General features: G+C 62.8%; 93 protein-coding genes, 4 tRNA genes and 6 pseudogenes (2 of these 103 cut by a window edge). 63 read left to right on the top strand and 40 right to left on the bottom strand.

Annotated features, from left to right (window positions below):
- From IEC33019_RS03980 to IEC33019_RS04020, 9 genes are all read left to right on the top strand, one after another.
- On the top strand, positions 1–633 hold the 3' portion of the coding sequence (locus IEC33019_RS03980; RefSeq protein ID WP_070094522.1) for an ABC transporter substrate-binding protein. 336 nt of this gene lie to the left of the window's left edge; 633 of the gene's 969 nt are visible here — the last part of the coding sequence; its start codon lies beyond the left edge, outside the window; its stop codon occupies positions 631–633.
- 75 nt (positions 634–708) lie between these two features.
- The gene (locus IEC33019_RS03985; RefSeq protein ID WP_070094521.1) at positions 709–1560 is read left to right on the top strand and encodes an ABC transporter permease; all 852 of its coding nucleotides are present in this window, start codon (positions 709–711) and stop codon (positions 1558–1560) included.
- Positions 1557–2390 carry a quaternary amine ABC transporter ATP-binding protein gene (locus IEC33019_RS03990; RefSeq protein WP_070094520.1) on the top strand — a complete coding sequence of 278 codons (834 nt, stop codon included), beginning with the start codon at positions 1557–1559 and terminating at the stop codon, positions 2388–2390. The genes IEC33019_RS03985 and IEC33019_RS03990 overlap by 4 nt, the downstream gene beginning before the upstream one ends.
- Positions 2391–2402: 12 nt before the next feature.
- Positions 2403–3926 carry a histidine ammonia-lyase gene (gene hutH / locus IEC33019_RS03995; protein ID WP_099593087.1) on the top strand — a complete coding sequence of 508 codons (1524 nt, stop codon included), beginning with the start codon at positions 2403–2405 and terminating at the stop codon, positions 3924–3926.
- A gap of 312 nt (positions 3927–4238) precedes the next feature.
- Positions 4239–4721 (top strand): formate dehydrogenase subunit gamma, encoded by a 483-nt coding sequence (locus tag IEC33019_RS04000; RefSeq protein ID WP_070094530.1) that lies wholly within the window; start codon positions 4239–4241, stop codon positions 4719–4721.
- Positions 4715–6274, top strand: coding sequence for a formate dehydrogenase beta subunit (locus IEC33019_RS04005; RefSeq protein WP_070094518.1), 1560 nt, complete (start codon positions 4715–4717; stop codon positions 6272–6274). Before IEC33019_RS04000 ends, IEC33019_RS04005 begins: the two co-directional genes overlap by 7 nt.
- A complete protein-coding gene (gene fdhF / locus IEC33019_RS04010; RefSeq protein WP_070094517.1) occupies positions 6271–9156 on the top strand; it encodes a formate dehydrogenase subunit alpha in 2886 nt (961 codons plus the stop codon). Before IEC33019_RS04005 ends, fdhF begins: the two co-directional genes overlap by 4 nt.
- Positions 9153–9365 carry a formate dehydrogenase subunit delta gene (locus IEC33019_RS04015; RefSeq protein ID WP_070094516.1) on the top strand — a complete coding sequence of 71 codons (213 nt, stop codon included), beginning with the start codon at positions 9153–9155 and terminating at the stop codon, positions 9363–9365. The genes fdhF and IEC33019_RS04015 overlap by 4 nt, the downstream gene beginning before the upstream one ends.
- A gap of 177 nt (positions 9366–9542) precedes the next feature.
- Positions 9543–11360 carry an ABC transporter ATP-binding protein/permease gene (locus IEC33019_RS04020; RefSeq protein ID WP_070094515.1) on the top strand — a complete coding sequence of 606 codons (1818 nt, stop codon included), beginning with the start codon at positions 9543–9545 and terminating at the stop codon, positions 11358–11360.
- A 6-nt stretch (positions 11361–11366) separates the two neighbouring features.
- On the opposite strand, the gene IEC33019_RS04025 is transcribed toward IEC33019_RS04020, so the two are convergent.
- Positions 11367–12578: an MFS transporter gene (locus tag IEC33019_RS04025; RefSeq protein WP_070094514.1), complete on the bottom strand. Its 1212-nt coding sequence runs from the start codon at positions 12576–12578 to the stop codon at positions 11367–11369.
- 159 nt (positions 12579–12737) lie between these two features.
- Positions 12738–14021, bottom strand: coding sequence for an arsenic transporter (locus IEC33019_RS04030; protein WP_099593089.1), 1284 nt, complete (start codon positions 14019–14021; stop codon positions 12738–12740).
- 399 nt (positions 14022–14420) lie between these two features.
- Between IEC33019_RS04030 and IEC33019_RS04035 the strand changes: the two genes are divergently transcribed.
- From IEC33019_RS04035 to IEC33019_RS04055, 5 genes are all read left to right on the top strand, one after another.
- Positions 14421–16661, top strand: a complete 2241-nt coding sequence (locus IEC33019_RS04035) for a TonB-dependent siderophore receptor (protein ID WP_070094512.1) — start codon at positions 14421–14423, stop codon at positions 16659–16661.
- 104 nt (positions 16662–16765) lie between these two features.
- On the top strand, positions 16766–17053 hold the full coding sequence (locus IEC33019_RS04040; protein ID WP_070094511.1) for an iron transporter: 288 nt from the start codon (positions 16766–16768) through the stop codon (positions 17051–17053).
- Positions 17050–18579, top strand: a complete 1530-nt coding sequence (locus tag IEC33019_RS04045) for a PepSY-associated TM helix domain-containing protein (RefSeq protein WP_070094510.1) — start codon at positions 17050–17052, stop codon at positions 18577–18579. The genes IEC33019_RS04040 and IEC33019_RS04045 overlap by 4 nt, the downstream gene beginning before the upstream one ends.
- On the top strand, positions 18576–18908 hold the full coding sequence (locus IEC33019_RS04050; protein WP_070094509.1) for a DUF3325 domain-containing protein: 333 nt from the start codon (positions 18576–18578) through the stop codon (positions 18906–18908). The genes IEC33019_RS04045 and IEC33019_RS04050 overlap by 4 nt, the downstream gene beginning before the upstream one ends.
- 36 nt (positions 18909–18944) lie before the next feature.
- Positions 18945–19481 carry a histidine phosphatase family protein gene (locus IEC33019_RS04055; RefSeq protein ID WP_070094508.1) on the top strand — a complete coding sequence of 179 codons (537 nt, stop codon included), beginning with the start codon at positions 18945–18947 and terminating at the stop codon, positions 19479–19481.
- 58 nt (positions 19482–19539) lie between these two features.
- Here IEC33019_RS04055 and IEC33019_RS04060 read toward each other — a convergent pair whose 3' ends face one another.
- From IEC33019_RS04060 to IEC33019_RS04075, 4 genes and pseudogenes are all read right to left on the bottom strand, one after another.
- A complete protein-coding gene (locus IEC33019_RS04060) occupies positions 19540–20325 on the bottom strand; it encodes a sulfite exporter TauE/SafE family protein (RefSeq protein ID WP_070094507.1) in 786 nt (261 codons plus the stop codon).
- A 141-nt stretch (positions 20326–20466) separates the two neighbouring features.
- A pseudogene (locus IEC33019_RS04065) lies at positions 20467–20715 on the bottom strand (cupin domain-containing protein); the annotation flags it as partial.
- A gap of 79 nt (positions 20716–20794) precedes the next feature.
- Positions 20795–22681, bottom strand: a complete 1887-nt coding sequence (mcpA, locus tag IEC33019_RS04070; RefSeq protein ID WP_099593092.1) for a methyl-accepting chemotaxis protein McpA — start codon at positions 22679–22681, stop codon at positions 20795–20797.
- 146 nt (positions 22682–22827) lie between these two features.
- Positions 22828–23706 (bottom strand): LysR family transcriptional regulator, encoded by an 879-nt coding sequence (locus IEC33019_RS04075; protein ID WP_070094002.1) that lies wholly within the window; start codon positions 23704–23706, stop codon positions 22828–22830.
- Positions 23707–23807: 101 nt separating this feature from the next.
- On the opposite strand from IEC33019_RS04075, the gene IEC33019_RS04080 reads away from it, so the two are divergent.
- Positions 23808–24236: a PACE efflux transporter gene (locus IEC33019_RS04080; RefSeq protein WP_070094001.1), complete on the top strand. Its 429-nt coding sequence runs from the start codon at positions 23808–23810 to the stop codon at positions 24234–24236.
- Positions 24237–24249: 13 nt separating this feature from the next.
- Here IEC33019_RS04080 and IEC33019_RS04085 read toward each other — a convergent pair whose 3' ends face one another.
- From IEC33019_RS04085 to folD, 6 genes are all read right to left on the bottom strand, one after another.
- On the bottom strand, positions 24250–25320 hold the full coding sequence (locus IEC33019_RS04085; protein ID WP_070094000.1) for a hypothetical protein: 1071 nt from the start codon (positions 25318–25320) through the stop codon (positions 24250–24252).
- 214 nt (positions 25321–25534) lie between these two features.
- Positions 25535–26227: a GntR family transcriptional regulator gene (locus tag IEC33019_RS04090; RefSeq protein WP_070093999.1), complete on the bottom strand. Its 693-nt coding sequence runs from the start codon at positions 26225–26227 to the stop codon at positions 25535–25537.
- A gap of 14 nt (positions 26228–26241) precedes the next feature.
- Positions 26242–26946 (bottom strand): FadR/GntR family transcriptional regulator, encoded by a 705-nt coding sequence (locus tag IEC33019_RS04095; protein WP_070093998.1) that lies wholly within the window; start codon positions 26944–26946, stop codon positions 26242–26244.
- A 61-nt stretch (positions 26947–27007) separates the two neighbouring features.
- Positions 27008–28321, bottom strand: coding sequence for a C4-dicarboxylate transporter DctA (locus IEC33019_RS04100; RefSeq protein WP_070093997.1), 1314 nt, complete (start codon positions 28319–28321; stop codon positions 27008–27010).
- 237 nt (positions 28322–28558) lie between these two features.
- Complete coding sequence (locus IEC33019_RS04105) at positions 28559–33361, bottom strand: NEL-type E3 ubiquitin ligase domain-containing protein (protein ID WP_070093996.1); 4803 nt, start codon at positions 33359–33361, stop codon at positions 28559–28561.
- A 135-nt stretch (positions 33362–33496) separates the two neighbouring features.
- Positions 33497–34351, bottom strand: a complete 855-nt coding sequence (folD, locus tag IEC33019_RS04110) for a bifunctional methylenetetrahydrofolate dehydrogenase/methenyltetrahydrofolate cyclohydrolase FolD (protein WP_070093995.1) — start codon at positions 34349–34351, stop codon at positions 33497–33499.
- A 288-nt stretch (positions 34352–34639) separates the two neighbouring features.
- On the opposite strand from folD, the gene IEC33019_RS04115 reads away from it, so the two are divergent.
- The 10 genes from IEC33019_RS04115 to IEC33019_RS04165 all read left to right on the top strand — a co-directional run bounded on the left by IEC33019_RS04115 (position 34640) and on the right by IEC33019_RS04165 (position 44413).
- Positions 34640–34716 (top strand) — tRNA-Arg (locus IEC33019_RS04115).
- A gap of 52 nt (positions 34717–34768) precedes the next feature.
- Positions 34769–34844, top strand: a tRNA-His gene (locus IEC33019_RS04120).
- 56 nt (positions 34845–34900) lie between these two features.
- Positions 34901–34985: transfer RNA gene (locus IEC33019_RS04125), tRNA-Leu, on the top strand.
- Between the two features lie 191 nt (positions 34986–35176).
- Positions 35177–35476: a DUF6388 family protein gene (locus IEC33019_RS04130; protein ID WP_070093994.1), complete on the top strand. Its 300-nt coding sequence runs from the start codon at positions 35177–35179 to the stop codon at positions 35474–35476.
- 250 nt (positions 35477–35726) lie between these two features.
- Entirely contained in the window at positions 35727–37040 is a 1314-nt protein-coding gene (gene tig / locus IEC33019_RS04135; protein ID WP_070093993.1) for a trigger factor, read from the top strand.
- 92 nt (positions 37041–37132) lie between these two features.
- Positions 37133–37774: an ATP-dependent Clp endopeptidase proteolytic subunit ClpP gene (gene clpP, locus IEC33019_RS04140; protein ID WP_043213484.1), complete on the top strand. Its 642-nt coding sequence runs from the start codon at positions 37133–37135 to the stop codon at positions 37772–37774.
- A 108-nt stretch (positions 37775–37882) separates the two neighbouring features.
- On the top strand, positions 37883–39166 hold the full coding sequence (clpX, locus tag IEC33019_RS04145) for an ATP-dependent Clp protease ATP-binding subunit ClpX (RefSeq protein WP_070093992.1): 1284 nt from the start codon (positions 37883–37885) through the stop codon (positions 39164–39166).
- Positions 39167–39534: 368 nt separating this feature from the next.
- A complete protein-coding gene (gene lon / locus IEC33019_RS04155) occupies positions 39535–41931 on the top strand; it encodes an endopeptidase La (protein ID WP_070093991.1) in 2397 nt (798 codons plus the stop codon).
- Positions 41932–42084: 153 nt separating this feature from the next.
- Positions 42085–42357 (top strand): nucleoid-associated protein HU-beta, encoded by a 273-nt coding sequence (hupB, locus tag IEC33019_RS04160; RefSeq protein ID WP_011533117.1) that lies wholly within the window; start codon positions 42085–42087, stop codon positions 42355–42357.
- A gap of 184 nt (positions 42358–42541) precedes the next feature.
- A complete protein-coding gene (locus IEC33019_RS04165) occupies positions 42542–44413 on the top strand; it encodes a SurA N-terminal domain-containing protein (protein ID WP_070093990.1) in 1872 nt (623 codons plus the stop codon).
- A 60-nt stretch (positions 44414–44473) separates the two neighbouring features.
- On the opposite strand, the gene IEC33019_RS04170 is transcribed toward IEC33019_RS04165, so the two are convergent.
- Complete coding sequence (locus IEC33019_RS04170; RefSeq protein ID WP_070093989.1) at positions 44474–45514, bottom strand: patatin-like phospholipase family protein; 1041 nt, start codon at positions 45512–45514, stop codon at positions 44474–44476.
- Between the two features lie 157 nt (positions 45515–45671).
- Between IEC33019_RS04170 and IEC33019_RS04175 the strand changes: the two genes are divergently transcribed.
- The 3 genes from IEC33019_RS04175 to IEC33019_RS04185 all read left to right on the top strand — a co-directional run bounded on the left by IEC33019_RS04175 (position 45672) and on the right by IEC33019_RS04185 (position 47650).
- Positions 45672–45950 (top strand): hypothetical protein, encoded by a 279-nt coding sequence (locus IEC33019_RS04175; protein ID WP_070093988.1) that lies wholly within the window; start codon positions 45672–45674, stop codon positions 45948–45950.
- A 14-nt stretch (positions 45951–45964) separates the two neighbouring features.
- Complete coding sequence (locus IEC33019_RS04180; RefSeq protein ID WP_070093987.1) at positions 45965–46732, top strand: CHAD domain-containing protein; 768 nt, start codon at positions 45965–45967, stop codon at positions 46730–46732.
- 120 nt (positions 46733–46852) lie between these two features.
- Complete coding sequence (locus IEC33019_RS04185; RefSeq protein ID WP_070093986.1) at positions 46853–47650, top strand: acyl-CoA thioesterase; 798 nt, start codon at positions 46853–46855, stop codon at positions 47648–47650.
- Positions 47651–47660: 10 nt separating this feature from the next.
- On the opposite strand, the gene IEC33019_RS04190 is transcribed toward IEC33019_RS04185, so the two are convergent.
- From IEC33019_RS04190 to IEC33019_RS04200, 3 genes are all read right to left on the bottom strand, one after another.
- Positions 47661–48029: an Mpo1-like protein gene (locus tag IEC33019_RS04190; RefSeq protein ID WP_070093985.1), complete on the bottom strand. Its 369-nt coding sequence runs from the start codon at positions 48027–48029 to the stop codon at positions 47661–47663.
- Between the two features lie 75 nt (positions 48030–48104).
- Positions 48105–49583, bottom strand: coding sequence for a methyl-accepting chemotaxis protein (locus tag IEC33019_RS04195; RefSeq protein WP_070093984.1), 1479 nt, complete (start codon positions 49581–49583; stop codon positions 48105–48107).
- 88 nt (positions 49584–49671) lie between these two features.
- Positions 49672–50490: a TatD family hydrolase gene (locus IEC33019_RS04200; RefSeq protein ID WP_099593094.1), complete on the bottom strand. Its 819-nt coding sequence runs from the start codon at positions 50488–50490 to the stop codon at positions 49672–49674.
- Between the two features lie 159 nt (positions 50491–50649).
- Here IEC33019_RS04200 and IEC33019_RS04205 point away from each other — a divergent pair, with 159 nt between their 5' ends.
- From IEC33019_RS04205 to greB, 4 genes and pseudogenes are all read left to right on the top strand, one after another.
- A complete protein-coding gene (locus tag IEC33019_RS04205) occupies positions 50650–52056 on the top strand; it encodes a transglycosylase SLT domain-containing protein (RefSeq protein ID WP_070093982.1) in 1407 nt (468 codons plus the stop codon).
- A 20-nt stretch (positions 52057–52076) separates the two neighbouring features.
- A pseudogene (locus IEC33019_RS28115) lies at positions 52077–52160 on the top strand (DoxX family protein); the annotation flags it as partial.
- Positions 52161–52438: 278 nt separating this feature from the next.
- Entirely contained in the window at positions 52439–52747 is a 309-nt protein-coding gene (locus IEC33019_RS04210; RefSeq protein WP_043213510.1) for a hypothetical protein, read from the top strand.
- An 87-nt stretch (positions 52748–52834) separates the two neighbouring features.
- Positions 52835–53314 (top strand): transcription elongation factor GreB, encoded by a 480-nt coding sequence (gene greB, locus IEC33019_RS04215; RefSeq protein ID WP_070093981.1) that lies wholly within the window; start codon positions 52835–52837, stop codon positions 53312–53314.
- A gap of 74 nt (positions 53315–53388) precedes the next feature.
- On the opposite strand, the pseudogene IEC33019_RS04220 reads toward greB, so the two are convergent.
- The 3 genes and pseudogenes from IEC33019_RS04220 to IEC33019_RS04230 all read right to left on the bottom strand — a co-directional run.
- Positions 53389–53970: pseudogene (locus tag IEC33019_RS04220) on the bottom strand (IS256 family transposase); the annotation flags it as partial.
- A gap of 85 nt (positions 53971–54055) precedes the next feature.
- Complete coding sequence (locus tag IEC33019_RS04225; protein ID WP_070093980.1) at positions 54056–56563, bottom strand: ABC transporter permease; 2508 nt, start codon at positions 56561–56563, stop codon at positions 54056–54058.
- On the bottom strand, positions 56563–57246 hold the full coding sequence (locus tag IEC33019_RS04230; RefSeq protein WP_070093979.1) for an ABC transporter ATP-binding protein: 684 nt from the start codon (positions 57244–57246) through the stop codon (positions 56563–56565). Before IEC33019_RS04230 ends, IEC33019_RS04225 begins: the two co-directional genes overlap by 1 nt.
- A gap of 10 nt (positions 57247–57256) precedes the next feature.
- Here IEC33019_RS04230 and IEC33019_RS04235 point away from each other — a divergent pair, with 10 nt between their 5' ends.
- The 3 genes from IEC33019_RS04235 (at position 57257) to IEC33019_RS04245 (ending at position 59283) form a co-directional block, all read left to right on the top strand.
- The gene (locus IEC33019_RS04235) at positions 57257–57862 is read left to right on the top strand and encodes an arylesterase (RefSeq protein ID WP_070093978.1); all 606 of its coding nucleotides are present in this window, start codon (positions 57257–57259) and stop codon (positions 57860–57862) included.
- A gap of 58 nt (positions 57863–57920) precedes the next feature.
- Positions 57921–58202, top strand: coding sequence for a hypothetical protein (locus tag IEC33019_RS04240; RefSeq protein ID WP_043215816.1), 282 nt, complete (start codon positions 57921–57923; stop codon positions 58200–58202).
- A 106-nt stretch (positions 58203–58308) separates the two neighbouring features.
- Positions 58309–59283, top strand: coding sequence for a L,D-transpeptidase family protein (locus tag IEC33019_RS04245; protein WP_070093977.1), 975 nt, complete (start codon positions 58309–58311; stop codon positions 59281–59283).
- Between the two features lie 152 nt (positions 59284–59435).
- On the opposite strand, the gene oprI is transcribed toward IEC33019_RS04245, so the two are convergent.
- Positions 59436–59687: an outer membrane lipoprotei OprI gene (gene oprI, locus IEC33019_RS04250; protein ID WP_003259780.1), complete on the bottom strand. Its 252-nt coding sequence runs from the start codon at positions 59685–59687 to the stop codon at positions 59436–59438.
- A gap of 491 nt (positions 59688–60178) precedes the next feature.
- On the opposite strand from oprI, the gene IEC33019_RS04255 reads away from it, so the two are divergent.
- A complete protein-coding gene (locus IEC33019_RS04255) occupies positions 60179–60460 on the top strand; it encodes a GNAT family N-acetyltransferase (RefSeq protein ID WP_043215814.1) in 282 nt (93 codons plus the stop codon).
- A gap of 69 nt (positions 60461–60529) precedes the next feature.
- Here the strand turns inward: IEC33019_RS04255 and IEC33019_RS04260 are convergent, their stop codons facing one another.
- On the bottom strand, positions 60530–61606 hold the full coding sequence (locus IEC33019_RS04260) for a 3-deoxy-7-phosphoheptulonate synthase (protein WP_070093976.1): 1077 nt from the start codon (positions 61604–61606) through the stop codon (positions 60530–60532).
- A gap of 284 nt (positions 61607–61890) precedes the next feature.
- Here IEC33019_RS04260 and IEC33019_RS04265 point away from each other — a divergent pair, with 284 nt between their 5' ends.
- The 3 genes from IEC33019_RS04265 (at position 61891) to cysB (ending at position 64541) form a co-directional block, all read left to right on the top strand.
- Entirely contained in the window at positions 61891–62838 is a 948-nt protein-coding gene (locus IEC33019_RS04265) for a putative 2-dehydropantoate 2-reductase (RefSeq protein ID WP_070093975.1), read from the top strand.
- A 103-nt stretch (positions 62839–62941) separates the two neighbouring features.
- Entirely contained in the window at positions 62942–63439 is a 498-nt protein-coding gene (locus IEC33019_RS04270) for a universal stress protein (RefSeq protein WP_070093974.1), read from the top strand.
- Positions 63440–63566: 127 nt separating this feature from the next.
- Positions 63567–64541 (top strand): HTH-type transcriptional regulator CysB, encoded by a 975-nt coding sequence (gene cysB, locus IEC33019_RS04275; RefSeq protein WP_033699078.1) that lies wholly within the window; start codon positions 63567–63569, stop codon positions 64539–64541.
- A gap of 56 nt (positions 64542–64597) precedes the next feature.
- On the opposite strand, the gene IEC33019_RS04280 is transcribed toward cysB, so the two are convergent.
- The 5 genes from IEC33019_RS04280 to IEC33019_RS04300 form a co-directional block, all read right to left on the bottom strand.
- Positions 64598–65332 (bottom strand): phosphoadenylyl-sulfate reductase, encoded by a 735-nt coding sequence (locus tag IEC33019_RS04280; RefSeq protein WP_099593096.1) that lies wholly within the window; start codon positions 65330–65332, stop codon positions 64598–64600.
- 172 nt (positions 65333–65504) lie between these two features.
- Positions 65505–66848, bottom strand: coding sequence for an aminodeoxychorismate synthase component I (gene pabB, locus IEC33019_RS04285; protein WP_070093972.1), 1344 nt, complete (start codon positions 66846–66848; stop codon positions 65505–65507).
- 196 nt (positions 66849–67044) lie between these two features.
- Complete coding sequence (locus tag IEC33019_RS04290) at positions 67045–68025, bottom strand: alpha-L-glutamate ligase-like protein (RefSeq protein WP_070093971.1); 981 nt, start codon at positions 68023–68025, stop codon at positions 67045–67047.
- Complete coding sequence (locus IEC33019_RS04295) at positions 68025–69557, bottom strand: inactive transglutaminase family protein (protein WP_070093970.1); 1533 nt, start codon at positions 69555–69557, stop codon at positions 68025–68027. The genes IEC33019_RS04290 and IEC33019_RS04295 overlap by 1 nt, the downstream gene beginning before the upstream one ends.
- Before the next feature lie 5 nt (positions 69558–69562).
- A complete protein-coding gene (locus IEC33019_RS04300) occupies positions 69563–70099 on the bottom strand; it encodes an ATP-dependent zinc protease family protein (RefSeq protein ID WP_043214007.1) in 537 nt (178 codons plus the stop codon).
- Positions 70100–70394: 295 nt separating this feature from the next.
- On the opposite strand from IEC33019_RS04300, the gene IEC33019_RS04305 reads away from it, so the two are divergent.
- From IEC33019_RS04305 to prpD, 6 genes are all read left to right on the top strand, one after another.
- Complete coding sequence (locus IEC33019_RS04305; RefSeq protein ID WP_070093969.1) at positions 70395–71111, top strand: GntR family transcriptional regulator; 717 nt, start codon at positions 70395–70397, stop codon at positions 71109–71111.
- Positions 71108–71998 carry a methylisocitrate lyase gene (gene prpB, locus IEC33019_RS04310; RefSeq protein ID WP_043214002.1) on the top strand — a complete coding sequence of 297 codons (891 nt, stop codon included), beginning with the start codon at positions 71108–71110 and terminating at the stop codon, positions 71996–71998. The genes IEC33019_RS04305 and prpB overlap by 4 nt, the downstream gene beginning before the upstream one ends.
- Before the next feature lie 180 nt (positions 71999–72178).
- On the top strand, positions 72179–73306 hold the full coding sequence (prpC, locus tag IEC33019_RS04315) for a bifunctional 2-methylcitrate synthase/citrate synthase (protein ID WP_070093968.1): 1128 nt from the start codon (positions 72179–72181) through the stop codon (positions 73304–73306).
- 96 nt (positions 73307–73402) lie between these two features.
- A complete protein-coding gene (gene acnD, locus IEC33019_RS04320; RefSeq protein ID WP_070093967.1) occupies positions 73403–75991 on the top strand; it encodes a Fe/S-dependent 2-methylisocitrate dehydratase AcnD in 2589 nt (862 codons plus the stop codon).
- 131 nt (positions 75992–76122) lie between these two features.
- On the top strand, positions 76123–77313 hold the full coding sequence (gene prpF / locus IEC33019_RS04325) for a 2-methylaconitate cis-trans isomerase PrpF (protein WP_070093966.1): 1191 nt from the start codon (positions 76123–76125) through the stop codon (positions 77311–77313).
- Between the two features lie 68 nt (positions 77314–77381).
- Positions 77382–78866 carry a 2-methylcitrate dehydratase gene (gene prpD, locus IEC33019_RS04330; protein ID WP_070093965.1) on the top strand — a complete coding sequence of 495 codons (1485 nt, stop codon included), beginning with the start codon at positions 77382–77384 and terminating at the stop codon, positions 78864–78866.
- 132 nt (positions 78867–78998) lie between these two features.
- Here the strand turns inward: prpD and acnB are convergent, their stop codons facing one another.
- The gene (acnB, locus tag IEC33019_RS04335; protein WP_070093964.1) at positions 78999–81608 is read right to left on the bottom strand and encodes a bifunctional aconitate hydratase 2/2-methylisocitrate dehydratase; all 2610 of its coding nucleotides are present in this window, start codon (positions 81606–81608) and stop codon (positions 78999–79001) included.
- 406 nt (positions 81609–82014) lie between these two features.
- On the opposite strand from acnB, the gene IEC33019_RS04340 reads away from it, so the two are divergent.
- Positions 82015–82482, top strand: a complete 468-nt coding sequence (locus IEC33019_RS04340) for a DUF1289 domain-containing protein (RefSeq protein WP_070093963.1) — start codon at positions 82015–82017, stop codon at positions 82480–82482.
- 48 nt (positions 82483–82530) lie between these two features.
- On the opposite strand, the gene queD is transcribed toward IEC33019_RS04340, so the two are convergent.
- Together queD and IEC33019_RS04350 are read right to left on the bottom strand one after the other, a co-directional pair.
- Entirely contained in the window at positions 82531–82887 is a 357-nt protein-coding gene (gene queD, locus IEC33019_RS04345; RefSeq protein WP_070093962.1) for a 6-carboxytetrahydropterin synthase QueD, read from the bottom strand.
- Positions 82888–82939: 52 nt separating this feature from the next.
- Positions 82940–84019 (bottom strand): hypothetical protein, encoded by a 1080-nt coding sequence (locus IEC33019_RS04350; protein ID WP_070093961.1) that lies wholly within the window; start codon positions 84017–84019, stop codon positions 82940–82942.
- 191 nt (positions 84020–84210) lie between these two features.
- On the opposite strand from IEC33019_RS04350, the gene IEC33019_RS04355 reads away from it, so the two are divergent.
- The 5 genes from IEC33019_RS04355 (at position 84211) to IEC33019_RS04375 (ending at position 88313) form a co-directional block, all read left to right on the top strand.
- Positions 84211–84519: a PepSY domain-containing protein gene (locus IEC33019_RS04355; RefSeq protein WP_070093960.1), complete on the top strand. Its 309-nt coding sequence runs from the start codon at positions 84211–84213 to the stop codon at positions 84517–84519.
- The gene (locus IEC33019_RS04360) at positions 84519–84833 is read left to right on the top strand and encodes a PepSY domain-containing protein (protein ID WP_070093959.1); all 315 of its coding nucleotides are present in this window, start codon (positions 84519–84521) and stop codon (positions 84831–84833) included. The genes IEC33019_RS04355 and IEC33019_RS04360 overlap by 1 nt, the downstream gene beginning before the upstream one ends.
- Positions 84834–85502, top strand: a complete 669-nt coding sequence (locus tag IEC33019_RS04365) for a response regulator transcription factor (RefSeq protein WP_070093958.1) — start codon at positions 84834–84836, stop codon at positions 85500–85502.
- The gene (locus IEC33019_RS04370; RefSeq protein WP_070093957.1) at positions 85499–86818 is read left to right on the top strand and encodes a sensor histidine kinase; all 1320 of its coding nucleotides are present in this window, start codon (positions 85499–85501) and stop codon (positions 86816–86818) included. The genes IEC33019_RS04365 and IEC33019_RS04370 overlap by 4 nt, the downstream gene beginning before the upstream one ends.
- Positions 86819–87155: 337 nt before the next feature.
- Positions 87156–88313: an HPP family protein gene (locus IEC33019_RS04375; RefSeq protein ID WP_070093956.1), complete on the top strand. Its 1158-nt coding sequence runs from the start codon at positions 87156–87158 to the stop codon at positions 88311–88313.
- Here IEC33019_RS04375 and IEC33019_RS04380 read toward each other — a convergent pair.
- Positions 88287–89153, bottom strand: coding sequence for a LysR family transcriptional regulator (locus IEC33019_RS04380; RefSeq protein WP_070093955.1), 867 nt, complete (start codon positions 89151–89153; stop codon positions 88287–88289). The genes IEC33019_RS04375 and IEC33019_RS04380 overlap by 27 nt on opposite strands.
- A 177-nt stretch (positions 89154–89330) precedes the next feature.
- On the opposite strand from IEC33019_RS04380, the gene IEC33019_RS04385 reads away from it, so the two are divergent.
- Positions 89331–91220: a propionyl-CoA synthetase gene (locus IEC33019_RS04385; protein ID WP_099594133.1), complete on the top strand. Its 1890-nt coding sequence runs from the start codon at positions 89331–89333 to the stop codon at positions 91218–91220.
- Between the two features lie 103 nt (positions 91221–91323).
- Here IEC33019_RS04385 and zapE read toward each other — a convergent pair whose 3' ends face one another.
- Complete coding sequence (zapE, locus tag IEC33019_RS04390; RefSeq protein WP_070093954.1) at positions 91324–92397, bottom strand: cell division protein ZapE; 1074 nt, start codon at positions 92395–92397, stop codon at positions 91324–91326.
- 251 nt (positions 92398–92648) lie between these two features.
- Here zapE and IEC33019_RS04395 point away from each other — a divergent pair, with 251 nt between their 5' ends.
- From IEC33019_RS04395 to acs, 6 genes and pseudogenes are all read left to right on the top strand, one after another.
- Complete coding sequence (locus tag IEC33019_RS04395) at positions 92649–93806, top strand: 2-aminoethylphosphonate--pyruvate transaminase (protein ID WP_070093953.1); 1158 nt, start codon at positions 92649–92651, stop codon at positions 93804–93806.
- 112 nt (positions 93807–93918) lie between these two features.
- Complete coding sequence (gene phnX, locus IEC33019_RS04400) at positions 93919–94746, top strand: phosphonoacetaldehyde hydrolase (RefSeq protein WP_070093952.1); 828 nt, start codon at positions 93919–93921, stop codon at positions 94744–94746.
- A gap of 58 nt (positions 94747–94804) precedes the next feature.
- On the top strand, positions 94805–96325 hold the full coding sequence (gene exaC, locus IEC33019_RS04405; protein ID WP_070094726.1) for an acetaldehyde dehydrogenase ExaC: 1521 nt from the start codon (positions 94805–94807) through the stop codon (positions 96323–96325).
- A gap of 91 nt (positions 96326–96416) precedes the next feature.
- Positions 96417–97442, top strand: a pseudogene (locus IEC33019_RS28120) (HAMP domain-containing protein); the annotation flags it as partial.
- A gap of 339 nt (positions 97443–97781) precedes the next feature.
- A pseudogene (locus IEC33019_RS28125) lies at positions 97782–98300 on the top strand (methyl-accepting chemotaxis protein); the annotation flags it as partial.
- 54 nt (positions 98301–98354) lie between these two features.
- Positions 98355–100316: an acetate--CoA ligase gene (gene acs, locus IEC33019_RS04415; protein ID WP_099593099.1), complete on the top strand. Its 1962-nt coding sequence runs from the start codon at positions 98355–98357 to the stop codon at positions 100314–100316.
- A 106-nt stretch (positions 100317–100422) separates the two neighbouring features.
- Here acs and IEC33019_RS04420 read toward each other — a convergent pair whose 3' ends face one another.
- Entirely contained in the window at positions 100423–100665 is a 243-nt protein-coding gene (locus IEC33019_RS04420) for a DUF465 domain-containing protein (RefSeq protein ID WP_070092715.1), read from the bottom strand.
- Positions 100666–100949: 284 nt separating this feature from the next.
- Here IEC33019_RS04420 and IEC33019_RS04425 point away from each other — a divergent pair.
- Positions 100950–101024, top strand: a tRNA-Gln gene (locus IEC33019_RS04425).
- Positions 101025–101196: 172 nt separating this feature from the next.
- Here the strand turns inward: IEC33019_RS04425 and IEC33019_RS04430 are convergent.
- The 3 genes and pseudogenes from IEC33019_RS04430 to IEC33019_RS04440 all read right to left on the bottom strand — a co-directional run bounded on the left by IEC33019_RS04430 (position 101197) and on the right by IEC33019_RS04440 (position 103352).
- Complete coding sequence (locus tag IEC33019_RS04430) at positions 101197–102345, bottom strand: M14 family metallopeptidase (RefSeq protein WP_070092714.1); 1149 nt, start codon at positions 102343–102345, stop codon at positions 101197–101199.
- A 122-nt stretch (positions 102346–102467) separates the two neighbouring features.
- Positions 102468–102602: pseudogene (locus tag IEC33019_RS04435) on the bottom strand (RNA polymerase subunit sigma-70); the annotation flags it as partial.
- A gap of 432 nt (positions 102603–103034) precedes the next feature.
- Positions 103035–103352, bottom strand: a complete 318-nt coding sequence (locus IEC33019_RS04440) for a hypothetical protein (protein ID WP_070092713.1) — start codon at positions 103350–103352, stop codon at positions 103035–103037.
- A 130-nt stretch (positions 103353–103482) separates the two neighbouring features.
- On the opposite strand from IEC33019_RS04440, the gene IEC33019_RS04445 reads away from it, so the two are divergent.
- Positions 103483–104136, top strand: coding sequence for a LexA family protein (locus IEC33019_RS04445; RefSeq protein WP_070092718.1), 654 nt, complete (start codon positions 103483–103485; stop codon positions 104134–104136).
- Between the two features lie 67 nt (positions 104137–104203).
- Here the strand turns inward: IEC33019_RS04445 and IEC33019_RS04450 are convergent, their stop codons facing one another.
- From IEC33019_RS04450 to IEC33019_RS04465, 4 genes are read right to left on the bottom strand one after another with little or no spacing between them, the layout of a single operon-like run.
- Complete coding sequence (locus tag IEC33019_RS04450) at positions 104204–106156, bottom strand: acetyl/propionyl/methylcrotonyl-CoA carboxylase subunit alpha (protein ID WP_099593102.1); 1953 nt, start codon at positions 106154–106156, stop codon at positions 104204–104206.
- Positions 106153–106965, bottom strand: coding sequence for a gamma-carboxygeranoyl-CoA hydratase (locus IEC33019_RS04455; protein WP_070092711.1), 813 nt, complete (start codon positions 106963–106965; stop codon positions 106153–106155). Before IEC33019_RS04455 ends, IEC33019_RS04450 begins: the two co-directional genes overlap by 4 nt.
- 3 nt (positions 106966–106968) lie before the next feature.
- On the bottom strand, positions 106969–108576 hold the full coding sequence (locus IEC33019_RS04460; protein WP_070092710.1) for a carboxyl transferase domain-containing protein: 1608 nt from the start codon (positions 108574–108576) through the stop codon (positions 106969–106971).
- 19 nt (positions 108577–108595) lie between these two features.
- Entirely contained in the window at positions 108596–109759 is a 1164-nt protein-coding gene (locus IEC33019_RS04465; protein ID WP_070092709.1) for an isovaleryl-CoA dehydrogenase, read from the bottom strand.
- A 262-nt stretch (positions 109760–110021) separates the two neighbouring features.
- Between IEC33019_RS04465 and IEC33019_RS04470 the strand changes: the two genes are divergently transcribed.
- On the top strand, positions 110022–111692 hold the full coding sequence (locus IEC33019_RS04470; RefSeq protein ID WP_099593104.1) for an AMP-binding protein: 1671 nt from the start codon (positions 110022–110024) through the stop codon (positions 111690–111692).
- Between the two features lie 205 nt (positions 111693–111897).
- On the opposite strand, the gene IEC33019_RS27475 is transcribed toward IEC33019_RS04470, so the two are convergent.
- Complete coding sequence (locus IEC33019_RS27475; RefSeq protein ID WP_170831781.1) at positions 111898–112065, bottom strand: hypothetical protein; 168 nt, start codon at positions 112063–112065, stop codon at positions 111898–111900.
- Between the two features lie 137 nt (positions 112066–112202).
- Between IEC33019_RS27475 and IEC33019_RS04480 the strand changes: the two genes are divergently transcribed.
- Both IEC33019_RS04480 and treS read left to right on the top strand, forming a co-directional pair.
- A complete protein-coding gene (locus IEC33019_RS04480; RefSeq protein ID WP_070092706.1) occupies positions 112203–114221 on the top strand; it encodes an alpha-1,4-glucan--maltose-1-phosphate maltosyltransferase in 2019 nt (672 codons plus the stop codon).
- Between the two features lie 139 nt (positions 114222–114360).
- Positions 114361–115343, top strand: the 5' end (the start) of a protein-coding gene (treS, locus tag IEC33019_RS04485; RefSeq protein ID WP_070092705.1) for a maltose alpha-D-glucosyltransferase. Its footprint extends 2329 nt past the window's final position; only the first 983 of its 3312 coding nucleotides appear in the window; its start codon is at positions 114361–114363; the stop codon falls past the right edge of the window.

Consider the following 115343-nt stretch of genomic DNA (forward strand, 5'->3'; position numbering starts at 1 on the left):
GTGGTTGGCGCGGTCGAAGGCTGGTATGTGCCGCGTTACGTGATCGAAGGCGATGCCGGGCGCAATCTCGAAGCCAAGGCGCCGAACCTCAAGAGCATCGCCGATCTGAAGCAATACGCCCAGGTCTTCAAGGACCCGGAGGAACCGGACAAGGGGCGCTTCTACAATTGCCCGGCCGGTTGGACCTGTGAGCTGGACAACAGCGAAATGCTCAAGCGTTACGGCCTGGAAAACGCCTATACCAACTTCCGCCCGGGCACCGGCCCGGCACTGGATGCCGCCGTCCTGTCGAGCTACAAGCGTGGCGAGCCGATCCTGTTCTATTACTGGTCGCCGACGCCGATGATGGGCCAGGCCGACCTGGTCAAGCTGGACGAGCAACCAGGTGTGGATAAATCCGTGACCATCAAGGTGGGGGTGTCGAAGGCCTTCCACGAGCAGGCACCGGAACTGGTGGCGGTGCTGGAAAAGATCAATCTGCCGATCGACCTGCTGAACCAGAACCTGGCGCGCATGAGCAAGGACCGTATCGAGTCGCCCGAGCTGGCCAGGTTGTTCCTCAAGGAACACCCCGAAGTCTGGCACAGCTGGGTCAGCGAAGACGCCGCCAAAAAGGTAGGCGCAGCACTCTGAGCCTGTGGGGTCGTCCGGCTTCTGCCGGACAGGCCACGCGAGGGTCCGCTCCATGCACTTGCTCGAGACAATTCCATGTTTCCGAAAAACTTCACGTTTTCCATTGCCGACTGGGTCAATGGCTGGGTCGATGCGCTGGTAAGCAACTACGGTGACGTGTTCCGGCACATCTCCGACACCCTGTTGTGGGCCATCGTCAACCTCGAAGGCCTGCTACGCGCAACACCTTGGTGGCTGGTCCTGGCCATCGTCGCGGGGATTGCCTGGCACTCCACCCGTAAAGTCGTGACCACGGCAGTGATCGTCGGCTTGCTGTTCCTGGTCGGTGCGGTAGGCCTGTGGGACAAGCTGATGCAGACCCTGGCGTTGATGCTGGTGGCCACGCTGATCTCGGTCCTGGTCGGCATTCCGCTGGGTGTCCTTTCGGCGCGTAACGATCGGCTGCGGGCGGTGCTGATGCCATTGCTCGACATCATGCAGACCATGCCCAGCTTCGTGTACCTGATTCCGGTACTGATGCTGTTCGGCCTGGGCAAGGTGCCGGCGATCTTTGCCACTGTCATCTATGCCGCTCCGCCGCTCATTCGCCTGACCGATCTGGGCATTCGCCAGGTGGACGGCGAGGTCATGGAGGCGATCAATGCCTTTGGTGCCAATCGCCTGCAACAACTGTTCGGCGTGCAGTTGCCACTGGCATTGCCGAGCATCATGGCTGGCATCAACCAGACCACCATGATGGCCCTGTCGATGGTGGTCATCGCCTCGATGATCGGTGCGCGTGGCCTGGGTGAAGATGTGCTGGTCGGCATCCAGACCCTGAACGTGGGCCGCGGCCTCGAAGCGGGCCTGGCCATCGTGATTCTGGCGGTCGTGATCGACCGTATTACCCAGGCCTATGGCCGGCCACGGCATGGGGTGGGCAAATGAGCGACAAGCAGATGATGAACAAGATCGAAGTCAAGCATGTCTTCAAGGTTTTCGGTGCTCGCGCCGAAGATGCCCTGCAAATGATCCGCCAGAAAAAACCCAAGGATCAGGTGCTGGCCGAAACCGGCTGCGTGGTCGGGGTTAACGATCTCTCGCTGTCCATCGGCAGCGGCGAGATCTTCGTGATCATGGGGCTGTCGGGTTCGGGCAAGTCGACCCTGGTGCGTCACTTCAACCGCCTGATCGAGCCGACCAGCGGCGAGATCCTGGTCGATGGCGAGAACATCCTGCAATACGACATGCAAGCCCTGCGCGAATTCCGCCGGCACAAGATCAGCATGGTGTTCCAGAGCTTCGGCCTGTTGCCGCACCGCACCGTGCTGGACAACGTCGCGTATGGCCTGAAAGTCCGTGGTGAGAGCAAGGCCATGTGCGCCGAGCGAGCCCTGCACTGGATCAACACCGTGGGCCTCAAGGGCTACGAAAAATCGTACCCGCATCAGTTGTCGGGCGGCATGCGTCAACGCGTCGGTCTGGCTCGTGCCTTGGCCGCCGATACCGACATCATCCTCATGGACGAAGCCTTCAGCGCGCTCGATCCGCTGATTCGCGCCGAAATGCAGGACCAGTTGCTTGAGCTGCAGAAAACCCTGCACAAGACCATCGTCTTCATCACGCACGATCTGGACGAAGCGGTGCGTATCGGCAACCGGATTGCCATTCTCAAGGACGGTCGCCTGATCCAGGTCGGTACACCGAAGGAAATCCTCTATCAGCCTGCGGACGAATACGTCGATCGTTTCGTGCAACGCCGCGTAGCTTCGCTTTAAGGAACCGCGTGTATGTCGATTGCCGAAAGAATCATCATCGCCGAAGCGCCTATGCGCTGGCAGGATGTGGTAGCCGTGGCGCGGCATGGGGCGAAGCTTGAGCTGGCCCCATCGGCCTGGGCGCGGATCGAGAACGCCCAGGCGATCGTCCAGCGCATCGTTGCCAGCGGTGAGCGTGCCTATGGCGTCAACACCGGGCTTGGCGCCCTGTGCAATGTCTCGTTGCAGGACGAGCAACTCAGCCAGCTGTCGCGCAACACCTTGCTCAGCCATGCCTGTGGCGTGGGTACGGCGCTGTCGGACGAACAGACCCGGGCGATCATGTGCGCGGCGATCATCAATTTCTGCCAGGGCCGTTCCGGCCTGCAGCGCAAGGTGGTCGAGGCGCTGCTGACCCTGCTCAACCAGCGCATCACCCCGCAGGTGCCGAAACAGGGGTCGGTGGGCTACCTGACCCACATGGCCCATATCAGCATCAGCTTGCTGGGCGTCGGCCAGGTCAGCTACCGCGGCCAGATCGTCCCGGCGCAGCAAGCCTTGGCCGAGGTCGGCCTGTCACCGCTGAAACTGGGAGCCAAGGATGGTCTGTGCCTGGTCAACGGCACCCCTTGCATGACCGGCCTGAGCTGCCTGTCCCTGGACGACGCTACGCGCTTGAGCCAATGGGCCGATGTTATCGGCGCCATGAGCTTCGAGGCCCTGCGTGGCCAGTTCGATGCTTTCGACCCTGAAATCATCGCGATGAAGCCGCACCCCGGCATGCAGCGTGTGGGCAGCAACTTGCGCCGCCTGCTGGAGGGCAGCGAGATCATTGCCAGCAGCCGTGGCATTCGCACCCAGGATGCCTTGAGCATTCGCTCGATTCCGCAGGTGCATGGCGCCGCGCGCGATCAGTTGGCCCATGCGGCGCGGCAGATCGAGACCGAACTCAACTCCACCACCGACAACCCGATGTTGCTGGGTACACCCGAGTCGTACCGGGTGGTTTCCCAGGCCAACCCGCATGGCCAGTCCGTGGCCATGGCGGCCGACTTGCTGGCCATCGCGGTGGCCGAGATCGGGGCGATTGCCGAGCGTCGTCTCGATCGCCTGATCAACCCGTTGGTCAGCGGTTTGCCGGCCTTCCTGGTCAGCCAACCGGGTGTGAATTCGGGCATGATGATTGTCCAGTACGTGGCCGCTTCACTTTGCGCAGAAAACCGCCAGCTGGCACAACCGGCAGTGATCGACAACTACGTCACCTCCGGGCTGCAGGAGGACCACTTGAGCATGGGCACCAATGCCGGGTTGAAGCTGCACCGGGCCCTGGAGAACTGTACGCAGATCCTCGCCATCGAATACCTGTTGGCGGCCCAGGCATTCGAGTTCCTCAAGCAGCAGCGCTTTGGCGCCGGTACCCACGTTGCCTGGCGGTTGTTGCGCGAACGGGTCCCGGCCTATGCCCAGGACCGTTGGCTGGCCCCGGATATCGCCAGCAGTGCATCGATCCTGAAGGATCCCGGCCTGCTTGGCGCTGCATTCCCCGAGCTGTTGTGACAGATGTAAGCGCCTGGCGATGGCATAGCTTCATATCGTGCGGGTCACATCCGATGTAATGTTGGCAAATTGATTCGATCGCAGGCGTGCCATCACCGCGTCGGTTTCAGAATGCGCCCTGTCGCTTGGGCGCAACCCTCCGGCGCCAGGGGTGCCATGCTTGCAGGATGCCTACGGACCCACTGCGCGCAGACGCAGGGCCTAGGTACGGAGGGCGCCCGATGACCATGTGACCGTGACATGGACGGTGCGCCGCAGCAGAAGACGCCGGACGCTTGCCCTGCAGCGGTCCGTGATGCCGAGGTCCGCTGTATGCCTGACGAGACGCTTCACCTGCCATTGATCCAGCGCGTGCTGGAGCGCTACAAGGACACCGACGGTGCCTTGCTGCCGATCCTCCACGCCATCCAGGAAGACGTAGGCTACGTGCCTGACGACGCCGTCCCTGAAATCGCCCATGCCCTCAACCTCAGCCAGGCCGAGGTGCGCGGGGTGATCAGCTTCTATCACGATTTTCGTACCTCGCCCCCGGCGCGCCATACCTTGCGCCTGTGCCGGGCCGAGTCCTGCCAGAGCCGGGGCGCCGAGGCCCTGGCCGCGCAATTGCGCGAGCAACTGGCCTTGGATGACCACGGCACCACCGCCGATGGCGCCATCAGCCTGCGACCTGTGTACTGCCTGGGCGCGTGCGCCTGTTCGCCAGCGCTGGAACTGGACGGGCAACTGCACGCGCGTCTGACCCCTGAGCGCCTGCGGGCATTGGTCAACGGCTGCCGGGAGGAAGAAGCATGCTGAAGCTATTCGTTCCGTGCGATTCGGTCGCCCGCGCGGTCGGCGCCGACCAGGTCGCCGACGCACTGGCCCGCGAGGCCGAACGCCGGCAGTTGCCGGTGGAGATTCAACGTACCAGCTCCCGTGGCCTCTATTGGCTGGAGCCGCTGGTCGAAGTGGAACTTGCCGGTGAGCGCCTGGGCTTTGGGCCGGTCGCGGCTGACGATGTAGCGAGCCTGCTGGATGCCTTGGCGGGCGAGCCTGGTGGTCATGCGTTGGCCCTGGGGCCCGTGGCCGAGATTGCTTACCTCAAGACCCAGCAGCGCCTGCTGTTCGCCCGAGCGGGTATCACCCGGCCACTGTCGCTGGAGGACTACCGTGCCCATGGCGGCTTCGAGGGCTTGGCCCGCGCAGTGACGCTCGATGGCGCGGACGTGGTCGCGGACGTGCTCGACTCCGGCCTGCGTGGTCGTGGTGGCGCGGCATTCCCCGCTGGCATCAAGTGGCGCACCGTGCGCGGCGCGCAGGCTGCGCAGAAGTACGTGGTCTGCAACGCCGACGAAGGCGATTCCGGCACCTTCGCCGACCGGATGCTGATGGAGGGGGACCCCTTCCTGCTGATCGAAGGCATGGCCATCGCCGGCTTGGCCGTGGGTGCCACCAAGGGCTACATCTACGTGCGCTCGGAATACCCGGATGCGATCCGCGCGCTGAACGCGGCCTTCGACATCGCCCGCGCGGCAGGCTACCTGGGCGATGACGTCGCCGGCAGCGGCCTGGCCTTCGACCTGGAAGTTCGGGTCGGCGCTGGCGCTTATATCTGCGGCGAGGAAACCGCACTGCTCGAATCCATCGAGGGCAAGCGTGGCATCGTGCGCGCCAAGCCGCCGCTGCCGGCCCTTGAAGGCCTGTTCGGCCTGCCAACCTTGGTACACAACGTACTCACCTTGGCCTCGGTGCCGGTGATCCTGGCCAAAGGCTCCGCGTTCTATCGGGACTTCGGCATGGGCCGCTCGCTGGGCACCATGCCGTTCCAGTTGGCCGGCAACATTCGCCACGGTGGCCTGGTGGAGCGCGCCTTTGGCCTCACCCTGCGCGAGCTGGTGGAAGACTACGGCGGTGGCACTGCCAGTGGTCGGCCGCTCAAGGCCGCGCAGGTCGGTGGTCCTTTGGGCGCTTGGGTACCGCCGAGCGGCTTCGACACCCCCCTGGACTACGAGGCTTTCGCCGCCATGGGCGCGATGCTGGGCCACGGCGGCGTGGTGGTGGCAGACGACACGCTGAACATGGCCAGCATGGCCCGCTTCGCCCTGCAGTTCTGCGCCGAGGAATCCTGCGGCAAATGCACCCCTTGCCGGATCGGCTCGACCCGCGGCATGGAGGTGGTGGATCGGCTGATCGCCAGCACCGACATGGCTGAGCGCGAGGATCAGGCGCTGTTGTTGCGCGATCTGTGCGACACCCTGCAGTACGGCTCGCTCTGCGCCATGGGCGGGATGACCTCGTACCCGGTGGCCAGTGCCCTCAAGTATTTCCCTGCCGACTTCGGTCTGACCACCACGGAGGCCGCCCAGTGATCAATTTCTTCGACCCCGCCAACGACCTCGACCTGGGTACGCCTGCGCGCGAAAGCGAAGTGCAGGTCAGCCTGGTCATCGATGGGCGTGATATCAGCGTGCCCGCAGGCACCTCGGTGATGCGCGCCGCGGCCTTGCTGGGCACCACCATTCCCAAACTGTGTGCCACCGATAGCCTGGAAGCCTTCGGTTCCTGCCGCATGTGCATGGTCGAGATCGAGGGCATGCGTGGCTACCCGGCTTCGTGCACCACGCCTGTGAGCGAGGGCATGGTGGTGCGGACCCAGACCTCGCGCCTGGCCGATCTGCGGCGCAATGTCATGGAACTGTACATCTCCGACCACCCGCTGGACTGCCTGACCTGTTCGGCCAACGGCAACTGCGAATTGCAGACGGTCGCGGGCCAGGTCGGCCTGCGCGAGGTGCGTTATGGCTATGACGGCGCCAACCACCTGAAGGAGAAAAAGGACGTCTCCAACCCGTACTTCGACTACGAGCCGAGCAAGTGCATTGTCTGCAGCCGCTGCGTGCGCGCCTGCGAAGACATCCAGGGCACCTTTGCTCTGACCATCACCGGGCGCGGTTTCGAGTCCCGCGTGGCGGCGGCCGGTGGTGACGACTTCCTCAGCTCCGAATGCGTGTCCTGCGGCGCCTGCGTGCAGGCCTGCCCGACCGCGACGCTGAGCGAGAAGAGCTTGATCCAGCTGGGCCAGCCAGAACGTGCGGTGATCACCACCTGCGCCTACTGCGGTGTGGGCTGTTCGTTCCGCGCCGAGATGAAAGGCGACCAGCTGGTGCGCATGGTCCCGGACAAGAACGGCGGTGCCAACCACGGCCACGCCTGCGTCAAGGGCCGCTTCGCCTGGGGCTACGCGACCCACCCGGACCGCGTCACCAAGCCGATGATCCGCAAGCACATCAATGACCCGTGGCAGGAAGTCAGCTGGGACGAGGCGGTCAACTATGCCGCCAGCGAGTTCCGTCGCATCCAGCTCAAGTATGGACGCGACTCCATCGGTGGCATCACCTCCAGCCGTTGCACCAACGAGGAAGCCTACCTGGTGCAGAAGCTGGTGCGTGCCGCCTTCGGCAACAACAACGTCGACACCTGCGCGCGGGTGTGCCATTCGCCGACCGGCTACGGCCTCAAGCAAACCTTGGGCGAGTCCGCCGGTACCCAGAGCTTCGACTCGGTGATGCAGGCCGACGTGCTCCTGGTGATCGGTGCCAACCCCACCGACGCTCACCCGGTGTTCGGCTCACAGCTCAAGCGCCGCCTGCGCCAGGGCGCGCGGTTGATCGTCATCGACCCACGGCGCATCGACCTGGTGGATTCGCCTCACGCCCGCGCCGAGCTGCATTTGCAACTGCGTCCGGGCACCAACGTGGCCATGCTCAACGCCCTGGCCCATGTGATCGTCACCGAAGGCCTGGTTGACCAGCCGTTCGTCGATGCCCGCTGCGAGGCGCAAGACTTCGCCCGCTGGCGTGATTTCGTCAGCCTGCCGGAAAACGCCCCGGAGGTGCTTGGCCCGGTATGCGGCGTGCCTGCCGAGCAAATCCGCAAGGCTGCGCGGTTGTACGCCACCGGCGGCAATGCGGCGATCTATTACGGCCTGGGCGTCACCGAGCACAGCCAGGGCAGTACCGCAGTGATGGGCATCGCCAACCTGGCCATGGCCACCGGCAACGTCGGCCGCGAAGGCGTGGGCGTGAACCCGCTGCGGGGGCAGAACAACGTGCAGGGTTCCTGCGACATGGGCTCGTTCCCCCACGAGCTGCCCGGTTACCGGCATATCTCCAACCAGACCGTGCGCGCCGAGTTCGAACAGGCCTGGGGCGTGACCCTGCAGCCTGATCCGGGCCTGCGTATCCCCAACATGTTCGAGGCGGCCCTCGATGGCAGCTTCAAGGCCCTCTACTGCCAGGGTGAGGACATCGCCCAGAGCGACCCCAACACCCAACACGTCACCGCGGCCCTGATGGCCATGGAATGCGTGGTGGTGCAGGACATCTTCCTCAACGAAACCGCCAAGTTCGCCCATGTATTCCTGCCGGGCAGTTCGTTCCTGGAGAAGGATGGCACCTTCACCAACGCCGAGCGGCGCATCTCGCGGGTGCGCAAGGTCATGGACCCGCTGGCCGGCAAGGCCGACTGGGAAGCCACCGTCGCCCTGGCCAACGCCCTGGGTTATCGGATGGACTATCGCCATCCGTCCGAGATCATGGACGAGATCGCGCGCCTGACGCCGACCTTCCACCGGGTCAGCTATGCCGAGATCGACCGCCACGGCAGCCTGCAATGGCCGTGCAACGATGCCGCGCCCGACGGCACCCCGACCATGCACATCGACCAGTTCGTGCGTGGCAAGGGGCGCTTCATGCTCACCGGTTATGTGCCCACCGACGAGAAGGTCAACAGCCGCTTCCCGTTGTTGCTGACCACTGGCCGCATCCTCAGCCAGTACAACGTCGGCGCCCAGACCCGACGCACCGGCAACGTCGCCTGGCACGCCCAGGACCAGCTGGAGATCCACCCAACCGATGCCGAGACCCGTGGCATCAGCGATGGCGACTGGGTAGGCGTGGGCAGCCGGGCAGGGCAGACCGTCTTGCGCGCCAAGGTCAGCACCCGCGTGGCACCCGGGGTGGTGTACACCACCTTCCACTTCCCTGAGTCTGGCGCCAACGTGATCACCACCGACAACTCCGACTGGGCCACCAACTGCCCTGAGTACAAAGTGACGGCGGTGGAGGTGGTGAAGGTGTTCCATCCCTCGGAGTGGCAGAAACGCTACCAAGCGTTCAGCGATGAGCAACAGCGCTTGCTCAAGGAGCGTCGCCAGGCCAAGAAGTCCGAGACAGCCGAGGTGCGCCGATGAGCGGTCACGACAGCCTGGTCAAGATGGCCAATCAGATCGCCCAGTACTTTGCCAGCGAGCCTGACCGGGCGCTGGCGGTGCAGGGAGTGAGGCAGCACCTGCAGAGCTTCTGGACGCCAGCGATGCGTCGGCAGTTGGAGGAGCGCTTGCAAGCCGATGCCGAGGGTGTGGATCCGTTGGTGAAGGAGGCGCTGCAGCAGGCGGCGTGAGGCCGTAGGCGGGCAGGGCTGCGTTGCAGTCCAATCGCGGGACACGTCGGGGCGTCGGTTCGGTGCCCTGACGTGTCCGGCGATTGAGGCCCGGCAACATGAAAAGTCCGTCATGGATGCCAGATAAATCGCCGGGGAATGCTACGCTCGCAAAAACCTCGCAATGGATACCCCGCTATGGACATGAACTGGCACCAGGCCCTGCAAGAGAGCCTGAGCTGGCTCGCAATCGCTTCCATCATCACCCTCATCGGTTTCACCGCCGCTGGCGCCCTGGCAGTGCGCTTTACCCGGTGGGGGCGTCAATTCTGGTCCCTCGCCGGGCCTTATTTCAGTTTCAGGCGCAGCTGGCGGCCGCTGTTGGTGTTCGCACTGCTGTTGGTGCTGACACTGTTCTCGGTACGCCTGAACGTGCTGTTCTCGTTCTGGTACAACGGCTTCTACAGTGCCTTGCAGGCCCTGGACCAGACAGCCTTCTGGTACTTGCTGGGTGTGTTCGCGGTGCTGGCGACCATCCATGTGCTGCGCTCGCTGTTCACCTATTACGTCACCCAGGCGTTCAACATTCATTGGCGTGTCTGGCTCACCGAACGCCTGACCGCGGACTGGATGCAGGGCGATGCCTACTACCGCGGGCGGTTTCTCGCTGAGCCGGTGGACAACCCTGACCAGCGTATCGAGCTGGACGTCAACGCCTTCGTCACAGGTTCCGTGTCCCTGGCCCTGGGCGCGGTCAGTGCGCTGGTCTCGCTGGTGGCGTTCACTGCCATTCTCTGGGGGCTTTCGGCGCCGCTGACGGTCGGTGGGGTGGAGATCCCCCGGGCGATGGTGTTTGCGGTGTATCTGTATGTGATCGTCGCCACCTGGATCGCGTTTCGCCTGGGGCGGCCGTTGATCCGCCTGAATTTCCTCAACGAAAAACTCACCGCGAACTTCCGTTATGCCCTGATGCGCCTGCGTGAAAACGCCGAGAACATTGCGTTCTACCAAGGTGCGCAGGTCGAGCGGGGAACGTTGCTCGGACGCTTCGGCGCGCTGATCGTCAACGTTTGGGCGCTGGTGTATCGGAGCCTGAAGTTCAATGGTTTCAACCTGGGCATCAGCCAGGTCGCCGTGGTGTTTCCGTTCATCCTCCAGGCGCCGCGATTCTTCAGCGGGGCAATCAAGCTCGGGGATGTGATGCAGACCTCCCAGGCGTTCGGCCAGGTTCAGGATTCGCTGTCGTTCTTCCGTGAGTCCTACGACACTTTTGCCCAGTACCGCGCCACGCTTGATCGTCTCACCGGGTTTCTCGACGCCAACCAACAGGCCAGCACGTTACCGCGCGTCACCACGCAGGAGCAGCCGCAGACGTTGGATATCGCTGGCTTGCAGGTGCTGCGCCCGGACGGCCACGCGCTGATCGCCGACCTGAATCTGCGCCTGCGTGCCGGCCAGGCGCTGTTGATCAAAGGGCCTTCGGGCAGCGGCAAGACCACCTTGCTGCGCGCCTTGGCTGGCCTGTGGCCGTACGCCGAAGGCGAGGTCAGGCGGCCGCTGGGCAATCAGGCGTTGTTCCTGTCGCAGCGCCCGTACCTGCCGTTGGGTGATTTGCGTACCGCGATCGCCTATCCCACGCCAGGAACACCCACAGACGATGGGCGCATGCAACAGGCCCTGCGCCAGGTCAACCTGGCTCACCTGGTTGAACGCCTGGACGTCAGCAACGACTGGTCGAACATTCTTTCGGTGGGCGAACAACAGCGCCTTGCCTTCGCGCGGTTGTTGTTCAACCGGCCACAAGTGGTGTTCCTCGACGAGTCCACCTCGGCCATGGACGAAGGGCTGGAGCATGCGCTGTATTCATTGCTGCGCACCGAAATGCCTGACACCTTGCTGGTCAGTGTCGGACATCGCAGTACGCTGGCGACATTCCATACCCACCGCTTGGAAATGGACGGGCAGGGCGCTTGGTCGCTGCTCGAACAGCGTCCGACCCAGGACGTGCTGGTCTAGCGAGGCTCAACCCGCGCCGCGCAGCAGCGCCACCCCTGCGAGGGTGACGCTGGCGAACGCGGCGCCTACCAAGAACGTGGCCTGGTAGCCGGCCCCATCCCACAGCAGCCCGGCCATCACGCTGGCAATCAGCAGGGCCACGCCCGACAGTAGGTTGAACAGGCCAAACGCCGTGCCGCGCAGGTTCGCTGGCGCGCTGTCGGCGATCAGGGCACTGAAGATGCCCTGGGTGAAGCCCAGGTGCAGCCCCCACACCACCACCCCCACTGCCAGCCCGGCCCAGCCCGGCAACAAGGCCAGCGCCAGGTCGGCGGCAATCAGCAAGCCCAGTCCCATCATCAGCACGCCCCGGCGACCGACGCGGTCCGACAGCGCGCCAGCGGGGTAGGCCGACAGCGAGTAAGCCAAGGCCATCAGCACCAGCACCGCCGGTGCCCAGAGTGGCGCCAGGCCCATGTCCTGGGCGCGCAGCAGCAAGAACGCCTCGCTGAAGCGCGCCAGGGTGAATACCATGACCAGGCTGATCAGCCGCCAGTAGGCCGGGCCCAGCCGCGCCAGCTCGGCCAATGCCAATGGCGAGCGCGCCGCTCGCCCACGGCCAGGCGCCTCGGGTTCGCGGACAAAGACAATAAGCATGAAGACTGCGAGAAACGCCGGGATCACCGCCACCCAGAACACCGTCTGGAAGTGGCTCGCGGTCAGCCACATCAGCACGATCGCCAGCAACGGCCCGAGAAAAGCGCCCACGGTGTCCAGCGTCTGGCGCAGGCCAAAGGCCGCGCCACGCAGCTCCGGCGGCGTGACATCGGCGATCAACGCATCGCGCGGTGCACCGCGAATGCCCTTGCCGATGCGGTCGACGAAACGCGCCGCGGTCAGCCACTCCAGGCCAGAGGCCAAGGGGAACACCGGTTTGGTCAAGGCGGCCAGCCCATAACCCAGCACCGTGAGCAGCTTGCGTTTGCCTAGCCAATCGCTGAGGGCTCCGGAAAACACCTTGGTGATCGACGCCGTCGCCTCGGCCACGCCCTCGATGAACCCCACCGCCACCACCGACGTGCCTAGCACTGACACCATGTACAGCGGCAGCAAGGCATGGATCATCTCCGACGAGATGTCCATGAACATCGAGACGAAGCCCAACGCCCAGACGCTGCGGGGGATGCTCGGTAGTGTCCTGTGGGGAGGGGATGACTCGAAGTTGTCAGAGCCATTCATCGCGAACCTCGGAATCCGTGCCGCACCAGAATGGAAGCGACCGTATTCACTGTAGGACATGAGATTGGCGGTTGAGCTAGTGAAAGAAGATGAGCCGCAAGTGCGGCTCAACGTGAGCCTGCGTCAGCTTACGGTAGTGTCGTCGCAGGACTTTCGGGCTCAGAAGCTCAGTCGCCATGCCAATGCCGAGAGGGTGACAAGCAGCACAGGCAGGGTCAGCAGGATGCCGACCTTGAAGTAGTAGCCCCAGGTGATGCGCATGCCCTTGCGCGCTAGCACATGCAGCCATAGCAGGGTCGCCAGGCTGCCGATGGGGGTGATCTTCGGGCCCAGGTCGCAGCCGATGACGTTGGCGTAGATCATCGCCTCGCGTACCACGCCTTGCGCTTCGCTGGCATGGATCGACAGGGCGCTGATCAGCACGCTGGGCAGGTTGTTCATCACCGAGGAGAGCAGCGCCGAGACCAATCCCGTGCCCAGGGTGGCGGTCCACAGGCCTTGGGCGGCCAGGCGGTCGAGCAGGCTGGTAAGCGAGTCGGTCAGCCCGGCGTTGCGCAGGCCATAGACCACCAGGTACATCCCCAGCGAAAACACCACGATCTGCCAGGGCGCTTCGCGCAGCACGCGGCGGGTGGCAATCACATGACCGCGGGCGGCCACGGCGAACAGCACCGCGGCGCAGGCCGCCGCCACGGCGCTGACGGGAATGCCCAACGGCTCAAGGACGAACAGGCCGGCCAGCAGACCGATCAGCACCAGCACGCCGACGCGAAAGGTGGCGCGGTCACGGATGGCCATTGCGGGCGGCTTGAGATCGTCGAGCGCGTAGTGCGCCGGGATATCCCGCCGAAAGTACAGGAACAACACCAGCAAGGTGGCGAGCACCGCTGCGATATTGACCGGCAGCATTACCGACGCGTAGGCCGAGAAGCCCAGGCCGAAGTAGTCGGCCGAGACGATGTTCACCAGGTTCGACACCACCAGCGGTAGGCTCGCCGTATCGGCAATGAAGCCTGCTGCCATCACGAAAGCCAGCGTGGCGGCGGGAGAGAAACGCAAGGCCATCAGCATGGACATGACGATCGGGGTGAGAATCAAAGCGGCACCATCGTTGGCGAACAGCGCCGAAACCGCCGCTCCCAGTAGCACGATGAAAACGAACAGGCGTCGCCCGTCGCCGCGTGCCCAGCGGGCCACGTGCAGGGCAGCCCATTCGAAGAAGCCCGCTTCGTCCAGCAACAGGCTGACGATGATGATGGCAATGAAGGTGGCGGTGGCGTTCCAGATGATCGCCCAGACCGTGGGAATGTCCTGCAGTGACACCGCGCCCACCAGCAAGGCGAGCACGGCGCCGAGACTGGCGCTCCAGCCAACGCCCAGGCCTTTGGGTTGCCAGATGACCAGGATCAGGGTGAACAAGAAGACTACGGTGGCAGCTAGCATCGTGCGCGCTCCTCAGCAGCGGGTGGCGCGCTGGCGGTTTCGTCTGCCTGGCGCTGGGAAAAAGATGTGGGCGTGAGCATGCAACAACGATCGATATAGATATGCGGAAAAACAAATATATGGAATTTCATATATTCAGGCAACGACCTTGCCGCGCGAACAGGCCGATCGTGACACCCTACAGCAGAGCGGGTGATCCTGTGATAGAGCCATCGGCTGCGGCATTTGAAAGTTCCTCGGCAATCTGTAAATTTCGTAAATAAGATTTAAACCCATTTGAGAATCATTATATTCAGCCTCCCTGTGGACCCGGCAATTTGCCTGTAGGTCGGTGGGCGAGGGCTCGTCGGCTGGCTGGCCGGGTCGTGCCTTTGCCCATGAATCGCAGGAGATGTGCCCATGCAACCCAGAACCTCACCCCACAGCCTGGCCCTGGCCTTCGTCGCGCTGGCCTCGCCAGCCATGGTGACGACCTCGGCCCAAGCCGAGGAGAAGCCGGCCGGTGAGGTACTGGAGGTGCCGGTCGACAGCAACGCGCTGGTGATCCAGGACACCTTGGTCACCGCCGAGCGTGAGGCGCGCCAGGCACTGGGTTCGTCGATCATCACCGAAGAGGACATCAAGCGCCATCCACCGGCCAATGACCTCTCCGAGCTCATCCGCCGCGAACCTGGGGTCAACCTGACCGGCAACAGTGCCAGCGGCGCGCGCGGCAACAATCGCCAGATCGACCTGCGCGGCATGGGCCCGGAAAACACCCTCATCCTCATTGACGGCAAGCCTTCCAGCGCTCGCAACTCGGTGCGTTACGGCTGGAACGGCGACCGTGACACCCGTGGCGAGACCAACTGGGTGCCGGCCGAGGCGGTCGAACGCATCGAGATTCTGCGCGGCCCGGCTGCGGCGCGTTATGGCTCCGGTGCCATGGGCGGCGTGGTGAACATCATCACCAAGCGCCCCACCGATGAGTTCAAGGGCAACGTCAGCCTGTTCACCCAACTGCCCGAGGACAGTGCCGAAGGTGCCAGTCGCCGAGCCAACTTCAACCTCAGTGGGGGCCTGACCGAGAACCTGGGCTTTCGTCTCTATGGCGGCCTGGCCAAGACCGATGCCGACGACCTGGACATCAACGCCGACCACGCTAACAGTGCCCTGGTGGCTGGCCGGGAGGGCGTGCGCAACAAGGACATCAACGGCCTGCTGAGCTGGAAGCTCAACGACGAGCACCGCCTTGAGCTCAGCGCTGGCTACAGCCGCCAGGGCAACATCTTTGCCGGCGATACCATGAACAGCAACGGTGGCGGCAACCTTGAGCTTATGTCCGACTTGTACGGCCATGAGACCAACGTCATGCAGCGCGGCACCTATGACCTGACCCACCTGGGCGATTTCACCTGGGGCACCAGCAAGACCGTGCTGGCCTACGAGTACGTGCGCAACTGGCGCCTGAACGAAGGCCTGGCCGGCAGCGTCGAGGGCGCGCCCAATGACGCCGGCTCGGCCATGTCGCGCCTGCGCAACACGCGCTTGAGTAGCGAAGTGAACCTGCCGTTCGCCATGGGCAGCACCGAGCATGTGCTGACGCTCGGTGGCGAGTACCTCTATGAGTCGCTCAACGACCAGGGCTCGTTCCGTGCGCAGAGCTTCGACCCCAGCGGCTCAGGCGACAACACGATCATCGGCTTCGACCGCAATGACACCAAGATGACTGCTCGCAGCTATGCGTTGTTCGTCGAGGACAACATCATCGTGGGTGACACCACCATCACCCCGGGCTTGCGCTTCGACCATCATGAGACCTTCGGTGACAACTTCAGCCCGAGCCTGAATCTGTCGCACAAGCTGACCGACGCGCTCAGTGTCAAAGGTGGCATCGCCCGTGCGTACAAGACGCCGAACCTGTACCAGTCCAACCCCAACTACCTGCTCTACAGCCGCGGCAATGGCTGCAGCACGCAGCAGGCCAACTCCGGTGGCTGCTACCTGCAGGGCAACGACGACCTCAAGCCTGAGATCAGCGTCAACAAGGAAATCGGTCTGCTGTACGACCGTGGCACCTGGCGTACCAGCGCGACGTACTTTCGCAACGATTACCAGAACAAGATCATCGGTGGCACCGACGTGGTCTACGCCATCAATGGCGGGCGCCGCGTGACCCAGTGGGAGAACGCCGGCAAGGCGCGGGTGGAGGGGATCGAGGGCAACTTCTTCATGGAGCTGACGCCGAGCCTGGACTGGAACACCAACCTGACCTGGATACTCGACAACGACAATCGCGAAACCGGCGAGCCGCTGTCGGTGATTCCCGAGTACACGGTCAACAGCACCCTCGACTGGCGCGCGACCGACAAACTGTCGTTCCAGGTGGCGGGCACGTACTTCGGCAAGCAGAAGTCGCCGACCTACAACTACCGCACCCAACAGGACTACGACAAGACTGCCCAGCAGGACGTGGACGCCTACGGCCTGGTGGATGTGAGCGCAGGCTACAAGTTCAACGCCAACTATGACGTGCGCGTGGGCGTGAACAACGTCTTCGACAAGCAGATCCTGCGCGGCGGCAATGCCAGTAGCTCGGGGGCCAACACTTACAACCAGCCGGGGCGTGCGGTGTTCGCAGCGCTGAATATCTCGTTCTGACGCGCAAGGGGCCGCTGTGCGGCCCGATCGCGCAGCGCCTGTAGGAGCGGCCTTGCGCCGCGATGGGCTGCGCAGCAGCCCCTCATGTTTACCAGGAACCACTGATGAACCCGCTCCCCCCTTGGCTGGCCATCCTTTCGCGCAGCGCCGCTGCGCTGTTGGGCGGTTATGCCTTCACCTACGCTGCCACTGCCTGCGTGGCTCGGCTGTTGCCGCTGACGCCGGGCGATGCGGTGATCGTCGCCACGCTCGCGTCGTTCATCTTTTACACCGCTGCGATCCTCTGGGCCTTCGCCAGCCGCGACGCCCTGCGTGCCTGGGCACCTATGGTCCTCGCCATGCCGTTGGCGCTGGTAGGCTTTTGGCCCCAGGCGATGGGGTGGCTGGCATGAAGAACAGCTTCACCCAATCCATGTCCTGGCTGCACACTTGGGCCGGGCTGATCTTCGGCTGGTTGCTATTCGCCATTTTTGTCACTGGCACCCTGGCCGTGTTCGACAAGGAGCTCAATCACTGGATGCAGCCGGAGATTGCAGCCAGTCACGTTTCCCAGGCCGAGGCCGCCCAGCGCGCCATCGCCTATCTGCAGGCTCATGAGCCGAATGCCGACAATTGGGGGATCAGCCTCCCGACCGAGCGCTCGCCTGGCCTGCGTGTGTCCATCGGCGACCGGCGTCATGGCGTCGGCGTGCAACTGGACCCGCAGTCCGGCGAACCCATCAGCGTGCGCGACAGCGTGGGCGGCAACTTCTTCTTCCGTTTTCACTTCACGCTGGATTTGCCGCGCAACTGGGGCATCTTCGTGGTCGGTGCGCTGGCCCTGGTGATGCTGGCGGCGCTGGTCACCGGCATCGTCATTCACAAGAAGTTCTTCAAGGAGTTCTTCACCTTCCGTCCGAACAAGGGGCAGCGCTCCTGGCTGGATTTCCACAACGCCAGTGCGGTGCTGCTGCTCCCGTTCCACCTGATGATCACCTACACCGGGCTGGTGATCTTCATGCTCATCTACATTCCGGCCGGGGTCGATGCGTTGTTCGATGGCGACACCCGGGCGTACTTCCAGGCCCAGGGCAATACCCGCCAGGAAGCGCCGCGACGCGTGGCCAGCCAGCCAGCAGCGCTGGTCGACATCGCCCCGTTGCTGGCTCAGGCCCAGGTGCATTTGGGGCCGATCGGCGGACTGAACATTCGCCACCCGAACACGACCGGCGCGCGGGTCGAGATCCGCCCTGAGCTTGGCAACCGCATCGCCTTGACCAAAGGCCAGGCGATGGTCTTCGACGGGGTGAGCGGTCAACTGCTCAGCGATGTCCCTGAGCTGCGCCCGGCATCCCTGACCCAGCGCGTAATGATTGGCCTGCATTTTGCCCAGTTCGGTGGCTACCCCATGCGCTGGTTGTATTTCATCTGTGGCGTGGTCAGTTGCGCGATGATCGCCAGCGGCCTGGTGCTGTTCTGCGTCAAGCGTGGGCGCAAGTACGCCACGACAACGGCTGAATCCTCGGCGCACCGTTGGTATCGGCTGGCCGAGGTGTGCAACGTCGGGTTCATCAGCGGCCTGCTGTTGGCCTGCGCTGCATTGCTGTGGGCCAGCCACCTGTTGCCGGTCGAGCTGGCTCAGCGCGAAGCCTGGGAGGTGCGGGTGTTCTTTGCCAGTTGGTTGCTGGCCCTGCTGCATGCTGGCCTGCGCCCGGCCAGGCGCGCCTGGGTCGAGCAGTTGGGCATGGCAGCAGTGTTGTGCGCGGGCCTGGGCGTGCTGGGTGCGTTCGTTGGCAAGGCGGACAACCTGCGGCTGGGTGTGGAGGTGACGGGCGTGGTGCTGGGCTTGGGGCTGGCCCTGGCGGCCTTGCGCATTGCGCGCGCCACGCCGGCACCGGCCAGGGTGAAGGCAGCACGGACCGTGGAGGCCGAGGGATGACGAGCATGATCATCGGCGCGCTGTTGTGCGCCTACGCCGGGATGGCCGGGTTGTGCCAGGGCTTGGAGCGCCATTACAAGCAGGTGTGGGCGCGCGCCTGCCCGCCTATGTTGTGTCTGGCCTTGCGGTGGGGTGGTTGGGCAGGGCTGTTGGCCAGTCTGCTGCTATGTGCCCAGGCCTGGGGCTGGGCCATGGGACCTGTGGCCTGGTTTGGCGTCATCTCGCTGGCGGCGGTGCTGCTGGTGATGCTGCTGCCTTACTGGCCACGCTTGGCGGTCAGCCTGGTAGGGCTGCTGCCGCTGTGGGGGCTGGGGCAGGTAGTTGTCTGATAGGCTAGTTAGCCCACCTCATGACGAGAGCCTTTGGTGAAAGCCACGCGCCTGACCCTCATCTGCCATGCCCTGACCCCGGCCCAGAAGGTCGGGCGCTTCCCCAGTACTGACGAGCGCATTTTGCCGGTGGCTGAATGGCCCCCGCTTCCAGCCTTCATCGGCGTTCTGAGTGCGCCGGAGTACCGGGCGCAAGAGACCTGCGCAGGTCTGGGGGCCAGCCCGGTTGTCGAGCCCGCCCTGGCGGACTGCGACATGGGGGCCTGGCAAGGCATGGTGCTCAAAGCGTTGCAGGCCGAGCAGCCAGAAGCCTTGGCTCAATGGCTGCAAGACCCTCACTGTGCGCCGCATGGCGGTGAGTCCATCGCGCAGCTGTGCCAGCGCGTCGCGGTCTGGCTGGAGACGTTCGATACGCCGGGAGAATGGCTGGCAGTGACCCATCCGCTGGTGATGCGGGCGGCGATGGTGCACGTGCTTGGCTGTCCGCTGGCCGCCTTTGCGCTTATCGACGTGCCAGCGCTTTCACGCGTGCACTTGAGCCGTGCGGGGAAGTGGCGGCTGCGTTTGGTGTGAGCGCTTGGGGCTGCTTTGCAGCCCATTGAACGCTAGGCCAGCGCCTACAAAAAACATTTCAGAACGCGAGCTTGTAGCCGATCAGCAGCAGCATCCCCGCCAGGCACGGGCGCAGCAGGCGGTCAGAAATACGCCCGGTGAGGTGGCTGCCCAGGTAGATGCCCGGCAGCGAGCCGAGCAGCAGGTAGCCCAGCAACGACCAGTCCATATTGCCCATGCCCGCATGGCCAAGGCCTGCCACCAGGGTGAGCGGTACGGCGTGGGCGATCTCGGTGCCCACCAGGCGGCGGGTGACAAGAAACGGATAAAGCAGGAACAGCGCCACGGTACCCAGGGCGCCTGCGCCGATGGAGGTCAGCGTGACCATCACGCCCAGCACCACACCCGTGAGCACGGTGAGGGTATTGAGGCTGCGGTCGCTGAGGTGGTAGTGATCGCCCGCGTGGCGGCTGGCGAAGGCTTGCAGGCGCGATTTGAACAGGATGGCCAGGGCGGTGAGGATCAACACCACGGCCAGGCCCTGCTTGATCACCGAATTAAGCGCAGAGGTGTCGGCGTGCAAGGTGTGGAGGAACCAGAGGGTCAGCGCTGCCGCAGGCACACTGCCCAGGCTCAGCAGGCCGGTGATCTTCCAGTCGACGTTCTTGTTGCGCGCGTGCACCCAGACACCGCTGGCCTTGGTGATGGCCGCGTACAAAAGGTCAGTGCCCACGGCAGTGGCAGGGCTGATGCCGAACCAGAGCAGGATAGGGGTCATCAGCGAGCCGCCGCCCACGCCGGTCATGCCGACGATGAAACCTACAACCAGCCCCGCGATGGTGAAACCGAAAGAACCTACATCCATACGCTACTCGACGCCCAAGCTTGCCCGTGATCGGATGGTTGCCAGCATAAAGGTTTTTTTATAACCGAATAGACTTGTTCGTTATTAGGTTATAACTGGGCTGTTTTGTCCTCGTCCGGATGAATAAACCGGCGCCGCCGTTTATCGGTCGGTCATCACCACCCTCACATGTGCATCCCCGCCATCTTCGCTTTCAGACAGGTAGATATGCCCTACCTGGCTGTCGAAATAGGCCGTCTCTTGTGGGCCGATACTCACCGCTTCACCCGTCTCGAACAGGATGCGTACCCGGCCACTGAGCACCAGGGCGAACTGCTGGCCAGGATGGCGGATGAAGTCGTCGAACTGGCCCCGTTCGCAGGCAATGATGCGGGCATGGGCGGGCGTCAAGAATTTCCCACCGGTACAACGCCGAGCCTGAGCTCGGCGCGGTACCGGTGGGAGCGGGTTCACCCGCGAAGGGCGCGCCTCAGATCCGGAAGCTGCCCACCAGTTGCTTCAACCGCCCCGCCTGCTGGCTCAGGGCATCGCAATGGCGCAGGGTCTCGTTGAGGTTCTCCACCCCTTGCTGGTTGAGGCTGTTGATCTGGGTGATGTCCAGGTTCAGGCTCTCGACCACGGCGCTCTGCTCCTCGGTGGCGGTGGCCACCGACTGGTTCATGCCGTCAATTTCGCCGATGCGTTGGGTCACGCTGGCCAGGCGGGCGCCGGCCTGGTTGGCCACCTGCACGGTCTGCTCGCTGGACACCTGGCTTTCGTTCATGGTGTGCACCGCCTCGCGTGAACCTACCTGCAGGCTGGTGATCATGCGGTGGATCTCCTCGGCCGACTCCTGGGTGCGATGAGCCAGGTTGCGCACCTCGTCGGCCACCACGGCAAAGCCACGCCCGGCCTCGCCGGCGCGGGCGGCCTCGATGGCAGCGTTGAGCGCCAGCAGGTTGGTCTGCTGGGAAATGCCCTTGATCACGTCGAGAATCTTGCCGATCTCGTCGGTGCTGGCGTTGAGCGTTTCGATCTGCTCGCACGACTCGCTGATCTTCTGCGAAAGCGCGGTCATGGCGTTGATCGCATCGTCCACCACCTGACGGCCATCGTTGGCCTGGTCGCTGGCGCCGCTGGCGTGCTGCGAGGCGTCGGCGGCATTGCGGGCGATTTCCTGGGTGGCCGCGCCCAGCTGGTTGATCGCCGCGGCGACGCTGTTGGTGCGCATGCTCTGCTCCTCGGAGCCGATGATCGAGGCGTTGGAGGCGTTGACCACCTTCTCCGACAGGTCATGCACCAGGCGGGTGGCCGAGGACACCTCGCTGATCGAGGCGTGGATGCGCTCGACGAAACGGTTGAACGAGGTGGCCAGCTCACCGAACTCGTCCTTGTGCTGCACTGCCAGGCGGCGGGTCAGGTCGCCTTCGCCTTCGGCGATGTCCCGCATGGCGCGGCCCATGGTGGTCAGCGGACGCATCAGCACCGGAATGAGCAGGCCCAGCAGGCCGGCGATGGCAGCCACGGCGATGAGCATGGCGATGATCGCCGAGGTGCGGAACTGGCCGAGCGGGGCGTAGGCCTTGTCCTTGTCGATGGACAGACCGATGTACCACTGCGCCGACGGCAGGCCTTCGACCGGGGCGAAGGAGATGATCCGATCCTGGCCATTGAGGGTGACGTCCTGCATGCCCGGTTCGACCTTCAGGCCGGCATCGGGGTAGATGTCCTTGAGGTTCTTCATCAGCTGGTCCTTGTCGGGGCTGACGATGACCTGGCCGCTGCGATCGGCGAGGAAGGCGTGGCCGATGCCGCCGAAGTCCACGGCGTTGATGATGTCCACCAAGGTGTCCAAGCTCAGGTCGCCGCCGACCACACCCAGCAGTTCGCCGGTGCTCTTGGCCTTGACGGGCATGGCGATGGTCACCACCAGACCGCCCACCGACGCCTGGTAGGGTGGGGTCAGCAGGGTCTGGTTGGCGGTCACCGCGGCGCTGTACCAAGGGCGTTGGCGTGGGTCGTAGCCGTCGGGCATCTTGGCGTCTGGGCGTTGGGTGAACACGCCGTTGTTCTGGCCGAAGTAGGTGAATTGGAAGGTGTTGGTGTAGGACGGTTGATCGACTAGCCCGGGCAGGGTTTCGCCAGCGCCCTGTTGGGCGATGTCCTGGGCCAGGTTTTCCAGCACCAGGATGCGCCCGGTCATCCAGTTCTGCACGCTACCGGCGGTTTGTGCGCCGGCCTGGCGCACGGACGATTCGATGTTCTGGCGGATGATGTTGCGCTGCAGGTAATCGTTGTAGAGGGTAAACAAGGCAAACGCCAATACCACGATGCCACAGGCACTGAGCAGGATCTTGTGGCGGAATTTCAGGTTCATGTTTCGAGACCTTGGACCAATGAAGGGGGGACGCCGCACGCTTGTGGCGTGATGGGCGGTACCTGTCACCTCGGTATCGGCTGGATCTCATGAAAATTGATGAACCGTCCGTCGTAGAGCTGGCGGCTTGGGTTTGCAGGAAGCGCTCACCGTGATGCGAGCAGCTCCACCAGGATGCGCGCGGCCTGGCCCAACGGTTGTTGCTTGAGCCAGAACACCCGTACCGGCAGTTCCAGGGCATTCTGGGTGTTGCGAAAATCCAGGCGCACCAGCCTGCCGGCAGCGAACAGCGGCGCGGCCCGCGTCAAGGGGAAGTCACCCCAGCCAAGGCCGGCTTCGACGATCTGCATGGCCAGGTCAAGGCTGTTGCAGCGCCAGTGGGTCGCGCTGATCAGTGAGCGTGGGTCGGACAACGGCAGGTCACGGCTGCACACGAGGATTTGGCGCACGTCGAACAGGTCTTCCAGATTGTGGATGCGCCCGCTGCGCAGCGCCGGATGATGCGGCGCCAGGGTGGCGACCAGCGATTCCACCGCGATGTGCTGGAAACTGCGGCGAGGGTCGACCTGCAAACCGGCAAAGGCCATGCACAGACTGACCCGGCCGCTGTCGAGCAGGTGCAGCGCTTCTTCCTGGGGCGCGGCAAGCAGCTCGATGTCCAGCAATGGGTAGCGCTCGCTCAAGGTGGCGATGGCGCTGAGCAACCGGCGCTGGTCGATGTTCGGGACCACCGCGATGGCCAGGCGGCTCTCCAAGCCCTGGGACAACTCCAGTGCATGGGCTTGCAGCAGCCCCAGTTGCTCGGCAATCAATCGTGCGTGAGGCTCCAGGGCACGGGCCTGGGCGGTGGGACGCGCTTCGCGGGCTCCCCGCTCGAACAACGGGTAGCCCAGCTCCGCCTCGAGATTGCCGATGGCCATGCTCACCGCCGAGGGAACCCGCTGCAAGACCCGGGCGGCGGCCGAAAAGGAGCCGCGGTCGAGCACGGTGAGAAACAGCTGGATGTTGTCGCTGGAAAAGTTCATGGGCAGCCTCCTTTCAGTAAATCTGAAAGCTGCCGACTTTTTCTGTCAAGACAATTGATTCATCCTTGCCCGACTTTGTGATACACCAGGGGTAGAAAAGCGTGCAAGGATTCAAACGAAAACTGGTCTACGTGACCTTCTATGAACTGATCGGCTTGTGCATGTCGACCCTGGGGCTGGCCTACCTCTCCGACACCCAGGCCAGTCACACCGGGCCATTGGCGGTGATGATCACCACCATCGCGATGATCTGGAACCTGATTTTCAATACCCTGTTCGAGCGGTGGGAAAGCCGTCAGGCCAAACGCGGCCGCAGCGTGGCGCGGCGCATTGCCCATGCGGTCGGTTTCCAGTTGACCCTGATCGTGTACCTGATCCCGCTGATCGCCTGGTGGCTGGACATGACCCTGCTCGAAGCCTTCCTGGTGGACCTGGCCTTCATTGTCCTCATTCCGTGCTACACCTTCGCCTACAACTGGGCCTTCGATCGGGTGTTCGGGTTGCCGACCTCGGCGCTGGCGACTGCCTGAAGGAGCGATCGCGTCAGGGCGGCAGGCGAATCAGCAGAGGTTCCTGCTGCTGCATCGGCGCCTGCTCCTGCCGCTCCTGCCGCTCCTGCGGCTTCGGGGTGCTGGCCAGCAGACTGTCCTCGACTTGGCCGGAGAGATAGTACACGCCAGACATCGCGCCACTCTGGCGATTCTCCATCAGATCGCGCCACTCCTCGTTCAGTGCCACATTCAAGATCACCCGCAGTTGCTCGACCATCTGCGGGTGGTCCTGATCGTGGGTGACCATGCCATAGCCGGCTGCCGCCAGGGAAATCAAGGTCCCGGCCGCCTTGCCCACTGCTGCGGCGACGGCGCTGGCGATGCCCCGTGGCGCCAGGGTGGCGCCCAGTTTTTCGCTGGCCCGGTTGGCCACCGAGGACAACCCGGCTTCGGTTTGTCCGGGCGCCTTGGCGGCTTGCTGGTGCAAGTGCTGACGCAGCGCCTGCCAGGCGGGTTGCTGATCCAGGGATTGGGCCCTGAGCAACTGATAGAGGGTGGCATCGCGCGCAGGCGGTGGCCCCAGGGCAATGATCTTGATGCGATTCAGTCGCTGGCTGACCTGGTCGGGCGGGGCGTTGTAGCGCTGGATGATGGTCGGCAGTTGCTGGCCGAACAACTGCACGTACAGCTCGCTGGCCCGGTCGCGGATTCCTTCGGGGTTGATTTGCTCGGCGACAGGTTCAATCACCCGCTTGTGGTACTGCTCCTGCAGGTACATCGCCAGGCGTCGCTCGGGCGGTTCGGCATTGTCGCCGCTGTTCATCTTGTACCAGGCGACTTTAAGCGTCAGCCATTGCTGGGTCCAATAGCCGGTGAACCAAGGGATGAAATCGCTTTCGGTGCGCTGCTGCACCTGATCTTTCCAGACCCGCATCGAACGCCTTGCATAGTCATTGGCCGAGCCGGTGGCGGCGACCGAGGCTTCGATCAGTTCCTGGTCGATACGTTGCCAGAGGGCTGGCGTCATGGTGACGGGCGGTGGCGGGGCAGGGGGGCGCTTGCCCGCGCATCCGGCGAAGGTCAGCAGCAGGCACGACAGCAGGAGCAGGGTACGCGTGTTCACGCGGCTGGCCTTCCTGGGAAAAGGCGGGGTGGTTACAGCAGTATAGGCAGGGGCAACCAGGGGCTGGCGTGCAGTCCATCGCGCACGTCTGTAATGATGGGAGCGGGTTGTCTTGCGGGGCTGCGCCTAAAACGGTGGAGCCCCGCAAGACTAAAAGGGCCACTTTGCGGCCCATCGCAGGCTCCGCCAGCTCCCTCGACGCAAGCTGCGAACGTCAGGCCGGGACGCCCAGGTCAAGCTTGGCTTCCAAGTGGTCCAGGTGTTCGTTCATCAACGCCAGGGCGGCTCCTACATCGCCGTTTTCCACGGCATCGATGATCGTGGCGTGTTCCTGCCAGGCGCAATGCTCGCAGCAGGGCGATTCGTAGCGGGCGATGATCAGCGAGGTCATGGGCACCAGGCCATTGAGAAAGCGCGCCAGCGGTGCGTTGGCGGCCATCTGCGCAAGCTTGAGGTGGAATTCGCCACCCAGGCGGATCGCCGTGCAGCGTTCGCCGCGCTCATGGTGCAGGCGCTCGCGTTCGACCAGTTGACGCAATTGGCGGATCTGCGCGGGGCGGGCGCGCTGCGTGGCCAGGCTGATCAGGGTGGTTTCGGCCAGACGCCGGGCACTGAGCACCTGGCGCGCCTGCTGGGGGTCGGGGGTGGCCAGGTGGGCGGTATGGCTGGGGCGTTGGACCACCACCTGCTGGTCCGACAGACGCCCGAGCACCCGACGGATCACCGTGCGGCTGACGCCGAAGGCGTTGCCCAGTGCCTGTTCGGGCAGGGCGCTGCCGGGCGGCAGGCGCTGTTCGAGGATGGCATCGAACAAGCGTGGGTAGATCTGCTCGGCGGAAAGACGGGTTTCTCCGCTGGCGAGCAGGGCTGGCAGGCGAGGGACAGCGGCGTGGGCGCAGGCAGTCATGGTCGCTCCTTGGGTCATTGGCCCGGGTGTTCTTCGGGGATGTTCAGCTCGATGCCCATGCGCTGGCCTTCCTCGAGGATATGCCGACGCATCTGGGCACTGGCCTGGGCGCTGTTCTTGTCACGGATGGCACGCACCACCGCTTCATTTTCAGTCAGCCGGGCGGCCAGGTGCTCCGGTGAGTTGCGCAGCATCTCGGTGCTCTGCTTGAGCGCATTGCCGGTCTGTTGCACCACGCTCTGGAAGATCGGGTTGGTGGTCAGGCCGAACAACGCCTCGTGGAAGGCGATGTAGGCGTTAACCCCTGCTTCGCTGTCGCCGGCCTCCAGGGCCTCGCGCATGTCCATCAAGGTCAGGCGCAACTGGCCGATGTCCTGGCTGTTGGCCGACTGGGCGACCAGGCCGACGATGAACGGCTCGAGGGTGTAGCGCAGCTCCAGTACATCAGCCAGGCTTGCGGCTGCCACGGTATCGCTGGCCGGCTCCTGGGCGGCGGCCTCGGCATCGAGCACCAGCACGCCCTTGCCTGGCATCGAGCGCACCAGGCCCAGGGTTTCCAGCACGGTCACGGCCTCACGCAGGCTGGGACGGCTGATGCCCAGTTGTTCGGCCAGCTCGCGCTGGCCGGGTAACATTTCGCCAGTTCGCCACTGACCGCTGGCCAGGGCCTGGCGGAGCTTCTCCACCACTGAGTTGACGACGGTTGATGAGCTGATCACGGTTCGCTCCCTAGTTGCATCATGTCTCCTGGCGGCCGGCTCATCGCCGGCCGCGGCGGTTTTAGAATTCCTGCTGGTGTGCATGAGGTGGTTGCTTGCGCGGAGTCGGGGCGAAGCCCGGCTTGCCGGCCAGCACGTTGTTGGCGCGTTCCAAGTCAATGTCCCGCTCCCAGCGGGCGATGGCCACGGTGGCGACGCAGTTGCCGATCAGGTTGGTCAATGCCCGGCCGATGCCCATGAACCAGTCCACCGCCAGCACCAGCACCAGGCCCACCACCGGAATGGCCGGTACCGCGGTGAGGGTGGCGGCGAGAATCACCAAGGCCGAGCCTGGGATGCCATGGGCGCCTTTTGAAGTCACCAGCGATACCAGCAGGATGGTCAGCAGGTCGGTCATGGCCAGCGGCGTGCCTGTGGCGTTGGCGATGAACACGATCGCCAGGGTCAGGTAGATGGAGAAACCGTCGAGGTTGAAGGAATAGCCAGTCGGGATCACCAGGCCCACGGTGGAGCTGCCGATGCCCAGGTGTTCGAGCTTGCGCATGATCTGTGGCAGCACGGCGTCGGAGGAGGCGGTGCCCAAGACAATGGTCAGCTCTTCACGCAGGTACTTGATGAACGGCAGCAGCTTCAGGCCCGACAGGCGCATCACCGTGCCGAGGATGATCAGTACGAAGCCTGCGCAGGTGAGGTAGAACAGTGCCACCAGGCCGCCCAGGTGCTGCAGCGACTCCAGGCCGTACTTGCTGGTGGTAAAGGCGATGGCGCCGAACACGCCCAGCGGTGCGAGGCGTACGATCATGCCCATGATGCGGAACACCACATGGCTGAGTTCGTTGATCAACCGCGAAATCCCGGACGCGGATTCGCCCACCAGGTTAAGGGCACTGCCGAACAGCACCGAGAACAGCAAGACCTGGAGGATGTTGTTGTCGGCAAAGGCCCCGATCACCGAGGTCGGGATCAAGTCCATGAAAAAGGCCGTGGCACCGTGGATGTGCTGGCCGCGTTCGGCCAGGCTGGCGGCATCGGCACTGGACAACTGTTCCAGGTGGATGTTGGCGCCGCTGCCGATACCGCTGGTGAAGGCGAACACCAGGCCGATCACCAAGGCGATGGTCGTGAGCACTTCGAAATAGATCACTGACTTCAAGCCAATGCGTCCGACCTTCTTCAGGTCGCCAGCACCGGAAATGCCGCTGACCACCACGCAGAAGACGATCAGGCCGATGAGCATCTTGATCAGTTTGATGAAGCCGTCACCCAAGGGTTTGAGCTGTAAGGACACTTCGGGAAAGCTGAGGCCGCAAGCGATGCCAAGGGCGAGGCCTAGCACGACTTGGAGGAAGATCGAACGCGAGCACCATTTGAGCATGGGAGGGATCTCTGATCGGTGTCCTTGCTTCGGTGCCAGCGACGGCGAAAGAGCGCAGGACTTAATTATTGTGGTCTTACCGGTTTGGTCAGTGCGAGATCATAAAACCGCGAAAAAAACACTTTTGCAAGAGATTTCGGCCTTACCGGTCTGACCAGTTGGCGGATATTTTTCGCATGGCGCTAGCGCGAAGGAGGGAAAGAGCCGGTGAGACGCGCAGCGCCCCACCGGCAGTCATCACGGCAGGTAGGCCTTGGCCAGGGTTTCGGTGAGTTGTCGAAGCAGGGTTGCATCCGCTTCTCGGCGTGTTTTCAGCAACAGTTCCCCCGCACGGCGGTAGAGCGCCTCTTCATCGCGATAGCGACTGGACACCAGATCGATGCGCTGCAACACACCGTCTTGCCGCCAAGGAATGTCCGGGCGCTCGCCTGCCAGTGCGTCGATGAAGGTCGGGGGCACCTGCGGGCCGGTATAGGCAACGAATTCGCCCGGTTCGTTGAGCGTGTCGAAATAGGCGCTGGCGCCATCCCATTCGTTGGCCAGATGCTCGAAATCCTGAGGACGCAAGCGCTTGATCCAGTCTCGCCAGAACGGTTGCTCAACCGCCCATTGGGTCAGTCGAGGGATATCCGCTTGGGCCGTGATCACCTCGGAAAGCTGTTCCAGAGTGGCCGGGCTCACTTGTGCAAGGTAGTCGAAGCTGATTTGGCCGGGTTGTGGCGGGAGTTCAAGACGCTCTCTCAAGCGCATCCTGGCATTCAGGGCCATTTCCAGTTCGTCGAGCAGAAAGGTGGGCTCGCGCAGTTGCGTGTCACTGATATCGTCTGCGTCATGCAGCGGAGGCGCCTCGTCGGCGGAGCGTCCTTCGATGAGCGCCTTGCGCCTGGCAACCCGTGCGTCATACAAGGCCCCGATGCGCTCATCCAGCAATTGTTGGCGCAACAGAGAGCGGCCGATGGTGATCGCCACCTTCTCGCTGGCGTCGCCGGGACTCGCGTTGAGCGTCTGTTGCCACACTTGGATCTCGGTCTCGATTTGCTGGAACAGGAGACTGGCCTGGTCGACGCAGCCGTGAGCGGCTTCATTGATCAGGTCGAAAATACGTTCTTGCACTTGGGCCCGGCCCCAACGATCGCTCTGTTCACCTTCGTCGCGGGCGGACAGCCGTTCGATGATGATCTGCATGCGTCGACGCATGGCGTTTGGGCTGGCTTCATAATCCCGAGTGTCTTCCATGCGTCGGAACACTTCGTACAACGGTTGCCATTCAGGCGTCTGAGCGGTGACAGCGACATGGTCGCGAAGGGGCTCGGGCAGATCGACCAGCCAGTCCAGGTGGTTGAACTGAGCTGCGGTCGGTAGGCCGGCATCGTTCAATCGCTGCAGGGCCTCTTCACTGAAGGGGTTGTTCTGGAAGGCGTGGTACATGTTCGCTTCATTCGCTCTGACCGCCACGGCGAATGCGGTATCAGCAAGCTCAGGGGCATCGTGCAACTGGTTGTTGCTCAGATCCACGGCGCGAAGGGCTAAAGGTTGCTGCCCCAGCAGCGCTTCGATGCCGGCTGGCCATTCGGCAATACCGGTCTGCTCCAGGTCCAGCCGCTCCAGATGCGTCCAGCCGGTGATGTCTGGTGCAAGGTCCAAGGGGTTTTCGTGCAGGAACAAGATGCGCAACCGGTTCAACTGTGCGAGCGCTGCTCGGCTTGCGCTGTCCAGGGTGATGTCGTTGTGGCCAAGGCTCAGTTCGACCAGTGCGGGGCAGCCTTGCAAGGCCTGGAAGTGCTCGACGCCCAGGAACAGTTCGTTCGTTTCGGCCTGCAGCCCCATCAGGTTGGGCAATTGCGCAAGCCGCTCCAGGGCTGCGACTGGCAGGTCTTCGATGGCGCTGCTCAGGTTCAGGCTGCGTAGGTTGGTCAGGCGACCCAGCATGGACAGATTGGCTTCAAGGGCCAGGTCCAGGTTGTTCTCCGAAAGGTCCAGTGAGTGCAGATCCGTCAGCTCGGCCAACTGTTCGGGCAGGGTGGTCAGGCCATCCTCGGTGAGCTCCAGTTCGCGTACCTTGGGGAAGGCGGCAAGAAACGCTCCCAGGCTGTCGGGGTTGCCCCGCCACAAGCTGGTGACGCTCAACTGGCGAACATGCGGCAGTTGCACCGGCAGGGCCGGCAACGTTCCCACGTACTCCCCATTTATGTGCAGGATGACGTTGTCGAGGCTCCCATTGGCGTCGCTGTTTTCACGCCGCCAAGCCCGGCGGATGCGTTCGGCAATGGCCTGGCGTGCGGCGCGACGCTCCTGGGCTGCATCGGCGGCGATGCCGTCGGCGTCATCAACCCAGCCTTGCAAGGCGCTGTCCAGTTGCCGGTACTGGTCGCGCAAATTTTGCATCAGATGGCTGAAGGCGATGGGGTCATGGCCAGTCTGCTCACGTAGCCGGGCGCGTAGCGTTTCCCGATCGTTGTCCAGGTTGGCAGGGAATAACTGGTCGAACTGCTCGTCAGCGGCCAACCAGCCTCGTCCGCGACCGCTCAAGGCATAGCCAAGGCGAGGGCTGCCCGGCAGTCGCGTGGGCAGGCGGTACCAGGGGCGTACAGGCTGCATGCCAAGGTCACGGGCGGTGGTTTCCCGGTCGGCAGTCGCCAGGTCGAAAAGTCGGTCACGCAAGGTGTCCGCTTCATGGATCTGCAGGCCCAGATTGTCCCGTTCGCTGTCGGGCAGGGCCTGAAGGATCGCCCGGAACAGCGTGTCTCGGTTGGCCAGGCTTTGGCCGGTCTCGTCGAGCGGTTCATAGCCATCGGGGCGGCGCACGAGGGTCTTGATCGGTCCATCGGCTGCACCTGCCGTTTCCAGCAGTGAACCGCCCAGACGATCTGCGCGTAGCTCAAGACGCACTTGGCCAGACCATCCGGACAGCCGCTGCAGCGCAGCGAACACCAACGCGTCGCGATCATTGAGGTTGTCGCTGGCCTGATGAAACGCCACCAGAGCGCGGTTTATACGTGATGCTCGTAGGTAAAGGCGAGCCGTTTCCGCCACGTTGAGCGGGACTTGGCCGGTGCGCTGCATCTGGCTCAAGTCACGGGGCCGGGCTTGGGCCAGGATTTCCCGGCGAAGTGTTGGACCGAGCGATGGGAAGTCCTTGGCCAGTAGCGCTTCTTCATGGGTGAAGAGAGGCCGTGTCGGTTCAAGGGGGGCACCAAAGGCTTCGAGGCTTTCCAGCAGTAACGCCGGCAACGGGCGATGCTCGACGAGCGCCTGACGCAAGGTGGCCTCATCGTAGCCACTGCAGCGCAGGGCTTTTTGGAGTGTGGTGGTGTCCAGTGCGTCAGTGATCGGGCTGAGCCGGTGAAACAGGATTTCGCCTTCCCAGGCCAGCGGTCGTTCGTGGTCCAGCAGCCAGGCTCCTTCGCCATTGCCGAGCAAAGACGGCTGATGGCGGTGCCTCTCGGCTGCGCAGAGTCGCCAACTGCCCTCGGGGGTTGCTTCGACTGGGTAGTGCTGGCCGTCTAGCTTGATCCAATGGCGTCCTTGGAGTGGGTAGGGGGCAAGGCTGGTCGGCAATGGCGTGGGGGCTGTGCGTGCGAACGGCTCCAGATCGCCATGCCAGAGGCGCTGCTGGTCGCCATGGCCGATGCGATACCAGTCATGCAGGGCGCCTTGGGGTTCGATGAACTGCCCGGCTGTGCCAAGCGCGGCCAATTGCACCAGGTTCTCGATGACCGAGAACAGATGGCCGATGGCCGCATCGGCGTCGGCCTCGTTTGCCGCATGCACGCCTTCGATAAACTCATCGACCAGTTGCGCACCGCCAATCACCAACATGACTTCGGCGAGCCCAGGAACGAAAAAACCGGCCACGTTCAGTACCGACAAACCGACACCCAGCCAGCCTTCGATGCGTGCCAATTGGGCGGCGGCGTCTCGTTGCGCGACGGGCACGGCGATGTCGGTGGCGTTGCGCAGCATCAGTTCGACGCGGGTGCGCGCGCGCGCTTTGAAACAATCACCAGGCCATTGCTTGAACGCCAGCGGCAAGCGGGCGTTCTTGTCGAGCGTCGGCTGCCACAGGTCGCGAGGGCTGGGGAACAGGCGCGTGAGCCACCCGAAGGACTCGCCCTCTTCAAGGATCGGCGTGGTCGTTTGCAGACTCTTGTAGGGATAACGCGGAAACAAGGTTTGGCGTAACTGGGTGGCCAATCCAGGCTGCTCGGCGTGGGCGACATAACGCATGAAGAAACGTCGTTCGCTGTCCTTGCGCAGCAGTCGGGTCATCGCCTTGCCTGCGGCCTGTAACGAGGCATATTGACGCAACGGCTGGCGCGGATGGCCGGGCAAGTAGAGCAGGCACGGTTCGACACCGTCGAGGGGCTGCTGGCGGATCAGCAAGGGGCCATATAAAGGTGTACCGCACAGCTCCAGGTACCCGCACTCCAGAGGCCAGGGTTTGCCATCGCTGTGAAGCACGAACGATTCGCCTGCCTGTGCAGCGTCTGCCAGCATCCGGCCTCGGCTATCGAGATGCTTTTGCAACTCGGCCAGTGTGGCGTCGGCGGTGAAGGCCGCGTGGTCCTGCTCGCGCACCAGTCCCTGAAACGACGGGGTGTCGACGTGTTCGGCGAGATGGTTTCGGTAACGTTGTCCCAGGTCCAGGTTCCGTGCGCCTTTCACGAACAACGTACTGTCCACGATCATTGGGCCGGGGGCGTCCTTGGACAGGTACAGCGTCACGGGTGTATCGCTGTCGAAGTTCTGCAGGGCTGCTTCGAGCCAGGACATGTCGCGTTTTTCGGTGTTGTTCCGAAGCCACCCTTGCTCGGGTGTGGGCAGCTCTCGGTCGGGGTACCAATGAGGCAAGGCATCGTCGAGCAATGGACGGCAGAAGTCGTCGATGGACTGCACCTGCTTCAGTGCACGGTCCAGCGCGCGAGTAGCTCGGTGGCTCTGACGTATGTGCTGTTCAAGTCGCTGGCGTTGGGCTGGGGTGGCTGATTTCATCCACCCTGGCAGGCGGACGTCGACGAAGCTGAAGTGTGATGGGCTCATGGTTGTACCTCTGGATCAGAAGCGGCGAGCCTAGGGCGATGCAGGTAGTCGGATGGGTTAGATAAGTACCGCAGACCGGTCGTGACCGGAAAGAAAAACGGCACCTCGAGAGGTGCCGTTAGCGCAGAGGGCGAACTACTTGTGCAGTTCTTCTGCCGCGTAAAGCGTGTTTTCCAGCAGGCAGGCACGGGTCATCGGACCTACGCCGCCTGGCACAGGCGTGATCCAGCCGGCGCGGGGCAGGGCGGTCTCGAAGACCACGTCGCCCACCAGCTTGCCATCTTCCTGGCGGTTGATGCCGACGTCGATGACGATGGCACCTTCCTTGATCCATTCGCCCTTGACCAGGCCAGGCTTGCCGGCGGCGACCACCACCAGGTCGGCGCGGCCCACGTGGCCAGCCAGGTCCTGGGTGAAGCGGTGGCAGACGGTGACGGTGCAGCCGGCCAGCAGCAGTTCCATGGCCATCGGGCGACCCACGATGTTGGAGGCGCCGACGATCACTGCGTTCATGCCATACAGGTCCTGACCGGTGCTTTCCAGCAGGGTCATGATGCCCTTCGGGGTGCAGGGACGCAGCAGTGGGATGCGTTGGGCCAAGCGACCGATGTTGTAAGGGTGGAAGCCGTCGACGTCTTTATCCGGGCGGATGCGTTCGAGCAGCAGCGAGGCATCCAGGTGCTCCGGCAGCGGAAGCTGCAGCAGAATGCCGTCGACGGCCGGATCGTCGTTGAGGCGGTCGATCAGGTCGGTCAGGGCTTGCTGCGTGGTCTCGCTGGGCAGGTCGAAGGCCTGGGAAATGAATCCGACTTCTTCGCAGTCCTTGCGCTTGTGCGAGACATAGACTTGGGAAGCAGGGTCGGTACCGACCAGGATCACCGCCAGGCCTGGGGTGCGCAGGCCCTGCTGGCGACGCTCCACGACACGTTGAGCGATCTGCTGGCGCAGGTTGGCGGCGATCGCCTTGCCATCGATTAGGTGTGCAGTCATAGACGCGTGATTAACCATCGAGAAGGGAACATAAAAGAGGGCGCATTCTCGCACGACACGGCCCGAGGGCAAAGGCGGGTGGTCGGCCAAATCCCCTAACCCCTTAAATAAACTAAATTTTTTTGAAAAAAGTGTTGACGACCTTCCGGCTCGTCTATAACATTCGTCGCACTTGTCGGGCAGAGCCTAGCACTGGTTAGCAAGGTCAGGCAGAATGAGCGGATTTGTTAGCTTGTTCGGTACGGCTGAAAGTTGATTTGCAATCGTAACAGAAAGCAGATTGAATATGCGCCCGTAGCTCAGCTGGATAGAGCATCCGCCTTCTAAGCGGATGGTCGCAGGTTCGAGTCCTGCCGGGTGCGCCATTAAGGCAGCTTTGGCACAGCAAGTGATGTTGTAACGCAATACCGCAATATGGTGGGCGTAGCTCAGTTGGTAGAGCGCTGGATTGTGATTCCAGTTGTCGTGGGTTCGATTCCCATCGTCCACCCCATATTCTCGAAGGCGCCTTGATTGTATAATCTGGCGCCTTTGTTTTAAGTGCTCCACGCGGACGTGGTGAAATTGGTAGACACACTGGATTTAGGTTCCAGCGGCGCAAGCTGTAAGAGTTCGAGTCTCTTCGTCCGCACCATCCTTGGTTTCGCCGCCTTTCGTTGAGTTGCGCGAAACCCTTAAAGAAGCCGCCCAGAGCGGCTTTTTTATTGCCTGCAATTTCTGCAATCGTCAGCGCCTGGCATCTGGCACTGGTGATGCTTGGGCAAAAATTGTTAGATTTCAGCCGGTTGAAATAGGGGCAAGCGGGCCCGATATAGGAGCTGTCGCATGATTGCAAAAGAAGCTCGCCAGGCGTTGGCGCTGCAGCGCTTCGCCGAGGCCAATCCGCAATTGCTCGAGGAAATCCGCGAGCTGGATGCGCGTGAGCAGGCCCAGCAGATCCAATGGGCGTTCGAAGATGCGGCACAAGAGCAGGGTGTCGAGCCTTGGGAGCTGACGTTGCAATTGATCGCTCAAAGCCCCGAGGAGCTGCAGATCATGCGGCTCGAGGTGCACCGTGAGGTGGCTCAGACGCTGGGCATGAGCTGGGAAGAGTACTGCCAGTTCAACGAAATCGACCCCGACTGAGTGCAGCCTTTATATAGCTGCATTTGTTTGACAGGTTTTTACAGTGCGTGTGACGTGCAGTCGCCGTTACGCGCAAGCGATACGCAGGGGCTTCGGCGGTGCGCCGTACGGGCTCTTCAATAAAATTGACCGGCGTGGTTTTCCGTCGTCCGGGGTGGGGTGACTTCTGGTGCGTGAGTCACTAGAATGCTTGCCCTTGATTCTGGAGTCGGGCTATCGCCGGCTAACGTCTGTGCAACGAGGAATATCCATGCAAGTTTCTGTTGAAAACACTTCCGCTCTCGAGCGTCGCATGACCATCGCCGTTCCGGCCGAGCGCGTCGAGAACGAAGTCAACAAGCGTCTGCAGCAGACTGCCAAGCGCGCCAAAGTCGCCGGCTTCCGCCCAGGCAAGGTGCCGATGAGCGTGATCCGCCAGCGTTTCGAAGCCGATGCTCGTCAAGAGGCTTTCGGTGACCTGGTCCAGGCTTCCTTCTACGAAGCCATCGTCGAGCAGAAGCTGAACCCGGCTGGTGCTCCTGCCGTCGAGCCGAAGTCCTTCGAAAAAGGCAAGGATCTGGAGTTCGTCGCGATCTTCGAAGTCTTCCCAGAGTTCACCGTGGGTGGCCTGGAGTCGATCAAGGTCGAGCGCCTGAGCGCCGACGTCGCTGACGCCGACCTGGACAACATGCTGGAAGTGCTGCGCAAGCAGAACGTCCGTTTCGAAGCCGTTGAGCGCGCCGCCCAGAACGACGATCAGGTCAACATCGACTTCGTCGGCAAGATCGACGGTGAAGCCTTCGCCGGTGGTTCGGCCAAGGGCACCCAGCTCGTGCTGGGCTCCGGTCGCATGATTCCAGGCTTCGAAGACGGCTTGGTGGGTGCCAAAGCTGGCGAAGAGCGCGTTGTCAACGTGACCTTCCCCGAGGACTACCAGAACCTGGACCTGGCCGGCAAGGCTGCCGAGTTCACCATCACCGTCAACAGCGTCTCGGCTCCTCAGCTGCCTGAACTGAACGAAGCCTTCTTCGCCCAGTTCGGCATCAAGGAATCGACCCTGGAAGGCTTCCGCGCCGAAGTTCGCAAGAACATGGAGCGTGAGCTGCGCCAGGCAATCAAGGCCAAGGTCAAGAACCAGGTCATGGACGGTCTGCTGGCTGCCAACCCAATCGAAGTGCCAAAGGCTCTGCTGGAGAACGAAGTCAACCGTCTGCGCGTGCAGGCCGTTCAACAGTTCGGTGGCAACATCAAGCCTGAGCAACTGCCGGCCGAGCTGTTCGAAGAACAGGCCAAGCGCCGCGTGGTCCTGGGTCTGATCGTCGCTGAAGTGGTCAAGCAGTTCGAGCTGAAGCCGGACGATGCCAAGGTCCGCGAAATGATCGAGGAAATGGCCTCGGCCTACCAAGAGCCAGAACAGGTCATCGCTTGGTACTACAAGAACGACCAGCAACTGAACGAAGTCCGTTCGGTTGTGCTGGAAGAGCAAGTTGTAGATACTGTCCTGCAGAAAGCGACTGTGACCGACAAGTCGGTCTCGTACGAAGAAGCTGTCAAGCCAGCACAGGCTCCTGCCGCCGCTGAGTGATAGGTCTTCTCTCGTAGGAAACCCCCACAAGCCAGCCTTCGAGCTGGCTTGTGCGTATTCAAGCCATGACTATTTGGGAGTGAGTGCAGGACATGTCCCGCAATTCTTATATTCAACAGAGCTCCGACATCCAGGCCGCAGGCGGTCTGGTCCCGATGGTTATCGAGCAGTCCGCCCGTGGCGAACGCGCCTACGACATCTACTCGCGCCTGTTGAAGGAGCGTGTGATTTTCCTGGTTGGTCCCGTAGAGGACTACATGGCCAACCTGGTGGTGGCACAACTGCTGTTCCTTGAAGCGGAAAACCCGGACAAGGATATCCATCTGTACATCAACTCGCCGGGTGGTTCGGTCACTGCTGGCATGTCGATTTACGACACCATGCAGTTCATCAAGCCGGACGTCTCGACCATCTGCATCGGTCAGGCCTGCAGCATGGGCGCGTTCCTGCTTGCAGCTGGTGCGGCAGGCAAGCGTCACTGTCTGCCGAACTCGCGCGTGATGATTCACCAGCCGCTGGGCGGCTTCCAGGGCCAGGCGACCGACATCGAGATCCATGCCCAGGAAATCCTCAATATCAAGGCGCGTCTGAACGAGTTGCTGGCCCATCACACTGGGCAGGACCTCGAGACCATCAAACGCGACACAGAGCGTGACAACTTCATGAGCGCCGCGCGCGCGGCCGAGTACGGCCTGATCGACTCGGTCTACGACAAGCGGCAACTGGCGTCCTGAACCAAGGTGCCAGAGCGGGTGGGCGCCGATGGCGCCCACCTGCGGACTTGAAAAAGCCCGCAATTGCCTTCATCTTGTGTTTCATGCCTACCGGATTGGATCGATCGAATGACTGACACCCGTAACGGCGAGGACAGCGGCAAATTGCTCTATTGCTCCTTCTGCGGCAAAAGCCAGCACGAAGTGCGCAAATTGATTGCCGGGCCCTCGGTATTTATCTGCGACGAGTGCGTCGACCTGTGCAACGACATCATCCGTGAGGAGGTGCAGGAAGCCCAGGCCGAGAGCAACGCGCATAAATTGCCATCGCCGAAAGAAATCAGCGGTATCCTGGACCAGTACGTCATTGGTCAGGAACGCGCGAAAAAGGTGCTGTCCGTAGCGGTTTACAACCACTACAAGCGCCTGAACCAGCGTGACAAGAAGGGCGACGAAGTCGAACTCGGCAAGAGCAATATCCTGCTGATCGGGCCGACCGGCTCGGGCAAGACACTGCTCGCCGAAACCCTTGCACGCCTGTTGAACGTACCGTTCACCATTGCTGACGCCACCACCCTGACCGAAGCCGGTTACGTGGGGGAGGACGTCGAGAACATCATCCAGAAGCTGCTGCAAAAGTGCGACTACGACGTGGAAAAGGCCCAGATGGGCATTGTCTACATCGATGAGATCGACAAGATCTCGCGCAAGTCGGACAACCCGTCCATCACCCGCGACGTTTCGGGTGAGGGTGTGCAGCAGGCGCTGTTGAAACTGATCGAAGGCACCGTGGCTTCCGTTCCGCCCCAGGGTGGTCGCAAGCATCCGCAACAGGAGTTCCTGCAGGTCGATACCCGCAATATCCTGTTCATCTGTGGTGGTGCGTTCTCGGGCCTGGAAAAGGTCATTCAGAACCGCTCCACCAAAGGTGGCATCGGTTTTGGCGCTGAGGTGCGCAGCAAGCAGGAAGGCAAGAAGGTTGGCGAGTCCCTGCGTGAGGTCGAGCCGGACGATCTGGTCAAGTTTGGCCTGATTCCGGAGTTCGTCGGCCGTCTGCCGGTGCTGGCAACCCTCGATGAGCTGGATGAGGCTGCATTGATGCAGATCCTCACCGAGCCGAAGAACGCCTTGACCAAGCAGTATGCCAAGCTGTTCGAGATGGAAGACGTGGATCTCGAGTTCCGCAGCGACGCGCTCAAGGCGGTTGCTCGCAAGGCGCTCGAGCGCAAGACCGGCGCCCGTGGCCTGCGTTCGATCCTCGAAGGCGTGCTGCTCGACACCATGTACGAGATTCCTTCGCAGAAGGAAGTCAGCAAGGTGGTGATCGACGAGAGCGTCATCGATGGCACTTCGAAGCCGTTGCTGATCTACGAGAACAGCGAGCCGCAAGCCAAGGCCGCACCTGACGCCTAAGTCGGGTAAGCCAAGTCGAGCAAGAAAGGGGCCTACGCAGGCTGTGTGAAAACCTAGCAATCTGTCCGGCCCTTTAAGAGAATGCTCCGTATCGAAAGATACGGAGCATTTTTCGTTATGGCCTACATACAAGGAGAGTCTCGCAGCCAGACCCGCCTGTTCCCGGTCTCGCTGGAACAAAAACAAACGCCCCGAATAAGGCGGGGCGTTTGGTCTAGGGCCTGTCAGTGTGTTTTCACACAGTCTGTACGGGCCCCTTTCTGCTTTTCCGATCTCAGCGCTTGTAATTTTACGGACCTGCCCCCACATTAGGTCCAAGCATCATTTCCACCGGTTTCCGGCCATAAGGCCGCTGTAGAGGCGAAATCATGAAGACCACCCTCGACTTGCCTCTTTTGCCATTGCGCGATGTCGTCGTCTATCCGCACATGGTCATCCCGCTGTTCGTGGGACGCGAGAAGTCCATCGAAGCCCTTGAGGCTGCGATGACGGGCGAGAAGCAGATCCTCCTGCTGGCCCAGAAGAATCCTGCCGACGATGATCCGGGCGAAGACGCCCTGTACCGCGTCGGTACCATTGCCACTGTCCTGCAACTGCTGAAGCTGCCTGACGGCACCGTCAAGGTGCTGGTCGAGGGCGAGCAGCGCGGCGCCGTCGAGCGTTTCACGGAAGTGGAAGGGCACATCCGTGCCGAAGTCACCCTGATCGATGAAGCCGAAGCCGCCGAGCGCGAGTCGGAAGTCTTCGTGCGCACGTTGCTGTCGCAGTTCGAGCAATACGTTCAGTTGGGCAAGAAGGTCCCGGCTGAAGTCCTGTCCTCGCTCAACAGCATTGAAGAGCCTGGCCGTCTGGTCGATACCATGGCCGCCCACATGGCCCTGAAGATCGAGCAGAAACAAGAAATCCTCGAAATCGTAGACCTGCCTGCCCGGGTCGAGCATGTCCTGGCATTGCTGGACGCGGAAATCGATCTGCTGCAGGTCGAGAAACGCATCCGTGGCCGGGTCAAGAAACAGATGGAGCGCAGCCAGCGCGAGTACTACCTGAATGAGCAGATGAAGGCCATTCAGAAAGAGCTCGGTGATGGTGACGAAGGCCACAACGAAGTCGAGGAGCTGAAAAAGCGCATCGAAGCCGCTGGCCTGCCCAAGGACGCCCTGGCCAAGGCCCAGGCCGAGCTGAACAAGCTCAAGCAGATGTCGCCGATGTCTGCTGAAGCCACCGTGGTCCGTTCCTACCTGGACTGGCTCGTGCAGGTGCCATGGAAAGCCCAGAGCAAGGTGCGTCTGGACCTGGCCAAGGCCGAGGAGATCCTCGATGCCGACCATTATGGCCTGGAAGAGGTCAAGGAGCGCATCCTCGAGTATCTCGCCGTGCAGAAGCGCGTGAAGAAGATTCGTGGCCCTGTGCTGTGCCTGGTGGGGCCTCCTGGCGTGGGTAAAACCTCGCTGGCTGAATCTATCGCAGCCGCCACCAACCGCAAGTTTGTGCGAATGGCCCTGGGCGGTGTGCGTGACGAAGCCGAGATCCGTGGCCACCGCCGTACCTACATCGGCTCCATGCCGGGTCGTTTGATCCAGAAAATGACCAAGGTGGGTGTACGGAACCCGTTGTTCCTGCTCGACGAGATCGACAAGATGGGCAGCGACATGCGTGGCGACCCGGCCTCGGCATTGCTGGAAGTGCTCGACCCTGAGCAGAACCACAACTTCAACGACCATTACCTGGAGGTCGACTACGATCTCTCGGATGTGATGTTCCTGTGCACCTCGAACTCGATGAACATTCCGCCGGCGCTGCTCGACCGGATGGAAGTCATTCGCCTGCCGGGTTATACCGAGGACGAGAAGATCAACATCGCGGTCAAGTACCTCACGCCCAAGCAAGTGAAGGCCAATGGCCTGAAGAAGGGTGAACTGGAACTCGATGTCACGGCCATCCGCGACATCATTCGTTACTACACTCGCGAGGCCGGTGTGCGTGGCCTGGAGCGCCAGATCGCCAAGGTCTGCCGCAAGGTGGTCAAGGAGCACACTGGCGAGAAGCAACTCAAGGTCAAGGTGACCGGTGAGCAGCTCGAGCATCTGCTGGGCGTGCGCAAGTTCCGCTACGGCCTGGCCGAGCAGCAGGATCAAATCGGCCAGGTCACCGGTCTTGCCTGGACCCAGGTGGGCGGTGAACTGCTGACCATCGAAGCCGTGGTCATCCCTGGCAAGGGCCAGTTGATCAAGACCGGTTCCCTGGGCGACGTCATGGTCGAGTCGATCACCGCCGCGCAGACCGTGGTACGCAGCCGTGCCCGTAGCCTGGGTATCGCTGCCGACTTCCATGAGAAGCACGACGTGCATATCCACATGCCAGAGGGTGCCACGCCCAAGGATGGCCCGAGTGCGGGTATCGGCATGTGCACCGCGCTGGTCTCTGCGCTCACTCAAATTCCGGTGCGCGCCGATGTGGCCATGACCGGTGAAATCACTCTGCGTGGCCAGGTTCTGGCCATCGGTGGCCTGAAGGAAAAACTCCTCGCGGCACACCGGGGAGGGATCAAGACGGTGATCATTCCCGAGGAAAACGTTCGTGATCTGAAGGAGATTCCGGAAAATATCAAACAGGATCTTCAGATCAAACCGGTCAAATGGATTGACGAAGTCCTCCAAATTGCGCTGCAATACGCCCCGGAGCCCTTGCCAGATGTGGCTCCGGAGATTGTCGCGAAAGATGAAAAGCGCGACGGCGATGCTAAGGAAAGAATCAGCACGCACTAGTACGTATTTCGCTGGGGGGCTTTCCTTGACAGTTTTTTCGGGGCCTTGCTATAAAACGGCACGCCAGTGTCAATAGGCCGCCCAGTGCTCGTTTCATAAGCTTTTCATTACATACTTAGAAACAAACTCAATAGAGATATAAGGGGACTTAGAGTGAACAAGTCGGAACTGATTGACGCTATCGCCGCATCCGCTGACATTCCGAAAGCTGTAGCTGGCCGTGCGCTGGACGCAGTCATCGAATCCGTCACCGGCGCCCTGAAGCAAGGTGACGATGTTGTACTGGTTGGCTTCGGTACCTTCTCGGTCAAGGAGCGCGCTGAGCGCACCGGCCGCAACCCGCAAACCGGCAAGGCGATCAAGATCGCTGCTGCCAAGGTTCCAGGCTTCAAGGCTGGCAAAGGCCTGAAAGACGCCGTCAACTAAGTCGTCTCTTTCAGCCGGACCTGGTTACTCCAGGCCCGACCGCGTGACGGCGGGGCCGCAAACGTTCCCGTTGGCACGCTCGCTTTGAAAAGGCGCATCCCACAGGATGCGCCTTTCTTCTATCAGGACTCTACCCACGCTCCGCGGTTGTCGACGCAGTGGTACAACCGTTTCTGGGGGACGCATGCTGCAGAATATCAGGGACAATTCACAAGGTTGGATTGCCAAGACCATCATCGGCCTTATCGTCGTGCTGATGGCGCTGACCGGCTTCGAGGCCATTTTCCAGGCCACCAGCCATAGCCAGGACGCCGCCAAGGTGAACGGCCAGACCATCAGCCAGAACGAGCTGAGCCAGGCCGTCGACATGCAGCGCCGCCAGCTGATGCAACAGCTGGGCAAGGATTTCGACCCAGCGCTGCTGGATGAAAAGATGCTGCGTGAAGCCGCGCTCAAAGGGCTGATCGAGCGCAAGCTGCTGTTGCAGGGTGCCGAGGATGCCAAGTTCGCCTTCTCCGAGGCCGCGCTGGATCAGCTGATCCTGCAAACGCCCGAGTTCCAGGTTGACGGCAAGTTCAGCGCCGAACGTTTCGATGCGGTCATTCGCCAGATGGGCTATGGCCGTATGCAGTTCCGCGAGATGCTGGCCGAGGAAATGCTTATCGGGCAACTGCGCACCGGTCTTGCCGGCAGCAGCTTCGTCACCGACAAACAGGTCGAAGCCTTCGCCCGCCTGGAGAAGCAAACCCGCGATTTCGCTTCGCTGACCTTCAAGGCCGACCCGGCCGCTGTCAAGGTGGGCGACGACGAGGTCAAGGCGCACTACGATCAGCACGCCAAGGAATTCATGACGCCTGATCAGGTGGTCATTGATTACATCGAGCTGAAGAAATCGGCCTTCTTCGATCAGGTACAGGTCAACGAGGACGAGCTCAAGGCCCTGTACGAGAAGGAAATCGCCAACCTGGCCGAGCAGCGCCATGCCGCGCATATCCTCATCGAGGTCGATGACAAGGTTTCCGACGCACAGGCCAAGGCCCGTATCGAAGAGATCCAGCAGCGTCTGGCCAAGGGAGAGGACTTTGCCGCGCTGGCCAAGGAGTTCTCCAAGGACCCAGGTTCGGCCAGCAATGGTGGCGATCTGGGCTTCGCAGGCCCAGGCGTCTATGACCCAGCCTTCGAGGACGCCCTATACAAGCTGAACAAGGACCAGGTCTCCGCCCCGGTACGCACCGAGTACGGTTACCACCTGATCAAGCTGCTGGGCGTGCAGGCGCCGCAAATCCCGACTTTCGCCAGCCTCAAGGACAAGCTGACCCGCGAGCTCAAGACCCAGCAGGTCGAGCAACGCTTCGTGGAAGTCACCAAGCAGTTGGAAGACGCAGCGTTCGAGGCCTCTGATCTGGCCCAACCGGCCCAGGACCTGGGCCTGAAAGTGCAGACTTCCGCTGCCTTCGGTCGTGAAGGTGGAGAGGGCATCACCGCCAACCGTTCGGTCGTCCAGGCAGCGTTCAGCGAGGAAGTGCTGGAAGAGGGTGCCAACAGCAACGCCATCGAGCTCGATCCGGAAACCGTGGTCGTGCTGCGCGTCAAGGAGCACCGCAAGCCTGAGCAACTGCCGCTGGAAGCCGTCGCCAAGAACATCCGCGAGCACCTGGCCAAGGAGAAGGCGACTGCCGATCTCAAGACCAAGGCCGACAAGCTGATCGCCGGCCTGCGTGATGGCACCATCCCGCTGACCAGCGAGCAGGACGGTCAGAAGTGGAAGACCCAGGAAGCGGTCACCCGTGGTCAGGACGGTATCGACCCGGCCGAGCTGCAAGCGGTATTCCGCCTGGCCAAGCCCGAGTCCAAGGACAAGCCGGTCTACGGTAGCGTGGTCCTGGGCGATGGCAGCCTGGTGGTGTTGCAGCTCAAGGGGGTCAACGAAGGCGCTGCGGCCACCGACGAGGAGAAAGCGCAGATCCGCCGTTACCTCGCTTCGCGTGCAGGCCAGCAGGACTTCGCGGCCTATCGCAAGCAACTGGAAGCCGCTGCTGACGTCACGCGCTACTAAGCGAACGCCCGCAACAAGACAGGCCGCTCAAGCGGCCTGTCTTGTTTTTGGCATTCGGAGCTAGGACCGTTCACCCTCGTAATTGTCCAGGGTGTCCCGAGCAATTTCCCTCCCCAGGGCAATCAGTTCTGGTGCCTTGTAGAACTCGAAGAACCGGCAGACCCGCTTGGGCACGTTGATCAGCACGTCTGGCGGATAGCCGGCAATCTTGTACTGGGCCAGGGAGGTCTGCATGACCTCGAAGCTCTGGTTGATCAGATCGAGCAATGACGCAGGCCCAACGTTATCGACAATGAAAGAGCCGGTGGCGGACCTGGGTGCGCCGCCACGTTCGGGGGTCGCCGCCGGTTGCTGGCCTTCCGGGTCTGCAGGTTCGCCAAGCCAGGGGTCGCTCGAAGTCAGACCCTCTGCGACGATCTCCTGCTCGATGCGTATCAGTTGTTCGGCTGGTTTACGGCGAAAGGGCAGGCGTGAGCCCAGCGAGCTGATGACGGCATCGAAGCGCATCTTGAACGCCGCTGGCCGCTCGATCACCGGCAATTGGTATTGCTTCTGGTTGGTGGCGTTGAGATTGACGGCGATGATCAGGTCGCAATGGCTGGATACCACCGGGACGATCGGCAACGGATTGAGAATGCCACCGTCGACCAGCATGCGGTTGCCCTGCATCACCGGCGTGAACAGGCTGGGGATCGCCGCCGAGGCTCGCATCGCCTGGTGTAGGCAGCCTTCCTGAAACCAGATTTCCTGTTGGTTGGTGAGGTCCGCTGCCACCGCTGTGTAGGGGATGGACAGTTGCTCGATGTTCACCTCGCCGACGATCTTGCGGATCTGGCCGAACACCTTGTCGCCACGAATCGCGCCCAGGCGAAAGCTCACATCCACCAGGCGTAGCACGTCGAGATAGTCCAGGCTCTCGATCCAGCTGCGGTATTCGTCCAGCTTTCCGGCGGCGTAGATGCCGCCAATTACTGCGCCCATCGAACAGCCGGCGATGCACGCGATCTCGTAGCCGCGCCGCTCTATCTCTTCGATCACGCCGATATGCGCATACCCTCGCGCACCCCCCGATCCCAATACCAATGCCACGCGTTTGCTCATGACCGTCCCCTACTGCTGTGCAACCATGGTCCAACAATGCACTCATTGCTGCCTGTGCTTCAATCTAGACCGCGCTGGGCTACGCTGAGCAGGGCACTTTTCGTTTGCCCAAGCGTCGAACGGCCACTCTTTTGTTCAAACTTGAGGTTACTGACTGATGAAAGCCTGGATCTGCCTTCCCTTGATCGCCCTTGTCCTCACTGGTTGCGCGGGCAAGACGGCGTACCGTGACAGCTGTGCGACTCAGCTCGATGCTGCATGGAAGGAGCTGGACTTGGCCAAGGCCGAAGGTTTTGCCGGCACCGTCAGCTATTCCAAAGCGCTTTCGCTGTTGACCGGTGCCAAGACCCAGCAGCAGTTCGAGGCCTTCGAAGGCTGCAGTCGCAAGGCTGAGAAGGCACGTTTCTACATTCGTGAGTCCCGCGCGGGTCGTTGACCCAGGAGAGCTGTATGGCCGCTATGCTCGATCATGTCATCGCCCAAGTGCTGACCTTGCAGGTCCGTCTGCTGGCTTGTCGGGAGCGGCTGGCGGGCGATGTCGACAGCGAAGCGCTGCACGACCTGCGCACGACACTGCGACGCTTGCGTAGCCTGCTGCGGCCTCTGCGCGGGCTGCCCGGCGTACAGCAGTTGGAAGAGGCGGCAAGGGCCCTGGGGGGGCTTACGACCCCCTTGCGTGACCGCGAGGTGCTGGCGGCCCATCTGATCAGCCAAGGGCACGAGCAGGCCGGGGCGCGTCGCCTGGAGGGCAGGGCGGGCATCTTCGCCAGCGTGGCTGTCAGCCGTCAGCTCTCCCGGGTGCTGGAAATCATCGATACCTTTCCATTGTTCCTGCGGGCCTGTGCACGCGAAGGCTTGACCAGTGGCCTGGGCAAGCGCATCGACAAGCGTCTGGCCAAACAATGGCGCATGCTCCAAAAGGCATTGGCCGATCCCAGCCACGACCGTCATCGTTTGCGCCTGCTGATCAAGCGGGTGCGCTATGGCGACGAGGCGTACCCCCAGCTGGAGCACGCCGGAAAAAAACTGCAACGCTTGCTCAAGCGCGCTCAGGGGGACCTAGGCGATTGGCACGACCGTGTGCAGTGGCTTTTGTTGGCGCGTGATCACGCCGATTTGGCGCCGTTCAGGGAGGCATGGGAGCGCGAACTGGATGAGGCCGAGCAGAAGGCTGACGTTACCCTGGAGGCTTTGCAGGCAGCTTTGGCGCGTCGATAGCCTTAGGGAATGGCCATTATGCGGGCTGCCAGTCGCGCACAGGCTGGCTAAGATCCGGGGCATGTTTCTGACACGGGCCGCCCCGTGCCAGCCGATCAAGCCCTTGTGCAGGAGCCAAACATGAATTTCACGCAGTTGCTGAGCGCGGTGCGCGAGTGTCCCGAATCTGTCAGCGTGCCGGCCAGTTGGGGCCAGGGGCGCGCGGTGTTTGGGGGGCTGATGGTCGCGCTGATGCATGAAGCAATGCGTGCCAAGCTTGGCCAGGGGCGTCCGGTGCGGTCGTTGGCCATCACCTTTGTGGGGCCGGCGGCGCCTGAGGTGCCAATCAGTTTCGAGGTCGAGGTGTTGCGTGAGGGCAAGGCCGTCAGCACGCTGCTGGGGCGCGCCGTGCAGGAAGGGCAGGTGGTGACGCTGGTGCAAGGCAGCTTCGGGGATGGCCGGCCTTCAGCGATCGAGGTCAAGGCACAGCCTGCCGTGGACATGAAGCCGCTCGAGCAGGCGGCCGCCGAACTGCCTTGTATCAAAGGCGTAACGCCTGAGTTCATGCGTCATGTGGCATTGCGCTGGGCCATTGGCGGTCTGCCCTTCAGCGGCAACACCGATCGCCGTATGGGCGGCTGGGTGCGCCTGCGCGATATGGCCGACGAGCCGGTGAACGAGGCGCACCTTCTGGCGTTGGTCGATGCCTGGCCACCCAGCCTGCTACCGCATCTGAAGCAACCCGCGGCAGGCAGCACCTTGACCTGGACGATCGAGTTCGTCCAGCCAGCACCCAAGCTGTCGACCTTGGACTGGTGTCGCTACTGTGTCGAGACTGAGCACGCCCGTGATGGCTACGGGCATGCCTCGGCCGCCCTGTGGACAGCCGAGAATGAGCTGATTGCCTTGAGCCGACAGACCGTGACGGTGTTTGGTTAGGCCCTTGAAGCTAACGGTGATGCTTGTGGCGCTCGCGCCAGGCACGCCACCACGCACCGCTCAGCAGAAAACGCGGAAAGGTGATGAATTGCTCGGTCAGCAGGCGCTGCACGGCATCCTTGCGGCTGGCGAACGGTTCTGGTTGCTCGGCTTCCAGGCGATGCCCGTGGCGCTGCAAGCCCAGCCCCGCTGCCAAGGCGATGAGACCGATCGCCAGTTGGCTCAGGTCCAGGCCGAACAAGCCGCCGAGCACCAGCAGTGCGCCCAGGATGAACAGCGGGACGGCGATCAGATGCAGCACCAGATTGGTCGGGTGCCGGTGATTATGATGGTAGCCACGCCATTGCCAGGCGTGCAGATTGGGCAGGCGTTTATTCATGGGCATTTCCTCTCAGTCATGCCCAAAGCTTAGTGTGGCCCTCGGGCGAGGGCCAATCGAGGCAGGTTATCGACCTTATAGCTTGAGTTGGCCGATGGCCTTGTTCAGCTCGCCTGCCAGGGTTGCCAGTTCGTTGCTGGTGGTGGCCGATCCGACGGTCTGCTGGACCGTTTCCTCGGTGACGTCACGAATGCTCACCACCGCCCGGTTCATCTCTTCGGCCACCTGGCTTTGCTGTTCGGCAGCGACTGCGATCTGTGTATTGCTCTCGCGCATCTGTGCCACGGCGCTGGTGATCTCGAGCAACGCCTCGCCGGCTTCCCGGGCCTGCTTGACGCAATCGTCGGCCTTATAGGAACTCTCCTGCATGAAATCCACAGCATCGCGGGTGCCTGCTTGCAGAGCGGACACCATGCCGGTGATTTCATCGGTGGAAGTCTGCACGCGCTTGGCCAGATTGCGCACTTCATCCGCCACCACGGCAAAACCACGCCCCAGATCACCTGCCCGAGCCGCCTCGATGGCGGCGTTGAGGGCCAACAGGTTGGTTTGTTCGGCAATGCTGTGGATGACGCTCACCACGCCGTTGATGCGCTGGCTGTCTTCGGCGAGCTGGCGAATCATCTCGGCGGTTTGCTGGACGCCGCTGGACAGGCCGGCAATGGAGTCCTGCACACGACTGACCACCGCCTGGCCGCTGCCGGCCAGCGTATCGGCGGTCTGCGACAGGTCACGGGTGGCACCCGCGTGCTGGGCGATGTGATGGACTGTGGCGGACATCTCGTTGATGGCGGTGGCAGCCTGGTCGGTTTCGCTCTGCTGGCCGATCATGCCGTGGCGCACCTCGTCCATGCTCGCGGCCAGGCGTGCTGCGCCGCAGTCCAGTTGCGCAGCCGTGCGTGCGACCGTGCTGACCACGCGGTGGTAAGTGGCCTGCATGGCATTGAAGGCCCCGGCCATCTGACCGACCTCATCGCCACAGGACAGTGGCACTCGGGCTGACAGGTCACCCGTCTTCTCCACATGCAGCATCACGTCTTTGAGGGTGTTGAGCTGGCTGAGCAGGAAACGGATCAGCAACTGCGAAGCGCAGAGCATCGCCAGCATCAGCACCAGCACGCAGACCGCGTACTGGGTGAAGCGCTCGAAGAACACCTGGCGCAGGCTGGGGGATCCGGCCAGTACGGCGATGCGCTGCTCGCCTTGCTTGATCACCTGGGCGCCCAGCAAGGGATTGTCGCCCAGAATCCAGGCATGGGGCAGGGCGACCCAGCCTTGGGCATCGGCCAGGGCCTCGTGTGGCTGGTTGGCGATGATCGGCGTCTGGCCGGCCCGCCAGGTCACGGCCTGCGATGGCTGGGGAAGTGGCTGCCCTGCAGGCCAGGCCGCGATCAGTTCGGCCTGGGCTATCGCCAGGTTGCGCGCGCCTTCGGCCCTGGCTTGTTGCTCCAGGTACACCGCGTAGAGCACCAACAGCAGGGTCGTGACGAAGGCCACCGCGTTGACGGCCCAGAACTTGTACTTCAGGGAAATATTGCTAAGCCAGGCACCCATGGATAGGTCTTCTCTGAGTTGAGCGGAAACATTATTGGCAAGGTGCCATCATTGTGTCCGCTCGGCTCAGCGCCCGTCTTGATATGCGTCAACAAAGGCCGGTCCCGGTATCAGGCAACTGGAAGAACGCTCGGGAAGTCGCTGTGGTGTGGGCGGCGGTCTGCTCCGGGGTTTCCCCTCGGTGCAGCGCAACCTCTCGCAATACCTCAGGCAGGAAGGCCGGCTCGTTGAGGCCTTTCTTGGGCTTGGGGCGCAGGCTGCGCGGCAGCAGGTAGGGCGCGTCGCTTTCGAGCATCAGACGGCCTTCAGGAATGTTGCTCACCAGCGGGTGCAGATGGGTGCCGCGGCGCTCGTCGCAGATCCAGCCGGTGATACCGATGTGCAGGTCCAGGTCCAGGTAGGCGAACAAGGCTTGGCGCTCGCCAGTGAAGCAGTGCACCACGGCCGCTGGCAGGTGGTCCCGATAGGCTTTGAGGATTTCCAGCAGCCGCGTGCTGGCCTCACGCTCATGGAGAAACACTGGCAGGCGTAGCTCGGCAGCCAGCGCCAGCTGAGCCTCCAAGGCTTTCTCCTGCTGTGGGCGAGGGGAGAAGTCACGGTTGAAATCGAGCCCACACTCCCCCACGGCGCGAACCCGTGCCTGGGCCAGCAGATCTCGCAGTTGGCGTTCGCTGGCGTTGTCCCAACGGCTGGCATCGTGAGGGTGCACGCCGGCGGTGGCGAACAGGCGCAGGCTCTGGGGGTCGAGCTGCGAGGCGAGCGCCAGGGCCTTTTCGCTGACCTGAAGGCTGGTGCCGGTGAGCACCATCTGCACAACGCCTGCCTGCACGGCACGTTCGACGACGGCGGCCTGTTGGTCATGGAAACTGCTGTTGGTCAGGTTGACGCCAATATCGATCAGTTGCATCTTTCTACCTCGTGCCGCGGGCCGGCCAGCATAGCAAAAAACGGGTAATTCGAAAGAAATCCCAGAACTTCAAGTGGTTGTCGTGGTCTTTTAGCGTCATTTGTCATGGACGGACCTCGCTGTATGACACCCGCTCCCAGCCCTCGGACAGGTTCTCGCATGCTGCGATCGCTGCTGATACCGCTGCTGCTTGTCGGCTTGACCCTGGCCGCACCGGCCAATGCCCGACTGCCGGGCCCCCAGCAGCATGTCCCGGCCAGCCAGGTCCGCGACCTTGCGCAGATCCGCAGCAGCAAGGTCCTGAGGGTCTTGGTCAACCAGAGTCGAAACAGCTCGGGAGAAGTCAAAGGCGAGCCGGTGGGGGTGGAATACCACCGCCTACGAGGTTTGGAGCACTACCTCAATGCCCGAGCCCAGGATGGTCAGCAGATCCGCCTCAAACTCATTCCACGCGCCAAGGAGCAACTGCTCGCCGCCCTGCAGCGTGGTGAGGGCGACCTGGCGGCCCCTGGGGAGTTGCTGGACCCGGCGTTGGTGCGTGGGGTCAGTGGCAGCGTCGCGGTTCGGGACCAGGTGCAGTTGATGCTGGTCGGGCGCAAAGGCGAGCGCAGTTTCCGCCGGGTGGATCAGTTGTCTGGGCGGACTGTCGCCTTGACCAGCGCCAGCGCCGCCGGCGCTATGATCACCCAGATCAATCAGCAGCTGGCGCTGCGCAAGCGGGCACCGATCAAGGTGGAGTGGGTCGATGCCAGCCTGGCGGTGGAAGATGTGCTGGAGATGGTCCAGGCGGGTATTTATCACCTGACCGTGGTGGAGCGCCCGATCGCCGAACGGTGGGCCCGGGTGATGCCGCGTCTGCGCCTGGATTCGCGCGTGAGTCTGGGCCAGCCCCAGGCGATGCGCTGGTATGTGCGCCGTGACGCCAGCATGTTGCTCGCCACGGTGGATCGCTTTCTGGAAGGCTACCGCGTGCCGGCGAACCAGGACGCGGCCTTCGAGCGTATCTATCGCCGTCAGTATCGGGTGCATGACCCGCTGGCAAGAAAGGACCGCAAGCGTCTGGAGGCATTGCGCACGGTGCTGCAGAAGCATGGCGCTGCGCAGCAGATCGACTGGCTGAACCTGGCGGCGCTGGCATTCAAGGAGTCCACCCTCAATCCGGCGGCTCGCGGCGGGGGTGGCGCGCATGGTCTGATGCAGATCACGCCGGCGGCGGCTCGCCGTGTGGGGGTGAACGACATCGCCTCGGTCGAAGGCAATGTGCAGGCCGGCGCCCGGTACCTGGCATTGATCCGCCGAAAGTTCTTCGCCAGCCCCCAGCTCAACGAGCGTGAGCGCATGGCGTTCATCCTCGCGGCCTACAACCTTGGGCCGGAGCGGGTCCAGGCCATGCGCGCCGAGGCGCGGCGCCGAGGGCTCAATAGTAATCAGTGGTTCTTCCAGACCGAGCGCATCGCCATGGAGCAGGTAGGCATGGGGCCGGTCAATTTCGTCAATAGCGTCAACAAATACTTCCTGGCATTCAATCGGCAGCGAGAATCGCTGGAGCGGGTGGCAAACCGCTGACTGTCGAATTTATAGATGTACTGGCGCTGCTGGCGGGTACCGTCGCGGTATTGATCGAGGACGCAGGCCATTTCTCCCTGGACCGCTTAATCGCTCGTAACTGATCTACCCGGCTCAACATGAACCCCGCTTTCCAGGTGTGTTGGGACGCGGGTTTTTTCATTGGAAAGGGGGAGACCTGCGAAGGTCTTAGCGTTTAGCTGTCATTGGTACCTTGTAACTTATCGCTTCACGCTCTAGCATACCGACTGCGCCGATTTAAACAGCTACTTGCGGGGCGCGGGATAAGCCTTCGGGTCCATCCGAAATACCGCTAAAGCGCTGGTTCGGTGACGCCTCCCACCGCTGCCCAGCGGGATTTGCGAGGCGCAGAGATATCTCCATGAGTTGTCCACGTACCAGTGTCTGCCTGAGTCCATTGCCTGCCAGCCAGGCTTCCCGTACACCGCGCATCCTGCTCGGTGGCCAGCATCAACCCACGCTTTTACGCAACCTTGACGGCTTGTCGCGACGAAAGGGGCAGGCGCGTGCATTTCTGGTGCAGTTCGCCGAAACCTGCGATGGCTTCGCCCAATTTGGCAATGATCGTTTCGACCTTGCGGTGATCCAGGCGCCTTTGGCTGCAGACGCTGCCGAGGTCATCGGTCAATTGACTCGCATCGCGCGCCAGGGGTTGATCACCCGTCGCTGAGCCGCGTGTCGTCGGCGGCATTTTTCGCTAAGCTCGGTGCCCTCTGCTGGCGTGCGTCAGCGGGGGATGCACTGAGGAGAATGCCGCTTGAGCACCAACATCATCACCACTGAAGGTCATGAGGCTCTGAAGAAGGAGCTCGATCACCTGTGGCGGGTCTATCGTCCTGAGATTACCCAAAAGGTCACGTGGGCTGCGTCCCTGGGGGACCGTAGCGAGAACGCGGATTACCAGTACAACAAGAAGCTGTTGCGGGAGATCGACCGCCGGGTCCGGTACCTGCGCAAGCGGCTTGAAGACGTCAAGGTGGTTGCGTATTCGCCCCAGCAAGAGGGCAAGGTGTTCTTCGGTGCCTGGGTGGAAATCGAGAACGATGAAGGCGAGGCGCTCAAGTTTCGGATCGTAGGATATGACGAAATCTATGGGCGCAACGACTACATCTCCATCGACTCGCCCATGGCGCGGGCGCTGCTCAAGAAAGAAGAGGGGGATGAGGTGGTGGTGAAGACACCCACAGGGGAGGCTACCTGGTACGTCAATCGTATTCATTATGGGATTGATGGATAGTGGGGCTGTGCTGCTTGAGAGCGGCGAGATTGAGGTTGTTCATCTTGGGGCCGGCGGCGGCCCATTGCAGGCTCAATCAGCATATCTTCGACACCACGCGTCTTTAGATCGTTAAAGACCTTCATCCAGAACTTCGCACCTTCGGTGTTTTCGATCCAGATACCCAGAATATCGCGCGTCCCGTCGGGTAGAACGCCCAGTGCCAGGTAAATGGCCTTGTTGCGCACCAGGCCTTCTTCGCGGATCTTTGCCCGCAGCGCATCGAAGAAAATGACTGGGTACATCGGCTCCAGTGGCCGCTGTTGCCACGCGCCAATCTCTTCCATGACCTCGTCTGTTACAGAGCTGATGAAATCGGGTGAAACGTCGGTTCCATACTGCTCTGACAGGAAGGCCCGGATCTCTCTGACCGTCATTCCACGGGCGTACATGGCGATGATCTTGTCATCGAAACCGGTGTAACGGCGCTCGTGCTTGGGGATGAGAATGGGCGCAAAACTGCCGTCTCGATCGCGAGGAATTTCCAGTCGCAACGGGCCATCCCCGGTCAAAACCGTCTTGCCACTCTTGCCGTTACGCTGGTTGGTTTCATCCTCTGGGCGCTGCGCGCCCGGCGGATAACCTAGGTGGTGGCCAAGCTCGGCTTGCCAGCTCCTACAGGTCCTGCGCTGCCAACATGCGATAGTTCAGGCGCCACCACCAACACCGGATATTCACACAACCTCAAAGCCCAAGCCCAAGCTACCCCTCCCGCAACACCACCAACGGACTCGCATTCAAAGCCCGCCGCGTCCCCACGATCCCAGCCCCACCCACCAATATCGCTCCCGCCACCGGTACCATGAGCAAACCAGGATGCGGCCCCCACGCCAAATCAAACGCATACCGGTACAGCACCCAGGTAATCACCTCGCACCCCAACGCGGCCAGCACACCACTCACCGCTCCGAGCAGCCCGAATTCGATTCGCCGCGCCTTGACCAGCAGCGGCCTGGCGGCCCCCAGCGCGCGCAATAACGCCCCCTGGCGGATACGCTCGTCCAGCGTTGCCTGAAGCCCAGCGAACAGCACTGCCAGGCCCGCCGCCAACACGAACAACAGCACGTACTCAACTGCCAATGTCACTTGGACCAGGATGCTACGCAACTGTGCCAGCAGCGCATCGACCTGGAGAATGGTCACTGCCGGAAATGCCCGCGACAGGGCGACCACTTCCTGGTCATGCCCCGGTGCCAGATAGAAGCTGGTCAGGTAGGTCGTCGGCAAGCCTTGCAAGGTACCGGGCTGGAAGATCATGTAGAAGTTGGGCTGGAAGCTGTCCCAATGCACTGCACGCAAGCTGCTCACTCGCGCCTGGCGTTGCTGACCGCCGATATCGAAGTCGAGTAGATCGCCGAGCTTGAGTTTCAGGCTGTCGGCAAGCTGGGCTTCCACCGAAACCCCAGGCAACCCGTCCTTGGTCGGTGGTCCTTGCCACCACTGGCCTGCGCTCAGCGTGTTGCCCTCGGGCAACTCGGCGGCCCAGGTGAGACTGAGGTCGCGCTGCACGGCGCGCTCGCCGGTGGACTCCTTGCTTACCAACTGTTGCACTGGCTGGCCGTTGATATGCGTCAGGCGTCCCGGTATCACCGGATACAAGGGGGCCGAGCTGGCGTTGATCGCCTGCAGCCGTTGGGCGAAAGGGTCGCGTTCGGCAGGCAGGATATTGAGGGCGAAATGGTTGGGAGCATCCTGGGGTAGCTGGGCTTGCCAGGTGTCGAGCAGTTCACCTCGGAGCAGGGCGACCAGGGTCATGGCCAGCAGGATCAGGCCGAAGGCAAGGGCCTGGCCGGCGGCAGCCAGGGGATGACGCAGCAGCTGGCCCAAGCCCAGACGCCAGGCCAAAGGGGCACTGGCCAGTACCTGTCGCAGACTACGCAGGCCCAGCAGAAGCAGGCCACCAAGCAGCAGGGCGGCGAAAAGCCCGCCACCGAGCAAGGCAAAGGTGAGCAGAAGATCCAGGCTCAAGCGCCACATGATCAGCCCCAGAGCGAGCAGGGCGGCGCCGTACACCAGCCAACTGCTCGGTGGCACGGGCAGCAAGTCCCGGCGCAGTACGCGCAAAGGCGGAACGCGGCCCAGGGCGGCTAACGGCGGCAGGGCGAACCCGGTCAGGGCTACCAGGCCGGTACCGATGCCAGCCAGCGCCGGGGCGATGCCACCGGGAGGCACCTGACTCGGCATCAGGCCCTGCAACAAGCGGAACAGCCCCAACTGCGCCAACCAACCGACCAAAGCCCCGGCAGCGGCGGCGATCAGGCCAAGCACTGCCAGTTGCAGGCAATACATTCCCAGCGCCTGGTGGCGGGAAAGCCCCAGGCAACGCAACAAGGCGCTGGCATCCAGGCGCCGGGCCGAATAGCGGCTGGCCGACAGCGCCACGGCAACGCCGGCCAGCAGCACCGCCACCAAGCTGGCCATGTTCAGGTAGCGCTCGGCCTTGCCCAGTGCGCCGCCGATCTGCCGGTTGCCATCGCGTGTATCGAGCAGACGCTGATTGGCGGCCAAGCTCTTTTGCACATGCTGGCGGTACTGCGCCAACGCCTCGGGCGTACCGCTCCACAGATCACGGTAGCTGACCCGGCTACCTGGCTGGATCACACCGGTAGACGGCAGGTCGGTGATGTTCATCAACACGCGTGGCGTGAGGCTATAGAAATTGTTGGCGCGATCAGGCTCGTAGGTCAGCACTCGGCTCATGCGCAGGGTCTTCATGCCGACGTCGATGCTGTCGCCTATCGACAGCCCCAGCGCCACCAGCAGACGCGGCTCGACCCAGGCCTCGCCAGGTGCGGGGCCGCCGCCAGGCGTTTCCTGGGCATAGGGCATGGCGGCACTGCGCAGTTGGCCGCGCAGGGGATAGGCGGCGTCGGTGGCCTTGATGCTGGACAGCTGGATGCCGTTGTCGCCGCCTACCACACTGGTGAACTCCACCACTCGAGCATGGCGCAGGCCGGCTGCCTCGCCCGCGCTGATTTGCACGTCGCGGGCCGGCGAGCTGCCTTGGAGCACCAGGTCAGCACCGAGGAATTCGCTGGCGCGCAGTTGCATGGCGCCGTTCAGGCGCGCGCCGAAGTAGCCGATGGCGGTGCTGGCCGCCACCGCTACCAACAGGGCGAAGAACAGGACGCGCACTTCACCGGTGCGGGCATCACGTGATAACTGGCGCAGGGCCAGGCCACACAAGCGGGAGAGGGACAGGCGGGTCATCAGGGCTCCACGGGCGCCACCAGGCGGCCGGCATCCAGGCGGATCAGGCGTCGGCAGCGTTGGGCCAAGCGCTCGTCATGGGTGACCAGAACCAGGGTTGTCCCGCGTTCCTTGTTCAATTCGAACAACAGGTCGCTGATACGTTCGCCGGTATGGCTGTCCAGGTTGCCGGTCGGTTCGTCCGCGAACAGCACGGCGGGTTGTGCGGCGAAGGCGCGGGCAATTGCCACCCGTTGCTGTTCGCCACCGGAGAGCTGGCGGGGCGTGTGGCTCAAGCGTTTGCCCAGGCCGACCCGCTCCAGCAGGCTGCGGGCCTGCTCGCGTGCATCGCGGCGGCCATCGAGTTCCAGTGGCAACATGACGTTTTCCAGGGCGTTGAGGCTATCGAGCAGTTGGAACGACTGGAACACGAAGCCCACATGCTCGGCGCGGACCTGGGCGCGCTGATCTTCATCGAGAGGGCCCAGATCGTGGCCGGCGAGAATGACCTTGCCAGCGGTAGGGCGATCGAGGCCGGCTAGCAGGCCGAGCAGGGTCGATTTACCCGAGCCTGAGGCGCCGACGATGGCCAGGCTGTCGCCTTGCTCGAGGGACAACGACAGCGCGTGGAGGACAGTCAGGTCGCCTTCCGCGCTGGGGACCACTTTGCTAAGGTTCTGCGCAACGAGAATGCTGGGGCCCATGGAGAATCCGATGCGAGTGTGGTGGTTGAGTGCCGGTCTGGCTCTGTATTGCCTGGCCCAAAGCGCGGCGGCGGGTACACTGCTGGTCGTCGGAGATAGTATCAGCGCCGGTTTTGGCCTGGATAGCCGCTCGGGATGGGTTTCCCTGCTGCAGCAGCGCCTGAAGGACGAGGGATATGCCGACCAGGTGGTCAATGCCTCGATCAGCGGAGACACCAGCGCTGGTGGCCAGGCGCGCCTGCCGGCGCTGCTTGTGGCGCACAAGCCGAAACTGGTGGTACTGGAACTTGGCGGCAACGATGGGCTGCGCGGGCTACCCCCTCAGCAATTGCAACAAAATCTTGCCTCGATGATCGATCAAGCGCGCGAGGTGGGCGCCAAGGTGGTGCTGCTGGGCATGCGATTGCCGCCCAATTACGGCGTTCGCTATACCAGCGCCTTCGCTCAGGTGTATGAACGCCTGTCGATCCAGAAACAGGTCCCTCTGGTACCGTTCTTCCTCGACGGCGTCGGCGGTGTGCCGCAGATGATGCAGGCCGATGGCATCCACCCGACCGTCGGGGCTCAGCCGCGCTTGCTGGAAAATGCCTGGCCGGCGATAAAACCGTTGCTGTGACGCTTTTATCGGGGGCTGCTTTCGGCTAATGTTGCGCCCCCCGCTTCGAGAGCCCCCAATGCCGCGCCCTGCCTGGTCCTTGTACGCCTATCAACTGATCGAGCCCGATGAACAGCTCGACCTGTTCGCCTGCCAGGAGGTTCGCGTTCACTTGGTGGCTCGCCAGCTCGAGCTGGGTGTGCCCGTCGATCGAACCTTGTGCGGTGGGCTGCTGCCCGCGCAACCGCGCTGGTCTGCAGTGGAGCGCTCGGTCTACCGCGATGGTCGTCTTTGTGCACTGTGCCGGGCGATCCTCGATGCCCAGCGCCGGGGCATGCGCCCGGTGTGGCCGGAGCTCTGAGCACCTTTCATCATCTGAAATGCCAGCATGAGCCCGATGCCTCCCGCTTGCCCCGGGGTAGGTGTACAATCGATTCTCTTGACCCATCTTTCGAAGGATTTACCGGATGTTGCCGCGCCTTCCCGCCGTCACCCGTAGCTTGTCCCTGGCCGCCCTGTTGGTCGCCGGTCCAACCGTTGCGCTGGAATTGCCGTTGCCACCTGCCGGTGAAGATATCGTCGGCCAGGTCCAGGTGATCAAGGCCAAGTACGAAGACACCTTTGCCGACATCGGCACCGCCAATGACCTGGGTTATCTCGAAATGATCGCCGCCAACCCAGGCGTGGACCCTTGGCTGCCAGGCGCAGGCACCGAGATCATCCTGCCGACCCGCTACATTCTGCCACCAGGCCCGCGCGAAGGGATCGTCATCAACCTGGCCGAATACCGCTTGTACTACTTCCCGAAAGGGCAGAATGTGGTGCATACCTTCCCACTGGGTATCGGTCGCGAAGGATGGGGTTCGCCCATCGCCAACACCAAGATCACAGCCAAGACCCCTAATCCGACCTGGACGCCACCCGCCTCGATCCGTGCTGAGCACGCTGCCGACGGTGACATCCTGCCTGCAGTGGTGCCGGCAGGTCCGGACAACCCGCTGGGGCCGTTCAAGTTCACCCTGGGTGTGCCGGGTTACCTGATCCATGGTTCGAACAAGAAGTTCGGCATTGGCATGCGTACCAGCCACGGCTGCTTCCGCATGCTCAACAACAACGTGCTGGAACTTTCCAAGATGGTACCGGTGGGTACGCCAGTGCGAATCATCAACGAGCCTTACAAGTTCGGCATCAGTGGCGGTAAGGTCTATCTCGAGGCGCACACGCCGCTCGATGATCACGGCAATCCGTCGGTGGTGGATAAACACACCGCAGTCATCAATGCCTTGCTCAAGCGTGAAGACCTGGCCAACAACTTGCGCATGAACTGGGACATGGTGCGCGACGTGGTGGCTGCCGAAGATGGCATGCCGGTGGAAATCGCTGTACCCGTCAATGGTGGGACAGCACCGATGGTTTCGAGCATTCCGCCGGAGCTGCAGTAAGCGGGGTGTCTCTAACGGGAGGCGCTCCCGTTAAGCTGGATCGAGGCCTGCCTTAGTGCAGGCCTTTTTCATGTTTGTCGTTTGCTTTTCGGGCGGGCAATAAAAAAGCCGACCCACTAGTGGGTCGGCTCCATAACAATCCGTGAGGATTATTACTTGCGGCTGGCTTTGTCCAGCATGCGCAGAGCGCGCTCGTTGGCTTCGTCAGCGGTCTGCTGAGCCTTCTGAGCGGCAGCCAGAGCGTCATCAGCCTTACGGTAGGCTTCATCAGCACGAGCTTGAGCGCGAGCTGCTGCGTCTTCAGTCGCAGTCAGACGAGCTTCGGTTTCTTTGGATACGCTGCTGCAACCGGTAGCCAGAACTGCGGCCAGAGCCAGAGCAGAGAATTTCAGAACGTTGTTCATCGTGTTCCCCTTCAAGGACTTTCTATTAAAGAGCCATCTCTCGGAAAAGAGAAACTGGCCGGCGTACATAGTACCCATTACTTGTAGTAAGTAAACTGACTAAGCGCAAGAACTGCAAAAAAAATGTTGCCGCCCCCAAAAGGTGACAACCTTTGTATGGCATTTGTGAAAATTTTGCACAGCCGTCGCAAGCATTTGTAGAGCGGGAACTTTTTGCTGAACTAAGGGTGACTTTAACTGTCGGCCGGCGTCATAGGCCTAGAACACTGTGTTCGTGGCTGCGAAGCGACAGGCAGGGGCGATCTTGCACTTTTTCCCCGTTCCACCTTGAGCAATCCCGCTTGCGGCGCCTACTATTTGTAAGGTGCCCGCGCTGCAGAACGATTCGGATCGCATTGCGGTCCAAGGGGCAGGGGTGGCGTAGAGGTTCCTCCGCCGGAAACACCATTGGTTAAGGTAAGGGTCTGCCGACAGACCTGCGAGGAGTTGTGATGAGCGAAGCGTTGACCATCCACCATGACCAGGCCGGTCATCAGTTCGAGACCAATGTGGACGGTCACCGTGCCTATCTGACGTACATGGACTTGGGCAAGCAGACGCTGGATATCTACCGTACCTTCGTGCCCAATGCCCTGCGGGGGCGAGGCATCGCTGCAGCGTTAACCGAGAAGGCGCTGGAGTACGCCGAGGAAATGGGCTACACGGTGATCCCATCCTGCTCCTACGTTGAGCGCTACATGGAGCGTCAGCAACGTCAGTCGAGCAAGGCCTGAACGGCACAGCTGAACACCGAACACGAAAACGCCGGGCATTGCCCGGCGTTTTCGTGTTCGGTCTGGTTGTCAGCCGCGCTGGCGCTGAGGCAGGACATCCTTGAGCTTGGTGCGCATGCTGCGCAGCGCTTTCTCGGTGGCGCTCCAGTCGATGCAGGCATCGGTGATGGACACACCGTATTGCAGTTCGCCCAGATCCTTTGGAATAGCCTGGCAACCCCAGTTCAAGTGACTTTCGACCATCAGGCCGATGATCGACTGGTTGCCTTCGAGGATCTGGTTGGCGACGTTCTCCATCACCAGTGGCTGCAGGGCCGGATCCTTGTTGGAGTTGGCGTGGCTGCAATCGACCATGATGTTGGCTTTGATCTTGGCCTTGGCCAGGTCCTGCTCGCACAGGGCGACGCTGACCGAATCGTAGTTGGGCTTGCCGTTGCCGCCGCGCAGCACCACGTGGCCATAGGCGTTGCCCTTGGTGGTGACGATGGAGACGCCACCTTCCTGGTTGATCCCCAGGAAGCGGTGCGGCTTGGATACCGACTGCAGGGCATTGATGGCCACGGTCAGGCCACCGTCGGTGCCGTTCTTGAAACCGACCGCCGAGGACAGGCCCGAAGCCATTTCCCGGTGGGTCTGGGATTCGGTGGTGCGGGCGCCGATGGCCGACCAGCTGATCAGGTCCTGCAGGTACTGCGGGGAGATCGGGTCGAGGGCCTCGGTGGCGGTAGGCAGGCCCATTTCAGCCAGGTCCAGCAGCAGTTTGCGACCGATGTGCAGACCGTCCTGGATCTTGAAAGAGTCATCCAGGTAAGGGTCGTTGATCAGGCCTTTCCAGCCGACGGTGGTGCGCGGCTTCTCGAAGTACACGCGCATCACCAGGTACAGGGTGTCGGAAACTTCTTCGGCCAGCACCTTCAGGCGCTCGGCGTACTCGTGGGCGGCTTTGATGTCGTGGATGGAGCAGGGGCCCACCACGACGAACAGTCGATGGTCCTTGCCGTCGAGAATGTTGCGCACCACTTCTCGGCCGGCAGTCACGGTCTGCAGGGCCTTGGCGCTGAGGGGGAGTTCCTTCTTGAGCTGATCGGGGGTGATCAAGGTCTCGTTGGAGGCAACGTTAAGGTCGTCGATCGGTAAATCAGCCATCGTGTTACTCGTCAGGTCACGGGTGCCGGCCGCCAGCAATCCCCGTGCGGCCCAGCAGCAAGATTGTTCGCAACGGGGAGCCGAACCTTAGCGCGTTACAAGGTGGCTCGACAATGGGCTTTCCCCCGCCGGTACTGGGTTTTTAGGCTCAAGGCGCGTTTTATTGTGCAAGGGGGCGTGGCCAGGTAAGGGGCAAGCTAGCGTGCGCGGATGGTTCTGCGTTCGAACGGCGAGGGATTTAAGTGTAAAAAACCAAGTATCCAGATTTCGGACAAGGAGTGTGTGTGGTCACTCATAACCCACGTATCGGCATCATCGGCAGCGGCGCCATCGGCGGTTTCTACGGGCTCATGCTCGCGCGCGCCGGTTTCGATGTGCATTTTCTGCTACGCAGTGAATACAGCATCGTCCATGAGCAAGGCATGGCGGTGGACAGTGCGGTCTACGGTCAGATGCATATGAAGGTTCAGGCTTATGCCTCGGCCGCCGACATGCCTCCCTGCGACTGGTTGCTGGTAGGGGCCAAGGCCACCAGCAACCGGGAGCTTGCACCGCTGATCATCCAGGCCGCAGCCCCAGGGGCCAAAGTGGTGTTGTTGCAAAATGGTCTGGGCGTGGAGGAGCAATTGCGCCCGTCACTGCGCGCCGATATGCATCTGCTTGGCGGTCTGTGCTTCATTTGCGTCAATCGTCAGGCGCCGGCAGTGGTGCGCCATCAGGCGCTGGGCATGGTCAACCTGGGTTACCACAGTGGCCCGGCCGATGATGCGGGCGCCGCTGTCGTTGCCCAGGGTGCGGCGCTGTTCCAGGCGGCGGGCATCGACTCCCAGGCCATGGATGACCTCGAGCAGGCCCGGTGGCAGAAGCTTGTGTGGAATGTGCCTTACAACGGTCTCTCGGTGCTGCTGCAGGCCAGCACCGCGGCGCTGATGACGGATCCGGACAGCCGTGATCTGGTGCGCGCGCTGATGGCTGAAGTCGTGCAGGGCGCCCGGGCCTGTGGACATGTCCTGCCCAATGGTTACGCCGAGCAACTGTTCAGCCTCACCGAAAAGATGCCCGACTACTGGCCGAGCATGTACCACGACCATACTCTACGGCGACCGCTCGAGCTGCAGGCGATCTACGCCGAACCGCTGGCCCGCGCGCAAGCGGCCGGGTGCCGGTTGCCGCAGATGCAGATGCTGTACCAAACGTTGGTCTTCATCGACCGTCACAATCGCTACGTCTGACTCCGCGCAGGCCACGTCCGCAGCGCGCCGGACGGCAGAGCGGCCGTACACGGCGCTGCTAAGCTGAACCTTGCTCTGCCGTAACGGCAGTCGAGGAGGTCGAATGATTCATTCCATGCTGTATGCCACCGACCTCGGTGTCTACGCGCCTTTTGTCATGCAGCACGCCTTGGCCCTGGCCCGGACCTTCAACGCAGAGCTGTACGTGATCCATGCGGTGGAACCTATGGGGCAGTTCGCAGAATCCCTGCTGCAAAGCTACCTCGACGAGCAGACCCTAGACGAGTTGCACAGCGAGGGCGTGAATACGGTCATGGCCAACATCGAACAGCGGGTGTTGGAAAACTTTCGTGACGAATTAGGTGAAGAAGCGGACCTGGCCCTGATCCGGGCGGTGAGGGTTCGTCAGGGAGATCCGGCGCAGGTGATCATCGAGCAGGCTCAGCGCTTGAGTGTCGACCTGTTGATCTTCGGCAGCCACAGCCAGGGAGCAGGGGTGGATGTGCCGATCGGTCGCACCGCCGCGCGGTTGCTGCAGCTGTCGCCGGTGCCGGTCTACATGGTGCCGTTGGCGCAGCATTTGGGGCGTAGGAAGGGCTGAAACTGAGGGTAGGGTTAATCCGGGGCATGTAACAAAATAGTTCTAGTTTTATTTCGAGAACCACTAATATAGTTATATCTCATCGCTGCCTGCTGCCGGTGACCTACCGCTGATTCGAGGGAAACCTATGAAGCTTCAACAACTGCGCTACATCTGGGAAGTGGCGCACCACGACCTCAACGTCTCCGCGACAGCGCAGAGCCTCTACACCTCCCAACCCGGGATCAGCAAACAGATCCGCCTGCTCGAGGACGAGCTCGGCGTCGAGGTCTTCGCCCGCAGCGGCAAGCACCTGACACGCGTCACCCCCGCCGGTGAGCGCATCATCAACACCGCTGGCGAGATCCTGCGCAAGGTCGAGAGCATCAAGCAGATCGCCCAGGAGTTCTCCAACGAGAAGAAGGGGACCCTGTCCATCGCCACCACCCACACCCAGGCACGCTATGCGCTGCCCCCGGTGATCAGCAGTTTCATCAAGCAGTACCCGGAAGTCGCCCTGCACATGCACCAGGGCTCGCCCATGCAGATCGCCGAGATGGCCGCCGACGGCACCGTCGATTTTGCGATCGCCACCGAGGCGCTGGAGCTGTTCGGCGACTTGATCATGATGCCTTGCTACAAGTGGAACCGCTGCGTGGTGGTGCCGCAGGGCCATCCACTGACCAAGCTGCCGAAACTGACCCTCGAAGCGGTCGCTGAGTACCCGATCGTGACCTACGTGTTCGGCTTTACCGGGCGCTCCAAGTTGGACGAGGCGTTCAACCATCGTGGCTTGACGCCGAAAGTGGTGTTCACCGCCGCTGACGCCGACGTCATCAAGACCTACGTGCGCCTGGGCCTGGGCGTGGGTATCGTGGCCAAAATGGCCGTGGACACCAAGCTCGACAGCGACCTGGTGGCCCTGGATGCCAGCGAGCTGTTCGAGGCCAGCATCACCAAGATCGGCTTCCGCCGCGGTACCTTCCTGCGGGGCTTTATGTGCGACTTCATCGAGAAGTTCGCACCCCACCTGACCCGCGAAGTAATGGCCAAGGCTATCCAGTGCCATAACAAGCAAGAGCTTGAGGAGCTGTTCGACGGCGTCGAATTGCCCGTGCACTGAGTCTTCGAGGTACAAAAAAACCGGCCATCGCGCCGGTTTTTTTGTACCTGGTGAAATCAGGCTTTGGTGATCAGGTTGCCGGCGTGCAGGCCGCATTCCTTCTGGGTCGACTCTTCCCACCACCAGCGCCCTTCACGCTCGTGCTGGTTGGGCAGCACAGGGCGGGTGCATGGCTCGCAACCGATACTGATGAAGCCGCGCTCGTGCAGGCTGTTATAGGGTAATTCGAGCATACGGATGTAGCCCCAGACTTCCTCGCTGGTCATCTGTGCCAGCGGGTTGAACTTGTACAGGGGGCGTTCGGGCGTGGAGAACGCCGTGTCGATTTCCAGTGCCGCCACCTGGCTGCGAGTGCCGGGGCTCTGGTCGCGGCGCTGGCCGGTGGCCCAGGCGCTCACGGTAGCCAGCTTGCGGCGCAATGGCTCGATCTTGCGGATGCCGCAGCACTCGCCATGGCCGTCCTTGTAGAAGCTGAACAGGCCCTTTTCCTTGACGAAGGGGTCGAGCAGGGCGCGGTCGGGGCTGAGGATTTCGATCGGCAGGTTGTACTGCTCGCGGACCTGATCGATGAAACGGTAGGTCTCTGGGTGTAGGCGACCGGTGTCGAGGCTGAACACCTTGACCTGCTTGTTCAGCTTCCAGGCCATGTCGACCAGCACCACATCCTCGGCGCCACTGAAGGAAATCCACAGGTCGTCGCCGAAATGCTCGAACGCAAGTTTGAGGATGTCCTGGGGGGACTTGCTGGCGTAGGTCGCGGCCAGGGCAGCGACGTCGAAGGGTTGGCTCATCAGGCGGTTTCCATCGTGTGTGTGGCGCTGTGCGCTCGTAGTGAGCCGATGGTAACAAAAAATGGCGGGGTAGACGTTTGCCTTGAAGCGTCTCTTCGCGGGTAGAGCCGCTCTCTGAGGTGCGGTTCACACCTGCAGGAGCGGGCCCCCCCCGCGAAGAAAGCGTCATCGTTCACAAGCCTTGCAGGGTCTCCATCAACACCCGCACCTTGGCGATGGACTCTTCGTACTCGGCCTGCCACTCAGAGTCGGCCACCACCGCGCCACCGCCCCAGCAACAGACCTGACCTTCCTTGACCAGCAGGCTGCGGATGGCAATGGAGCTGTCCATCTCGCCACGTACGTCCACGTACAGCAGCGAGCCGCAGTACAGCGCGCGGCGTGTCGGCTCCAGTTCATCGATGATTTGCATGGCGCGAATCTTCGGAGCGCCGGTGATCGAGCCACCCGGGAAACTATCGCCGATCAGGTCCAGGGCATCCTTGCCGGCGGCCAAACGCCCGGTGATGCTGCTGACCAGATGGTGGACATTGGGGTAGCTCTCCAGGCTGAACAGCTCGGGAACCTTGACCGAGCCGATCTGGCACGTACGCCCCAGATCGTTGCGCAGCAAGTCGACGATCATCAGGTTTTCCGAGCGATCCTTGGGGCTGCTCTGCAGCTCGGCGGCGTTGCGCGCGTCCTCCTGCGGATCGGCGGAGCGAGGCCGGGTGCCCTTGATCGGCCGGGTTTCCACCTGGCCCTGGCTGACCTTGATGAAGCGCTCTGGCGAGAAGCTCAGCAAGGCGCTGCCATCGGCCAATTGCTGATAGCCGGAAAATGGCGTCGGGCAGGCTTTGCGCAGAGCCTGGTAGGCGCGCCACGGGTCGCCTTGGCAGGGGGCGCGGAAGCGTTGAGTCAGGTTGATCTGGTAGCAGTCCCCGGCCTGGATGTACTGCTGGACCTTGTCGAACGCGCTGCGGTACTGGGCAGGTTGCAGGTCGCCGCGCATCGGGGCGAGCAGTGTGAAGTCGCCTTCTTCGATGGTGTCGGGTGTTTCGAACAGCTGGATCAGGCGGCTGCGTTCGGCGGCTGCGAGGCTTGGGTGGAACACCAGTTGCGTGGTACCACGCTGGTGATCGGTGATCATGGCCCAGGCATACAGGCCCAGTTGCGCATCGGGCAGGCCGAGATCGTCCTGGGCCAGGCTTGGCAATTGCTCCAGGCGCCGGCCGAAGTCATAGCTCAGGTAGCCGATCAGGCCGCCGGCAAACGGCAGCTCCATGCCGTCGGGCAATGTTGCGTGGCCCAGATCAGCCAGGGCATCGCGCAGGCGTTGCAGATAGGCTCGGCCATCTTCCCCGACCCCGGCTTGCAGGTGCTGCACCGGCCAGGCGCTGAGCAAGTCGAATCGACCGCGCTCGGCGCCGGGACGGGCGCTGTCGAGCAGGATCGCGCCCGGGGCCTGACGCAGGCGGGCGAAATGGACGGCGGGGTCGAGCTGGTAGGGCAGGGAGTGGAGCGTACAGGTTGGCATCAGAGTGGACGGCGATGACAAAGCGAGGAGGGGATTGTATTCGCCTGCGGGACGAGCGCAAAGCTGCCAGACCGAGAAGATGTTGGTTCGCTCGCGGGTGGCCCGTTCCCACAGAAGAAGCGCTCCCGTAGAAGAAGCGCTTGCACTCTGGGAGTCAGACGAAAGCTGCGATGGGCTGCAAGGCAGCCCTCGAGGGTTATTGCGGTTGGACGTGACCGAACAGACCTTGGGAGACGCGCACGCGCTGCTCGGCAGTTTCCTTCACGCCGTCCTTGGCCAGCGCTTCCAGGTGCGCCTCGATGGCATGGGTACGCTGTGTCAGGCCGCAGTCGTTGGCGATCTGGATATTCAGGCCCGGGCGGGCGTTGAGCTCGAGAATCAGCGGGCCCTTGTCCTGGTCCAGGACCATGTCGACCCCGATGTAGCCCAGGCCGCACAGCTCGTAGCAGCTGGCTGCCAGCTTCATGAAGCCATCCCAGTTCGGCAACTGCACGCCGTCCACCGCGTTGGTGGTGTCCGGGTGCTTGCGGATGATCTTGTTCAGCCAGGTACCGCGCAGGGTCAGGCCAGTGGCCAGGTCCACGCCCACTCCGATTGCGCCTTGGTGCAGGTTGGCCTTGCCACCGGATTGACGGGTTGGCAGCCGCAGCATGGCCATCACCGGGTAGCCCATCAGCACGATGATGCGGATGTCCGGCACACCTTCATAGCTGATGCTCTTGAAGATTTGGTCCGGGGTGACCCGATACTCGATCAGCGCGCGATCGCGGTGCCCGCCAAGCGAATAGAGCCCGGTGAGAATGCTGGAGATCTGGTGTTCGATCTCCTCGTGGCTGATGATCTTGCCCGACACCGTGCGGTAGCGGTCCTCGAAACGATCGGCGATGACCATGATGCCGTCACCGCCGGCCCCTTGGGCCGGCTTGATGACGAAATCGTTGCGGTTGCCGATGATCTGGTCGAGTTTTTCGATCTGCTTTTCGGTCTCGATGATGCCGTACATCTCCGGCACATGGATGCCGGCCTTGATCGCGCGCTCCTTGGTGATGATCTTGTCATCGACGATCGGGTACAGGTGGCGCTTGTTGTACTTCAGGACGTAATCCGCGTTGCGCCGGTTGATGCCCATGATGCCCCGGGCCTCCAGGGCTTTCCAGGTCTTGATCAGTCCGAACATCAGGTGTCAGCCTTCACGAAAGCCTTGAAGCGAACGAGCTCGGTCAGGCGGTAGCCGCGGTAGCGACCCATCGCCAGCATGAAGCCCACCAGAATCAGCAGTACGGCCGGGAAGGTGAATACGAAGTACACCAGCTCCGGCACCATCATCAGTAAATGCGCCAGCGAAGCGGCGAACAGGGTACCGATGGCCACCTTCATGGCATGGCCGGCGCCACGTTCTTCCCAGGTAATGGACAAGCGCTCGATGGTCATGGTCAGGATCACCATCGGGAACAGGGCTACCGACAGGCCACGTTCCAGGCCCAGCTTGTGGCTGAACAGGCTGATGGCGGCGATCAGTACCACCACGAAGGTCAGCACCACCGACAGGCGTGGCAGCATCTGCAGCTTCAGGTGTTCAAGGTACGAGCGCAGCGACAGGCCCAGAGCGGTGATCACCGTGAACAGCACGATGCCAAAGCCCAACTGGGTTTCGCGGAAGGCCAGGGCGATCAGCACCGGGGTGAAGGTGCCGAGGGTCTGGATGCCGATCAGGTTGCGCAGCACCAGGATCACCAGCACGCCGATCGGGATCATCACCATGATCATGAAGGTCTGCTGGGTCTGCAGGGGCAGGCCGTACAGGGAGTACTCCAGGAAATCGGCGTCGGTGTTCTCGTCGGTCAGCTTGGCCAGGCGGATGGCGTTCATCTCGCTGTTGTTCATGCTGAAGGTGACATTGGCCTTCTTGCCACCATCGACGGTGATCAGGTTGTCGTCACCGGTCCACCACAGCAGGCGATCGCTGGGCAGGCCCTGTTCACCGGTGTCGGGGTTGAAGTAGAGCCAGTCGTTGCCGTTGAAGCTGCGCAGCCACAGCTCAGGCGTTTGTGGGGTATCGGCCACGAGGCGGATGGTGTGGACCTTTTCCATCGGCACGTGGGCGATGGACAGCAGCAGGTCGATGACCTGGGCTTTCTTCATCGACGAGGTGTCGCCGGCCAGCAGCAACTTGACGTTGTCGTCGTTGAGGTTGTTGACCCGCTTGATGGTCTCGCTGACGAAGGTCTCGACGTCGGCCGAGTGCTGGCGGATCGGCGCCATCAGGGCCTCGGCGGCGATCTTCTCTGGGCCTTCGACGGCCAGGCTGTCGCGGAAGGTCGGGCCTTTGACCGTGGTCTTCTCATTGCTGTAGCGCTTGGTCAGGACCAGGCGGTAGTAGAGGGTCTGGTTGCCGCTGGCGCGGCGGGCCGACCAGGTCACCTTGCGGTTGCCGTCGGCGCGGTTGACGCTCACCCCATAGTTGTTGGAGATGAAGCTCTCGTTGAGGCTGACATAGTCACGGTTCAGCGGTGGTACGAACATCTGCACCTTGACCGGGTCCTTCGGGTTGGCGATGAACTCGACCTTGGCGTCGATGTTCCACAAGTCGTCGGTCTCGTCCTCGGTCACCGGGATGCCGAGAATGAAGATCTGATAGGCCGTGACCAGCACGCCCAGGAGCACCAGGACGGTGATCAGGACTTTCAGGTGAAGGGTAAGAGAGCGCATCGGAATTACTCTGCGGTGGGAGCTTTGGTGGCGCAGGCAGGTTTGCCGGCCGCGTATTTAAGGCTTGGGTCGACCAGCGCGTCAAAGTGCTTGAGCGCCTCGGAGCCAATGAGCAACGGGAACTGGAAGGCACTGCGGTCGGTGAGGTTGACCTCGATGGTGCGTCGGGCCTGGCCCATGCAGATATCTAGCTCGATAACCGGGCGTGCGGTGTAGGCCTTGCCTTCGTCCGGGTTGTAGTCGCCGGCTCGGCGCTTGATCTTGCTGACGCGGGCCAAGGGGCGTTCGATCGGGTGCGAATGGGCGGCATCGATGGCCAGGTAGAAGCGTACCCAGCTTTCGCCGTTGCGCTTGAAACGCTTGATGTCACGGGCGCTCAGGGACGCGGTCTTGGCGCCGGTGTCGAGTTTGGCCGCCACTTCCAGGTCGAGGTCGGAAAGGCGGGCATATTCGTTCAGGCCATACACGGTCTTTTCTCCCGCCTGGCCAAGGGCCGGCAGCAGAGCGAGGCAGAACAGCAATGAAGCGGGTGTAAGTCTCATAAATCCTGGCGCGGTGCTGTGCGGGTTCGGGGCAAGGCGACTGGCAAGTACTGCGCAAGCTTCCTCGTTCATCTGTCAACACGCTGAAAAGGTTGGCAGACACACTATCCATACTCCCTCGGGAGGCGCGGCATTCTATCACGCCGATGGTTCGACGCCAGCGCGCCGCGATCTGACAGCGGGGGTATTGGGTAAGTTCGTTCTTAGACGATTGTCGACAATATTGATTTTGTCTTTGACTACATTGCGCTGTTTAGCTAGCTTTGGCGCTATTGAAACGCAAGGTGTCGACAATATGTTGGATGCAAGCCAAGCGCTGCTGTCGGTGTCGGATGAATCGGAAACGCTCTCGGAGAACGTCTTCCGGCGTATCCAGGCGGCCATCGTCAAAGGCGAGATCGCCCCGGGCAGCAAAATTTCCGAGCCGGAACTGGCGCGCACCTACGGGATCAGCCGGGGTCCGCTGCGCGAGGCCATCCATCGCCTGGAAGGGCAACGCCTGCTGGTGCGCGTCCCTCATGTGGGTGCCCGGGTGGTCTCGCTCAACCATGCCGAACTGATCGAGCTGTACGAAATCCGCGAATCGCTCGAGGGCATGGCCTGTCGCCTGGCTGCAGAACGTATGAGCCTAGCCGACATCGACGAGTTGCGCCGGGTGCTGGATACCCATGAGCGCGATGCGGCATTCCAGGCCGGTGTGGGCTACTACCAGCAGGAAGGCGACTTCGACTTCCATTATCGGATCATCCAGGGCAGCGGCAACCAGACCCTGGTCAAGATGCTCTGCGGCGAGCTGTACCAACTGGTGCGCATGTACCGCATCCAGTTCTCCGCGACGCCCAATCGCCCACGCCAGGCGTTTGCCGAACACCACCGTATCCTCGATGCCATCGCCGACCGTGACGGTGAACTGGCCGAACTCCTGATGCGTCGCCACATCGGCGCGTCCAAGCGCAACATCGAGCGTCACTACCAAGGCGCCGACAACAATAGCCCACGAGGTGAGTCATGACTTTGAAGAGCACGCCCGGCCAACGTTTCCGCGACGCGGTAGCCGCCGAACATCCGTTGCAGGTGGTCGGGACCATCAATGCCAACCATGCCCTGCTGGCCAAGCGTGCCGGCTTCAAGGCCATCTACCTCTCCGGCGGCGGTGTCGCCGCAGGCTCGCTGGGCCTGCCTGACCTGGGCATCAGCGGCCTGGATGATGTGCTGACCGACGTACGCCGGATCACCGATGTCTGCGACCTGCCGCTGCTGGTGGATGTCGACACCGGTTTCGGGGCGTCGGCCTTCAACGTGGCCCGTACCGTGCGTTCGATGATCAAGTTCGGCGCGGCGGCCATCCATATCGAGGACCAGGTCGGCGCCAAGCGTTGTGGCCATCGCCCGAACAAGGAAATCGTCACCCAGCAGGAAATGGTCGACCGCATCAAGGCCGCAGTGGATGCCCGTACCGATGACAGCTTCGTGATCATGGCCCGTACCGACGCCTTGGCAGTCGAAGGCCTGAATGCCGCGCTGGATCGCGCTGCAGCCTGCATCGAGGCCGGTGCCGACATGATCTTCCCGGAAGCGATCACCGAGCTTTCGATGTACAAGACCTTCGCCGACCGTGTGAAGGCGCCTATCCTGGCCAACATCACCGAATTCGGCGCTACGCCGCTGTACACCACCGAAGAGCTGGCCTCGGTCGACGTCTCGTTGGTGCTGTACCCCTTGTCGGCCTTCCGCGCCATGAACAAGGCGGCTGAGAATGTCTACACCGCGCTGCGCCGCGACGGTACCCAGAAGAACGTTGTCGACACCATGCAGACGCGCATGGAGCTCTACGATGCCATCGGCTACCACGCCTTCGAGCAAAGCCTCGATGCGCTGTTCGCCCAGAAGAAAGGCTGAAGGTTCGAGTCTGGTGCGGGAGCGAGTGGCCTTTTCAGGGGTAACCCGCTCCCACAGCTCGCTGAAACATGAATGATGCGCCGGACCTGCAGGAGCGGTTTCCCCCGCGAAGCGTCCGGTACAGGCAACCGAATTAGCCGGCAAGATTTCGATAACAAATTCAAGAAAGGAGAACACCCCATGGCCGAAGCAAAAGTACTCAGCGGTGCAGGCCTGCGTGGCCAGGTGGCCGGGCAGACCGCGCTGTCGACCGTTGGCCAGGCCGGTGCTGGTCTGACCTACCGTGGCTACGATGTTCGCGACCTGGCGGCTGGTGCCGAATTCGAAGAAGTCGCCTATCTGCTGCTGTACGGCGAGCTGCCGAGCAAGGCAGAGCTGGCCGATTACAAGCGCAAGCTCAAAGGCCTGCGCGACCTGCCCCAGGCCCTTAAGGAAGTGCTTGAGCGCATCCCGCGCGACGCCCACCCGATGGACGTGATGCGCACCGGTTGCTCGGTGCTGGGGACCTTGGAGCCTGAGCTGACCTTCGAGGCCCAGCGCGAGAAGACCGATCGCTTGCTGGCCGTCTTCCCGGCGATCATGTGCTACTGGTACCGCTTCACCCACCATGGCGTGCGCATCGACTGCACCAGCGACGAAGACACCCTGGGCGGCCATTTCCTGCACCTGCTGCACGGCAAGAAGCCGAGCGAACTGCACGTCAAAGTGATGAACGTCTCGCTGATCCTCTACGCCGAGCACGAATTCAACGCCTCGACCTTCACTGCCCGCGTCTGCGCCTCGACCCTGTCGGACCTGTATTCGTGCATCACCGCCGCCATCGGTTCTCTGCGCGGCCCGCTGCACGGTGGCGCCAACGAGGCGGCCATGGAGCTGATCGAGCGCTTCCAGAGCCCGCAGGAGGCCGTTGCCGAGCTGCTGCGCATGCTTGAGCGCAAGGACAAGATCATGGGCTTCGGCCATGCGATCTACAAAGAGTCCGACCCGCGTAACGAGGTGATCAAGGGCTGGTCGAAGCAGTTGGCTGACGAGGTGGGTGACACCGTGCTGTACCCGGTCTCCGAGGCAATCGACAAGACCATGTGGGAGCAAAAGCGCCTGTTCCCGAACGCTGACTTCTACCACGCCTCGGCGTACCACTTCATGGGTATCCCGACCAAGCTGTTCACTCCGATCTTTGTCTGCTCGCGCCTGACCGGCTGGGCCGCGCATGTCTTCGAGCAGCGCGCCAACAACCGCATCATCCGCCCGAGCGCCGAGTATGTCGGCGTCGAGCAGCGCAAGTTCGTGCCGATCGAGCAGCGCTGAAACAGGGCGCTGCGCGTTCCCTGTAGGAGAGGGGCAAGCCTGCTCCTGCAGGGGCGGTGCCCGCTTAGGTAAACCGTGACCGAGCCTGATAACGATATGAACACCGCATTTCGCAAGAACCTGCCAGGTACCGACCTGGACTACTTCGACGCCCGCGCGGCAGTCGAAGCGATCAAGCCCGGCGCCTACGATGGCCTGCCGTACACGTCCCGCGTGCTCGCCGAGAACCTGGTGCGCCGTTGCGACCCGGCGACCCTGAACGCCTCCCTGGAACAGCTGATCGAACGCAAGCGCGATCTGGACTTCCCATGGTTCCCCGCGCGCGTGGTCTGCCACGACATTCTCGGGCAGACCGCCCTGGTCGACCTGGCGGGCCTGCGTGATGCCATTGCCGACAAGGGCGGCGATCCGGCCCAGGTCAACCCGGTGGTGCCGGTGCAATTGATCGTCGACCACTCCCTGGCAGTGGAATGCGGTGGTTTCGACCCGCAGGCGTTCGAGAAGAACCGCGCCATCGAAGATCGCCGCAACGAAGACCGTTTCCACTTCATCAACTGGACCAAGAAAGCGTTCAAGAACGTCGACGTGATCCAGCCGGGCAACGGCATCATGCACCAGATCAACCTGGAGAAGATGTCGCCGGTCATCCATAACGACCGTGGCGTGGCCTACCCGGACACCTGCGTCGGTACCGACAGCCATACCCCGCACGTCGATGCCCTGGGTGTGATCGCCATCGGTGTCGGTGGCCTGGAAGCCGAGAACGTCATGCTCGGTCGCGCCTCCTGGATGCGTCTGCCGGAAATCGTCGGCGTCGAGCTGACCGGCAAACTGCAGCCGAACATCACCGCTACTGACTTGGTACTGGCCCTGACCGAGTTCCTGCGCAAGCAGAAAGTGGTCGGTGCCTATCTGGAATTCCACGGCGAAGGTGCTCGCGCGCTGACCCTGGGGGATCGTGCCACCATTTCCAACATGGCACCGGAATACGGCGCCACGGCGGCAATGTTCGCCATCGACCAGCAGACCATCGATTACCTCAAGCTGACCGGCCGCGAAGAGCAGCAGGTCAAGCTGGTGGAAACCTATGCCAAAGCCGCCGGTCTTTGGGCCGACAGCCTGGCCAAGGCCCAATACGAGCGTGTACTGAGCTTCGATCTGTCGAGCGTGGTGCGCAATATGGCCGGCCCGTCTAACCCGCACGCCCGCGTCGCCACCAGCGACCTGGCCGCCAAAGGGATCGCAGGCGCCTGGGAAGAAGTCCCAGGGCAGATGCCCGACGGCGCAGTGATCATTGCCGCCATCACCAGCTGCACCAACACCAGCAACCCGCGCAACGTCATCGCTGCAGGCTTGTTGGCGCGTAACGCCAACAAGCTGGGTCTTGCGCGCAAGCCATGGGTCAAGTCCTCCCTGGCACCTGGCTCCAAGGCCGTGCAGTTGTATCTAGAGGAGGCCGGGCTCGAGAAGGAGCTGGAACAACTGGGCTTTGGCATCGTCGCCTTCGCCTGCACCACCTGCAACGGTATGTCCGGTGCGCTCGATCCGAAGATCCAGCAGGAAATCATCGATCGCGACCTGTACGCCACCGCCGTGCTGTCGGGCAACCGTAACTTCGACGGGCGCATCCACCCTTACGCCAAGCAGGCCTTCCTGGCGTCGCCGCCTCTGGTGGTGGCCTACGCCATTGCTGGCACCATCCGCTTCGACATCGAGAAGGACGTGCTGGGTGTGGTCGATGGCAAGGAAATTCGCCTGAAGGACATCTGGCCGAGCGATGCGGAAATCGACGCCGTGGTCCAGGCGGCGGTCAAACCGGAGCAGTTCCGCAAGGTGTACATCCCGATGTTCGCCATCGAGCAGGACACTGGGCCGAAGGTTGCGCCGCTGTACGACTGGCGCCCGATGAGCACTTACATCCGCCGCCCGCCGTACTGGGAGGGTGCCCTGGCCGGCGAGCGAACCCTGCGCGGCATGCGCCCGCTGGCGGTGCTGCCGGACAACATCACCACCGACCACCTGTCGCCGTCCAACGCCATCATGCTCGACAGTGCCGCGGGCGAGTACCTGGCGAAAATGGGCCTGCCGGAAGAGGACTTCAACTCCTACGCCACCCACCGTGGTGACCACCTGACTGCTCAGCGTGCCACCTTCGCCAACCCCAAGCTGTTCAACGAAATGGTGCGCAAGGAAGACGGTAGCGTGAAGCAGGGCTCGCTGGCGCGTATCGAGCCGGAAGGCAAGGTGACCCGCATGTGGGAGGCGATCGAGACCTACATGGAGCGCAAGCAGCCGTTGATCATCGTCGCCGGCGCCGACTACGGCCAGGGCTCGTCCCGTGACTGGGCGGCCAAGGGTGTGCGTCTGGCAGGGGTCGAGGCGATCGTCGCCGAAGGCTTCGAGCGTATCCACCGTACCAATCTGGTGGGGATGGGCGTGTTGCCGCTGGAGTTCCTCCCAGGCACCAACCGCAAGACCCTGGACCTGGATGGCAGCGAGACCTACGACGTGCTCGGAGCGCGTACTCCGCGCGCGACCCTGACCCTGGTGGTGACCCGTCGTAACGGCGAGCGCCTCGAGGTGCCGGTGACCTGCCGTCTGGATACCGCCGAAGAGGTGTCGATCTACGAGGCCGGTGGTGTGCTGCAGCGCTTCGCCCAGGACTTCCTGGAAGCGACCGCCTAAACAGGAGCCGCACGGTCCTTGTAGGAGCGGGTTTACCCGCGAATGCGTTCGATCAGGCAACACTGTTGCTCGTGCTCACGCTTTCGCGAGTAAACGTGCTCCCACGGGGGCGTGCAAACAGGAATTCGAACATGGCACATGTACCGCAAGTCAAGATTCCCGCCACGTACATCCGTGGCGGCACCAGCAAGGGCGTGTTCTTCCGCCTGCAAGACCTTCCTGAGCGTGCCCAGCAACCGGGCCCGGCGCGCGATGCGCTGCTGCTACGGGTGATCGGTAGCCCCGACCCTTACGGCAAGCAGATCGACGGTATGGGTGGTGCTACCTCCAGCACCAGCAAGACCGTGATCCTCGCGCGCAGCACTCGCCCTGAGCATGATGTCGACTACCTGTTCGGCCAGGTCTCCATCGACAAGGCGTTCGTCGACTGGAGCGGCAACTGCGGCAACCTGTCCGCCGCCGTCGGCTCCTTCGCCATCAGCGCCGGGCTGGTGGATGCCGCGCGCATCCCGCATAACGGCGTCGCCACTGTGCGTATCTGGCAGGCCAATATCGGCAAGACCATCATCGCCCATGTGCCGATCACCGAAGGTGAGGTGCAGGAAACCGGCGACTTCGAGCTCGACGGGGTGACCTTCCCGGCAGCCGAGGTGCAACTGGAATTTCTCGATCCGGCCGCCGATGAAGACGGCGAGGGTGGCGCGATGTTCCCCACCGGCAATCTGGTGGACGATCTGGAGGTGCCGGGCGTCGGGACCTTCAAGGCGACCTTGATCAATGCCGGGATCCCGACCATCTTCGTCAATGCCGCCGACATTGGTTACACCGGCACTGAGCTGCAGGACGCGATCAACGGCGACCCTGCCGCGTTGACGCGTTTCGAGACCATCCGCGCCTATGGCGCCGTGCGCATGGGCCTGATCGAGGATGTCGACCAGGCGGCGGGACGTCAGCATACGCCGAAGGTCGCCTTCGTCGCGCCACCGGTCTCGTACACCGCGTCCAGTGGCAAGGCCGTCGAGGCGGGCGATGTCGACCTGCTGGTGCGTGCGCTGTCGATGGGCAAGCTGCACCACGCCATGATGGGCACCGCAGCGGTGGCGATCGGCACGGCGGCGGCTATCCCTGGCACGCTGGTCAACCTTGCCGCTGGCGGCGGTGAGCGCAGTGCCGTGCGTTTCGGCCATCCCTCCGGGACCTTGCGGGTGGGAGCAGAGGCGCGCAAGGTGGACGGTGAATGGACCGTGACCAAAGCGATCATGAGCCGCAGTGCTCGCGTGTTGATGGAGGGCTGGGTGCGCGTGCCTGGCGATAGCTTCTAACACGCCATCGGCGCTCGGCTTGCGTTGAGAGGGGCCGCAGAGCGGCCCCCTATTCAAGGGAGCAGACAATGAGCGCCAACGTAGACCTCAACGACCGCCCGGACTACGACCGGGTCCTGCAGACCATCGCCGACTACGTGCTCGATTACCAGGTCGAGTCGGCCGAAGCCCTGGACACCGCCCGCAACTGCCTGATGGACACCCTGGGCTGTGGCTTGCTGGCGTTGCGTTTTCCCGAGTGCACCAAGCACCTTGGCCCGTTGGTCGAGGGTACAGTCGTTCCCCAGGGGGCGCGGGTGCCCGGTACCTGTTATCGGCTGGATCCGGTAAAGGCCGCCTGGGACATCGGCTGTATCGTGCGCTGGCTGGATTACAACGACACCTGGCTGGCCGCCGAGTGGGCTCATCCCTCTGACAACTTGGGCGGCATTCTTGCGGTCGCCGACCATCTTTCGCAAAAACGTGTGGCCAATGGCGAGCCGCCACTGACCATGCGCACTGTGCTCGAAGCCATGATCATGGCCCATGAGGTCCAGGGGGTGCTGGCCCTGGAAAATGCCTTCAACCGCGTCGGTCTCGATCATGTGGTGCTGGTCAAGGTCGCCTCCACGGCGGTGTGCGCCAAACTCATGGGTGCCAATCGGGCGCAGTTGCTCTCGGCCTTGTCCCATGCCTTCGTCGATGGCCAGGCGCTGCGCACCTACCGTCATGCGCCCAATGCGGGCTCACGTAAGTCCTGGGCGGCGGGCGATGCCTCCAGCCGAGGTGTGCGCCTGGCCGACATCGCCCTGCGTGGCGAGATGGGGGTGCCAGGTGTACTGACGGCGCCGCAATGGGGGTTCTACGATGTCTCGTTCAGCCATACCAACAAGGACCTGGCGCTCAAGCCTGCCGACCAGCGCACGTTGCGCCTGTCGCAAGCCTTTGGCAGCTATGTGATGGAGAATGTGCTGTTCAAGATCAGCTTCCCGGCGGAGTTCCACGCGCAGACGGCCTGCGAGGCGGCAGTGACCTTGCACCCACAGGTGCGCAATCGCCTGCACGAAGTCGATCGCATCGTCATCGGCACCAATGAGTCGGCGATCCGCATCATCTCCAAGGTCGGGCCATTGGCCAATGCTGCTGACCGCGATCATTGCCTGCAGTACATGACGGCGGTGCCGCTGATCTTCGGCAATCTGGTGGCCGAGCACTACGAGGATGCGTTTCATGCCGCTCACCCCAGCATCGATCGTTTGCGCGAGAAAATGGAAGTGGTCGAGGAGCCGCGTTTCAGCCGTGAATACCTGGAGGCCGACAAACGCTCGATTGCCAATAGCCTGCAAGTGTTCTTCAAGGATGGGACCCATACCGCGCAGGTAGTGGTGGAGTACCCGATCGGTCATCGGCGGCGGCGCGGGGAGGGGATACCGCTTTTGGAAGCCAAGTTCAGGGAGAACTTGGCGACGCGCTTCGTGCGCCAGCGCTGTGATGAGATCTTTGCCTTGTGCAAGGATCAGTCGAGGCTAGAAGGCACGGCGGTGCAGCGGTTTGTCGACCTCTTTGTGATTTGAGCATGCCTTGCCGGCCTCTTTGCGGGTAAGCCCGCCAAGAGGGCAAGACAGTGAATGCAAGGCCCACAAAAAAGCCCCGACATCTCTGCCGGGGCTTCTTCTTACCGCTTGTAGCTTACAGCTTGTCGCGCATTACGCCTGGACCACTGGGATCTTGGCGTTGGCCGCCGCTTCGCGGAACTCGGCGATCTGGTCGAAGCTCAGGTAGCGGTAGACGTCGGCAGCCATGCTGTCGATGTCCTTGGCGTACTGCAGGTACTCTTCGACGGTCGGCAGCTTGCCGATGATCGAGGCAACCGCGGCCAGTTCGGCCGAAGCCAGGTAGACGTTGGTGGCGTCGCCCAGGCGGTTCGGGAAGTTACGGGTCGAGGTGGAGACCACGGTCGAACCGGTCTGTACGCGAGCCTGGTTACCCATGCACAGCGAGCAGCCTGGCATTTCCATGCGCGCACCGGCTTTGCCGTAGATGCCGTAGTAGCCTTCTTCGGTCAGCTGATGGGCGTCCATCTTGGTTGGCGGGGCCAGCCACAGACGGGTTGGAATGCCACCTTTGACCTTGTCCAGCAGCTTACCGGCAGCGCGGAAGTGGCCGATGTTGGTCATGCACGAACCGATGAACACTTCGTCGATCTTGTCGCCGGCAACGGTCGACAGCAGACGGGCGTCGTCCGGGTCGTTCGGCGCGCAGAGCACAGGCTCCTTGACGTCGGCCAGGTCGATCTCGATGACGGCGGCGTATTCGGCGTCGGCGTCGGCAGCCAGCAGCTGAGGCTTGGCCAGCCAGGCTTCCATCGCCTGGGCGCGGCGCTCCAGGGTGCGGGCGTCACCGTAGCCTTCGCTGATCATCCAGCGCAGCAGGGTGATGTTGGACTTCAGGTACTCGGCGATCGACTCTTCCGGCAGCTTGATGGTGCAACCGGCGGCGGAACGCTCGGCCGAGGCGTCGGACAGCTCGAAGGCTTGTTCGACGGTCAGCTCGTTGAGGCCTTCGATCTCCAGGATGCGGCCGGAGAAGATGTTCTTCTTGCCCTTCTTCTCGACAGTCAGCAGGCCTTGCTGGATGGCGTAGTAAGGAATGGCATGGACCAGGTCGCGCAGGGTGATGCCAGGCTGCAGCTTGCCCTTGAAGCGAACCAGTACCGACTCCGGCATGTCCAGCGGCATGACGCCGGTAGCAGCGGCGAAGGCGACCAGACCGGAACCGGCCGGGAAGGAAATGCCGATCGGGAAGCGGGTGTGCGAGTCGCCACCGGTGCCGACGGTGTCAGGCAGCAGCATGCGGTTCAGCCAGCTGTGGATGATGCCGTCGCCTGGGCGCAGGGACACGCCGCCACGGGTGCGGATGAAATCCGGCAGGGTGTGGTGGGTGTTGACGTCGATCGGCTTCGGATAGGCTGCGGTGTGGCAGAACGACTGCATGACCAGGTCGGCGGAGAAGCCCAGGCAGGCGAGGTCTTTGAGCTCGTCGCGGGTCATCGGGCCAGTGGTGTCCTGGGAGCCGACGGTGGTCATCTTCGGCTCGCAGTAGGCGCCTGGGCGCACGCCCTGGCCTTCCGGCAGGCCGCAGGCGCGACCGACCATCTTCTGCGCCAGGGTGAAGCCCTTGCCGGAGTCGGCAGGCTGCTCTGGCTTCTTGAACAGGTCCGAAGCACCCAGGCCCAGTTCGGCACGGGCTTTTTCGGTCAGACCACGGCCGACGATCAGCGGGATACGGCCGCCAGCGCGGACTTCGTCCAGCAGGACTTCGGTTTTCAGCTCGAAGGTGGTGACCAGCTCGTCGCTGCCATGACGGCGCACTTCACCCTTGAACGGGTAGACGTCGATGACGTCGCCCATGGCCAGGTTGGTGCAGTCGAATTCGATCGGCAGGGCGCCGGCGTCTTCCATGGTGTTGTAGAAGATCGGGGCGATCTTGGTGCCGAAGCAGAAGCCACCGGCGCGCTTGTTCGGTACGTACGGGATGTCGTCGCCGAAGAACCACAGCACCGAGTTGGTGGCCGATTTACGCGAGGAACCGGTACCGACCACGTCACCGACGTAGGCGACCGGGAAGCCTTTGGCCTTGACCGCTTCGATCTGCTTGAGCGGGCCGACGGAGCCAGGTTGCTCCGGCTCGATGCCGTCACGGGCCATTTTCAGCATGGCCAGGGCGTGCAGCGGGATGTCAGGGCGCGACCAGGCGTCCGGGGCAGGGGACAGGTCGTCGGTGTTGGTTTCACCAGGCACCTTGAACACGGTCAGGGTGTACTTTTCGGCGATTGCCGGGCGGGCGGTGAACCACTCGCCAGCAGCCCAGGAGTCCAGGACGGCCTTGGCGTGAACGTTGCCGGCCTTGGCTTTTTCAGCCACGTCGTGGAAGGCATCGAACATCAGCAGGGTGTGCTTGAGCTGTTCGGCCGCGACGGCGCCCAGTTCGGCGTCATCCAGCAGCGCGACCAGCGTCTCGATGTTGTAGCCGCCTTGCATGGTGCCCAGCAGCTCGGTGGCATGCTTGCGGTCGATCAGCGGGGACTTGGCTTCGCCCTTGGCGATGGCGGAGAGGAAAGCGGCCTTGACGTAGGCGGCTTCGTCGACTCCTGGGGGAACGCGGTTGGTGATCAGGTCTACGAGGAAGGCTTCTTCGCCGGCCGGCGGGTTTTTCAGCAGCTCGACCAGGCCTGCAGTTTGTTCGGCGTTAAGCGGCTGGGGGACGATGCCCAGGGCGGCACGCTCTTCGATGTGTTTGCGGTAGGCTTCAAGCACAGTTATTACCCTCATCAGTGGTCCCTAAAGGGGAGTCCGGGACGCTCATCCAGCATTCTTCGCACCCATGCGCAATGACGGCTTTGTGGGCCGCCCAGCCAGGGTCGCAGAGAATCCTTACAGAAGCTGCTTTCAAAGTTTTACGCCTGTAGAACGGTGAGCTGATGAGGGCTGGCGCGGGTCATGCACGGTGGCATGTCCCGGCCAACGCCGTTCTACCGGATGAACTGTGCTCGTGACGCTTTGAAAACAGCTTCCAACGGACATTGGTGCCTTGAAAAGGCGGTGTGATTCTACGGCAAAAAAAGAGCGAACGTAAGGCGGCACACGCGACTTTAACGAGTGACCCTGGTTAGACAAAGGGCTAACATTGCCGGGTGTTCCACCGCCAGGCCGTTGTCTGTACATGTCCAACCAGTCCATCAAAACCCCTTGCGTAGGGCTCTGCTCCACGGTCTATGGCGACCTGGTGTGCCGGGGCTGCAAGCGCTTCCACCACGAAGTGATCCACTGGAACAGCTACGACGAGGACGAAAAACGTGCCGTCTGGCAGCGCCTGGAGCAACTGCTGGTGCAGGTGATGATGGCCAAGCTGGAAGTGTTCGACAAAGCACGCCTGCGCCAGCAACTGGAGCAGCGTTCGATTCGTTTTCTGGCGCACCAGTCCGAATATTGCTGGGCCTATCAGTTGATCGCCCGAGGCGCGCGCATGATCCGGGATCTGGAAGCTTATGGCATGGCCCTGCTTCCTGAGTTTCGCGACTGGGAACTGCCGCAGCTGCGTGACGCCATCGACCGGGAGTTCTTTCTGCTTTCCGAGGCGCACTATCAACGCTATATCGCGCCGTCCTTTCTCAAGCAGGCGCTGGGCTAGGCGGGCGCCCTTGCCCAAGGGCGCCGCGCAGGCGCCCGTCCAGCGAACTCAGTCGCCGCTGTACTCGCAGCCGCTGGTGCAGGTTTCGTGGATACGGACCTTCGACAGCTCCGGCAGCAGAGGCTTGACCTGGTCCCAGATCCACTTGGCGATCACCTCACTGGTGGGGTTCTCAAGGCCCGGAATGTCGTTCAGGTAGTTGTGGTCCAACTGCTCGTAGATTGGCTTGAAGATCGCCTTGATCTCGGCGAAGTCGCGGATCCAGCCGGTGTGAGGGTCGAGCGGGCCGGTCAGGTGCAGACCGACCTTGAACGAGTGGCCGTGCAGGCGACCGCATTTGTGCCCGGTGGGAACGTTGGGCAGGCGGTGGGCCGATTCGAATGTAAATTCCTTGAAGATTTCCACGCTGTAGAGACTCTTGAAAACAATGCTGGCGTGCAGTTTATCAGCATGCCCGCTACAAGGCTTGCAGCCGTTCGTGCAGCCGCCCGGTGGTGATCAGCTCCAGCAGTTCATCGCCCAGGCGCTGGCTCTCGGCGATGGCCTTGTACCAGTAACGCTTGCGCGCGGGGGCATCGCCCATGAAGCGCTTGAAGTCGTTGCGGTCCGGCAGCTTGCCGTAGGGCAGGGCGGCCAGGTACTGGGGGGAGGGTGTCATCAGCAGTACGTTGTGCAGGCGCCTGGCATCGCCGCGGCGCCAGGGCAGAGCCTTGTCGAACCAACCGGGCACCACTTTGTCGGTGAAGTGCGGGTAGAGCACCAGATCATCGCCTTGGTAGGGCAGGTCCAGGTGATAGTCGAGCAGGCCGCCGTCGCGGTAGGTGCCGGCACCTGCGCCGGGAATGTCACGCACGCCTTCCATCACCATGGGGATCGAGCCCGAGGCGAGCAGGGCATGGCGCAGGTTGGCCAAGTCCAGGGGCAGACAGCGTGATGGGAAGTCGGTCAGCGCGTCCAGCGGTGGCGCGGCGCGCCCGTCATGCAGAATGACGCGCTCGAAATGCCGCGCCAGGCGTGAGCGGCCGAGCAAGTTGTTGGCGATCACCGAAGACAACCCCACGCCCAGTCGGCCGCGATGGTCATCGGCGAGCAAGCCGTGGCTTTTGACCACCATGATGTTCAGGCGGTAATGCGGGTTGGCGAGGATCTGCCCGTCGCGGCCTTGCAGCAGCTCATCGAGCATGCGCGTGCAGCTTTGGCTGATCTGGGTTGGTGTCACGCCCTTGGCAAAATCCTGTTCGGTGTACAGCTCACCCAGGCGACGCAGGCCATCGACCGGATCGTCCAGGCAGGCACTGGCGAAGCGCCAGGCACCGATCGAGGCGCCGATCAGCGCGCGTTGACGTGGCGCCGAGGGCAGCCACTGCCCGAACAGCGCCAGGTCCAGCCCTTGGATGCCCAGTGGCTTGGGCCCGCCGGCGGCGCCTGGCAGTACGCCCACATCAGCCGCCCGCAGGCCGCGTTCGCGAATCTGGCGCAAGGCGCGTTGGCCAGCCTTGAAGGTCAGGGCAGGGTACTTGATGTGGATGGCGCTCATGACGGATCTCGCAGGCTACAAGCGGGTGATTATAGAGAGGATTGTCCGCTCCGGCCCTTTCGCGGATAGCCCCGTGAAGCGGGCACCCAAGCTGCGCTATCATGGCGCCTGCTGTTTTCAGGTTGGATTAAGGACCGGGGGGTAATCTTAACCCCGTAGACAACTTGCTGATCTCGATGGAGAGAGAACCCATGAAAACTTTGACTGCCCTGTTCACTGCCGCCGCCCTCGCTTTCGGTGCCAATGCAGCCTTCGCCAAGGAAGTGCAACCTGATGAAGTGGTGAAGTTGGTCAACGCCAAGACCATCAAGTCCCTGGACGAGCTCAAGGCTGCCGCCGTGGCCAAGCACCCAGGCGCCACCGTGACCGATTCGGAGCTGGAAAACGAATACGGCCGCTACATCTACAAGGTCGAGCTGCGCGATACCCAGAACGTCGAGTGGGACGTGGACCTGGACGCCAAGACCGGTGAAGTCCTCAAGGACGAACGAGACAACTGATGCGTGAACTCCCGCGAACGGCGCGCTACCTGGCCCTGGCCCTGATGGCCGCCTGTTCGCTGGCAGGTGCCCGTGACCTAGACCAGGATGAAGCCCTCGAGCTGCGCCAGAAGGGCATCATCCTACCGTTGGAACACCTGCTCGAATCCGCCCTGGGACGCTATCCCGGGGCGCGTTTGCTGGAGGCGGAGCTCGAGGAAAAACACGACCGTTACGCGTACGAGGTCGAGTTGCTGACCCCGGCTGGCGTGGTCCGCGAGATCAAGCTCGACGCGCGTACCGGTGAGCTGCTCAAAGACGAGGAAGACGACTGAATGCGCCTGCTGCTTGTCGAGGACAATGTCCCTCTGGCCGATGAATTGATCGCCGGCCTGCAGCGCCAGGGATATGCCGTGGACTGGCTGGCCGATGGCCGTGATGCGGTGTACCAGGGCCAGAGCGAGCCTTACGACCTGATCATCCTTGACCTGGGGCTGCCCGGCCTGCCAGGGCTCGAGGTGTTGGGCCAGTGGCGCGCCGCCAACCTGGCCACGCCGGTGCTGATTCTCACCGCGCGTGGCTCCTGGGCCGAACGGATCGAAGGGCTCAAGACCGGAGCCGATGACTACCTGACCAAACCTTTCCACCCCGAGGAGCTGCAATTGCGTATTCAATCGCTGTTGCGTCGTGCCCGGGGCTTGGCCAACCAGCCGACGCTGGAAGCCGCTGGTCTGCATCTAGATGAAGGCCGTCAATGCGTGACCCGCGAAGGCGTCGATATCCAGCTGACGGCCGCGGAGTTTCGTCTGCTGCGCTATTTCATGCTGCACCCGCAGCAGGTGTTGTCCAAGAGCCACCTGGCCGAGCACTTGTACGATGGTGAGACCGAGCGTGACTCCAACGTGCTTGAGGTGCACGTCAACCACCTGCGCCGCAAGCTCGGCCGCAGCGTGATCGAGACGCGGCGCGGCCAGGGTTACGTGTATGCCGGGAGCGCGGCGTGAGGTCTATCCAGGCACGCCTGAGCCTTGGCCTGGTGGCCGTGCTGGTGGTGGTTGGGCTGGCCCTGGCCCAACTGAGCCTGTGGCTGTTCGAGGTCGGCTTGCAGCGTTACCTGGAGGCCGGCTTGCGCAAGGAAAGCGAGAACCTGCTGGTGGCCTTGGTGCGCGGCCCGTCGGGATTGCAGTTGGATGAGCGACGCATATCGGCGGCCTATCAGCGCCCGTTTTCGGGCTATTACTTTCGCATCGACTTCGACCAGGGCACGTGGCGCTCACGCTCGCTGTGGGACCTGGACATGCCCAAGCCTGCGGTTCCAGGGCTTGAGGACGGCCTTGAGCTCGGGCCGGAGGGCCAACAATTGCTGACCTTACGTGCCGACTACCGACGCCTGGGCCAGGACATCTCGATCAGCGTGGCGCAGGATTACTCTCCGGTGCGTGACGGCTTTCGTCGTATGCAACAGATTGGTCTTGGCATGGGATTGGCGGCGCTGGTGCTGGTGCTGGTGTTGCAGCGCCTGACCGTGACCCGCTCGCTACGCCCTCTGGAGCGGGCACGCCAGCAGATCGCTCAGTTGCAGCAAGGCCAGCGCTCCCAACTCGACGCCCAGGTACCCAGTGAGTTGCAACCTTTGGTGGACCAGATCAATCACCTGCTGGCGCATACCGAGGATAGCCTGCGCCGCTCGCGTAATGCCTTGGGCAACCTGGGGCATGCCTTGAAAACGCCACTGGCGGTGCTGTTGAGCCTGGCCGCCAGCGAGCGCCTGAAAGACATGCCGGAAGTGCGCGACCAACTGCGCGAGCAGCTCGGGCAGATCCAGCAACGCCTGGCCCGTGAACTCAACCGCGCGCGCCTGGCCGGTGATGCGCTGCCCGGTGCACAGTTCGACTGCGATGCCGAGTTGCCGGGCTTGCTCGGCACCCTGGGCATGATCCATGGCGAAGGGCTGCTGCTCGAGCGCGACGTGCCTGCGGGGCTGTTGTTGCCTTGGGATCGGGAAGACCTGCTGGAGCTGCTTGGCAACTTGCTGGACAACGCCTGCAAATGGGCCGACAGCGAAGTGCGCCTGGGCATCGCGCCGACAGTCGAGGGGTATCAGTTGTGGGTCGACGACGATGGCCCTGGCATTCCCGAGGCGGCGCGCCTGCAGGTTCTGGAGCGAGGTTCGCGGCTGGACGAGCAGGTCGATGGGCATGGCCTGGGCCTTGGCATCGTGCGCGATATCGTCGAGGCGTGGGGCGGCACGCTGGCGCTGTTGGAAAGCCCATTGGGTGGTTTGCGGGTGAGTATCTCGCTGCCACGCAAGGGGCGTTGACGGGGGCTGCACCTCGATTGGCTCATCGTGCCCTCTGTGGAGTAGGGCCATCGCAGGCTTTGCCAGCCCCCACGAGGATCACCGCCATCCCTGTATTCGCAGGTAAATCCACTTTCACACGGTCACCGCAGGGCTCGGTACTGCAAAAAAATTGCAGTTCAGCGGCACTTTTTTGAATTGGCCCCCTTGCCACCGCACCCGGCACAATCGCCGCCATGAAACTTCGTGTTTCCATCTCCATGGATGGAGCCATTAAGCTATTGCATTCGCAATACAAGCCCAGGCTGCTTTGGCTGGGCTTTCTTTTTAAATCAGAAGAACACGATTGACTGCCCCGATGTCTGCCTCGCGTCCTGAAAGCCGTCTGCAGCGCTTGTTGCCTGCGCCCCTGAACATCCCTCCCAAAGAATGGCTGCGTGCCGGCATTGGCGCTTTGCTGGGCCTGCTGCTCGCCGGGACCCTCGTCAGCATGGCCTACGGTCCCTCGGTCGCCCTGCATCTGCTCGGCCCTCTGGCCGCCTCGGCGGTGCTGGTGTTCGCAGTGCATTCCGGGCCGTTGGCTCAGCCGTGGCCCGTGCTGGGCAGCTATGCCGTGGCCTGCATCGTCGGGCTGTTGATGCGCCATTACCTGGGCACCGAGCTGTGGGTCGCTGCCACCGCGTTGGGCCTGTCGATCGTGGTGATGTGCCTGTTGCGCTGTCTGCATCCGCCAGGTGGCGCGGTAGCGGCAGGGGCGGTGTTGGCCGACCCGGGGCTGACGGCGCTGGGCAATCACCTGCTCGAGCCGATCGTGCTCAATGCCTTGATCCTGGTTGCCGTAGCGGTGCTTTACAATCGCCTGACCGGCGTGCGCTACCCCAAAGGACCCTTGCCGCGCAAGGACCTGCACCACACCCACGACCCGCTGCCCAGCGAGCGGGTAGGGGTGAACAGTGAAGACCTGGATGTCGCCCTGGAAGAGTTGGGCGAGTTCGTCGACGTCACGCGCGATGAGCTCGAGCGCATCATCCTGGCCACCGAGCAGCACGCCCTGCAACGTAGCCTGGGTGGTATCACCGCGGCGTCGGTGATGTCCCGAGACGTGCAGTTCGCCTCGCCGGCCACGACCTTGGAGCAGGCCTGGAAGATGCTCTCCAGCCACCACCTCAAGACCTTGCCGGTACTCGAAGGCACTCGTCTGGTGGGCATCGTCAGCCTCAGTGACCTGGTCGGCCCGGCCATGGCCCGGGCGCGCTTCAGCTGGCGTGGGCTATTGCGTCGCCCCGTGGTGCGTATGGAGCAGGTGATGAGCCGTCGGGTCATCAGCGTCAGCAGCCAGCATCCGCTCGATCGCCTGCTGCCGCTGCTGAGCGAGCAGGGCCTGCACTGCCTGCCGGTGCTCGAGGACGACAAGTTGGTCGGTGTGATCACCCAGACCGATCTGATCGCTGGCCTGAAGCGGCATTTGCTCAATGCTGCCGCGCAACGTTCAGATAATCGGGTCCCAGCGCTGTGACCAATCGCTGTTGCCGGCGGCCACCAGCCGGCGCAACACGCTGAAGGCTTGCTGCAAGGCCTCGCTGTCGCGCTTGCGGGCGTAGACAAGGAAGGTCGGGTAGGTGAACTCCGGTGCCTGTGGCACGCGTTCGACCACGCCTTTTTCCAGGTAGGCCTGCACCACCCGTGTACGGAAGTAGCCGCTGCCTCCTTGCTCGAGAATGAACTGCAACGCCAAAGGGCCCAGGTTGAAACTCAGCGCCGGGCGCGCGCAGTCGGGCAGGGCGGCATCATGCTGGCGGCGGAAGGCCTCGCCCCAGTCGATGTAGATATAGGGCTCGGGTTGATCGACCCGGCGCACGCGGATCAGCTTCTCTTCCATCAACTGCTCCACCTGCAGCCCCGGGCCGTAGGTCGGCTGGTACACCAGCGCTGCGTCGAGCAAGCCCATTTCCACCTTGCGCAGCAACGACTCGCCATCGCTCACCTCACTGCGGATGGCATGGCTGGGCAATTCGCGGTGCAGGGTGCTGACCCAGCTGAGCATCATCGGGTTGGCCAGGCTCACCTCGCCGCCCACGTGCAGCACCTGCTGACACCCCTGGGGCAGCGGCAGATCGCGGCGGGCGGCCTCCCAGGTCTGCACCATCTGGTTGGCATAGACGACGAACGCCTCGCCATCGCTGGTGAGCGTTGCGCCGTTGCGGCTGCGGATGAACAGTTGGCAGCCCAGTTGCTGCTCCAGGCGTTGCACCCGTGCGGTGATGGCAGTCTGTGATACGAACAGGCGTTCGGCGGCGGCGACGAGGCTGCCGCAGCGCACGATTTCCAGAAAGGTACGGGCCTGGTCGATATCCATTGAGACGGCTCGCTGGCTGAGGGGAGCCCTATTCTAGGCCTTTGCCATGCAGCGGGGCGACAGCCCCATGCAATCTTGCATATCGGTTGCGACTTAAGTCCGGTGGCGAGCGCAGGGGACCGGTCCATACTCGAGATTCGCCCTTCAATAACAACAAGTACCGGGTTGCACATCGACATGACCTACCAGCACAGCTACGCCCGCTCCGTTGCCGATCCCGCCACCTTCTGGGCCGAACAGGCCGAACACTTGGCCTGGCACCGCAAGCCTTCACTGACTCTGCAGGAGAATCCTGACGGCACCCATCGTTGGTTCGCCGATGGCCGGCTGAACAGCTGCCACCTGGCCCTTGACCACCAGATCGAGCAGGGCCGTGGCGACCAACTGGCGCTGATCTACGACTCGCCGGTGACCGGCGTGCAGCAGACCTTCACCTACCATCAGTTGCGTGACGAGGTGGCCCGTCTGGCGGGGCTGCTGCGGCAACTGGGCGTGGGCAAGGGTGATGGGGTGATCATCTACATGCCCATGGTGCCCCAGGCCGCGATGGCCATGCTCGCCTGTGCGCGTATCGGTGCCGTGCACTCGGTGGTGTTCGGTGGCTTTGCCGCCAACGAGCTGGCCCTGCGCATCGACGATGCCCGGCCGACGCTTTTGCTCACCGCCTCCTGCGGCCTGGAGTTCGACCGGGTGATCGAATACAAACCATTGGTCGACCGCGCCCTGCAACTGGCCAGGCACCAGCCGCGTCATGTGCTGGTGCTGCAGCGCCCGCAAGTCCTCGCCAGCTTGCAAGCGGGCCGTGATCTGGACTGGCAGCAGGCGCTGGCCGGGGTCGACACGGTACCACCTGTGGCGCTGGAGGCGGGTGATCCGCTGTACATCATGTATACCTCTGGCACCACCGGAAAACCCAAGGGCATCGTGCGCGAGAACGGCGGCAACGCGGTCGCCCTGTGCTATGCCATGCGGCACATCTACGGCATGCAGGCCGGGGATGTGTGGTGGGGCATCTCCGACGTAGGCTGGGTGGTCGGGCACTCGCTGATCGTCTATGGGCCGTTGATGAACGGCTGCACCACGGTGTTCTACGAGGGCAAGCCCATTCGTACCCCGGACGCCGCGGCCTACTGGCGGGTAGTGGAGCAGTACCAGGTCAACGGCCTGTTCTGCGCCCCCACCGCCATGCGGGCAATCCGTAAGGAAGACCCCGAAGGCGAGCTGATCCGTCGCCACGACCTGAGTTCGCTGCGCCAGCTGTTCCTGGCCGGTGAAAAGCTGGATTCGAGCACGCACCAATGGCTGGAGCGGGTCAGCGGCAAACCGGTGCATGATCACTGGTGGCAGACCGAGACCGGCTGGCCGGTCACCGCGCCTTGCGTGGGCCTGGAGGGCAGTGCGGCGCGACCGGGCTCGAGCAATCGCGCGGTGCCGGGGTACAACGTGCAGGTGCTCGACGATGAGGGCCGGCCCTTGGGGCCGAACGCACAAGGCGCGATCGTCATCGCCTTGCCCTTGCCGCCCGGTTGCAGCCAGACCCTGTGGGGCGACCACGAACGTTACCTGCAGGCTTACCTGCACCCGCACCCGGGCTACTACCACACCGGCGATGGCGGCTATTTGGATGAAGACGGTTTCGTCTACATCATGGGGCGCACCGACGATGTGATTAACGTTTCTGGCCACCGTCTGTCCACGGGGGAGATAGAAGACCTGGTTGCCCGCCATCCTGCGGTGGCCGAATGCGCGGTGATCGGTGTCCATGACGAGATCAAGGGCCAGGTGCCACTGGCGCTAGTGGTGCTCAAGGACGGCGAGGGGCTTGGCGAGCAGCAGTTGCAGTCGGAGCTGGTGGCCAGCGTGCGCGAGCACATCGGCGCCTTGGCGTGCTTCAACCGCGTGCGTCTGGTCAAGCGGCTACCCAAGACGCGGTCGGGCAAGATCCTGCGCGCGGTGCTGCGCAAGATCGCTGACGGGCAGGACTATGTGCCGCCTTCGAACCTGGACGATCCGGCGGTGCTCATTGAAATTGAAGAGGTGTTGGCGGATCTGCCGAGGGCTTGTTGATGCCGCGTCAGGTCTGATCCGGGGGCCGCTATGCGGCCCTTTCGCGGCGCAAGGCCGCTCCTACAGGCGATGGGTTGCATAGCAGCCCTGTCGGGCACAAGGGTCAGGTCGGCCCGACCTGATGCAACTGCCCCAGCCGACTGCGGGTGCGCATCAGGTCGGCAAGCGATCCGCCCAGGCTCTGGGCCAGCGGCCGCTTGCCAATCACCGTCACTGTCTTGTCCTGGTCGTACAGCACGTCCACCAGGTTGACGAAGCGTTGCTGCGCCGCCAGCGAGCATTCGGACAGGTCATCCAGCCCATCGATGATCCACTGGTCGAAACGCTCGGCCAGTGCAAGATAGTCAATCACCGCCGTGGCTTGTTCGCACAGGTCCGCGAAGGCGAACATCACCTGTCTTCCTTGGCTGGCCAGCGCGGGTAGGCTGCGTTTGTTCACTTCCAGACAGATCGGCTGCGCGGCCGGTAGAGCCAGGGCCTGGCGCTGGTCGGCATCCCCTGGCCACAGGTAATGCCCTTGGGTGAAGCACTGGTGCTCGCGGTTGGCCGGCAGGCTGCGAAAATCCGTGTCGCCGCCCACTTCCAGCACTTGCATGCGGCTGTGGATCAGGCGTATCACCGGTAGGAAGCGCTCGTGATACAGCGGGTTGGGCAGCAGCCCCTCGGGGGCGTAGTTGGAGGTCACCAGCAAGAACACACCACGGTCGAACAGGGCGTTGAACAGGCGGGTGAGGAGCATGGCATCGCCGATGTCGTGCACGTGGAACTCGTCGAAACACAGTATCTGGCACTGTTCGAGCAATTCATTCAGCGTTGTGCCCAGGGCATCGTCCAGCGCTCGGTTGCGGTGCATCCCCTGGTGCAGGCGGGCGAAGAAGTCATGAAAGTGCAGGCGGCGCTTGGCCTCGATCGGCACAGCCTCGAAGAACCCGTCGAGCAGCCAGCTCTTGCCGCGTCCGACCGAGCCATGCAGGTAGAGGCTGCGTGCCTGGCCCTGTTCCAGCAGGGCCAGTTGGTCGGCCATGGCCTGTATTACACGGTGCTGCCCCTCGCTCAGCTGGTAGCCGCGGCTGTCGGCTTTGTCCTGGAAAAGCGCCGGCAGCGCATGGTCAGTGGGCGCCACGGTGCGCTGGCGCTTTCGCAATTGACGTAACGGCGCGGGAATCCAGGCGGACACGTACGGGCTCCTCGGTACAAAGTCAGGGCAGGGCAGCTTGCAGCAGGCAAGCGTTTGGAGCAATCGAGAATATGCCCGGCGATGATCGCGAAATGCGATCGGTCTGTGGCCTGGCAGCGCGTCAGAATTGCAATAAATAAACAGAACTTATTTGTGAAATACGATAAATCGATTTTTCTTATTTAGTGCGAATTGCTTCCATGCACCTCATGCATCACTCCTTCACAAAAACAAAACCGCCGGAGAAGATCATGACCAAAGCCGAAGCCCTCCCTCTTGCCCAGCCTGCCTTGGGTGAGCCCTACCTGCTGACCCCTGGCCCGCTCACCACCTCCAAGGCCACCAAGGAGGCCATGCTGCGTGACTGGGGCTCATGGGATGGCGATTTCAACCGGGTCACGGCCGAGGTTCGCCAGCAGTTGCTGAGCATGGCCGGCGTGGAGGATGACAGTTTTGCCTGCGTCCCGCTGCAAGGCAGCGGCAGCTACTCGGTGGAGGCCGCCCTGGCCACGGCCATCCCCAAGGACGGCAAGGCCCTGGTACTGATGAATGGCGCTTACGGCCAGCGGGCCAGCAAGACCCTCGAATACCTCAATCGTGCCTACATCACCCTGGACAAAGGCGACTACCTGCCGCCCGAGCCTGATGAAGTCGATGCGCTGCTCAAGGCCAACCCGGACATCACCAACGTCTTTATCGTCCACTGCGAAACCAGTTCCGGCATCCTCAACCCGCTGCGCGCCATTGCCGATGTGGTCAAGGCCCACGGCAAGAGCCTGATCGTCGATGCCATGAGCTCCTTCGGCGCTGTGCCCCTGACCGTTCAGGACATCGCCTTCGACGTGCTGGTCTCCTCGGCCAACAAATGCATCGAAGGCATCCCGGGCTTTGGATTCGTGATCATCCGCCGCAGTGTGCTGGAGGCCGCCAAGGGCCGCGCTAACTCCCTGAGCCTGGATCTGTTCGAACAGTGGGCCTACATGGAGCGCACCGGGCAATGGCGCTTCACCCCGCCGACCCACAGCGTGGTGGCGTTCCACAAGGCCTTGGAGCAGCACCGTGCCGAAGGCGGTGTGGCGGGCCGGCAGGCGCGCTACACCCGCAATCGCGACGTGCTGGTGGCCGGCATGCGCGAGCTGGGGTTCAAGACCTTGCTGGAAGACTGCTGGCTGTCGCCGATCATCACCACGTTCTTCAGCCCCGAACATCCAAACTTCGACTTCAAGCGCTTCTACGACGAGCTCAAGGCCCGTCAGTTCATCATCTACCCAGGCAAGCTGACCGTGGCCGAAAGCTTCCGCATCGGCTGCATCGGCCAGATCGACGAACACATCGTTCACCAACTGCTGCGTGCCATCGCCGACACCCTCCTGGCGATGGACGTGGACATGCAACGCCCAGCCGCCTGAGTCGGCCCTGTCGAGGCGGCAGGCCTTGCCGACTCGACGTTCCCCCTTACCGTTGAGCCGGATTCCGCGCGCGGAGTCCGGGTGCCTACTAGCGATTTCTGGAGCCATCACGATGCACTACGAACAGCCTTCCTCGCTGCAAGCCGCAATTCTCGACTGGGCCGGTACCGTCGTCGATTTCGGCTCGTTCGCGCCCACCCAGATCTTCGTCGAAGCGTTCGCCGAGTTCGGCGTGAGCGTTTCCCTGGAAGAGGCCCGCGGCCCGATGGGCATGGGCAAGTGGGACCACATCCGCACCCTGTGCGATGTGCCCGAGATTGCCGAGCGCTACCGCAAAGTCTTCGGCCGCACCCCGACCGACGACGATGTCACCGCCATCTACGAGCGCTTCATGCCCTTGCAGATCGAGAAGATCGCCGTGCACTCGGCGTTGATCCCCGGGGCTCTGGAGGCTATCGCTGCGGTGCGCGACAAGGGGCTCAAGGTCGGCTCCTGCTCCGGCTACCCGAAAGTGGTGATGGACAAGGTGGTGGAGCTTGCCAAGCACAACGGCTATGTCGCCGACCACGTGGTGGCCACCGACGAGACCCCCAACGGCCGTCCATGGCCGGCCCAGGCACTGGCCAACGTGATCGCCTTGGGCATCGATGACGTCGCAGCCTGCGTCAAGGTCGACGACACCTGGCCGGGCATCCTAGAAGGCCGTCGCGCCGGGATGTGGACCGTGGCCCTGACCTGCTCGGGCAACGCTCTGGGCTTGCCTTACCAGGCTTACAAGTCGTTGCCAGCGGACAAATTGGCCGAGGAACGCGCGCGCATCGTCAAGATGTTCGAGCCGTCCCGTCCGCATTACCTGATCGACACCATCGCGGACCTGCCGGCGGTGATCGATGACATCAACCAGCGTCTGGCCCGGGGTGAAACACCGCAAGCCTGTTGAGCGGTACCCAACGACACGACACTCGCAACCCCTAAAAGCTAGAGCCAGGAGACACACCATGCGTTACGCACATCCGGGTACCGAAGGCGCGAAAATTTCCTTCAAGAGCCGCTACGGCAACTACATCGGCGGTGAGTTCGTTCCTCCGGTCAAGGGTGAATACTTCACCAACACCTCCCCGGTGAACGGCCAGCCGATCGCCGAGTTCCCACGTTCCACCGCCGAAGACATCGACAAAGCCCTGGATGCCGCCCACGCCGCCGCCGATGCCTGGGGCCGCACCTCGGTGCAAGACCGCTCCAATGTGCTGCTCAAGATCGCCGACCGCATCGAGCAGAACCTGGAGATCCTGGCCATCACCGAAACCTGGGACAACGGCAAGCCGATCCGCGAAACCCTCAACGCCGACATCCCGCTGGCAGTCGATCACTTCCGCTACTTCGCCGGCTGCATCCGCGCCCAGGAAGGCGGCGCCGCCGAGATCAACGAAAACACCGTGGCCTACCACATCCACGAGCCGCTGGGCGTGGTCGGGCAGATCATCCCGTGGAACTTCCCGCTGCTGATGGCCGCCTGGAAGCTGGCCCCAGCGCTGGCCGCCGGCAACTGCGTGGTGCTCAAGCCCGCCGAGCAGACCCCACTGGGCATCGCCGTGCTGATGGAACTGATCGGCGACCTGCTGCCCAAGGGCGTGCTCAACGTCGTGCAAGGCTTCGGCCGCGAGGCCGGTGAAGCCCTGGCCACCAGCAAGCGCATCGCCAAGATCGCCTTCACCGGCTCCACCCCGGTGGGCTCGCACATCATGAAATGCGCCGCCGAGAACATCATCCCGTCTACCGTGGAGCTGGGCGGCAAGTCGCCGAACGTCTACTTCGAAGACATCATGCAGGCGGAGCCGGCGTTCATCGACAAGGCCGCCGAAGGCATGGTGCTGGCGTTCTTCAACCAGGGCGAGGTGTGCACCTGCCCATCGCGCGCCCTGGTGCAGGAGTCGATCTACCCGCAGTTCATGGAAGTGGTGATGAAGAAGGTCCTGCAGATCAAGCGCGGCGACCCGCTCGACACCGACACCATGGTCGGCGCCCAGGCGTCCGAGCAGCAGTTCGAGAAGATCCTCTCGTACCTGGACATCGCCCAGAAGGAAGGCGCCGAGCTGCTGACCGGCGGCAAGGTGGAGAAACTCGAAGGCAGCCTGGCCACCGGCTATTACATCCAGCCGACCCTGCTCAAGGGCAACAACCAGATGCGCGTGTTCCAGGAAGAAATCTTCGGCCCGGTGGTCAGCGTGACCACCTTCAAGGACGAAGCCGAAGCCCTGGCGATCGCCAACGACACCGAGTTCGGCCTGGGCGCCGGTGTGTGGACCCGCGACATCAACCGCGCCTACCGCATGGGTCGCGGCATCAAGGCCGGTCGCGTCTGGACCAACTGCTACCACCTGTACCCGGCCCACGCCGCGTTCGGTGGCTACAAGAAGTCCGGCGTCGGCCGTGAAACCCACAAGATGATGCTCGACCACTACCAGCAGACCAAGAACCTGCTGGTGAGCTACGACATCAATCCGCTGGGCTTCTTCTAAGCGGGTCATTTGAGGCTGCGCTGCAACCCTTTCGCGCGTAAACCCGCGAAAGGGTGCGTCACCGTCCCATAGCGTATCCTTTGGAGCTTTGATGAAAATCCGTTACAAGGTCAGCCTTGCCGCTGCCTGTGTGTTGTTGGTCACCACCAGCCTGTTGTCCTTGGCCCAGGTCAGCCAGGTGCGCACGGTGTTGCGCACGCAAACTGGAGAAAGCATCCTCGAGTCGAGCACGGCCGTTGCCCGACAGATCGAGAATTGGCTCAACGGCAAGCTGCACCTGATGGACCTGACGGTCCAGACCATCGACAGCCAAGCCAGTGCACAGAACATCCAGCGCATCACCGACGCACCGTTGCTGAAGCAGGAGTTCGCACTGGTGTTCGGTGCCCTGCAGGTCGATGGCAAGCCCATCGGCAACCTGAATGCCTGGAAGCCCAAACCGGGCTACGACGGTCGCACACGGCCGTGGTACGCGACTGGGGAGGGGAGTACTCAGGCGGTGCTGACCGAGCCCTATCAGGATTCTTCCACCGGAAAGGTACTGATTTCGGCGGTCAGCAGAATCACCGATGCCGGGCGTTTTGCTGGGGTGCTGGGCGGCGACATTCACTTGGACACCGTCACCGAGGCCATCAATACCCTGGACTTCAGCGGCGCGGGCTACGCCTTCCTGTTGAACCGGAACGGCAACATCATTTCCCACCCCGATGCCCAGTTCAACGGCAAGCCATACAGCGCGCTGTTCGGCGGTGCCCAGCCGGCCCTGGAAAGCCAGCTTCAGACGATCGAGGTGGAGGGCAAGTCCCTGCTGGTATCGTTCATTCCGCTGTCCAATCTCAAGGGTATGCAGTGGTACATCGGCGTGGTGCTGGATGAAGGCATCGTCATGGCCGCCAGTCACCAGCTGAGCTGGCGAGCGGCCGCCGGCACCGCCCTGGGGGTGCTCCTGAGCTTGCTGGTGCTGGGGTTGTTGGTGCGACACCTGCTGTTGCCGCTGGATCGGCTCAAGGCTTCGTTGGCCGACATGAACCGTGGCAACGGTGACTTGACGCGTCAGTTACCGGTGTCCGGCCATGATGAAGTGGCTTTGGTATCGGTGGAGTTCAATCAGTTCCTGGGCAACCTCAAGGCGCTGATTGGCGATGTGCAGCAGACGTCCCTGCAGGTGCGTCAGAGCACCACGGCCACCTCTTATGAGGCGAACCAGGCAGCCAGCCGTGTGCAACTGCAATTGCAGGAGCTCGATCAGCTGGCCGCCGCCATGAACGAAATGGCTTCCACCGCCGAGGACGTGGCGCGTAATGCCCAGGCTGCCGCTCAGGCTGCGGTGGCCGCACATGATCAGACTGAAAACGGGGTGGCATTGGTGTTGCGCTCGACCGGTGCCATCAACGGCTTGGCCGAAGAAATGAACACCACCGGCCAGGCCATCAACGAGCTGTCTACCCTCAGCCATAGCATCGAGTCGATTCTCTCGGTGATCACCAGTATTGCCGACCAGACCAACCTGCTCGCGCTCAATGCGGCGATCGAGGCCGCGCGTGCCGGAGAGTCCGGGCGCGGATTCGCGGTGGTGGCCGACGAGGTGCGCTCGCTGGCCTCGCGCACCCAGCAGTCGACCCAGGAGATCCGCCTGATGATCGACCAGTTGCAGGCCGGGGTACGTCAGGCCCAGACGCGCATGCAGCAAAGCCGTGATGCCGCCAGCAAGACCGCCGAGGACGCCAACGCGGCCAATGAAACCCTCGGCCGCATCCGCGAGGCGATCTACCGCATCAACGACATGAACCTGCAGATCGCCGCAGCAGCCGAGCAGCAGAGCGCCACCAGCGAAGAGATCAACCGCAACACCACCAATATTCGTGACATCGGCCTGGAAGTGTCCGGCGGTGCGCAGCAGCAGGTCAGCCAATGCTCGGTGATGGTCGAGCATGTGGGCCAACAGGACCGCCTGCTCAGCCGCTTCCAGATCTGACCGGTGCGATCAGTCGATGTACCTGACAACCACTCTTACACCGAGGTAAACCTGATGAGTGCGGCTCCCCTGTATCCCGTTCGTCCCGAGGTTGCGGCCACTACCCTGACCGACGAGGCCACCTACAAGGCCATGTACCAGCAGTCGGTGATCAACCCGGACGGCTTCTGGCGCGAGCAGGCCCAGCGCCTGGACTGGATCAAGCCCTTCACCAAGGTCAAGCAGACCTCCTTCGACGATCACCATGTCGACATCAAGTGGTTCGCTGACGGCACTCTGAACGTTTCCTACAACTGCCTCGACCGCCATCTGGCCGAGCGTGGCGATCAGGTCGCCATCATCTGGGAAGGCGACGACCCGGCCGACAGCCGCAACATCACTTACCGCGAGCTGCACGAGCAAGTCTGCAAGTTCGCCAACGCCCTGCGTGGCCAGGACGTGCATCGCGGCGACGTGGTGACCATCTACATGCCGATGATCCCTGAAGCCGTGGTGGCCATGCTGGCCTGTGCGCGCATCGGTGCGATCCACTCGGTGGTGTTCGGTGGCTTCTCGCCCGAGGCGCTGGCCGGGCGCATCATCGACTGCCGCTCGAAGATCGTCATCACCGCCGACGAAGGCGTGCGCGGTGGCCGCCGTACCCCGCTCAAGGCCAATGTCGACCTGGCCCTGACCAACCCTGAAACCAGCAGCGTGCAGAAGATCATCGTGTGCAAGCGCACCGGTGGCGACATCGCCTGGCACCAGCACCGCGACATCTGGTACGAAGACCTGATGAAGGTCGCCTCCAGCCACTGCGCGCCGAAGGAGATGGGGGCCGAGGAGCCGCTGTTCATCCTTTATACCTCCGGCTCCACCGGCAAGCCCAAGGGTGTGCTGCACACCACTGGCGGCTACCTGGTGTACGCCGCGCTGACCCACGAGCGGGTGTTCGACTACCGCCCGGATGAGGTCTACTGGTGCACCGCCGACGTGGGCTGGGTCACCGGCCACAGCTACATCGTCTACGGGCCGCTGGCCAACGGCGCGACCACGCTGCTGTTCGAAGGCGTGCCGAACTACCCGGACATCACCCGCGTGTCGAAGATCATCGACAAGCACCAGGTCAACATCCTCTACACCGCACCGACCGCCATCCGCGCCATGATGGCCGAAGGGCAGGCCGCAGTGGCCGGTGCCGATGGCTCGAGCCTGCGCCTGCTGGGCTCGGTGGGCGAGCCGATCAACCCCGAGGCCTGGAACTGGTACTACCAGGCCGTGGGCAAGGAGCGTTGCCCGATCGTCGACACCTGGTGGCAGACCGAAACCGGCGGCATCCTGATCAGCCCGCTGCCGGGTGCCACGGGCCTGAAGCCTGGCTCGGCGACCCGTCCGTTCTTCGGCGTGGTGCCGGCGCTGGTGGACAACCTGGGCAACCTGATCGAAGGCGCGGCTGAGGGCAACCTGGTGATCCTCGACTCCTGGCCGGGCCAGTCGCGTTCGCTGTACGGCGACCACGACCGTTTCGTCGACACCTACTTCAAGACCTTCCGTGGCATGTACTTCACCGGCGACGGCGCGCGCCGCGACGAGGATGGCTACTACTGGATCACCGGCCGGGTCGATGACGTGCTCAACGTCTCCGGCCACCGCATGGGCACCGCCGAGATCGAAAGCGCCATGGTGGCGCACGCCAAGGTCGCCGAGGCGGCGGTGGTGGGCGTGCCGCACGACATCAAGGGGCAGGGCATCTATGTGTACGTGACCCTCAATGCGGGCGAGCAGCCGAGCGAGGCGCTGCGCCTGGAGCTGAAGAACTGGGTGCGCAAGGAGATCGGTCCGATCGCCTCGCCGGATGTGATCCAGTGGGCGCCGGGGCTGCCCAAGACTCGCTCGGGCAAGATCATGCGACGCATCCTGCGCAAGATCGCCACGGGTGAATACGATGCGTTGGGGGATATCTCGACACTAGCCGATCCTGGGGTGGTGCAGCATCTGATCGACACCCACAAGGCGATGGCGTTGGCGTCGGCTTGAGCTCGGGTGGGGCCGCTTGGCGGCCCTGTTCGCGGCGCGAGGCCGCACCTATAGATCCTGGAGCGGGCTTGCTCCGCGAAAGGGCTGCACAGCAGTCTCAGGGGCTTCAAGCCTTACGCTCGAGCTGCCGCTCGATCATGTACTTCACCGCCAGGCGCCGCTCCTTGAGGCGGCGCAGATCATCATCATCGGCAATGCCGGCCGAGATCGACTCGGCGGCCAACACCTGGTTGTCGATGTCCATGTATTCATCCAGCAACCGATCCAGCGCCTTGTCCTCTTGGCGCCTCTGCTGAACGATTTCGCGGGGGTAGTGCAGGTCTTGGTAAAGGTCATGGGAAACTGGCATGGCGCCCTCCTTGTAATGCGCAGGTTTTGCTTACCTGTTTGGAAGGGGCGAACACGTTGTTGTTAAAGCGAGGCGCAAAAAAAACGACGGATGGCCAGGGTAGATTGCGATGGTGAACCAGGTCTGGGAACTAACTTGCTGTTTTAAGGCAATTTTTTTCACTCTAGGGGTTCCCAGGTACAGAGAGTGTTGGTATAGTGCCGGCCATTCCAGCACAGCGGCTCAGTGTCGTTGTCAGCGAATCTTCAAAACGAGAGTGCTTCAGCACTCGTCGTATCTGATACAGGGGCGTCGCCAAGCGGTAAGGCAGCAGGTTTTGATCCTGCCATGCGTTGGTTCGAATCCAGCCGCCCCTGCCATTTTCAAAATTCCCTCTCGATTTCCTCTGTGCGCAGCGCACTTTCCCTTTCTAGTTTTCCGTTTTCAAACCGTTCGGTTTTGTGGCGCCAATCCGGCTGCCATCGCGGAACAAGGCACAGCACTGGCTCCCTGTAGGAGCGGGCTTGTCCCGCGATAGCCTCAGGCGAGGCTTTAGCGCAAATCCTTGGCCATCTTCGACAAGGTTTCCAGCACTGCGCCGGCCAACGCTTTGGAGCGCTCGCCCGACCAGCCGGTGATGGCGTTGGGCGCGTCGTCGTGGTCCTTGAACGGCATCTCCAGCGTCAGCGACAGGCAGTCATAAGCCTGGCCCACGGCATTGCAGGCCAGAGTCATGTTGGCCTGGCCTGGCTCGTCGCGGGTATAGCCATGCACGGTCTGGAAGTCCGGCGTGATGCTGCAAAGCGTCGTGCGGAACTGCTCTTCCAGTTTCGCCAGGCGGGGCGAGTAACCCGGATTGCCTTCGCAGGCGGCGGTGAAGACGTGGGGGATTTCCTCATCGCCATGCACATCGATGAACGCATCCACCCCGTGCTGCTTCATCTGGCTCTGGGCGAAGAACACCTCGGGGCTGAGCTCGACGTTGGCGTCTTGCCAGGCGCGGTTGAGGTCCTTGCCCTTGAAGTTGGTGCGCAGGTGGCCGAGGAAGGCGCCATCAGGGTTCATGTTGGGTATCAGGTACAGGTCGGCAGCGGCCAGCAGTGTCTGGACGGTGCTGTCGTTGGCTTGCAGTCGGTCGATCACGCCCTCCATGAACCATTCCGCCATGTGCTCGCCCGGATGCTGCTGGGCGATCAGCCAAAGCTTGCGTTTGCCCGGTGCGCCGTCGCCTGCGCGCAGCAGTGGGATGTCGCGGCCTTGCACGCTACGGCCACAGGCCAGCAGCTCGACATTCTGCAGTTGCTTGGCGCGTTCGATCAGTTGGTTGTGGCGGGCTCGCGGGTAGGGTTCGAAATAGGCGAACCAGGCTTGGGGGGCTTGGGCTTGAAGTTCGAACACAAGGGCTTGCCCGTCGAACTGGCTGGGGATGCGAAACCAGTGCTGCTGATCGTAGGATGCCACGGCTTGATAGCCGTGCCAGGCCTTGTTGTAGGAGGACTGGCTGGCGTTGTCCAGGCTGAAACGGTGGGTCTGGCCTGGCGTGAGGCCGCTGGCCTTGAAGTGGAACCACTGGAAATGGCCACTGTTGGTATCGGGGCGGATCGCCAGCCGTACCCGGCTCGGGTCGCGGGTGTCCAGTACCTGAATATTGCCGGAATCGAAATCGCAGTCGATCTGCAGCGGGGACAGCGTCACGGTCATTGCCAGACTCCTGTAGCTTTGTTGTGGCGTTACTGTACACCGCTTGGCTCGAATGCTGGGTGACTAAATCCTTGTAGGAAATGGCTGAGTTGTTAGCGGCGAGGGCGGCTGCTCTGGATTGTGCTGGTCAGGTCCAGTTGGTCGAGACAACTGAGCAGAAAGACCTGTTGCACGCGTCGGGGCAAGCGCTTCAGGGCGTCTGCGCAGGGGGCTTGCAGGACAGTGTCATGTTCAAGGGGCAGTAGCAGACGGGCCATGAGCAGCTCCTTGCTCAAGCTGGGAGGTGGGGGCATCTTCCTTGATGCGCCGATAGATTAGTCTTAACGATATTGATTCTCAAGTGCTGATTTCGCAAAACGCTGTAACACCCGTTCACGAATTGATACACCTTTGCTATCATCGTGGCCATCAAGCGGTACCGATCTTCATTAGCCTGAAGAGCCAAAAAAAAGACCCGGCAAAAAGCCGGGTCAAAAACCGTGATTAGCCTGATGAGGAGATAATCTGAGAGTCCGACCTAAGGGCTGCCAGGTTATCCAGCGGGTCTCGCGACCAGCTGAGTGCAATAATAATCGTTATCATTTGTCGGTCAAATGAATTTTCTTCTACCTGGTAAAAAAATATTACCGGGCCATGCCTCAATTGCCGGAAAACGGGCTATTCACCGTTCGTCGGCTATCACATCTCCTTCATTTTTCGGTCTTTCCTGACGCCTGCTCATGCTCCAGCAGCGCCCTGGCCATGTTCATCATGTGCATCAAGGCGAACATCACTTCCCGAGTCATGCCTTGGGGCTGGTGATTGGCGGTTTCGTGGGCGGTGGCCGACGCGCAGCGCAACAGAGCCAGGGCATGGTCACGGGCCTGTGCGGCGCTTACGCCTTCGTGCAGTGTCCAGATCTTGGTGTCCAGATTGGGCCGGGGCGGGGTGGGATTGAGGTAGTAGTCCAGGGCGCGGCGGGCTGCTTCGCTGTCGAGATCTGTTTCGTCGTTTTTCGATGGTTTCATCCTGATACCTGTTGAGATTCACTTGGGAGTGGTGAATACGGAGCATAGGTCAGCATGTATTATTTATCTCATTGAAGATAATTCGGGATGTGTATTGATGCGGCAGGTGCAGTCCGTATTGTTCTCCGCCATGGAAAACTGGAACGAATTTCTCGCGCGCTACAAGCGTGAACACAAGCTCAACCAGCTAAAGCTCGCTGAACGTCTGGGGATGACCCAAGGCGGTGTAGGTCATTGGTTGCGCGGTACCCGAAAACCCACGCTGGCGACGATCAACGAAAAGCTGGAAAAGCTCGGGCTGGTGTACCTACAGGCCCAGGTCATGGTGGTGGAGCGCAACCTGTTGCGTGAAACGCCTGGGATCTACGCGCCAGGACGGCCGATATCGGGCGAAGCGTTGCGCTATGCCAGTTTTCGACTTCCGGTGCTGGCCTGGAGCGATCTACAGGGCACATTGCCTGAAACCGCCGATGTGCATGAACAGAGCGATTACATGCCCGCCGGTAACGCATTCTGGCTACCGGTTGAAAACGACTCGATGAATGCCGCAAGCGGTACGAGTGTGCCTCAGGGGATGCTCATCCTGGTGGATACCGGTCTGGAGGTGACGCCTGGCAAACTGGTGATCGCCCGCCAACCGGGCAAGGCCGCCGTGTTGAGGCAACTGATCGAGGAAGGGGGAGAGCGAATGCTCAGGCCGCTCAACACCCGATATCCCACTGTCCTGTGCGAAGAGGGCTGCGAGTTTCTCGGTGTCGTGGTCCGGGTGCACGGCAAGTTTTGATTTGCAGGGGCCGCTATGCCCCATTGCGGGCTGGTGCCGCAGTGGAGGCATAGCGGCCCCTTTGTGCTTAATCAGCCAACTCCACGAGCGCCGCCCCTTCGCTGACCATGTCTCCCTCCTGGCAGAACAGCGCCTTGACCGTGCCGTCATGGGGCGCGCGGATGCTGTGTTCCATCTTCATCGCTTCGAGCACCACCAGCGCGGTGCCAGCCTCCACGGCCTGGCCCGGTTCCACCAGCACACGCACGATACTGCCGTTCATGGGCGCGCTCAGGCCGCCTTGGTGGCTGTGGCTGGCTTCGGCCTCGGCAATCGGGTCGAAGGCGCTGACCGCGTGCATTTCACCATTCCATTGCAGATACAAGGTATCACCCCGGCGAATGGCCAGATGGCGGCGACGCAGGCCATCGCGCTCATGGCACAGGTGCTCGCCATGCAGTTGCCAGGTGGAGGGTGCGCTGTATTCCAGGGCCACCGCCTGGTCCTGCCCGCCACTGACCAGGTGCAGGCTGCTGCGCGCTGGCAGGCCCAGGCGCAAGCCATCATGCCGTGCCCAGGGCGAGCAGGGATCGTCCTGGCGCTGTAGCGTTGGACTGCCCTGCAGCCAGGCCTCGGCGGCGGCTTGCCAGAAGTCCGCTGGCAAGGCGGCGGGTGCTGGCAACAGTTCGGCCTGGTGGCGTGGAATGAAGCCTGTGTCCAGTTCGGCCGCGGCGAATGCAGGGTGCGCCAGGATGCGGCGCAGGAAAGCGATGTTTGTCTTCAGCCCGCCAATGGCGAACTCATCGAGCATGGCCAGAAGGCGTAGGCGGGCCTGTTCGCGGTCCTGGCCCCAGGCGATCAGCTTGCCCAGCATGGGGTCGTAGAACGGTGAGACGACATCCCCTTCGCTGACACCGCTATCCACCCGGCGGCCTTCGCCTGGGGCCGATTCGCGGTACAGCGCCAGGGTGCCGGTGGCCGGCAGGAACTCATTGGCCGGATCTTCGGCGTACAGCCGCACTTCGATGGCATGACCGATCAGCGGCACCTGCGCCTGGGTGATCGGCAGTGGCTCGCCACAGGCCACGCGGATCTGCCAGGCCACCAGGTCCAGCCCAGTGATGGCTTCGGTGACCGGGTGCTCCACTTGCAGGCGGGTGTTCATCTCCATGAAGAAGAACTCGCCGCGGGCATCGAGCAGGAACTCCACGGTACCGGCGCCGACATAGCCGATGGCCTGAGCGGCGCGCACCGCCGCCTCACCCATGGCCTGGCGCAGTTCAGCAGACAGGCCTGGCGCAGGGGCTTCTTCGACCACCTTCTGGTGACGGCGCTGGATGGAGCAGTCACGCTCGTTGAGGTACAGGCAGTTACCGTACTGGTCGGCGAACACCTGGATTTCCACGTGGCGTGGCTTGAGCACGTATTTTTCCACCAGCATGCGCGCATCGCCGAAGGACGATTGCGCCTCCCGCTGCGCAGAGGCCAGGGCGTCGGCCAACTGGCTTTCTTCCTCGACCACTTTCATGCCCTTGCCGCCGCCGCCGGCACTGGCCTTGAGCAGCACGGGGTAGCCGATACGCTCGGCGGCGGCACGGAAGGTTTCCAGGTCCTGGGCATCGCCGTGATAACCCGGCACCAGGGGGACGCCGGCGCTTTCCATCAGCGCTTTGGCCGCCGACTTGCTGCCCATGGCGTCGATGGCGCTGGCCGGGGGGCCGAGGAAGATCAGCCCGGCATGTTCGATGGCGCGGGCAAACCCTGCATTCTCCGAAAGAAAACCATAGCCTGGGTGGATGGCCTGGGCGCCGCTGGCCTTGGCGGCGGCGATGAGCTTGTCGATCACCAGGTAGCTTTCGGCAGCCTTGGTGCCGCCCAGGTCGATGCGGATGTCTGCCTCGCGGCTGTGGCGGGCATCACGATCGGTGGCGCTGTGCACGGCGACCGTGGTCAGGCCCATGGCCTTGGCGGTGCGCATGACCCGGCAGGCGATCTCGCCGCGGTTGGCGACCAGCAGGGTGGTCAGGGTGGGGCGGCTCATGGGCGCGGTTCCTTCTCGTTGGCTTGCCAGGCGGGGCGGCGTTTTTCCAGGAAGGCGCGCAGGCCCTCCTGACCTTCGGGGCTGACGCGGATGCGGGCGATGGTGTTCTCGCAGTAGCGGCGCAGGGCCGGGCTCAGTTCGCCATCGTCGACTTCGCGCAGCAGGTCCTTGGTGGCACGCAGGGCCTGGGGGCTGTTGAGCAACAGGTTGTCGACCCAGGCCTCGACCTGAGCATCCAGCTCACTGGCCGGGTAGACCTCGGCCAGCAAACCAAGCTCGCGGGCGCGCACGCCGCTGAAGCGCTCGGCGGTCAGTGCATAGCGGCGGGCGGCGCGTTCGCCGATGGCCTTGACCACGAACGGGCTGATCACCGCTGGGGCAAGGCCGATGCGCACTTCCGAAAGGCACAGTTGCGCGTCCTCGGCGCCGATGGCCATGTCACAGCAACTGATCAGGCCCAGGGCGCCACCGAAGGCCGCGCCTTGCACCACGGCCAGGGTGGGTGCCTTGAGCCGGTGCAGGGCATACATCAGCTCGCCCAGCTCATGGGCGTCGTCCAGATTGGTGTTGAAGTCCAGCTGTGCCGATTGTTGCATCCAGGCCAGGTCCGCACCTGCGCTGAAGTGCCGGCCCCGGCCGCGCAGCAGTATGAAGCGCAGGTTGGCGTCCTCGGCGAGCTGGTCCAGGGCGACGATCAGTTCGCGGATCATCTGCGCGTTGAAGGCGTTGTTCTTGTCTTCGCGGCTCAGCCACAGGGTGGCGAAGCCGCGAGCGTCCTTGATGACTTCCAGGGTGCTGAAATCGCTCATGGGTCACATCCGGAAAATGCCGAAGCGGGTCTGTTCGATCGGGGCGTTCAGCGCAGCGGACAACGCCAGCCCGAGTACGTCGCGGGTCTGCGCCGGGTCGATGACGCCGTCGTCCCACAGCCGTGCGCTGGAGTAGTAGGGGTGGCCCTGGCGCTCGTACTGGTCGAGGATCGGTTGTTTGAGCTTGGCTTCTTCTTCGGCGCTGAAGGCCGTGCCGGCGCGTTCGCTCTGCTCGCGCTTGACCTGGGCCAGCACCCCGGCAGCCTGTTCGGCGCCCATCACGCCAATGCGTGCGTTGGGCCACATCCACAAGAAGCGCGGGTCATAGGCGCGCCCGCACATGCCGTAGTTGCCGGCACCGAAGCTACCGCCGATGATCACGGTGAACTTCGGCACTTGGGCGCAGGCCACCGCAGTCACCAGTTTGGCGCCGTGCTTGGCGATGCCGCCTTCTTCATACTTTTTGCCGACCATGAAGCCTGTGATGTTCTGCAGGAACAGCAACGGGATGCCGCGTTGGCAGGCCAGTTCGATGAAGTGCGCGCCTTTTTGCGCGGCCTCGGCGAACAGGATGCCGTTGTTGGCCAGGATCGCCACCGGGTAGCCATGCAGGTGGGCGAAGCCGCACACCAGGGTGGTGCCGAACAGGGCCTTGAATTCATCGAACACCGAGCCGTCGACCAGGCGTGCGATGACTTCGCGCACGTCGAACGGTTGCTTGGCATCGGCCGGAACCACACCGTACAACTCCTGGGCCTCATACAGCGGGGCGATGGGCGCCTGGCGCTGCAGCTGGCCGAGTTTGCGCCAATTGAGGTTGGCCACGCTGCGACGGGCCAGTGCCAGGGCGTGTTCATCGTTGTCGGCGTAGTGGTCGGCGACGCCGCTGATGCGGCAGTGCACGTCGGCACCGCCCAGGTCCTCGGCACTGACCACCTCACCGGTGGCGGCTTTCACCAAAGGCGGGCCGGCGAGGAAGATGGTCGCCTGCTGGCGCACCATGATCGCTTCGTCGGCCATGGCGGGCACATAGGCACCGCCGGCGGTGCACGAACCCATGACCACGGCGATCTGCGGGATGCCCAGCGCGCTCATGTTGGCCTGGTTGAAGAAGATTCGCCCGAAGTGCTCGCGATCAGGGAAGACCTCGTCCTGGCGGGGTAGGTTGGCGCCGCCGGAGTCCACCAGGTAGATGCACGGCAGGCGGTTCTGCAGGGCGATGGCCTGGGCGCGCAGGTGTTTTTTCACCGTCAGCGGGTAGTAGGAGCCGCCTTTGACCGTGGCGTCGTTGGCCACGATCATGCACTCGACGCCTTCGATACGGCCGATGCCGGCGATCACGCCCGCGGCGGGTACGTCCTCGCCATAGACCTCATGGGCAGCCAGTTGGCCGATCTCGAGGAAGGGCGAGCCCGGGTCGAGCAGGCGATCGATGCGCTCGCGTGGCAGCAGTTTGCCTCGCGATGTATGCCGCTCCTGGGCCTTGGGCCCACCGCCCTGACTGACCTGGGCGAGCAGGGTACGCAGGGCCTGGACCTGTTCGAGCATGGCCGCGCTGTTGGCGGAGAACTCCGTCGAGCGCGGGTTGATCTGGGTATGCAGGATAGCCATGGACGCCGGTTCCTCGTGCTCAGCGGGTTTCGTTGAACAGTTCGCGACCGATCAGCATCCGGCGGATTTCGCTGGTGCCGGCGCCGATTTCGTACAGCTTGGCATCGCGCAGCAAGCGACCTGCCGGGAATTCGTTGATATAGCCATTGCCGCCGAGGATCTGGATCGCTTCCAAGGCCATTTGCGTGGCACGCTCGGCGGTGTAGAGGATCACCCCCGCAGCGTCCTTGCGGGTGGTCTCGCCACGGTCGCAGGCCTGGGCCACGGCATAGAGGTAGGCGCGGCTGGCGTTGAGCTGGGTGTACATGTCGGCGATCTTGCCTTGGATCAGCTGGAACTCGCCGATGCTCTGGCCGAACTGCTTGCGGTCATGGATGTAGGGCACCACCAGGTCCATGCAGGCCTGCATGATGCCGGTCGGGCCGCCGGAGAGGACCACGCGCTCGTAGTCCAGGCCGCTCATCAGTACCCGCACGCCGCCGTTGAGCTGGCCGAGGATGTTTTCCTGCGGGACTTCCACACCATCGAAGAACAGCTCGCAGGTGTTGGAGCCGCGCATGCCCAGCTTGTCGAACTTGTTGCTGCGCGAGAAGCCTTTCCAGTCGCGCTCGACGATGAACGCGGTGATGCCGTGAGGGCCCTTGTCCAGGTCAGTCTTGGCGTAGATCACATAGGTGTTGGCATCTGGGCCGTTGGTGATCCAGGTCTTGCTGCCGTTGAGCACGTAATGATCGCCGCGCTTCTCGGCGCGCAGTTTCATCGACACCACGTCGGAGCCGGCGTTGGGCTCGCTCATGGCCAGGGCGCCGATGTGCTCGCCGCTGATCAGCTTGGGCAGGTACTTGAGTTTCTGCTCATGGGTGCCGTTGCGGTTGATCTGATTGACGCACAGGTTGGAGTGGGCGCCATAGGACAGGGCTACCGAGGCCGAACCGCGGCTGATTTCTTCCATCGAAACCACGTGGGCCAGGTATCCCAGGCCGGCGCCGCCGTACTCCTCCGGCACGGTGATGCCCAGCAGGCCCATGTCGCCGAACTTGCGCCACATGTCGGCAGGGAACAGGTTGTCGTGGTCGATCTGAGCGGCGCGGGGGGCCAGTTCGGCGGCAACGAAGGTGCGCACCTGGTCGCGGAGCATGTCGATGGTTTCGCCCAGGGCGAAGTTCAGGGTGGGGTAATGCATGCGGGGGCACCTTCTTGTTCTTGAAGTTGGGTTACACCGTAGCTCAAGGGCTTTGCGCCAGTGCTGTGGAGCGATGTTTACCCGCTCGCACAGGATTGGTGGTACGCCGTCCAGCCCGATATCGTTTTTCACCTTTACGTTAACGTAAACCTGCCGCTCGGCACTGTCAATCGACCTGTGACCTTTACGTTAACGTAAATCTGCGCCAGAGTAGCGTCGCTTGCTTCAGTCATGCCCAGAACAACCACAAGAAGGGACATTCATGAGTCAACCAAGCTACACCCGCGGTCGTCAGGACCGCCCGTTGTTGACCCTGACCATCGGCCAGGCCTTCGATGCCACCGCGGCCCGCCACCCCGACGGCGAAGCCTTGGTCGTTCGCCACCAAGGGCAGCGCTACAGCTGGCGGCAACTGGCCGAGGCCGTCGATGGCCATGCCCGGGCGCTGATGGCGCTGGGTGTGCAGGTGGGCGATCGGGTCGGGATCTGGGCACCCAACTGTGCCCAGTGGTGCATCCTGCAATTGGCCAGCGCCAAGGTCGGTGCGATCCTGGTCAACATCAACCCGGCCTACCGGGTCGGTGAGCTGGAGTACGTGCTGCGCCAGTCCGGGTGCAGCTGGCTGGTGTGTGCCGATGCCTTCAAGACCTCCGACTACCACGCCATGCTGCTGGACTTGGCCCCTGAACTGCGCACCAGCACGCCCGGTCAGCTGACCTGCGAGCGGCTGCCTGCGCTGCGCGGGGTGATCAGCCTTGCCGCCAACCCGCCGGCTGGCTTCCTGCCGTGGGCTCGCCTGAGCGAGCGGGCAGGGCAGACCGACCTTGCCGCCTACGCGGCCCGTCAGCGCAGCCTGCAGTTCGACCAGCCGGTGAACATCCAGTACACCTCCGGCACCACCGGCGCGCCCAAGGGGGCCACGCTCAGCCACTACAACATCCTCAACAATGGCTACATGGTCGGTGCAAGCCTGGGCCTGACGGCACAGGACCGCATGGTGATCCCCGTGCCGCTGTACCACTGCTTCGGCATGGTCATGGCCAACCTGGGCTGCATCACCCATGGCTGCACCATGATCTACCCCAACGATGCCTTCGACCCGGGCCTGACCCTGCAGGCCGTGGCCGAGGAGCGCGCGAGCATTCTCTATGGCGTGCCGACCATGTTCATCGCCATGCTCGATCACCCCGGTCGTGCCGATCTGGACCTTTCCAGTCTGCGCAGCGGCATCATGGCCGGGGCCACCTGCCCGATCGAAGTGATGCGCCGGGTGATCGAGCAGATGCACATGGCCCAGGTGCAGATCGCCTACGGCATGACCGAGACCAGCCCCGTGTCACTGCAGACCGGCCCAGACGACGAGCTGGAGCTGCGCGTGACCACGGTCGGACGCACCCAGCCACAGCTGGAAAGCAAGCTGGTGGACGAGCACGGCAACATCGTCCCACGTGGCGAAATCGGCGAGCTGTGCACACGCGGCTACAGCGTGATGCTCGGCTACTGGAACAACGCGCAAGCGACCCAGGACGCCATCGATCCTGCCGGCTGGATGCATTCGGGCGACGTGGCGGTGATGGACGAGCAGGGTTACGTGCGCATCGTTGGACGCAACAAGGACATGATCATCCGCGGGGGCGAGAACATCTACCCGCGCGAGCTGGAGGAGTTCTTCTATACCCACCCGGCGGTGGCCGATGCCCAGGTGATCGGCATTCCCTGCAGTCGCTACGGCGAAGAAGTGGTGGCCTGGATCAAGCTGCACCCCGGGCACAGCGTAACGGCCGAGGAGCTACAGGGCTGGTGCAAGGCGCGTATCGCTCATTTCAAGGTGCCGCGCCATTACCGCTTCGTCGAGGAGTTCCCGATGACGGTGACCGGGAAGGTGCAGAAGTTCCGCATGCGCGAGATCAGCATCGCCGAGATCAATCTGTAACCGATTTTCGGTATCCCTCATTCCTTGGGCGCAACGGTCTTGCCCCGTGGCGATTGCTTCGCGGGTAAACCCGCTCCCACAAGGACCGCGTGAGTCTTGAGAACGACGCAATCCCGGTGGGAGCCGGCGCAGGCTTCGGTGTCATTCAGAGCACCGCCGCCGCGCCGCTCCCGCTGTCCATACCGTGCTTGTCACATGACCTTGTCTATCCTTTGCCTTTCACCGGTGGCTCCTCGCTCGGCGGATCCCCCACGGTCGGCGGCACGGTCGGTTTGATCGGCAGCTCGTCCGGCTCCTCCTCCGGCAAAGGCGGTGGCAGGGTCGGGTCGTCGATGTTCGGGTCGGGCGTCTCCGGTGGAATGGGAATGTTCATGGCCAGGCCTCCCATGGGAATCAAGCGTCGTTGCAGGCTTTGACTTCGCCGTGCACCGTTCGCTCATTTTTTTTGAACCCCAGGCAGCGCCCGCGGCTCTGAACCCTTACCGCCACTGCAAAAGGGAGCATGGTTCGATGTCCGGAAATGAGCCGTTCGACAGCGTGCCCATGGCCAACGATCACCCGGATCAGGCCCTGAGCCTATCCCAGGCGCTGCTGGCGCCGCGTATCGTGGTCGAAGACACGCAACCGGTGCTGGATGCTGGCACTTTCGCCACCAAGGCGGTACGTGGCCAGCGCGTGGCGGTGAGCAGCAAGGTCTACAGCGATGGCCATGACCGTCTGGCGGTGGTCCTGCACTGGCGCCAGTCCCACAGCCGGCGCTGGCATACCGTGCCCATGCACTCACCTGGCAACGACCTGTGGCTCGCCGAGTTCACGCCGCTCGAACTGGGCCTGCACCTGTTCAGCATCGAGGCCTGGATCGACCCCTTCGCCACCTACTGCCACGACCTTGAGAAGAAGTACCACGCCGGTGTCGACATCACGCTCGAACTGGAGGAGGGCCGATTGCTGCTGGGCAAGGGGATCGAGCGCAGCAGTGGCCCGCTGCACGAGCAGCTCGAACAGCTCCAGCAACGCCTGCCGTCACTGACAGCCGATGACCAGGTGGCGCTGTTGCTGCACCCCGGCACCGCTGCGCTGATGGTCGACGCCGAGCACCGCAGCTACCTGACCCGCAGTGCCGAGTTCCCCGTGGATGTGGACCGCGAGCAGGCCCTGTTCGCCAGTTGGTACGAACTCTTTCCGCGTTCGATCACCGACAGCGCCGAGCGCCATGGCACCTTCAACGACGTGCACCAGCGTCTGCCGATGATCCGTGACATGGGTTTCGACGTGCTGTACTTCCCGCCCATCCACCCCATTGGCGCCAAGCACCGCAAGGGCCGTAACAATGCCTTGCAGGCCGAGCCGGGTGATCCAGGCAGCCCCTATGCCATCGGCAGCCCCGAAGGCGGCCACGATGCCATCCACCCGCAGTTGGGCAGCCGCGAGGATTTTCGTCGCCTGGTGGCCGCTGCCGCCGAGCATGGCCTTGAGATCGCCCTGGACTTCGCCATCCAGTGTTCCCAGGACCACCCCTGGCTGAGCGAGCATCCCGGCTGGTTCAGCTGGCGCCCCGACGGCACCATCCGCTACGCCGAGAACCCGCCGAAAAAGTACCAGGACATCGTCAATGTAGACTTCTATGCCGCCGAGGCCGTGCCCTCCTTGTGGCTGGCTTTGCGTGACGTGGTGGTCGGCTGGGTCGAGGAGGGCGTGCGCACCTTCCGCGTCGACAACCCGCACACCAAGCCGCTGCCATTTTGGCAATGGCTGATCGCCAATGTGCGCAGCCGCTACCCGGATGTGATCTTCCTCGCCGAGGCCTTCACCCGTCCGGCGATGATGGCGCGCCTAGGCAAGGTCGGCTACGCCCAGAGCTACACCTACTTCACCTGGCGCAATACCAAGCAGGAGCTGCGCGAGTACTTCCAGCAGCTCAATCAGCCGCCCTGGTGCCACTGCTACCGGCCGAACTTCTTCGTCAACACGCCGGACATCAACCCCTATTTCCTGCAGACCTCCGGGCGCGCCGGTTTTCTGATCCGCGCCGCCCTGGCGACCATGGGGTCGGGGCTGTGGGGCATGTATTCGGGTTTCGAGTTGTGCGAAGGCACGCCGCTGCCGGGCAAGGAGGAATACCTGGATTCGGAGAAGTACGAAATCCGCCCACGGGACTTCACCCAGCCCGGCAACATCATCGCCGAGATCGCCCAGCTCAACCGCATCCGCCGGCAGAACCGCGCATTGCAGACCCACCTGGGCGTCGAGTTCTTCAACTGCTGGAACGACAACATCCTGTATTTCGCCAAGCGCACGCCCGAGCGCGACAACTACATCCTGGTGGCCATCAGCCTCGATCCCTACAACGCCCAGCAGGCGCACTTCGAACTGCCGCTGTGGGAGCTGGGCCTGGACGACAACGCCGACACCCTCGGCGAGGACCTGATGAACGGCCACCGCTGGACCTGGCACGGCAAGACCCAGTGGATGCGTATCGAGCCCTGGCATCTGCCGTTCGGCATCTGGCGAATCGAAAAAGCCCATTAGAAAGGCGTCCCCAGTGGGAGCGGGTTCACCCGCGAATGCGCCAGCAGGAGCACCACCTGTATTCGCAGGTAAACCCGTTCCCACAAGCGCCACCGGACAACACCGTTGCAAGCTGAATCCGAATTGAAAGGAGTCGCCCATGGCCAAGCGTTCCCGCCCACAAGCCTTCATCGACGACCCGCTGTGGTACAAGGACGCAGTGATCTACCAGCTGCACATCAAGTCCTTCTTCGACTCGAACAATGACGGCATCGGTGATTTCGCCGGGTTGATCGGCAAGCTCGACTACATCGCCGAGCTGGGCGTCAACACCCTCTGGCTGTTGCCGTTCTACCCCTCGCCACGGCGCGATGATGGCTACGACATCGCCGAGTACAAGGCCGTGCACAGCGACTACGGCACCCTCGCCGATGCCCGTCGCTTCATCGCCGAGGCCCACAAGCGCGGCCTGCGGGTGATCACGGAGCTGGTCATCAACCACACCAGCGACCAGCACCCTTGGTTCCAGCGTGCCCGCCATGCCAAGCGTGGCAGCAAGGCTCGGGACTTCTACGTCTGGTCGGACGACGACCAGAAGTACGATGGCACGCGGATCATCTTCCTGGACACCGAGAAGTCCAACTGGACCTGGGACCCGGTCGCCGGCCAGTACTTCTGGCACCGCTTCTATTCGCACCAGCCGGACTTGAACTTCGACAATCCGCAGGTGATGAAGGCCGTGATCGGCGTCATGCGCTTCTGGCTCGACCTGGGTGTCGACGGCCTGCGTCTGGATGCGATCCCTTACCTGATCGAGCGCGACGGCACCAACAACGAGAACCTCCCCGAGACCCATGACGTGCTCAAGGCGATCCGCGCGGAGATCGATGCCAACTACCCCGACCGCATGCTGCTGGCCGAGGCCAACCAGTGGCCCGAGGATACCCGGCCGTACTTTGGCGAAGGCGATGGCGATGAATGCCACATGGCGTTCCACTTCCCGCTGATGCCGCGCATGTACATGGCCCTGGCCATGGAGGACCGCTTCCCGATCACCGACATCCTGCGCCAGACCCCGGAAATCCCAGCCAACTGCCAATGGGCGATCTTCCTGCGCAACCACGATGAGCTCACCCTGGAAAT

Origin of the sequence: Pseudomonas putida (assembly GCF_002741075.1) — a bacterium.
Lineage (GTDB): Bacteria > Pseudomonadota > Gammaproteobacteria > Pseudomonadales > Pseudomonadaceae > Aquipseudomonas > Aquipseudomonas putida_T.

What these genes read in the sequence shown, in the direction of transcription:
- IEC33019_RS03985 (WP_070094521.1), top strand. Translation starts at nt 709, where the DNA reads ATGTTTCCGAAAAACTTCACGTTTTCCATTGCCGACTGGGTCAATGGC.
- IEC33019_RS03990 (WP_070094520.1), top strand. Translation starts at nt 1,557, where the DNA reads ATGAGCGACAAGCAGATGATGAACAAGATCGAAGTCAAGCATGTCTTC.
- hutH (WP_099593087.1), top strand. Translation starts at nt 2,403, where the DNA reads ATGTCGATTGCCGAAAGAATCATCATCGCCGAAGCGCCTATGCGCTGG.
- IEC33019_RS04000 (WP_070094530.1), top strand. Translation starts at nt 4,239, where the DNA reads ATGCCTGACGAGACGCTTCACCTGCCATTGATCCAGCGCGTGCTGGAG.
- IEC33019_RS04005 (WP_070094518.1), top strand. Translation starts at nt 4,715, where the DNA reads ATGCTGAAGCTATTCGTTCCGTGCGATTCGGTCGCCCGCGCGGTCGGC.
- IEC33019_RS04015 (WP_070094516.1), top strand. Translation starts at nt 9,153, where the DNA reads ATGAGCGGTCACGACAGCCTGGTCAAGATGGCCAATCAGATCGCCCAG.
- IEC33019_RS04020 (WP_070094515.1), top strand. Translation starts at nt 9,543, where the DNA reads ATGGACATGAACTGGCACCAGGCCCTGCAAGAGAGCCTGAGCTGGCTC.
- IEC33019_RS04025 (WP_070094514.1), bottom strand. Translation starts at nt 12,578, where the DNA reads ATGAATGGCTCTGACAACTTCGAGTCATCCCCTCCCCACAGGACACTA.
- IEC33019_RS04030 (WP_099593089.1), bottom strand. Translation starts at nt 14,021, where the DNA reads ATGCTAGCTGCCACCGTAGTCTTCTTGTTCACCCTGATCCTGGTCATC.
- IEC33019_RS04035 (WP_070094512.1), top strand. Translation starts at nt 14,421, where the DNA reads ATGCAACCCAGAACCTCACCCCACAGCCTGGCCCTGGCCTTCGTCGCG.
- IEC33019_RS04040 (WP_070094511.1), top strand. Translation starts at nt 16,766, where the DNA reads ATGAACCCGCTCCCCCCTTGGCTGGCCATCCTTTCGCGCAGCGCCGCT.
- IEC33019_RS04045 (WP_070094510.1), top strand. Translation starts at nt 17,050, where the DNA reads ATGAAGAACAGCTTCACCCAATCCATGTCCTGGCTGCACACTTGGGCC.
- IEC33019_RS04050 (WP_070094509.1), top strand. Translation starts at nt 18,576, where the DNA reads ATGACGAGCATGATCATCGGCGCGCTGTTGTGCGCCTACGCCGGGATG.
- IEC33019_RS04060 (WP_070094507.1), bottom strand. Translation starts at nt 20,325, where the DNA reads ATGGATGTAGGTTCTTTCGGTTTCACCATCGCGGGGCTGGTTGTAGGT.
- mcpA (WP_099593092.1), bottom strand. Translation starts at nt 22,681, where the DNA reads ATGAACCTGAAATTCCGCCACAAGATCCTGCTCAGTGCCTGTGGCATC.
- IEC33019_RS04075 (WP_070094002.1), bottom strand. Translation starts at nt 23,706, where the DNA reads ATGAACTTTTCCAGCGACAACATCCAGCTGTTTCTCACCGTGCTCGAC.
- IEC33019_RS04090 (WP_070093999.1), bottom strand. Translation starts at nt 26,227, where the DNA reads ATGACTGCCTGCGCCCACGCCGCTGTCCCTCGCCTGCCAGCCCTGCTC.
- IEC33019_RS04100 (WP_070093997.1), bottom strand. Translation starts at nt 28,321, where the DNA reads ATGCTCAAATGGTGCTCGCGTTCGATCTTCCTCCAAGTCGTGCTAGGC.
- IEC33019_RS04105 (WP_070093996.1), bottom strand. Translation starts at nt 33,361, where the DNA reads ATGAGCCCATCACACTTCAGCTTCGTCGACGTCCGCCTGCCAGGGTGG.
- folD (WP_070093995.1), bottom strand. Translation starts at nt 34,351, where the DNA reads ATGACTGCACACCTAATCGATGGCAAGGCGATCGCCGCCAACCTGCGC.
- IEC33019_RS04130 (WP_070093994.1), top strand. Translation starts at nt 35,177, where the DNA reads ATGATTGCAAAAGAAGCTCGCCAGGCGTTGGCGCTGCAGCGCTTCGCC.
- tig (WP_070093993.1), top strand. Translation starts at nt 35,727, where the DNA reads ATGCAAGTTTCTGTTGAAAACACTTCCGCTCTCGAGCGTCGCATGACC.
- clpP (WP_043213484.1), top strand. Translation starts at nt 37,133, where the DNA reads ATGTCCCGCAATTCTTATATTCAACAGAGCTCCGACATCCAGGCCGCA.
- clpX (WP_070093992.1), top strand. Translation starts at nt 37,883, where the DNA reads ATGACTGACACCCGTAACGGCGAGGACAGCGGCAAATTGCTCTATTGC.
- lon (WP_070093991.1), top strand. Translation starts at nt 39,535, where the DNA reads ATGAAGACCACCCTCGACTTGCCTCTTTTGCCATTGCGCGATGTCGTC.
- IEC33019_RS04165 (WP_070093990.1), top strand. Translation starts at nt 42,542, where the DNA reads ATGCTGCAGAATATCAGGGACAATTCACAAGGTTGGATTGCCAAGACC.
- IEC33019_RS04170 (WP_070093989.1), bottom strand. Translation starts at nt 45,514, where the DNA reads ATGAGCAAACGCGTGGCATTGGTATTGGGATCGGGGGGTGCGCGAGGG.
- IEC33019_RS04175 (WP_070093988.1), top strand. Translation starts at nt 45,672, where the DNA reads ATGAAAGCCTGGATCTGCCTTCCCTTGATCGCCCTTGTCCTCACTGGT.
- IEC33019_RS04180 (WP_070093987.1), top strand. Translation starts at nt 45,965, where the DNA reads ATGGCCGCTATGCTCGATCATGTCATCGCCCAAGTGCTGACCTTGCAG.
- IEC33019_RS04185 (WP_070093986.1), top strand. Translation starts at nt 46,853, where the DNA reads ATGAATTTCACGCAGTTGCTGAGCGCGGTGCGCGAGTGTCCCGAATCT.
- IEC33019_RS04190 (WP_070093985.1), bottom strand. Translation starts at nt 48,029, where the DNA reads ATGAATAAACGCCTGCCCAATCTGCACGCCTGGCAATGGCGTGGCTAC.
- IEC33019_RS04195 (WP_070093984.1), bottom strand. Translation starts at nt 49,583, where the DNA reads ATGGGTGCCTGGCTTAGCAATATTTCCCTGAAGTACAAGTTCTGGGCC.
- IEC33019_RS04200 (WP_099593094.1), bottom strand. Translation starts at nt 50,490, where the DNA reads ATGCAACTGATCGATATTGGCGTCAACCTGACCAACAGCAGTTTCCAT.
- IEC33019_RS04205 (WP_070093982.1), top strand. Translation starts at nt 50,650, where the DNA reads ATGCTGCGATCGCTGCTGATACCGCTGCTGCTTGTCGGCTTGACCCTG.
- IEC33019_RS04210 (WP_043213510.1), top strand. Translation starts at nt 52,439, where the DNA reads ATGAGTTGTCCACGTACCAGTGTCTGCCTGAGTCCATTGCCTGCCAGC.
- IEC33019_RS04225 (WP_070093980.1), bottom strand. Translation starts at nt 56,563, where the DNA reads ATGACCCGCCTGTCCCTCTCCCGCTTGTGTGGCCTGGCCCTGCGCCAG.
- IEC33019_RS04230 (WP_070093979.1), bottom strand. Translation starts at nt 57,246, where the DNA reads ATGGGCCCCAGCATTCTCGTTGCGCAGAACCTTAGCAAAGTGGTCCCC.
- IEC33019_RS04235 (WP_070093978.1), top strand. Translation starts at nt 57,257, where the DNA reads ATGCGAGTGTGGTGGTTGAGTGCCGGTCTGGCTCTGTATTGCCTGGCC.
- IEC33019_RS04240 (WP_043215816.1), top strand. Translation starts at nt 57,921, where the DNA reads ATGCCGCGCCCTGCCTGGTCCTTGTACGCCTATCAACTGATCGAGCCC.
- IEC33019_RS04245 (WP_070093977.1), top strand. Translation starts at nt 58,309, where the DNA reads ATGTTGCCGCGCCTTCCCGCCGTCACCCGTAGCTTGTCCCTGGCCGCC.
- oprI (WP_003259780.1), bottom strand. Translation starts at nt 59,687, where the DNA reads ATGAACAACGTTCTGAAATTCTCTGCTCTGGCTCTGGCCGCAGTTCTG.
- IEC33019_RS04255 (WP_043215814.1), top strand. Translation starts at nt 60,179, where the DNA reads ATGAGCGAAGCGTTGACCATCCACCATGACCAGGCCGGTCATCAGTTC.
- IEC33019_RS04260 (WP_070093976.1), bottom strand. Translation starts at nt 61,606, where the DNA reads ATGGCTGATTTACCGATCGACGACCTTAACGTTGCCTCCAACGAGACC.
- IEC33019_RS04270 (WP_070093974.1), top strand. Translation starts at nt 62,942, where the DNA reads ATGATTCATTCCATGCTGTATGCCACCGACCTCGGTGTCTACGCGCCT.
- cysB (WP_033699078.1), top strand. Translation starts at nt 63,567, where the DNA reads ATGAAGCTTCAACAACTGCGCTACATCTGGGAAGTGGCGCACCACGAC.
- IEC33019_RS04280 (WP_099593096.1), bottom strand. Translation starts at nt 65,332, where the DNA reads ATGAGCCAACCCTTCGACGTCGCTGCCCTGGCCGCGACCTACGCCAGC.
- pabB (WP_070093972.1), bottom strand. Translation starts at nt 66,848, where the DNA reads ATGCCAACCTGTACGCTCCACTCCCTGCCCTACCAGCTCGACCCCGCC.
- IEC33019_RS04290 (WP_070093971.1), bottom strand. Translation starts at nt 68,025, where the DNA reads ATGTTCGGACTGATCAAGACCTGGAAAGCCCTGGAGGCCCGGGGCATC.
- IEC33019_RS04295 (WP_070093970.1), bottom strand. Translation starts at nt 69,557, where the DNA reads ATGCGCTCTCTTACCCTTCACCTGAAAGTCCTGATCACCGTCCTGGTG.
- IEC33019_RS04300 (WP_043214007.1), bottom strand. Translation starts at nt 70,099, where the DNA reads ATGAGACTTACACCCGCTTCATTGCTGTTCTGCCTCGCTCTGCTGCCG.
- IEC33019_RS04305 (WP_070093969.1), top strand. Translation starts at nt 70,395, where the DNA reads ATGTTGGATGCAAGCCAAGCGCTGCTGTCGGTGTCGGATGAATCGGAA.
- prpB (WP_043214002.1), top strand. Translation starts at nt 71,108, where the DNA reads ATGACTTTGAAGAGCACGCCCGGCCAACGTTTCCGCGACGCGGTAGCC.
- prpC (WP_070093968.1), top strand. Translation starts at nt 72,179, where the DNA reads ATGGCCGAAGCAAAAGTACTCAGCGGTGCAGGCCTGCGTGGCCAGGTG.
- acnD (WP_070093967.1), top strand. Translation starts at nt 73,403, where the DNA reads ATGAACACCGCATTTCGCAAGAACCTGCCAGGTACCGACCTGGACTAC.
- prpF (WP_070093966.1), top strand. Translation starts at nt 76,123, where the DNA reads ATGGCACATGTACCGCAAGTCAAGATTCCCGCCACGTACATCCGTGGC.
- prpD (WP_070093965.1), top strand. Translation starts at nt 77,382, where the DNA reads ATGAGCGCCAACGTAGACCTCAACGACCGCCCGGACTACGACCGGGTC.
- IEC33019_RS04340 (WP_070093963.1), top strand. Translation starts at nt 82,015, where the DNA reads ATGTCCAACCAGTCCATCAAAACCCCTTGCGTAGGGCTCTGCTCCACG.
- IEC33019_RS04350 (WP_070093961.1), bottom strand. Translation starts at nt 84,019, where the DNA reads ATGAGCGCCATCCACATCAAGTACCCTGCCCTGACCTTCAAGGCTGGC.
- IEC33019_RS04355 (WP_070093960.1), top strand. Translation starts at nt 84,211, where the DNA reads ATGAAAACTTTGACTGCCCTGTTCACTGCCGCCGCCCTCGCTTTCGGT.
- IEC33019_RS04360 (WP_070093959.1), top strand. Translation starts at nt 84,519, where the DNA reads ATGCGTGAACTCCCGCGAACGGCGCGCTACCTGGCCCTGGCCCTGATG.
- IEC33019_RS04365 (WP_070093958.1), top strand. Translation starts at nt 84,834, where the DNA reads ATGCGCCTGCTGCTTGTCGAGGACAATGTCCCTCTGGCCGATGAATTG.
- IEC33019_RS04375 (WP_070093956.1), top strand. Translation starts at nt 87,156, where the DNA reads ATGTCTGCCTCGCGTCCTGAAAGCCGTCTGCAGCGCTTGTTGCCTGCG.
- IEC33019_RS04380 (WP_070093955.1), bottom strand. Translation starts at nt 89,153, where the DNA reads ATGGATATCGACCAGGCCCGTACCTTTCTGGAAATCGTGCGCTGCGGC.
- IEC33019_RS04385 (WP_099594133.1), top strand. Translation starts at nt 89,331, where the DNA reads ATGACCTACCAGCACAGCTACGCCCGCTCCGTTGCCGATCCCGCCACC.
- IEC33019_RS04395 (WP_070093953.1), top strand. Translation starts at nt 92,649, where the DNA reads ATGACCAAAGCCGAAGCCCTCCCTCTTGCCCAGCCTGCCTTGGGTGAG.
- phnX (WP_070093952.1), top strand. Translation starts at nt 93,919, where the DNA reads ATGCACTACGAACAGCCTTCCTCGCTGCAAGCCGCAATTCTCGACTGG.
- exaC (WP_070094726.1), top strand. Translation starts at nt 94,805, where the DNA reads ATGCGTTACGCACATCCGGGTACCGAAGGCGCGAAAATTTCCTTCAAG.
- acs (WP_099593099.1), top strand. Translation starts at nt 98,355, where the DNA reads ATGAGTGCGGCTCCCCTGTATCCCGTTCGTCCCGAGGTTGCGGCCACT.
- IEC33019_RS04420 (WP_070092715.1), bottom strand. Translation starts at nt 100,665, where the DNA reads ATGCCAGTTTCCCATGACCTTTACCAAGACCTGCACTACCCCCGCGAA.
- IEC33019_RS04430 (WP_070092714.1), bottom strand. Translation starts at nt 102,345, where the DNA reads ATGACCGTGACGCTGTCCCCGCTGCAGATCGACTGCGATTTCGATTCC.
- IEC33019_RS04440 (WP_070092713.1), bottom strand. Translation starts at nt 103,352, where the DNA reads ATGAAACCATCGAAAAACGACGAAACAGATCTCGACAGCGAAGCAGCC.
- IEC33019_RS04445 (WP_070092718.1), top strand. Translation starts at nt 103,483, where the DNA reads ATGGAAAACTGGAACGAATTTCTCGCGCGCTACAAGCGTGAACACAAG.
- IEC33019_RS04450 (WP_099593102.1), bottom strand. Translation starts at nt 106,156, where the DNA reads ATGAGCCGCCCCACCCTGACCACCCTGCTGGTCGCCAACCGCGGCGAG.
- IEC33019_RS04455 (WP_070092711.1), bottom strand. Translation starts at nt 106,965, where the DNA reads ATGAGCGATTTCAGCACCCTGGAAGTCATCAAGGACGCTCGCGGCTTC.
- IEC33019_RS04460 (WP_070092710.1), bottom strand. Translation starts at nt 108,576, where the DNA reads ATGGCTATCCTGCATACCCAGATCAACCCGCGCTCGACGGAGTTCTCC.
- IEC33019_RS04465 (WP_070092709.1), bottom strand. Translation starts at nt 109,759, where the DNA reads ATGCATTACCCCACCCTGAACTTCGCCCTGGGCGAAACCATCGACATG.
- IEC33019_RS04470 (WP_099593104.1), top strand. Translation starts at nt 110,022, where the DNA reads ATGAGTCAACCAAGCTACACCCGCGGTCGTCAGGACCGCCCGTTGTTG.
- IEC33019_RS27475 (WP_170831781.1), bottom strand. Translation starts at nt 112,065, where the DNA reads ATGAACATTCCCATTCCACCGGAGACGCCCGACCCGAACATCGACGAC.
- IEC33019_RS04480 (WP_070092706.1), top strand. Translation starts at nt 112,203, where the DNA reads ATGTCCGGAAATGAGCCGTTCGACAGCGTGCCCATGGCCAACGATCAC.